Here is a 115,343-nt window from a genome sequence, read left to right on the forward strand (position 1 = left end):
CACTTCATTTTCAAAGTGCGTCACCAAATCAGCAATAACCTGACTATCTAGCATCGTTTTAATTTGAGTAATCGTATGTTTGACAGCCTCGGGGCCAGTTGAACCATGGGTTTTAATAACAGGGGCTTTCAGCCCAAACAAGACGGCTCCCCCATGAGAGGAATAATCCAATTCTTGTTTCATTTGTTTTAAGGAGTCTTTCAATAGTAGTGCCCCCAACTTCCCTTTCCAACCTGCGCCTAAAATTGATTTTTTCAAAACAGACATCAACGATAGCGCCGTTCCCTCTGTCGCTTTTAGGACGGCATTTCCGGTAAAACCATCCGTTACCACAACATCAGCTGCACCCGTTAGTAACTCTCGGGCTTCAATGTTACCAATAAAATTCAAATTAGGATCTGAAGACAATAACTCATAAGTTTTCTTCGTCAAATCACTACCCTTAGATGCTTCGGAACCATTATTTAACAAAGCTACCCGTGGTTGCTTAATTCCACGGACATTTTTGGCATAGTATGAGGCTAAAATACCATACTGTAATAAATGCTCAGGTTTATTATCAGCATTTGCACCCATATCAATAAAGTCAAAGCCTGCATCAGGTTGCCCCATAACTGGCATCGTTGTCATTAGACCTGGACGTTCAACATTTTTAATTCTCCCAATGATAAACAATCCCGCTGCTAAAAGTGCTCCGGTATTTCCAGCTGAAAAAATAGCATCCGCCTGCCCTTCTTTAACAGCCTTTGCTGCTAAAACCATTGACGCTGTTTTTTTACGACGAATAGCCCGAACCGGTTCATCATCACTTTCAATTTTTTCATCTGTGTGAATGATAGTTATATTTGTTTCAGAAGTGATATATTTTCTAATCTCACTCTCTTTTCCATATAACTGAAATTCAATATCTGGATAGCTTGCTTGTGCTAACATAATTCCTTCAACAATTGCTCGTGGCGCATGATCGCCACCCATTGCATCAACTGCTATTCTCATAACTTACTCCTCTTCTTCCTATAATATCGTTTAGTCAAACCACGTATTGGTTGTTTCTTCATTAAATAATTTTTGTTTAAGTAAGGCATACTCACTTAATTGCCACCAATCTGGAACTTGCCAAATAGCTGCCGCATCTTGTCTAGCTGCTTCCATGATCGCAAAATCAGCAACTATGTCCCCGACACTAAACTCTGGTAAGCCGGATTGTTTCGCTCCAAAGACTTCACCAGGGCCACGCATTTCTAAATCTTTTTGACTTAGAACAAACCCATCATTAGTCTCTGTCATAATCTTCATACGGGCAGCTCCAACGTCACTCTTTGGGTTAGCAACTAAAATACAGTGAGAGGCTTTTTTCCCTCGGCCAACACGGCCACGTAATTGGTGTAACTGAGCCAAACCAAAACGATCGGCATCCATAATAATCATGACTGTCGCATTTGGTACATTGACGCCCACTTCAATAACCGTCGTTGAAACTAAAACTTGGCACCTATTTTCTTTAAACTCTGCCATAATTGCGTCTTTTTCTGATGCCTTCATTTTACCGTGTAAAAGCCCCACTTCAAATTTCTCCTGATACTGCTCTTGGAGATGCTCGTATATCTCAGTAGCATTTTTGACATCTAACGTTTCTGATTCTTCAATTAAAGGACAGATAACATACGCTTGATTACCTGCTTGTAACTCTTTATTTAACCACTCGATAACTGCTTCAAATTGTGGCGGACGTACCCACCTAGTTTCAATCGGAATGCGACCCGCAGGGAGTTCATCAATGACAGAGACATCCATTTCACCATAAGCTGTAATCGCTAATGTTCGAGGAATAGGGGTAGCCGTCATGAATAGAACATCTGGGTTTAAACCTTTTTCCCTTAGAATCTTCCGTTGGTTAACACCAAAACGATGTTGTTCATCTGTGATAACTAAACCCAACTGATGGAAAATAACCTCTTCTTGAATTAAAGCATGGGTTCCCACTATAATATCGAGTCGGCCATCAGCCAACTCTGATAAAATTTGACGGCGCTCTTTAGCTTTAGTCGAACCTGTCAATAAAGCAACTTTAACTTCCAACGGATCAAATAACTCATTAAGACTGGCCAGATGCTGTTCTGCTAAAATCTCAGTAGGCACCATCAACGCTCCTTGGTGCCCTGCACTCACCGTAGCGTATAAAGCAATAGCGGCAACTACTGTCTTTCCACTCCCCACATCTCCCTGTAAAAGACGCAACATATGGTTAGAACTACGCATATCACGACAAATATCATTCGTGACTTTTTTTTGGGCATTTGTCAGCTCAAAAGGGAGGGTTTGAGTAAAATTTTTTAATCGATTCACATCATATAGTAGGGCTTGCCCTTCATTTACATCCCGTTCTTGTTGCCGAAGTTGTTGCAACTTTAGTTGAAATTCAAAAAATTCCTCATAAATCAAACGACGACGAGCTAATTGACTCATACGCTGATCAGGGGGGAAATGCATCATTTCAACTGCCGGACGCCTTGCCATTAAATTATATTGCTTAAGTAACTTCGTAGGGAGCCATTCAGCAATTAGCTCGCCATACTCAACAAAAGCTAGACGAATTAAATCAACTAAGGTTGTTTGTCTCATTTGTTTTGTAACATGGTAGATTGGTGCAAAATCAATCTCACTCTCTTTTCCTCCAAGGATTTTCATTCCTGTTAAAGACTTGCGTTTGGCATCCCACTTGCCATAAACCGCAATTTCCTCCGAGACATTAATCTTATTCTTCAAAAAATTTTGATTAAAAAATGTGACATTAATAACAGCATGGTCTTGCATCATTCGGAAGCTTAGACGACTTTTACGATAGCCATAGTGAGAAACAACTGCGTCAGATAAAACTAAACCTTTTAAGACGACTTTTTCTTGGTCGGCAATTTCTGTTAATTCTTTTGTTTGAATATCATCATAACGAAATGGATAATAGGTTAGCAAATCTTCCACTGTCTCAATACCAAGTTTAGCTAAAACTTCTACTCGTTTAGGTCCAACACCTGACAAACACTGAACAGAATCTGTCAACTTTTTCATAAGCCACCTCCATGCTTTTTACTTGCTGTCTACTATTATACAATACAAAAAAGCCAAACAAAACTGTTTGGCTTTTTTGTATTAATTTAGTTATTCAACTGAGAATAAGTATGGATAAACTGGTTGTTCCCCATTATGAATTTCAACTTCTAATTCACTATCAATATTTAAAAGCGCCGCCTCTAGAGCTTCTGCTTCTTCCATCTTACCGTCTTCTCCTACAATAATCGTCACGATTTCACTATCTTCAGTTAACATTTTTTCCAATGTTGCTAAAGATGCGCCTGCTAATTCAGGTTGGCAAACGATAATTTTCCCTTCTAACATGCCAATGTATTGATCTTTCACAATCTCAATTCCATCGATGTTAGTATCTCGGACTGCTGTGGTGACTTGGCCACTTGTAACATCTTCAAGCATGTCGGTCATCGCAGCTTGGTTCTCTTCAAGCGATACTTGATCGTTAAAGCCTAACATTGCTGTCATCCCTTGAGAAACTGTTTTTGATGGAATCACCACGACAGGTAACTCACTAACCTCAGCGGCTTGATCTGCTGCCATAAAGATGTTTTTATTATTTGGTAAAATAATTACTTTTTCAGCATTTACCTCTTCAATTGCTTTCAAAATATCTTCTGTACTTGGATTCATCGTTTGACCACCACTAATAACATAGTTGGCACCTAAGCTACGAAATAACTCTTGTACTCCAGCTCCAGCTGCGATGGCAATCACACCATAAGGTGTTGGTGCAGGTTTTTCTGTGACTACTTTTTCATTTTCTAAAATAGTATCATGTTGTTGACGCATGTTATCTACTTTAATTTTAACTAATGAGCCAAATTTTTGACCATAGTTCATCACTTCACCTGGGCGTTCAGTATGTACATGAACTTTAATGATTTCATCATCGGCTACGACTAGTAAGGAGTCCCCTAATTCATTTAAATAGTTACGGAACGTATCATAATCAAATTCGCTATCGACTGTTTCACCTTCACCGATTTTCACCATAATCTCTGTACAGTAACCAAATTGAATATCTTCAGTTGCCACATGCCCTGCGACACTGCGATGATGTTCTGCATTCACCATTTCATCCATCTGTGCTGTGTTTGGTTGGTAAACAGGATTTTCTACAGCTTTTCCAGAAAGCACTTCTAAGAAACCTTCATAGATAAACAATAGACCTTGTCCACCACTATCAACTACACCTACTTCTTTTAAAACAGGCAATAAATCTGGTGTTCGGTCTAATGATTTTTTAGCACCTTCAACAACAGCTGTCATTACTTCAATACAGTCATCCGTTTCAAGCGCTTTTTTTTCACCAGCTTTCGCAGCTTCACGTGACACAGTTAAAATAGTCCCTTCAACAGGCTTCATCACTGCTTTATAAGCTGTTTCAACCCCATGTGTAAAGGCTGATGCTAACTCTTTTGCTTCTAACTCTACTACATCTGGAATTTTTTTAGAGAAACCACGAAATAATTGAGATAAAATAACTCCTGAATTACCACGGGCTCCCATTAATAAGCCTTTTGAAAGAACTTGTGCAAGCTCTCCTACATTCTCTGATACGCTTGATGTGACTGCTTTAGCGCCACTTGTCATTGATAAGTTCATGTTCGTTCCTGTATCACCATCTGGTACTGGAAATACATTTAACGAGTTAACATATTCTGCATTTTTATCCAATCGGTCTGCTCCAGCTTGTACCATTGCTTGAAACTGTCCGCTATTAATTGCTGTTACCTTCACTTAATTATCCTCCTTAGATTAAACTACTCAGATTATAATTAATCCGGCAGCACACGTACGTCTTGAACAAACACATTGACTGAATTAGCCGTCATGCCTAACATTGTTTCAAGGTTATATTTAACACTTTCTTGCACATTTCGGCTTACTTCTGAAATTTTTGTTCCGTAGCTAACAATGGTATAAACGTCAATTGCTACACCGTTGTCTTCTTGACGAACAACAACCCCACGAGCATAATTCTCTTTGCGTAGAATTTCATTTAAATTATCTTTAATTTGATTTTTACTAGCCATTCCAACAATGCCGTAAATATCAGTTGCGGCACCGCCAACTACCGTTGCGATAACATCATTACTAATTTCGATCGTTCCTGCTTGCGTTTTAATTTTTACAGCCATAAGATTAAGCCTCCTTTGAGCAAAAAAGCCCATTTTCTTCTCATTATTTTATCATAGGCACGTATCATTTAAAAGGTTTATCCTCCTTTTATTAGTAAATACTTCTCGCTTTCTTAAAAATAACTGGAAACTTTCCATGATTTTAGTAATAAAAACATAAATTCTACTTGCAAAAACTTCCTAGCTATGATAAATTAATCTAGTATGAGCAGAACAAATTTCTGTTACAAATAACAAAGCAAAGGAGGAAGAAACATGGCAAAAGAATGTTATATTACTGGACGTAAATCTAGAAGCGGTAATACACGCTCTCACGCGATGAATGCATCAAAACGTACTTGGAAACCTAATTTACAAAAAGTTCGCATTTTAGTAGACGGTAAACCAAAGAAAGTTTGGGTTTCAACTCGTGCTTTGAAATCAGGTAAAGTTGAACGCGTATAAAACATTTAAAACATAAATGACCCTCAAACAAGGTTTGAAGGTCATTTTTATTTTGCCTATTTTTATAAATCACAACTTTGAATGACTGCCACACGACCACTTTTAAAAGAAAAATTAGTCGTCTTGCCAACAAACTCATTGCTCGCAAAACTAATCGGCAAGTCACTATCATAATTGGTTAAAGCGTACTTTGCATCATACAGAGTTAACCCCGTAACAGGTGTTAATGTCACGTAAGCCAAGTATTTTTTATCGGCTTCTTTTATGACACTGTACTTACCTGGTTTAAAATACGTCACCGTATTTTGTTGGTCCTTAATCGTCAAACGGTCTAGGATGGTCGCAAATGGGGGATGTAGCGGTAGCCAAAGATTAGCTAAAAAATGATCTAAACGGCCGCCTGTTGCCCCAATCAAGGTATAGTTTGTCTTTGAATTTGCTTTTTCCATCACCAATCTTAACGCCATTTGAGTGTCTGTCTCATCTTTTTCTGCCTGAGCATAATACCTTTCTGCTACATTTTCCTCAACGAAACTCAACTCTTTTGCACTCAAAGAATCAAAATCTCCTACTGCCATATTAGGAATAATTCCTTGTTGAATTAGGTGTAAAGACCCTCGGTCAATCCCTACCCAAAAAATTTCCTGTTCTAAATACTCTGTTAAATCAGGCCACAACTCAGGGCAACCCCCTGCCACTAACACAATATTAGTTATCATGATTAAGACTCAATAGCGTGACGTAATTCAGATATTCTAGCATTTGGATCTTCTGAACTATACACAAATGACCCTGCTACAAAAACATCGGCACCAGCTTGTGCACATAGTGCAGCTGTTTCAGGTACAACGCCACCATCCACTTCGATTTCATAAGTGTAGTGATGTTCTTGACGTAAATGAGCTAAGGTTTCAATCTTAGCTAAACATTCTGGAATAAAAGCTTGTCCGCCAAAACCTGGATTGACAGTCATAACTAACACCAAGTCTACCATTGGTAATATTTCAGCAATTGCTGAAACTGGCGTAGCCGGATTAATCACGACCCCTGCTTTTACTCCGGCATTCTTAATCATTTGTAAAACACGGTGTAAATGCAACGTACTTTCTTGGTGAACGACAATGATGTCTGCTCCAGCTTTAGCAAAATCTTCCACAAAGCGTTCTGGCTCAACAATCATCAAGTGAACGTCTAAAGGAAGTTTAGTAACTGGACGTAGGGCTGAGACAATGTTAGGACCTAAGGTAATATTAGGTACAAATTGGCCGTCCATAACATCAACATGAATATAATCTGCTCCACCTTGCTCAACTAATTTGACATCTCTTTCTAAATTGGCAAAATCGGCGCTTAAAATTGACGGTGCTATTTTCATAATATAATCCCCTTTTTATTTTTTGTTTTTACCATAAACAGGTTTACGTTTTTCAATTTCTTCCAAAAACTGTAAATAATGTTGATAACGACTTTTTAAAATGACGCCTGCTTCAACTTGTTTCTTAACATCACATTTTGGTTCGTGAACGTGCTTACACTCTCTAAATTTGCAAAAATCAGCTGCTTCATTAATTTCTGGAAACTGTTTTGTCAACTCTGGCACAGTAATTTCCATAAAATCAATGGCACTAAACCCTGGTGTATCTCCCACTAAACCACCACCTAGAGGGATTAATTCCACGTGTCGTGTCGTGTGACGACCTCGACCTAAAGAAGTCGAAATTTCACCCGTCTTTAAACCTAATTCCGGTGACAAACGATTTAACAATGTTGATTTCCCTGCTCCAGTTTGTCCCATAAAGACTGTCAACTTACCATCAAACAGTCTTAAGATAGCCTCAGTAGCTTCTAAATCACTGTCTAAGCTTGGTAAAATAACTTGATAGCCAATTGCTTCATATCCTTTTTTAACCTCTAAGATCTCCTGATAACCATCATCATTCAATAAATCTACTTTAGTAAGATAAATAATCGGCCTGATAGCTTCATACTCTAAGGTTACTAAAAAACGATCTAATAGATTGCTAGAAAAATTAGGTTCTACACAACTCATAACAATCACGCCTTGATCGATATTGGCAACCGGTGGGCGAACCAGTTCGTTATGACGGGGAAGTAACTCTAAGACATAACCATCTGTCAAATTATCACTTTCAAACATAACATAGTCACCCACTAAAGGTGTCAGATTACGATTCCTAAAATTCCCTCGAGCACGTGTTTGATAGGTTTGACCCTCCGAAAAAACATAATAAAACCCACTCAAAGCTTTTCTAATTTGTCCTTTTTTCATAATACACCTCCATCTTCTCTTCTGTTTTACTCTACTTAATGTTAAGCAATATTTCAAGCTATTTCTCCTCAAGACTAGTTAATCCTAACAAAATAAAAAAGCAGCGGTTCTTTTTAAGAACTCGCTACTTTTTATAAAAACTAATGACCCTTAGCAATATCTAATTGATTGTCTTTTTGATTAGCGTCTGCCTCGACCTTCTCTGGCGCTGAATCAGCAGTTCCAGGAGCTCCTTGCGTTTCTTCTTTTGCCTCTGGTGTATCAGATGATTCTTGAACTTCAGACGATTCCTCTGATTTATCTGGCTCTTTTGATTCTTCAGGCACAGATATTACAGGTGTTTCGGAATCTGAGGTAGGTGACTCTTTCGGTTCTTCGCGGCTAGCGCTTGAACTATCGGAGGCTGTAGATGACTCCGTTTCTTCCGTGCTTTCCGAACTTTGTGGCTCTTCGACACTTTCCGAATTTTGCGACTCTTCTATACTTTCTGAATGGCTAGTAGCTGGTTCGGAATCTGGAGTTGGAGTAACGGGAGTTGGTTCAACTGGTTTCGGTTCAACTGGTTCTTTCCCTAATGAAATAACCACAGAAACCGTATCCCCCACATTGACTTCGGATTTGGCTTCTGGAGTATGAGCTATAATATGACCCTCACTCATTTCCTCAGAATAAAGATAGGTTTCGCCGCCATATACTAACCCTTTACTTTCTAAATAAGTTTGAGCTTCTGATTTTGTATAACCTATCATACTCCTTAGGCTAACAGGTCCTGGCCCTTCACTCACAATCAACTCAATTTGATCTTTTTTCGGGTTAAGTTTTTTATTAGGTAATGGTCTCTGAGAGATAATATGCCCTTCTGAGACCTTTTCATCAGTTTCTTTGCTGATTTCTATTTGTTCTTTAGAAAAACCTAAATCTTTTAATTTACGTTCTGCATCTTTATATGGCATATCAGCAAAATCGTCAATTTTTATGGTTTTAGGCCCTTTACTAATATAAAGAGTGATTTCGGTCTTTTCTTTAACTTTAAGTGATGATTCTGGTTCAGTTTTCACAACTTTCCCAGCAGGAATTTGGTCATCTGTCACTTCTTCAACTTCTGAATTAATTTTTAATTTTTTATCATTAATTAATTGCGTTGCTTGAGCAACAGATTTTCCTTCTACATCTGGTACTACTCGACTCGGTGTCGGTTTAAATATAAAGAAAAGTAACAAGATCCCAAGTGCTACTATCGGAAGTAACCATAGCCACCATCTTTTCTTTTTTTTCTTCTCCATTGGCGGTTCATCAAACTGCACAAAAGAAGTGGTTTTATCAAGACTTCCAACAGGCGGTGCCATGTGACGAAATGACTCTGGCATTTCATCTGGTAACTCAGAAGGTAACACTTTCGTTTCTTCGTTCATACTGGTCGGTTCATAAACTGCTTCGCCATAACGAGCAGGTTCTAAAGACGTTTCCAAATCTTGACGCATTTCATCAGCTGTCATGTAACGATCAGCTGTTTCTTTGGCCGTCGCATGGTAAATAACATTTTCCAATGCTTGCGGAATAACAGGATTAGCTGCTCTCACTGAAGGTACATCACTTTGAAAATGTTTTAGGGCAATAGAGACAGCCGACTCTCCTTCAAACGGAACAGTTCCCATAATTAATTCATATAGAATGATCCCTAAAGCATACAAATCCGATTGACGGGTTGCCATGCTTCCACGAGCTTGTTCTGGTGAGAGATAATGGACTGATCCAAGTAAGGTATTGGTCTGTGTTAAAGACGTTTCTGATAAAGCAATCGCAATCCCAAAATCTGCAATTTTAACATTACCGTAGTCATCTAATAAAATATTTTGTGGTTTTAAATCACGATGCACAATACTGTGTTCATGTGCTAAGGCAGTCCCTTCCAAAATTTGTGACATAATGGAAACAACTTCTGTCAACGGAATAGTTTGATGGGTTTGAATATATTTTTTTAGATCCGTTCCTCTAACATATTCCATAACTAGATACTGCATACCATCTTCTTCACCCACATCATATACACCAACAATATTGGGATGATCCAATTCCGAGGCAGCTAACGCTTCACGCTGAAACCGGCGAATAGCATCTTGATCATCTTGAAAGTCGAAACGTAAAACCTTAATTGCAACTTCTCTATCTAAAATCAAATCGTTAGCTAAAAAAACATTTGCCATACCACCGTTACCAATATTACCAATAATTCGATAGCGTTCATTAATCATACTACCAATATCAATCATCTTCTGTTACCCCCTTCCACTTACATTTATCAACAGTGCCGTAATATTATCTTTACCGCCCATGCCATTAGCTGTTTCAATCAATTGCTCCAAAGCCATCTCTAATGTCGGAGCTTTTTTGATAATAGTGGCGATGTAATCATCATTGACCATATTAGTTAAGCCATCTGAGCAAACTAAGAAACAATCATCTGGTAACGTCTCTAAATCTGTCACATCCACTTCAACTGTTCCTGGGATACCGACAGATCTAACTAAAACATTTTTTTGTGGGTGAACTTCAGCCATTTCTTTTGTAATTTCGCCACTTTGAACTAATAAATTGACTAAAGAATGATCCTCAGTCATTTGCTCAAAAGTATCCCCACGTAACATATACAAGCGACTATCCCCAACATGAGCAAAAATAAGATAGTTTTTTAAGATGACAACTGCAACAATTGTAGTACCCATACCTGTTTTTTCTACATCTGCTTGGCCTTTTTGATAAATTATTTCATTTTCACGCTGAATTGTTTTAATCAGCCACTGAATAATTTCTTCCTTATCGGTTAATTTCGAAACTTCCCAAAGTTTTCCCAGATCAGTTACGGCCAATTTACTCGCAACTTCTCCAGCTTGATGCCCTCCCATTCCATCAGCAACTAATGCTAAGGTCAGGTTCTCTTTATTTTTAAAGATTCCTACAGCATCTTGATTCACTTTACGTTTTCGACCAATATCTGTTCGAAATTCTATTTCCATGATTACACCTCTTTATTTTTTGTTTAAGCTTTGCGTCTTAAACAGCAGATGAAAAAGCCATCCGTTTGATAGTGATGAGGATAAATAGTAACAGATGGCAGTCCGTCTGTTGCCTGTAAATCGTCACAACCCATTACATCAATCGCTTCAAACTCAGGATATTTCTCTAAAAATGTTTGAACTACTGCCTGATTTTCTTCTTTAGATACCGTACAGGTACTATACGTCATAATCCCCCCAACTTTTAATTTGGGCACTAAGCTTTCCAAGATACCTAACTGGATACTTGGTAAATTAGCAAAATCGCTCGCTTTTTTACTGTATTTAATATCTGGTTTACGTCTTAATAAACCTAAACCAGAACAAGGAACATCCGCCAATATGCGATCAAATGAGTTATCTGCAAACGTTTCATCCACTTTACGAGCATCTAAAATCATGGCATCAATTCGCTCAGCTACATGTAGACGTTCTGCATTGTCATTAATCAATTTAACTTTATGCTTATGAATATCCAGTGCCGTAATTTTACCTCCTAAGGTCTCATCAATGTAAGTAGCCATATGGGTACTTTTACCACCTGGAGCAGCACAAGCATCTAGTACTTGATGTGACGGCTCAATTTGTAAACTTGGAGCTACTAACATAGACGTTTCATCTTGAATAGTTAACTTACCTTCTTTAAATAACCAACTGCCTGCTAAAAAGCCTTTTTTTCCTGTAATACCAACAGGTGAAAGCTTACTTTCTTCCACTTCAATCCCATCGTCAGATACACTTTCAATCGCTTCTTCTCGACTAACAAGAGCTGTATTGACCCTGGCGCTAACACGACTCGGTTCAAATAAAGAAAGACCTAGCGCTCTTGTTTCCTCTAAACCAATATCGGCAATAAATTTTTCTGTCAACCAACGTGGCATACTAATTTCAATTGATAAACGTTCAATCGAATCAGTAACTGTCTCTAAACTAGGAACTCCTTCACGCTGAATGGTGCGTAAGACACCATTAACAAATTTACTTGCACCAATGTTACCGCGGACTTTAGCTATTTCAACTGCCTCATCTACAATAGCATGAGCTGGCACTCTATCCAAATACTCTAATTGATAAAGTGATAAAAGTAGTAATTGACGGACCCAAGGGTCTACTTTTTTCGCTTTTTCAATGAAGGGTGCTAAATAAAATTCTAATGTTAATTTACGACTAATCGTACCGTAGACAATTTCTGTTAATAAGCGTCCGTCTTTTTCGCTTAATTGTGCTTCATTCATTGCTTGATTAATGACCAAGTTGGAATACGCCTGTTGGGTTTCAACCTTAGTTAGTAAGTTCATCGCGACAAAGCGTGGACTACGTTTAATTTTAACCGGAATTCTTTTTGCCATTTTATTTCACCTGATTGCCAATCTCTAGATTTTTACCTGTTCCATTTAAAAATTCTGCTGCCGATAGTTTCCCTTTACCTGCTGGTTGTAAACAATCAATTGATAGAATCGTTCCTTGTCCACAAGCCACTGTCAATTCTTTTTTATCCACACTAATAATTGTCCCTGGTTTTGCTGTCGTTTGACCTTCCTTCACCGAAACCTGATAAAGTTTCCAACGTTTGTCTTCAAACATAGTGTAGGCTACAGGCCAAGGGTGCATTCCTCGAACCTGATTAGCAATCGCTGTTGCTGATTTTTCCCAATCAATCGCCTCTTCTTCTCGAGTTATATTTGGTGAAAAAGTAACTAGCGACTCATCTTGTTTTTGAGGAGTGATTTTACCAGCTAAATACTCAGGCAAGGTTGCTAATAATAGATCACGTCCTAAGACACTGAGTTTATCAAACATACTTCCCACATCATCCGTTGTTTCAATCGGCAATGCTTCTTGACGAATAATATCTCCGGCATCCATCTTTTTAATCATTTCCATGATTGTCACACCTGTTTTTTCATCTCCATTAATAATAGAATAATGAACTGGTGCCCCACCACGATACTTCGGTAATAGTGACGCATGAACATTTACTGCGCCATGCTTGGGCGCTTGTAATAATTTTTCTGGTAAAAATTGTCCAAAGGCTGCTGTTACGATAATATCTGCTTCTAAAGAAATAACACGTTCCATCTCTTTAGAACCTGAAATTTTTTCTGGTTGTAATACTTCTAAATTATGTTTCACTGCCGCTTCTTTAACAGGAGGTGGCGTTAAGATTTTTTTTCGTCCTACTGGGCGATCAGGTTGTGTGACAACAGCTAAAACCTCGTAACCATTTTCTAACAATCCTTCTAAAATTGGCACTGAAAAAGCTGGTGTTCCCATAAATATTACTTTAGTCATTTTGGTGTTCCTCCATGTAGTTATCTAAATCTTCTGGTGAGATTCGGTCAATAATTTTATCGATGAATAATTTCCCGTCTAAATGTTCTACTTCATGTTGAATCGCACGAGCGAAATATTCAGTAGCTGTCACTTCATATTCTTCACCCTCGCGATCAAAATAACGAACAACAATTTCTTTGTAGCGCTCTACTGTTCCGTAGATATTTGGGAAACTCAAGCAACCTTCCACATCAATGTCACTCCCTTTTCCTGAGATAATCTCTGGGTTAATCATTTCAAATAACCCACTCTCCTCGTCTATCTCCACAAGAGCCACACGTAAATTCTTACCAATTTGTGGGGCTGCAATACCAATTCCGTCATGAGCAATCATCGTCTCACGCATGTCGTCTAACATTTTAACTAATTCATCAGTAATTTCAGTTACTTCTACTGTTTTTTTCTCTAAAATCTCATTTGGGTGAATCACTATTGGATAACGCATTTTTTCCTCTTTTCTCTTAAACAAAGCTCTGTGGCTCAACATCAATAGTTATTTTTAACCCTTGACGCATTGCCAATTGTGACTCCATTAAGATTTCCTTTAAAACCTGACTCAAGCCTGGTTCTTGTTTGTATTTTAAAACAACTTGATAAAAATACCGATTATTTACACGCATAACAGCCTTAGGCGTTGGGCCCAAAATAATACAATTGTTTGATAATACCTGTTGTAATTTCTTTACTATTTCATACATCTTCTTAGCTGCTAAATTTTCCTCTTCATGACTCGCTGTCAATTGAACGGTATAATAAAATGGTGGATAATTCCCTTGATATCTTGTTTGCATCTCTCGTTGATAAAACTGTTCATAGTTTTGGCCTTGGGCTAACTGAATCGCATAATGTTGTGGGTTAAAGGTCTGAATCAGAACTTCACCTTTTTTTTCAGCTCGACCTGCACGACCACTAACTTGAGTAAGTAACTGAAACGTTTTTTCAGCTGATCTAAAATCAGGTAAATTAAGGGCAGTATCGGCATTTAGGACACCTACTAAAGTCACATTTGGAAAATCTAACCCTTTAGCAATCATTTGGGTTCCTAATAAAATATCAGCCTCACCTGCACCAAATTGTTTAAGTAACCGTTCGTGAGCCCCTTTTTTCCTCGTCGTATCCACATCCATTCGCAAAATACGACTTTCAGGAAATAACTGCTGTAACTCTTCTTCTACTTTCTGTGTTCCTGTTCCAAAATAACGAATTTTTTTACTCCCGCAAGACTGGCAACTGTGCGGAATCCCTTCTTCATGCCCACAATAATGACACTTCATTTTTTTTGTGTCCATATGAAGGGTCAGTGATATGTCACAATTAGGACAAGGTAAAACAAAGCCACACTCGCGACACATGACAAAGGAAGAATAGCCACGACGATTTAGCATCAACACTGTTTGTTCTTTCTTAGTTAAACGATCCGCTATTTTTTCTAATAAAGGATTCGAAAAAGTCTGCATGTTACCATGTGTGACTTCATGACGCAAATCAACTACCTTAATCGTAGGTAATTGCGCCGTTGGATTAGCTCGCTGATTAAGTTTTAACAAACGATAAACACCTTTTTGAGCACGAGCTCTAGACTCGAGGGAAGGGGTCGCACTTCCCAAAACAACTGGGCAATGATGATAGCGACTTCGCCAAATAGCTAGATCTCTAGCATGGTATCTTGGTGTTTCATCTTGCTTATAGCTTGTTTCATGCTCCTCATCAATAATAATAACGCCGATATTTTCAAGTGGGGCAAAAATAGCTGATCTAGCTCCAACAACAACTCGTGCTTCTTTTCGTTCAATCTTACGCCATTCATCATATTTTTCACCCGTTGACAAACCACTATGAAGAACCGCTACCTCATCTCCAAATCGACTTTTAAATCGTTGGACAGTTTGGGGGGTCAATGATATTTCAGGTACCAACATTATACCAGTTTTATCAAATTTTAGCGCTTCAGCTATTACTTGTAAATAAACTTCAGTTTTTCCACTACCTGTAATCCCTTGTAGTAAAAAAACATCTTCTTGTTGTGTCGCCATTGATTCTGTAATAGTATCATACGCCAACTGTTGTTCCTTATTTAAAACTTTATCTGTCTCTGTTTCAAATTCTCTGCCTGCATACGGATCACGTTGAATTTCTAGTTCAAATATTTCTAACCAACCATTTTTCTCTCCTGCTTTGACCGTACTACGATTGATTCCAATTTCTTCTTGAACTTGTTTGATCGTCCAATATTGAGTGTCTGTTGCCTTTTGCAAAAGTAATAACAACGCTTCTTTTTGTTTAGAACCTTTCCTTAAGGTTTGACGTTCTTCTTCAGCACGTTCGAAACTTAATCGTGAACGAAAGGCTTGAATGACCTTGCTCCGATTTCGCTTCCTCACTTCATAACGTACATCAAGACTGTTTTGTTGTCGAAGTTTTAACAATTGTCCTAGCTGTCCTGAGGCTATAGCTTCTTCCCAAGTTATCTCATCTTGTCCTTTAAAAATACCATACAAAATATCATCCGAAACCTCATCTGTTAATACCAGCCATTTCTGATAGGCAGCTCGCATAACGCTAGGTAACATTGTCTGTAGACAAGTAATTTTAAATGAATAGGTTTTTTCCTTCATCTCATCGGCCAAACTCAATAACTCTGGATTCAAGACGGGTGATAAATCTAGCAGTGCCACTATTTCCTTCATGTCAAATTCGGCTAGCTCTGCCAACGATTCGTAGTAATTAATTTTTGTCACAAATCCTTGTACATGACGGTTTCCCTTTCCAAAAGGAACCTCTACACGCATACCTTCTTGAATTTTATCACCAAACTCTGTTGGTATTAGATAGGTATATGGAAAATCTGTTTGCATAGCCGGGACATCAACAATTACTTCTGCTACATAAACCATCTGATTCTCCCCCTCTCTCTTTCTTTGACAGTTCTCTACTAGTAATAGTTTACTAAAAAAAAATGTTTTTGTCTTTAACACACCTTCGCCTTTAACATTCTTAATAATTTATTCTACAAAGAAGAAAAACAGAACGAGCAATATGCTTGTCCTGTTTATTTATCTTATTAAACTTGGTCTAATTTGATTTTAGCTTCTAACTCTGCTTTTTCACGATCTCGCACAGCTTGCTCTTCTTCTTCTTTACGTTTTAATAACGCTCTCTTTAGCTCTGGATTAGGATCGATTACAACATCTCCAGCATCAATTTCTTCTAAAGCTTGCCCCACACGTTTGACAGAATCAAACGAATCTAACATTGGCGTTGCACCTTCTTCTAATTCATGTGCACGTTTGCTTGCAAGAATAACTAATGAATATTTTGAATTTACTTTTTCTAATAATGAGTCAATTGACGGTTTTAGCATCATAATGGCTACAACTCCTTAATCATTTTTATATAACGATGAATCACACGCGCAACACGCAAGTGTTCACTGTTAATAATTTCTTTAATACGGTCTACTGCTAACTCTACTTTATCATTAACTACAGCATAATCATAGTGACTCATCATATCAATTTCAGCTTTAGCAATTTCCATGCGCTCTTCAATCACTGATAACTCATCTGTTCCACGACCAACAATACGTGATTTCAACTCTGTTAAATCTGGCGGTGTTAAGAAAATAAAGACGCCATCGGCAACTTTTTCTTTCACTTTCATGGCACCCTGAACTTCAATTTCTAAAAAGACATCCTTACCTTGATCCAAAGTATCATTTACATACGTTAACGGTGTCCCGTAATAATTTCCCGCATACTCAGCATACTCCAGCATCTGTCCTGCTGCAATTAATTCTTCGAACTCTTCTCTGGTTCTAAAAAAATAATCAACACCTTCTACTTCTCCTTCACGCATATTGCGTGTTGTCATTGAAATAGAATATTCAAAATCAGTTCCTTCACTTTCAAATATCGCTTTTCTAACTGTTCCTTTACCTACTCCTGACGGACCAGATAAAACAATTAACAACCCTCGTTCTGTCATCATGTCGTCCCTTTCAACTATCTAATGTATCTAATTAGTTTATGACATTTTAGCACGTTGTTCAAGTTTTTTCGATACTTTCCCGCTTAAATCTTGTCATATTTTCATATTATTCAATATTTTGGATTTGTTCGCGGATTTTTTCTAGTATCACCTTCATTTGGACAACTAATTCTTTGATTTTAATCTCACTTGTTTTAGACCCAATCGTATTCACTTCTCTGTTCATCTCTTGAATCAAAAAGTCTAACTCACGACCGACTGCCTGCTCTTTCTTTAAAAGTGTTCCTAAATTTTGATTGTGAATCACTAATCGCTCTAACTCTTCGGAAATATCAGCTCGATCAACTAATAAAGCAACCTCTGTCAAAATACGCCCTTCATCCAATTGTCCCTCTAGTAACTCGGTTAGTTTGTTTGAGAGACGCTCAGAATGTTCTGAGGCAAAAAGCTCTGACAAAACTTGGACTTCTTTGATAGAAGACAGAAACTCGTTGTTGTAGTTCTCCAAAACGTCTTTAATCAGTCTCCCTTCTTTCGCCCTAGACTCCTCTAATTTGGCTAATGCTACAAGAAGTGTTTGTTGGATGACACTGTCAATGTCTTCAAGCTCTATTCTTTTTTCATGTACCTCAAAGAAGTCCTGATGTCTGGCTAGACCTGTCACAATTTGATTAGTATCAAGTGACTTGAATGCCTCATTTTTTTCTTCTAAACATTCAAGCTGTACTAACAAACTATCTAATAGCTCCCAATTCACCGCTACTTCTTTTTGACCACTACTCTCTTGTCTAACCGTCACAAAACATTCAACCCGTCCACGAGCTAATTTGGCTTTAATAGCTTGTCTGATCACTAACTCTAAGTGGTTGTACTCAGCTGGCAACTTGATTTGACTGTCTAAAAAGCGATGATTTACTGATTTAATCTCAACTGCTACTTGATAGGTATCTTGTTCATCCGTATGTTTACCAAATCCCGTCATACTCTTCATGATCTACACCTTCTATTCATTTATTAATAATCCATCTCAGTCAAGGCTTTTTTTAACTTACCAAATTCTTCATTTGTTAAGGTAATTCCTTTTGCCATCTTCTCATGATCTGGTGCCCAGTCACGTAAGTCAAATTTTGGCGGACGACCATTCCAACTGACCAAGTTCAATTCCTTTCGCCATCCTTTGGCATTTTCACCTAAAACAACAATCTCTTCAATAATCTCATAACTAAATTCTTGTGCCATTTGTTATTCCTCCTCTAATTTTTGATCCGTTTTAGCTAATTCCTGCATCATTTTTGCCGCCAAATAAACGATCAGCGCATTGCCAGTTAGTTTACTTACATTGATCTGTTCCTTACCCAGCCTTAACTTGGTATAAAGGTAACGTACTTGTTGCTTTTCAGTTGGCAAAGGTAACTCTTCTACATAGCGTTTTAGCCACTCGTTAACAGATAACAACATTGTCTCTGACTCATCATCTTGCCAAGTATCAATCGTTAATTGTTTTTTTATTTTTTTAATTAACGAAGGGATCGTATACAAATCTGTTGGCTTAATCCCTAAAACTTTTGCTATTAGCTCTAAGAGATATAAATACATTGTTTCTTCACTGGTCCACTCACTATATAATCTACGCGTTTTAGCTAATAATTCTTTTTTTATTTTTTCTTTAATTAAACTAGTATTTGCAAATGTTAATCCTTCTTCTGCTAATACATTCTCAACATATATTCCCCAATCAAGCAATTCTTGATCAGAGAAATGGTGAGCAAATGTATGCCAATATCCAATATACTCTCCATAATTTTTCAGTGTTTCAAGATAACCCAATTTTAGATTGAACGTTGAACGCGCACCGTTAAATAATAAGACCGTTCCTAAATTCCATGGACTACTAATCTCTCTGACAGGAATATCTGAAGAAATTGTGACTGGTTTAGTAATCCCTGGACCTTTAACGTCAATCACTAGCAACTCCGTTGCCCCATGCGCCAAAGCTACATCAACTGGAACATTATTACGGTAACCTCCATCAACATAATAACTCTCATCAATCTTAGCAGCTTCCATCGCTGGAAAAAAAGAGGACGAAGCTAATAGCCAGTGATGAAATTGTCCCTTTGGCGTTTCTGCTAACGAAACAACAACTTCTTTCATTTGAGGTAATTGTGTTGTACAAATAAAAAGCTCTTGTTTCTTTTGATGCATTAACTTTTCATCAAGTAACTCATTAATAATATTTTTGAGTGGATCTGTATTAACGCCTTGAGAACTAATCGCTGATGTTGCTAATTTTTGAACATCTTTAAAGGCTTGGTGCATAGAAAAACTTGCTTCAGACTGACTACCTGGATAATTTAAGATTTTACCTGTGTCAATTTCTTGCCACATTTTTTCAGCAACATCAAAATCTCCCTGTAAAATCAAGCCCCCATTGAGTGCCCCGACAGACGTCCCACAAATCACATCATAGTGAACATTCAACTCGTTCAATGCCCTCCAAACCCCTACTTGGTAAGCGCCTCTAGCACCGCCACCAGCTAAAACTAGTCCTGTTTTGTAAGTTAATTGTTTGATAAAATACCCGATCTTACCTGTCACCTCAACTTGTTGATAGCCCTCATTCGATAACTTATCAACAATTAATTGATCCCAAACATTTAGCGAAATACTGATCACTACTTTTCTCTCAAATTTTGCCAATTTTTCTAACCACTTCACCCAGAAATGGAAGCCTCGTTTCTTAGAAACTTGATTCGTCACTAATAATAAGTTAGAAATTTCAAGTTTTTTTGAACTAGACCGATAACTAATTAAGGCGACTAAACGTCCTTGATCTTCAAGTCCAACACATCGATGGGTGACAGATAATAACTCGTCTAAAAATTGCTGTTTCGCAACAGAATGAACGGCATAAAATGGTAACAACTGACGATATGTGACTAGGCTTGTCTCCAACTCTTTATAATTTCTTTGACTTACTCGTACAAGCCTCATTTTTAATTCCTCCTGCTAACTATTCAATAATATCTAGTATATCATATCTTTAAATCTGAATAAATTCTGAAAAGAGGTCTTACATATTCACTCATTCTACCTAGACCATTGTTATTTTCTCATCTATTAGCAAGTACGTGAACTTTTTTAAAAGTTGACTTATGAAATAACTATTCTGTATAATAAACTAAAGAACAAATTTATCATGATGGAGGATGAGTTAAGTGGCTAAAGAAAACCCTATTACTAGTATGAAGCAACTAACTAAAATTATTTCTGACTCTTCGCAAAAATTGCTCTCCGCCTTTCTAGATGATACTAGTAAAGAAAAAAAGGCTCAAACAATTCTGTTAGAACAAATTGCTGATGCTTGTAAACAACAAGCTTTCGTTGTTTTACAAATCAGTCGATCACATGATAGCACTCAGCCAATTGAAACTATTACCGGACACGTTAAACACAACCCTCGCAAAAATGAAATGGTTATTTTGACTAGCACAACTAATAATAATATCCATATGATCCCAATTAAACATATAAAGAAGATCAGTTTTTTAGATAAAGAAAAGAGCTAACACACACTAAGTGTCGTAGCTCTTTTTTATTTTACTTTGTTTCCAAAACAATTTGACCAATTATACAACTATCTGTGTGAGAAATAGAAACAAATATGTTGCCATCAAAAGGAGAGTTGGTGACAATCGGCTGTCCCGTTGCTAAAGAAAGAATTTCAATATCTTGTAAGCCTACCTTCCCTATTCCTGTTCCAAAAGCTTTTGAAAAGGCCTCTTTACAAGCAAATCTCCCACCTAAGTATTCAACTTGACGCCGTCCTTTCAAGCTTACAAAACACGCTTGTTCTTTTTGAGTTAGCACCCGAGAAATGAATTTTGGATTTTTTAAAATTATTTCTTGAATACGCTCTGTCTCCACAATGTCAACACCAATCCCATAGATCATCTTATTGCTCCTCTCATCATCACTTATAAAAAAAGAGAGAAGAGCCTAAGCTTTTCTCTCTTTCTATTTTTATTTATTGCTTGTTCTGATTACAAAGTCACGTTTACTTTTTTTCGGACTAGATTTTTTTGCGCCTTCTTGCCCTTTAAAATCAGATTTTTTATTTTGGCTGCCTTTGTTTTTGTTATCCCAGCTGCCGCTACGACGTTTACCAGTATCACGACGTTCACCATCACGGCCAGCGCCATCACGACGTTCACCACCACGGCTAGCACCCTCACGACGTCCACCGCCACTACGGTTGCCATCACGACGTCCACCGCCACTGCGATTTCCACCACGATTACCGCCACCATTGCGATTTCCACTACGGTTACCGCCACGACCTTTACCACCAGGTAATGGACGTTCAGGTGTGATTTTAACTGGAACTTCAGCAGAACTTTCTTTCGCAACAGACTTAATAAGCATTGCTGCTAATTCTTCTGCTGAGTATTTACCAACTAAATCAGCAGTTGCTGCTGAATATTCTTCTAAGTTAGCACCTTCAAATTGACTTTCGATTGTTTCAATCGCAGCGCCGATTTGACCAGCCATTGCTTCTTTTTGTGAAGGTGGGCGTAAAGGTGTCATTTTTTTCTTAGTTAAGTTTTCAATAACATTTAGATAGCTCATTTCATTCGGTGTTACAAAGGTTACTGACAAACCTTCTTTACCAGCACGACCCGTACGACCAATACGGTGAACATAGCTTTCTGGATCTTGTGGAATATCATAGTTGTAGACATGCGTCACGCCTGAAATATCTAATCCACGAGCGGCTACATCTGTTGCCACTAAAATATCTAATTGTCCACCTTTAAAGGCACGTAGGACACTCATACGTTTTTGTTGAGATAAATCGCCATGAATACCTTCTGCTTTATAACCACGTAACTCTAAACCACGGGCTAATTCATCAACACGACGTTTTGTCCGACCAAAAACAATTGTTAATTCTGGCGTTTGAACATCTAATAAGCGTGTCATGATGTCAAATTTTTCAAAATCTTTACTACGAACGTAGTATTGATCAATTAAATTCGCTGTCATTTCTTTATTTTTAATCGCAACATGCTCTGGGTCTTTCATAAACTTAACCCCAATACGTTTGATTGGATCTGGCATTGTTGCTGAGAATAATAAGGTTTGTCTTGTAGCTGGTACTTTAGAAATAATTGTTTCAATATCTTCCAAGAAGCCCATATTTAACATTTCATCTGCTTCATCTAAAACTAATGTTTCAACTGTTTCTAATTTTAATGTTTTACGGTTAATATGATCAATTAAACGACCAGGTGTCCCCACAACAATATGTGGACCGTCTTTTAAAGTACGGATTTGACGACCAATGTCAGCTCCACCATAAACTGCTTGAACACGAATACGTTTATCTTTACCTAAACGGAATAATTCTTCTTGTGTTTGAATAGCTAATTCACGAGTTGGGGCAATAACTAAACCTTGAACCATGCGTTTGCTTGGATCAATTTTTTGTAACATTGGTAAACCAAAGGCTGCTGTTTTACCAGTTCCTGTTTGTGCCTGACCAATTACGTCTTTTCCTGCTAATGCTAGTGGGATAGTTCCCGCTTGTACTGGCGTTGCTTCTTCAAACCCCGCGCTTTTAATTGTTGATAATAATTCTGGTACTAATCCTAATTCTTCAAATTTCAAATGATATCCTCCTAATTTATACTGCTACTACAATTATCTATAATCTATCTAACTAATTATACGTGCTTCTTCGCAACGTTTTCATAAGTGTCCACATCCGTATTAGTATAACACGCTACGTTTTCTTTTACAATGAAAAGGAGTTTTAATTTTCAGTTATCTTTTCAACTATTTCAATTAATTTCATGCTATTACTACCTTTTAACATTAGCATATCATCTGACGTTAAACTTTCTTCAACATCCGCTAACAAGGTTGATTTTGCTTCAACAGGGTAGTAATGAAGCTTAGCTGGCGCGTATTTGGTAACTAATTTTTCTTTTAACGCTGCCATCTGGGTGCCATACAAATACACTTCTTGAATTGTTTCAGGATTTAGATAAGCCGCAATACTTTCGTGTAATTCTTTTGACTGCTCTCCCAGCTCACCCATATCAGCCAAGACGACCATTTTTTTCCCGATTGTTTCCAAACCTTCAAAAGCTTGAATCACTAAAGACATGGCTGTTGGATTGGCATTGTAGACATCACTTAAAATCTCCGCCCCATTTGTGGCCTTTAACCACTCAGTTCGACTTTGAGTTAAGTTTAGTAATGCTAACCCTTTAATAATTTGACTATCTGTTAATCCTACATATTGACCAATTGTAATTGCAATGAGAGCATTTTTAACATTATAACTACCTAAAACTGGAATAGTTACCTCACTATTGTCTAACTTATTAACTGTAAAAGTTGTCGTCGTCCGCGTCTCATGTTTAATTTTAGCTGTTATTTGGTTCCCATCTTCTAAACCGAAGGTCACAACCTCTTGGCTGACTCCTTCTAAAAATGACGTCAATAGCGGTTCATCACCAGGCACGATTAGAAGCCCTTGAGGTTTTAAGCCTGCAACAATTTCCATTTTAGCCTGTGCGATTCCTTTACGTGTTCCCAAAAATTCTAAATGAGATTCGCCAATCATTGTGATAGCTGCGATATCAGGAGTAGCCAACTTACTTAAGACTTCAATCTCCCCAAAATGATCCATCCCCATTTCTAGAACCAACATCTCTGTGTCTACCGGCATACTTAAAATCGTATAAGGTAAGCCGATATGGTTATTGTAATTCCCTTGAGTCTTATAGGTTTTAAACCCTTGAGCTAACACACTTTCAACCATATCTTTGGTCGTTGTTTTTCCATTGCTACCTGTAACCCCAATTACCTTAACCCCAATTTTTTCCAAATAATACTGTGCTAATTTTTGGAAAGCAACTAACGTATCTTCCACAATTAAAATAGGGAAATCTCCCGGTATTTCTTCGATATTTTCGGCAAATAAACTCACCACGGCACCCTTTTCACGAGCTACCTCAAAAAAATCATGCCCATCACGCTGGCCCCCCTGTAAAGGAACAAATAATGTGCCAGTTGATACTTTTCTGGTATCAAATTCTACTGAATTAAAGCTTAAGTCTCCCCACTTTTCCCACTCATTTTTGGCACCAATCCACTCAGCAACCTCTCTAATTTTCAACTCCATACACACTCACTCCTTCTATAAAACAAAAGCTGAACTTAAAAGTTCAGCTTTAGACTTTTTTATTTAACTAAAATTGATAAATCCTTACGCTGTTTGTGACGCATTAAACCTAATTGAATTAATTCTTCAATTAAATCACCATACTTAATTCCCATATTCTCCCATAATAGTGGATACATACTAAATGGCGTAAAGCCAGGCATTGTATTAACTTCGTTCAAGAATAATTCATTATTACTTGTTAAGAAGAAATCACAACGACTTAAACCACTGCCATCTAAAGCCAAGTAAGCTTGTTTAGCATAGCGACGTGCTTCCTCATGTACCTCTGCTGGAATGTCAGCTGGAATTTGTAAGGTAGCCGAATTATCTAAATATTTAGATTCATAATCATAAAAATCAACTGTTTTAACGACCTCACCTGCTAAGGTTGTGCGAACTTCTTCATTCCCTAATACAGCAATTTCAATTTCGCGCGCTTCAATTCCTTGTTCTACCACAACACGTTGATCATACAAGAATGCCTCGTTGATCGCATTCTCTAGTGACGCTCGGTCATCAGCTTTATTAATACCCACACTAGATCCCATATTAGCTGGTTTTACATACATTGGGTAGACAAGTGACCCTTCACATTGATCAAAAATCGAATTTGGTTCTTCTTTCCACAGGGTTTTAGAAACAGAGACATAAGGAACTTGTGGTATTCCTACTTGTTGTAAGATATATTTTGTCATGATTTTATCCATACCACAGGCACTGGTTAAAACACCAGCTCCAACATACGGCATGTCTAAGACCTCTAATAAACCTTGAATCGTTCCATCTTCTCCATTTGGTCCATGTAAAACTGGAAATACAATACTATCGTCTTCCTTAATATCACTTGGTTGAATAACTTCAGCTGTTTCTGGGGTTAAGACTAGCTCTTCTTGTTTAGTAGGAGCACTTGTCAACAGACTGCCTTTTAACCACTGGCCTTCTTGCGTAATGTAAACCAATTGGACATCATAGTAATCATAATACAAAGCTTGTAGCATTGAAAATGTCGATAAAACTGAGACATCATGCTCGGCACTTTTCCCACCATATAGTGTAATAATTTTCAATTTATGTTCCTCCTCGGTATTCTCAACTATCATATTATAACAATTTTCAAAGTAAAAAAAAAGTCCAAGAAAAGACTCTCAGACTCAAGTTATGATTGTCGTGATACTATCCCATTCAATTAATTCCACAGCCCAACTGGCTTTTTGGACATGATAAATAATATTTCCAATATGATTTTCTTTTTTTAGTAATTTATTAGAAATTGTCTTTACGTGGTCTTCTGTAATGTATAAAGGAATGCAATAAGTACCATCAATCGCTGTTTCTTGACGTGTATCAAAGATGACACCTTCTTGAAATAGTGGACGCATAACTTTTAAAGATTTTTCGGGGACAATCGCAACTTCTGTTGGTGCTTTAAAAAAGCCTTTACGACGATTGATTCTTTCATAAACTAATTTTTTTAAGTGATGTCCTAGCAAATTATAAAAAGCATCTAATTGGCGATAATAAACTTTATTTTTTTTATCAGGCTTTTCAAAATACACAAAATTATTTTGTAATTTATAAAAGAAAGGTGAATGTAATTGCGTATTCATGTGACCAAAATATAATAATTCTGCTACTTCCATTGCCGTTAGCTGTTGTAATAAGTCAATGTCTTTAAAATCAATCCATTTGATTTGGGCATCGCGTTGTTTACTTTTAGACATAAAATAACGCTCAACTTGATGTTGCCCTCTAATGACCTTTAAACCCGTATGCGGCTCGTATTCACCCTCACTAGCATGAGGATCTAATAATAGGATATTTTCGGGTTTTTCAAAATCAGCCTCAATAAAATCAGCCATATTTAATCCCGTTGAGAAGAGGGAATTGCTAGTCGTATCTAAATGTATATAAATATGATCTTGTATCATTTTCCCTGCCCCTTTTCTTTTTATAATATCACTAACTCTATAATACCCCATTTCCTTCAATAAATGGACTACTTAATAGTTAAATTTTTATTACATTCCCACTTAGAGTAAACGTTACCAAGTCACATTTCTGTAATATTTCATTTTTTTAATATTTTATCATACCCCTCGATTAGAAAACTATGCTATTATGTGACTATTAAAGGAGGTTTCTTATATTCATGACAAATAAAAAAACAAAGGTACCTACTCCAGATAAAAAAAAGCGTGGCATTGGTCACTGGTTGATAAATATTCTTTTATTACTGATGCTAGTTGTCGGATTACTGTTAGTATTTAGTGGTCCTATTAAAAATAAAGTTGTTAAAAATATGACAAAAGAACAGACCATTGAAACCATGACCCCTAAAAAAATTAAACAAAATCAGAAAAAAGAGGCAAATTTTGATTTTGATTCCGTTGAATCCATTAGTTTACAATCTGTAGCTGAGGCAGTTGTTAAACTTAAAGAAGAAACTGCTAATAGTGAAGCAGACGCTAAAACAGAGGGTAGTACTAATGGGACTAACGCTGATAATGTTCAATTCAATGGTCTAGGAGGTATTGCGATTCCAGCTGTTGGCCTAAATTTGCCGATTTTCAAAGGTGTCTCTAACTATTCTTTAATTGTTGGTGCCGGTACAATGAAAGAAGATCAACAAATGGGACACGGTAACTATGCTCTTGCTAGTCACCATATGTTAGAGCCTGAATTATTATTTGGCCCTCTCTTAAATGTCTCACTTGGCCAAAGTATCTATCTAACGGATTTAGACTATGTCTATCAATACGATATTTCTTATAAAGAGTATGTCGCACCTAATCGTACTGATTTAATTGAGGATGTTGATGACGAGACACTCTTAACTTTAGTAACTTGTGATGCTACTGGAGCAAATCGCTTGGTCGTACAAGCAAAGTATGTCGGGAAGAATCCGATGAAGAAAGCTCCTGAGGAAGCTATTAATACTTTTAATATTAAAAATAATAATTATGAATAAAAAGACTATGGGATATTACTCCCATAGTCTTTTTTTATTCTGATAGAACTTGGACTAGCAACTCATGAAATACTTTTTTATCTAACTCTGTTAATTTTTTAGGTCCTTTTGTTCGCTTACCACTTTTACGCACCTTTGCATTAAAATAGCGACTCTCAAGCATCACATCAATTTTATCAGCCGTATACTCATAACCTGTGTGATGCAACACTCTCACGCCTTTTGGTAGAGCTAAAGCAGCTAGACCATAATCCTGAGTGATTAAGATATCTCCCTTAACTAGTAAGGCTACTAACCGGTAGTCAGCAGCATCTGCTCCTGCATCCACATACTGAATACTAACGTGCTGCGGCAACTCCTTCGTTGAGTAATGAGAGAAACTAGCGACTATCACAACTTCTAATTGTCTCAGCCCTCCCACTTTTATCACAATATCCTTAACAGGACATGCATCTCCATCGATAAATAAACGCCTCATATGACCACTCCTTTTTAGGCAAAATAAAAAGCCTCTAAACTTAGGCTCTTATTTCAGACTATGACATTATAAAAACAGCAAATTACAAAAATTCTACTTCTACTGTATGAGTTAAAATATCTGTATAACTATAAGATACTCTTTCACACGAGTTCTCATCATGATCTAAATCAACAACAAATACAGCTGGATACGTTTCAGTCAACGTACCACGGTGTTCTGTTTGGCGCTTACGACCAGTTTGAGCGACTAACATAATTTTACTGCCGATACGTTCTTCCATTTTCTTTTTAATGGATGACAATGTTGTTGGCATTCGCTTCACCTCTACGCTCCATAGTATCATATTTTCACAAAAGTTTCAAGTTTATCACAAATTTATTCTAATTGCAACACTAAAAAAACAACTTTTTTTACAATTTAACTTTAATAAAAAGGAAGGCAACACCGTCAACAAATTACTTCTTTTAGTTTCCTTCGTGCACGATCCAAGCCATTTCTAACTTTCAGCTCCAGACACCCCTCGATTAACGCCATTTTTTTATAAGAATTTCCCACTAAATAATGGGTGAAAATACGGGTTTCAAAAGCTGATAGACTTTGAAAGTAGGTCTCTAACTCTGACCTGATTTGAATATAATCTAAAAAAATATCTGAGGATTGACTAGCAGATAAGAGGACTGTCTCGCCAACTGTTTCTAAACGTTCATCTAAAGAACAGGCTTGGTGATTTAATTTTCTTTTTACGGCACCTTGTTTACGCAATAAAGTGTAAATATGCCGCTCTAGATTCATCCTAAAAAAACTCCCTAAAGAAATGCCTCGATCAGGGGCATAGGTTTGAATAGACTGAAATAATACTAGCCGTCCTTCTTGCTGCCAATCATCAACATCTAATTCTTGTACGTAATACTTTCCTTTCATTTTAAAAACAATCGGCTTATATTGCTCAAAAATTTTGATAAAAGCCTCTGAATCTCCAGCTTTAGCCATACTAAGATAATCTTTTTCCAATGCCATCTAAGGATACCTTCTTTCAGAAAAAAATAAGCCTTCCCTTTTATAATCGAATGATAGCATGACTCATTCGAGATAAATAGCGAACGCTTATTCAAACACTTATTTATTATTTAACACTTATGGAAGACAATTTGATTAATTAGAAAAATTATTTTGATAAATCATGCAATAGCTTGTCTAACTCTTTCAATTGCTTACCATCAAAAGGACTATTGCGACGATAGTTAGCATAACGATACTCTAACGTTTCTTGCTCTATCTTTACCTTTGTCTGCTCAATATCTCGAAATAGCTCATTAGCTGATTTTCTAAGTGCTCCTTTAGAAAAAATTAACCATTGTTCAGCCAAATCACTTGTGGCTACAGTCACTTGAGTAATCCGTGACACCAACTCACCCGCACGTCGCTCAATATAACTATCTGCCGTTTCATCTGTTTTTGTAAAAACCACAGTGACTTGATATTTTTGATATTCTTTTTGAATCCCTGGAACAAATTGTGCATCAAACACACAAATAACCTCAATATCCTCATATTTAGCGTAATTCGATAATTTAAAAAGTAAGGCATCTCTAGCATCTTCTAATTTTTCTTGGTTTTTTAACATAACCAGCTCAGGCCAAGCCCCAATCATATTGTATCCATCCACTAACAATATTTGACGCTTCACACGTTTTCTCTCCCCACTAACTAGCTCGTTCTTTTACGAAATACCTCATACATTAATAAGCCACCAGCAACTCCAGCATTTAGACTTTGGACATGACCCGTCATGGGAATTGATAACATTTGATCTACTTCTTTTTTCAAGACCTGAGACATTCCTTTGCCTTCATTACCAATGATTAAAGCAATCGAACCGGAAACGTTCCACTGACGGTAATCTGTTCCTTCCATATCAGTTCCAAATACCCAAAAACCTTGCTCTTTAAGTGATGTCACAGCTTGTTTTAAGTTAGTCGCCCGTGCCACTGGAATATGTTCAACTGCACCAGTCGATGTTTTTGTGACAACTGACGTAATCCCTACTGCACGATGTTTTGGAATAATTACGCCATCTACACCTGTAGCATCAGCTGTTCTTAAAATAGAGCCAAAGTTGTGGGGATCTTCTAAACCATCTAAAATTAATAAGAAGGGTTCTTCTTTTTCTCCCTTAGCTTTTGCAATTAATTCATCTACCTCCAAGTATTCAAACGGAGTAATCCCTAAAACCATCCCTTGATGAACTGCTCCATCGGTTAGTTTATCTAACTTAGCTTTAGGTGCCCATGAGACAGGTACTGACATCTCCGCTGCCAATTCTTTTAATTCTTGAACTTTCGGACCCTTTAGATCTTCTTGTAAAAACAATTTATTCCCACGTTTATTTCTTATCGCCTCAATACAAGCATAACGACCAAAAACAAAATCAGCTTCCGCATGGGCCTCTACGATGACATCCTCCACCCTTTTAGGCTTCTCTTCTGTATAACGTTTTTTCCCCTTGCCACCTTTGTCAAAACGGTGTTTTTTTTTTTCACCTGAACCTTGAAAATTTTTACCCATTTTTTTCTTCTCCAATCTTAGCAATACACCATGCTACTAGCTCTTCTAAACGTTCTTTTTGTTCTGTTAAATGTAGATAACCAAACAACGATTCAAATCCTGTAGAAATACGATAAGTCGTAATATCAGCATTTTTAGCTGAAGTATAACTTTTAGCATTACGCCCTCGTTTATACATTAACAACTCTTCCTCTGTTAACATTTCTTGTTCCATCATCGCTTTCATCAATTTGCATTGTGCTTTAGCTGACACATAATTAGTCGCTGTTTTATGCAACATGTTAGGCTTAGTTAAGCCTTGGCGAATTAAAAAATCTCGAATATAAATTTCATAAATCGCATCCCCCACATAGGCCAACGCTAACCCATTTAATAACTTATAATCTGGTTGTTTCTCTGTCATTAGTCTCTTCTCCATCTTGTCCCTTGAGCTGTATCCTCTAAGACAATTCCTTGTTCTTTTAATAAATCTCGAATTTCATCACTACGTTGAAAATTACGATCTGCTCTAGCTTGGTCTCGCTCTACAATTAGCTGATCAATTGCCTCATCTAATAGTTCGGCTTCTTGTTCGATGATAAACCCAAAAATAGTTGCCCAATCTTTTAATAAGTCAAAAGCCTTCTGACTCACTTTTTGAGAGACTGTTTCTCGTTCACTGTATTGATTCATCCACTTAATCAACTCATAGACTACTGTCATACCATTGGCGACATTAAAGTCATCATCCATACCTTCAATAAATTTTTCTTCTAATTTTGATAATAGTGCAAGATCTTGTTGATCAGCCTCGCCTGTCGTAACAGCATCTTTTTGTCTAAATAACAAGTTATCATGCCCTGTTTTAATCTTTTGTAAATTCGTTGCTGCTTCATTTAAAGTCTCTTCTGTAAATGGTAGTGGGCGACGATATTGAGTAGTCGCTAAAGCAAAGCGAACTGTCTCAGCATGACCCGCTTTAATATAATCATGCGCTGTGACAAAATTTCCTAAGGATTTACTCATCTTTTCCCCAGACTCTCCTACCGTTACATAACCGTTGTGCATCCAATAATTAGCAAATTTCTGACCAGTCTTAGCTTCGCTTTGAGCAATCTCATTTTCGTGATGGGGAAAAGCTAAATCTTGACCACCACCGTGGATGTCAATTGTCTCACCTAATAATTTTGTCGCCATAACGGAACATTCAATATGCCACCCTGGACGCCCTGCTCCCCATGGTGATTGCCATGAGACTTCCCCTTCTTTCGCAGATTTCCATAAGGCAAAATCTAATGGGTCTTCCTTCTTAGACTGCTCAGCTCCCGTACGATTACTTGCGCCAACTTCTAATTCATCAATCGATTGGTCACTTAACTTACCGTAGCCATCAAACTTACGCGTTCGATAATAAACATCGCCAGCTGATTCATAAGCAAACTCTAATTTGATCAACCCTTTAATAAACTCAATAATATCAGTCATATGATCAATTACACGAGGGTGAGTACACGCCGGTTTAACTTGAAGAGCGCTTGTATCTTCCTTAAATGCTTCAATAAATTGATCTGCCAATTCTTTAGGTGTCATATTTTGTTCCTGAGCGGTACGAATTATTTTATCATCCACATCGGTAAAGTTAGACACGTAATTGACCTCAAATCCACGATATTCTAAATATTTACGGATTGTATCAAACGCAATTGTGCTACGAGCGTTTCCAATATGAATGTAATTGTAGACAGTTGGTCCACAGACGTACATTTTTACCTTACCTGCTTCCAGTGGCGTAAATTCTTCTTTTTTCCGCGTTAACGTATTATAGATTTTAATCATATGTTATGTTCCTCTCTACTTTTCATTTGATTAATGCTGCTTGTATTAAAAAAGCGTCTTTTCATTTGAAGTCATTCAAATAAAAAGACGCTAACACGTGGTTCCACTTTTTTTCAAAATACTTAACATAAGTATTTTCTTAGGCTGCGTAACGAGCAGTCTGGCGTCTTCAACTACTAAGAGAATCATTCTCTATTGGTAAAAGCCACTCCAAGAGGCATTTAAAATAAATTGGCTATCTGCTTACACCGGCGACAGACTCTCTGTAAACCTACTTTATTTTACTTTTCTTTTCTACGTGTTTTAGTTTATTCATTTAAACCTAAGCTAACGCTTTCGTTAAATGGTCTAATGTTTTTTCTTTTCCTAATAAAACAATTGTATCACCAAGCTCTGGTCCATGCATCTCACCTGAGACAGCAACACGGATTGGCATAAATAGATTTTTTCCTTTAACACCTGTTTCTTTTTGAACAGCTTTAATGGCTGCTTTGATGGCAGGTACATCAAATTCTTCTAAAGAAGCAATCTGCTCTTTAAACGCACGTAAGACAGTTGGCACCGTTTCACCAGCCAATACTTCTTTAGCTACCTCATCAACAACTGGATGATCGCCAAAGAATAATTCTGAAAGTGCTACGATTTCTGCTGCATAACTCATTTGTGGCTGATATAAACTTACTAATTTTTTTACCCATGCTAACTTTTCAGCTGATGGATCTGCTTCCACACGATTTTCTTTAATTAAGAATGGTAAAGCCATATCTGTTAAAACATCAAGATCTAAGGTTTTAATGTATTGGTTATTAACCCACTCTAATTTTTTAGCATCAAAGGCAGCTGGTGATTTACTCAAGCGATTTGAATCAAACATTTCAATGATTTGTTCTGGTGAGAATATTTCTTCTTCACCAACTGGTGACCAACCTAGTAAAGCAATGAAGTTAAACATCGCTTCTGGTAAGTAACCAAGCTCACGATACTGCTCAATAAACTGTAAAATTGTTTCATCACGTTTACTTAACTTTTTACCTGTCTCACTGTTAATAATTAAAGTCATATGACCAAAGACTGGTGCTTCCCATCCAAATGCTTCATAAATCATGAGTTGTTTTGGTGTGTTTGCAATATGGTCATCACCACGTAAAACATGTGTGATCGCCATCATATGATCATCAACGGCTACCGCAAAGTTATAAGTTGGCATCCCGTCTCGTTTTAAAATAACGAAATCTCCACCTACACTTGAAGATTCAAAGGTAATGTCACCTTTGACTAAATCAGTAAAGGTATACTCTTTATTTTGTGGAACACGGAAACGGACAACTGCTTGACGTCCTTCTGCTTCATAAGCTGATTGCTCTTCAGCTGTTAAATTGGCACACATACCATTATAACGTGGCATCTCACCACGAGCTTGTTGTTCCTCACGCATTGCTTCTAATTCTTCTTCAGTTGCATAACATTTATAGGCTAAGTTACTTGCTAACAATTGATCAATCAATGGTAAATAAATATCTTTACGTTCTGATTGACGATAAGGGCCGTATTCACCTGGATTTTCAGGACTTTCTGCCCAGTCCATCCCTAGCCAAGCAAGGTTTTCTAATTGACTTTTTTCGCCGCCTTCAATATTACGTTTTAAATCAGTATCCTCAATACGGATAATGAAGTCTCCATCATGATGTTTTGCGTACAAATAATTAAATAATGCTGTACGAGCATTTCCAATGTGTAAATGTCCAGTTGGACTTGGTGCGTAACGCACACGTACTTTTTTAGTCATTATCATCGCCTCTTTCTTTTTTATCTTCCAATAGTGCTACAGCTATTGCACCAATACCTTCTTGGCGACCGACAAAGCCCATAGTTTCCATCGTTGTCGCTTTAATAGCCAACTGTTGAACAGTTATCTGACAAACTTTAGCAATTCGTTGCGTCATGTCTGCTAAATAAGGCAGCATTTTTGGCTTCTCTGCTAAAATTGTACAATCTATATTGCCAATAGTAAAGCCCTTGGCCTTGATTTTTTTAACAACCTCTTCTAATAGTAGGAGCGAAGAGGCTCCTTCATACTTAGCTTCTGTTTCTGGAAATTGCTGACCAATATCACCTAGGCCAGCGGCTCCCAGAATTGCATCAATAATGGCATGAACCAATACATCAGCATCAGTATACCCCAAAAGTCCCTTTTCATAAGGTAGAGTTACGCCACCAATCACACAACGTCGTCCCTCAACTAGTTGATGGACATCGAACCCTTGACCAATTCTAATAGCCATTACGCTCCCCCTTCTCTTTGTAGATTACTAACTTTTAGCCTCGACCTCATCATGTTTTAACCCGCGTTGTGTGTGTGCAGGTTTAGCAAAAATCATTCGTCCAGCCGCAGTTTGTAGGGCACTTGTGACAACAACTTCAATTTTTTGATTCATGTAGTGTTGACCATCTTCTACTACAATCATCGTTCCATCATCTAGATAAGCTACCCCTTGTTGCCGTTCTGTCCCATCTTTGACAACTAAGACATGTAAATTTTCACCAGGAATAACAACCGGTTTGACTGCATTGGCTAACGCATTGATATTTAATACCGGTACATTTTGAAATTCAGCAACTTTATTCAAGTTAAAGTCATTAGTAACAACAACACCATCTAATAACTTAGCTAGTTTTAATAACTTACTATCTACTTCAGCAATATCTTCAAAATCACCTTCATACATTTCAACTTGAACACTTTCTTCTTTCTGTAACTCATTTAAGATATCCAGCCCACGACGTCCTCGCACACGTTTTAAACTATCACCTGAATCGGCAATATATTGTAATTCATATAGAACAAAATTAGGAATTAATAAAACCCCTTCAATAAATCCAGTTTTAGCGACATCATAAATACGACCATCAATAATCACACTTGTATCCAAAATCTTATATTTGCGATGGGTATCATCTACTTTACGCTCTAAAACATCTTCCGTTGGATTTTTTTTATTTTTAGGTGAAAATATTTTTTTCCACTCATCTTGCTTCGTTGTTCCGACTCTGAAACCCAGATAAGCTAAAACAAACATGATAAAAGTTGGGACGACACTATTTACAACTTGGATATTCGAATTAAATAAGGGAATTGAAGCTAATACACCTAATAATAACCCCAACACAGTCCCCACAGTTCCGAAAAGTAAAAATCCCAAACTATAATCACTTAAAATACCTTCTGCTTTTTTTACTGATGCAACAGCATATTTTCCAAATGCGACAGAAATAATAAGAAAAATAAGACCACCAATTAGTCCATTTGTAAAATTGTTGTTTAATACGGCATAATGATTGACTTCAGCGAGTTCCCAAGCTCTTGGTAGAAAACTTATCCCTAAACTTAAGCCTAGTATCACCATTAAAAAGGTAAAACTTTTTTTAACCAATCTCAATCGCCTCCTTTATCTTTAATATGATTAAAATGCCGCTTCCGATTTTTCAAAAATTTTATGTAACGCTTCTCCTAATGTGGCAACTCCTACAATCTCAATTCCTTTAGGAGCTTCCCACCCTTGCAGATTATTTTTTGGAAGGTACATTTTTTTAAAACCTAATTTTTGAGCTTCAACGACACGTTGCTCAATCCGATTGACACGACGAATTTCACCGGTTAAGCCTATTTCGCCGACGAAACATTCTGTTGGTTTAGTTCCTTTTTCTTTGTAGCTTGAGGCTAACGCAACCGCTATAGCCAAATCAATCGCCGGCTCATCCAATTTGACCCCTCCCGCTGCTTTTAAGTATGCATCTTGGTTTTGTAATAATAGACCTGCACGTTTTTCAAGAACTGCCATAATTAATGATACGCGATTATAATCTAGTCCAGTTGCCGTTCTCTTCGCATTTCCAAACATGGTAGGTGTTACCAAAGACTGAACCTCAACCAAGATTGGTCTCGTTCCTTCCATCGACACAACGATTGCTGAGCCCGTCGCTCCATCAATTCGTTCTTCTAAAAAGGCTTCGGAAGGATTTTGAACTTCCACCAATCCTTGCTCTTTCATTTCAAAAATACCAATCTCATTGGTTGAACCAAAACGATTTTTGACCGCTCTTAGTATCCTAAATGTGTGATGGCGATCCCCTTCAAAGTACAACACAGTATCTACCATGTGTTCTAACATTCTCGGTCCTGCCAACGACCCTTCCTTTGTAACATGGCCAACAATAAAAATAGCAATACCATTTGTTTTTGCAATCTGCATTAATTCAGCTGTTGTTTCACGCACTTGACTAACACTGCCCGTTGCACTGGAAATTTCTGGTTGCATCATCGTTTGAATTGAATCAATGATAACGTAGTCAGGAGCCAACTCTTCAATAGTTTGGCGGATATTAGACATATCGGTTTCAGGGTAAACAAAAAAATCGTTACCCTCAATGCTTAAACGTTCCGCTCGCATCTTAATCTGTTCAGCACTTTCTTCACCTGAAACATAGAGTACTTTCCCACCACTTTGATGTAATTGTTGCGATACTTGTAACAATAAAGTTGACTTTCCAATCCCCGGATCTCCACCAATTAAAACTAGTGAACCTGGTACGACACCGCCACCTAGCACACGATTCAGTTCACCTAATTTTGTTTTCACACGTGGTTCTTTCTTAGATGCAACTTCCCCTAATTTAGTAGCTGTTGTTCGCTTGCCTGCCAAACTAACACGACTATTACGTGATACTTCCTCTTGCAGTTTTACTTCCAACATTTCATTCCATTGCCCACAATTTGGACAACGTCCCAAATATTTCGGAGAGATATACCCACAAGCTTGGCATTCAAACTGTGTTTTTGCTTTCTTCGCCATCTCATCCCTCTTTTTCTCTTAGTACTTTGTTCTTCTTTATTTTAACATACCCACTACGCTAACGCCCTCGATAATATCGCAGAACTCCCTTTTTAATTAAAATTTAGTTTTTCATTCGTTAATAAAAAATAACAACCAACACCTTGTGTCAGTTGTTACTCTAACTTACTTTTATTTCCCAGATGAACCAAAGCCACCTGTTCGATCCGTGGTACTTTCGTCACCATCGGCTTTTAAAAATGGTAAGAAAATACCTTGTCCAATCCGTTCACCTTTTTTTATTACTTTGTCGGTCAGACCAAAATTAATAAATTGAAACATAATATGACCTTCATTATTTGTATTATCATAATAATCACTATCAATCACCCCGACGCCGTTACCTAATAATAAAAAATTTTTCATCGGATTACTTGATCGATTGCAGAGTTGTAAGTATTCATTTTCACCCATATACGCTTTAATCTCTGTTGGTACTAGAACTGGTTTAACTTGTTTTAACATCGTGTCATCGGTTAATAATTTCTCACCTAATAAGGCTGCTTTTAGTGCTGTTCCAATACCCTTTTTCCAAATAGTTGGTATGACTACATCACAAGCCGCCTCAAAATCATACCCTGCGGCTCCTTTAGTTGCTCGAATCGGTAAATTGATTGAGTCATCTGCTGTCGTTAATCTTTCAAATCCTCTGATTTTTTCCATTTATCTCGCCACCCTTTTTTTAAAATTATCCATCTCTTTAGTTTACTGTGAATTTAAAACCTTGTAAACCTCCACAAAGTAAAAAGAAAACACCTGACGATGTTTTCTTTTTACTTTGCTATGAGGTGTCATACTATGTTATCACTTATTTGCGTTCAATCATCTGCATTGCACGTGCGACTTTTTCATCTTGAATTTTTGGATCACTATCCGGGTGTTCTAAACAATTCTTTAAGTTCTGCGCCGCCATGATGCCCATAATTTTATCGACACTAGACCTAACCGCTGAAAGTTGAATCATCATGTCATAACAATCTTGACCTTCCTCCATCATTTTTTGAATTCCCCGCATTTGTCCTTCTGCTCGTTTCAAACGATTAACTATTTTTTTATCACATTGCATCACGCATCATCCTACTCTTTATTAGTTTAAAAGCTCTTGAGGACGTACAACTGAATAAAGACTGTATGCACCATCTAAATTGCGAACGGAGTAGCCATGTTGTTTTAAAATTCGCTCAGCTATGTAACTACGGAGACCACTCTCACAACTCACAATATAAGATGTGTCTTTTGATAACTCAGTCATACGTTGACGTAACTCTGGCAGCGGAATATGAAGACCTTCTTTTAATTTTCCAGCTTGGACCTCTCCTTCTCCGCGAACATCTAGGAACACTGAGCCTTTAGCCAACTCGGTATTCAGCTCATGCCACTGCACCATCTCTGTCTGACCTTCCATCACATTCATTGCCACATAGCCTAACATATTAACAGGGTCTTTGGCAACGCCAAAAGGAGGCGCGTAGGTAAATTCTAATTCTGGCAAATCTTCCACTGTTAGATTTCCTTTAATAGCGGTTGCTAAAATATCAATTCGTTTATCAACCCCTTTAGCCCCCACGCCTTGAGCACCATAAATCGCACCTGTCCTTGGATTAAAAATCAACTTCATCACAATTGGTGTAGCTCCTGGATAGTAACCGGCATGATCCTTCCCTTTAGTATGGACTACTTGATACTCCAAACCAGCTAAATCAGCTTGGCGTTCAGTCAATCCTGTGGAAGCAGCTGAGAGATTAAAGACGCGTACAATAGCTGTGCCAATGCTCCCACGATTTTTTCGCGGTAAGCCTGAAATAACATCTGCTACTTGACGTCCTTGTCGATTAGCAGGTGATGCCAAAGAAATAAGCGCATCTTCTCCTGTAATTTGTTGTGTCACTACAATAGCATCGCCGACTGCATAAATATCTTTAATATTTGTTTCATAGTGTTCATCAACTAAAATGCCACCTCTTAGACCTAATTCAATTCCAGCTGATTTGGCTAATTGATTTTCTGGTGAAACACCGACTGATAAGATAATCAAATCAGTTTCCAACTGACTATTATCATCTAAAACAATAGTTTTTCCCTTATTCTCAAACACAGTTGCCGCAACCCCAGTTAAAATTGTCACCTTGTTGCGAATTAATTCTGCCTCAACAAAAGCAGCCATCTCTTCATCTAGTGGTGGCAGTACATGTGGTGCTTTTTCAACAATTGTCACATCTAACCCTTTTTTAGCTAAGTTTTCTGCCATTTCCAATCCAATAAAACCAGCTCCAATAACTGTTGCCCTTTGTGGTTGATAAGTTTCTGCATACGTCATAATTTTATCTAAATCTGGAACATTTCGTAAAGTAAAGATATTATCAGCTTCTGATACTCCTGGAATTGGTGGAATAAAAGGACGCGCTCCCGGTGATAAAATCAAAGAATCATAATCTTCGGTATAACACTGTCCCTCATGTTCAATAGTCACCACTTTTTTCTGTTCGTCAATTGCAACCGCCTCACTAAAAGGTCTCACATCTAAATCAAAACGAGATTTTAGGCTCGCTGGTGTTTGAACTAACAAGTCCTCACGATCACTTATCTCTCCAGAAACATAATAAGGAAGACCACAATTAGCAAAAGAAACAAACGGCCCTTTCTCTAGAACAATAATTTCTGCCTCTTCATTCAAACGGCGTAAACGAGTTGCAGCTGACATACCGCCTGCAACGCCTCCTATAATAATTACTTTCATTAATTTTTTCCTCCTTTTCGTGCACCTTGCCATAACATCATGCCACCTTTAACATTTATAGCCTGATAACCACCTTTAATTAAAATGCTTGCAGCTTGTTTACTACGCATACCTGAATGACATACTAGATAGATAGGTTTATCTTTAACCCCCTGATAAGCATCAATCTTGCGTAAGGGAACATGCCTTGCTCCTGGTATGTGTCCTGAAGTAAATTCATCCGTCTCACGCACATCAATAATCACTGGCTTTTCTTTAAGCTTATCTGCTAATTCTGAAACAGAAATAGTTGGAACTTTATTGAATAAAAACATAACATCCATCCTTTAATTTTATTTACTTGATACCTCTATTATATACCCCTCGGGGTATAATGCAATCTTTTTGTTTACTAATCTAAATAAACACCTTTATTAACTAAATAAAAAAACGTTCCCATGTTATTTTAAGAAATTATCCGTTATGATAGAACGGTAACTAACTATCAAAAGGAGTGTTAACATGACTGAAAAAACAATTGATTTAGTAGCCCGTTTAACAAATATTCCCTCCCCTACAGGTGATACCGAGACTATTATTCGTCTTATCTCAGCTGAATTAGCTGAATATGGTTACCAAGCTAACATGACCAATAAAGGGGGCCTTATGGTAACTGTCCCTGGCAAAAATGACGTAGCCCAACGTTTCATTACAGCACACGTCGATACACTTGGTGCAATGGTGCGAGCAATCAAACCAGATGGTCGCCTAAAACTAGATTTAATTGGCGGCTTCCGCTTTAATGCCATAGAAGGAGAATATTGTCAGATCTCGACTCAAACAGGTCAAACTTTTTCCGGAACAATTTTAATGCATCAAACAAGTGTCCATGTGTATCAAGATGCCGGTACTGCTGAACGAAATCAAAAAAATATGGAAATTCGTTTAGATGAAAAAGTTACTTCGGCTGAAGAAACAGCAGCTCTAGGTATTCAAGTGGGCGATTTTATTAGTTTTGAGCCACGGACTGAAATTACCACTAGTGGTTTTATTAAATCACGCCATCTAGATGATAAAGTTAGCGTCGCCATTCTAATCCAGTTTTTAAAACAACTAGCTACTACTAAACAAGAACTTCCTCATACTACTCATTTTTTCTTTTCAAATAACGAAGAAATTGGTTACGGAGGTAACTCTAATATCCCCGAAAAAGTTGTGGAATATATGGCAATTGATATGGGTGCTATGGGTGATGACCAACAGACTGACGAATACACTGTCTCAATTTGTGTCAAAGATGCTAGTGGACCTTATCACTTAGGTTTAAGAAATACCCTTGTTGCTTTGTGTCAAACTAACTCAATTCCATATCAACTAGACATTTATCCTTTCTATGGTAGCGATGCATCTGCTGCCATGAAAGCCGGTGCTGATGTGCGTCATGGTTTGATTGGGGCTGGAATTGATGCGAGCCATGCTTACGAACGAACTCACAATGACTCAATTGAAGCAACTGAACAGTTAGTGACTTCTTACCTACACAACTCAATGTTACTAGAAAAGTAAAAAAAGAATGACCTGAAGGTCATTCTTTTTTTACTTTTCTAGTTGCCACATATACTCTTTAAATCGTTGGCTAGCTATCGACAAAGGATTGGTTGTGTGCCAATACATATAAATAGTTTGTTCCCGTTCAATCTCATCAATATTAAGCTCTGCTACTTTCCCCTGTTTCAACGCTTCTTCAGCCAATTTTCTTTGACAAACATAGACTCCCTGTCCCCCTTCTACCGCATCTAGTGCTTCCAAAGGATGATTGACCCTCACCTTAAAAAATGGCATAGTTAGTTTTTCTTGACTATAAAGCTCTTCCAACCAACTTTTTGTATAACTACCAGCATCCCGACCGATAAAAGGTATCTCTGAAAGATCTGATAAAACTACTGAGCCTTTTGTTAGGTAATGATCCGTTTCAATTAAAAAAACAAACTCACCAACAAAGACTTTAAAGCGCTCTAACTTAGCCGAAAATGATTTGAAATCGCCAGCTAACATAAGGTCAACTTTGCCAGTTTCTAACTCCTTCAATCCTTCTTTAGAGCTAAGCGTTGCTATCTCAAATGAACTAGTTGGGTCTTGCTCTTGATAGGCTTTTTGCCACTCAGGTAATAAATAACGGGTACTTACATAATTACCAGCAAGACGAATCACTGCATTTTGTTCTCTTTGCTGATCTTCTACTCTCTTTAAAATTTTCATTTCTACTGCAAATAAATCCTGTGCATAGCCATATATTTCTTGACCAATATCAGTCAATTTAATCCCTCTACCTAGCGGAATTAATAATGTTACTCCTAGTTCTCTTTCCAATTTTTTGATTTGTGCTGTCACGGCTGGTTGACTAATTCTTAAAGTTTCAGCTGCTACAGTAACACTTTGGTATCTTGCCGTTTCATAAAATAATCGTAAGCTATGTAAATTCATGGGCTCCCTCATTCATTAGTTTTAGTTATGATTTATTGCTTAAGTTGTATTATATTCTTTTTATTTCTCGTAGTATAGTTTAACTATCACATAACACGGAGGAATATTATGACGATATTAGCTTTTGTCAGACATGGTCAGACAGAATGGAATCACCAACAACGAATGCAAGGTCGAAAAAATTCTATGCTTACAGATGTAGGCGTGAAACAAGCACAATCACTTCAAAATAAATTAGCAACAGTCGACTTCGATGCTTGTTATGTTAGTCCTAGTTTGAGAGCCATTCAAACAGCTGAGCTGATTATTCACAATACGCAACACTCGCTTTTGATAGATGAGCGGTTACAAGAAATTGATATGGGCGCATGGGAAGGCCAGCTAGCCAAAACGATTGAACAAGAATCAGCTGATGAATGGTTCGCTTTTTGGCATCAACCTGACACATTTAAAGCTTTAAATGGAGGTGAAAATTTTACAGAGGTAGAACAACGAATCGCCTCATTTTTAGCAGACTTACTTTCTGAACAAACTGATAAGACCTATTTAATCGTGTCTCATCGGCTTACAATTAAGGTTGCTTTAAATTTTTTATTAAAACACTCGCTCTCACACTTAAATCAGCTACCTGACATCAAGCCCAATAGTTTAAGTATTTTTGACACACAAACTGATAGTATAATCAGTTATAGCGATATAAGTCACTACGAATAAATTCAACATCCTTTAGACACCTTAAGTATTTCTTAGTAATCTTAAAACTTATTTAGCAAATAATTCAAAAACTAACTGACACTTCGTCATAATTTATTCACAATTCTAGCCTATTATATAGACATACCAACAAAACAACCTATTAGAAAAACTTTTTCATTATTTACTCCTCCAAAGTAAATAAAAATCTCCCTTAAAGCACCTACTTCCCAGTAGGTGCTTTTTTTGTTAGAAAAAGAGGCTTAAGCATGAGATTCTTAAGCCCTTTCATCCACTTACAAAACCAATGACACTGTCCCTAAACGGTTAACTAGCTAGTCGATTCATAATAACCTCTGACCCAAACATATACTCCGACTATATCAGCTTGAGGTCTATCTATAACTTGCCTCTCCGAAGGTCACCTTGGCGAATCACTTTATTTAAAAATACGTTCGTCATGTTCCAATTTATCTTGATCATAAGCATAGCAAGAAGTAGCGACATTGGAGGCCCAACGTCGCTACTTCTTCATGTTTTCTATTCCGGTAAGTCTAACACACCACCATTTAATATTTCTCGAATATCATCTTCAGTTAATTTTCCTAATTCTTTTTCGGCCGGTGTCGTCATCACTTTAGCAAATAAATCTCGCTTGTCTTGTTGTAACTGATCCATCTTTTCCTCAATAGTTCCTTCGGCAATCAAACGCCAAACTTCGACCACTTTCTTTTGACCCATACGATGAGCTCTACCGGCTGCTTGTTCTTCTACCGCAGGATTCCACCATAAATCATATAAAATAACCGTATCAGCACCTGTTAAATTGAGACCTGTTCCGCCTGCTTTTAGTGAAATTAAAAAGACATCTTTTTCTCCCTCGTTAAAAGCATCAACCATCTTTAAGCGCTCTTCTGGTTTGGTACTCCCACGTAAATAAAAACTATCAATCGCCAACTCTTGTAACTCAGTTTCTATCAAAGATAACATACTTGTAAATTGAGAAAAAAGTAAAATTCGGCGTCCATTCGCTTTGGCAGATAAAATCAAATCTTTTACTTGCTCTAGCTTGCCAGATTCTCCCGCGTAATCCTCAATAAATAAACGTGGATCACAACAAATCTGACGTAGACGAGTTAAGCCTGCCAAAATAGACATTCGATTCTGTTTAAAATCAGTCGATGACATTCCATTAACTGAGGCTTGCATTTGTCTTAAATAAGCCATATAAACTTTTTTCTGTTCGTCTGTCAAAGCTGAATACAAATTGGTTTCTATTTTATCAGGCAGATCTTTCAGTACATGACGCTTATCGCGTCTTAAAATAAAGGGTTGAATCATTCTTGCAATTTCTTCTGTAGCCATTTTTTTAAACTTTGTCTTAGGTGGGAAAAAACCAGGCATCAGCATATGAAACAACGCCCAAAGTTCTTCAATATCATTTTCAACAGGTGTCCCACTTAAAGCAAAACGTTGCACTGTTTTTAAATCTTTCATGGCTTGAAATGTTTTAGTTGCTGAATTTTTAATAGCCTGTGCCTCATCCAAAATCAGACAGTGCCATTTAGTCTCTTGATAAAATTCAATATCTTGGCGCACACCAGCGTATGATGTAATAATGACATCGTACGCTGAGGTTTCTGCCAATAGTTTTTGTCGGTCTTTTTTACTCCCTGTTACAATGATTGTTTTTAAATTAGGAGCAAACTTTGCACACTCAACTTGCCAGTTATAAATCAAACTGGCAGGTGCGACGACTATCGAAGGTTCTTTTACTCGGCCAGTTTCTTTCTCTGACAACAAGTAGGCAATTGCTTGAACTGTTTTACCCAATCCCATATCATCTGCTAAGATCCCTCCAAAATGATATTTACTCAAGACCTTAAACCAACGGTAGCCTTCTTCTTGGTAGCTTCTCAATGTCGCCCTTAGACCTTTCGGTAGCGCTACGTCATAAGCTGCTGGATGAGTTAGCTCTTCGACTAATTCTGTAAAATCTAAGCTGAATTCTGTTTCAGTTATTCCCTCAAAAGCTTCTTCTACTTGTAAGCCAAGGTGCTTAGGAACAACTAAGTGCCCATCCTGATAACTTAGATAGCCTCTAAGTTTAGCCAAAGCTTCACTTGTTTGTTGAAAGTCTTCCGTTTCTAATGAAATAATTTGACCATTTTCTAGTTGATGAAACGCTTTTTTTTCAAGTAAGCTTCCAACTAAAGCAGTGATTTCTGTTTCATCAATGTTAGAAATATCAAAACGAATATCTAACCACGAGCCTTCTTCAGACAAATCAATTTGAGGTTGATACTGCACTGCCTCTAAGTACTGACTACTCAAACTATCTTCTACAACAACCTCTGTTACTTGTCTAAATTTAGGAAGTTCACTGGTAAATAATTCGTATAAGGCTTGCCCACTTGGCAATGTTTTTTGAAAATTGGTTGCCCTTTTAACGTAACCGGCATGTTCCAATAATTTTAATAACCGGCTTTCTTGAATATTATCCCTTACAACTAAGCTAGTTAGCTCAGTCTTGGTTGTAAGATTAGGATCAGTGGAGACAATCTCCTCACCATAACGAAAATCTACTCTCGCACAAAGCTTATCCTCTGATATGCTTAATACAATCTGACTTTTTAAAGGGTAATGTACCAATTCCTGCGCCAAAATATCATCTACCACAATCTCACCAATTTCGGACAACTCCGGTAAAACATATGAAAATAAATCTGCCACCTCGGTTTGGTCATAAAAAACTTCTGGTTTTTCTGTTCTTTTCAACAATTGCTGTAGCATATCATAAATTTCTTGTTGTCTCTTAGATAGTTCATACATGGTTTGACCGCAATTTGCCCAACTATAACTAGACCAATAGCCATCTAGTGGGTTGTCAATCATTAATAAATAACCAGATTTTTTAGGTTTTATTCTAAAAGTTAATGGCAATGTTTCGGTTGTAAAACGAATATATTCTCGCTGTTTTTTATTAATAACTAACTGTAATTTTTGTGCTTGTTGTAATTTTAAGATAAGTTCCTTAACAGCATGATTAGGGAGTAGTAAGTAGCGTTGCTTGATACTCCCTTTAACCTGAATCCCATTACTAGCTAATAATTGATTACTGCGATAAATAGCTAAAATTTCTCGTAACAATTGACGGTCACTTTCATTAAAATTGGTATAATTTAATGAAAACTCACGTTGCTCATCTAAGCGATAAACGCCTTGTTGCTCAAACAATTTTAAAAATTCGCCAACATTTTTCACAACATACAGCCGCTCATTTAAAAAACCAATCTTCAAGGCCAATCCAAAAACATTTTTTTCTGGATGATAACTTGAAACTTCCACACTATCTATCTGGAACCCGATTTGGAGAGCTTGATGTTCTTGCAAGACCTTCTCAGTCATCTCTTGTTGTAACTTAGTAAAACCATTTGTAAATAAACTAGCTAAGCTTGGGGCTTTATAGGTCTGTTTCAACGTTGGATTTTGCTTTAACACACGGTTTAACCCCTTATCTCTCAACGTCAACTCTACTGCTACAGTATGTTTACAGTAGTGATGCTCGTGCCAAAACTGACAAGTACAGCGATCATTTTCTTTTGGCGTCCCATCTAATTCTATTTGATATATTTTTGACCCAATAACATCTGCGTGCCAGATTTCATGGGTTAAGTCTTGTGTAATACCAGTCACACGGCCGTCATCTGCATAACGCCGGCCTAACTGTACCGTTTTTTCAGGAATACTCCACTTCATAGCAATTGCCTCATTTCTAGCTGCACCATAGATTTTCTCAAGTAATAAAAAACTTACCTGTTGCAACAATTTTTAAGCTTCCCTCCATTATAACAAATAACTAGCAATTAATTAAAGAAAGTAAGCAGAAACTCTGACTAAAAAAGAAAAAGACGAGAACCTTTTTAGATTCTAGTCTCTTTTCTTTTTAATCTCATAAACAAAATCTGGATTAACTTCTTGATCCAATTGTTTAAATGCACTGGTCATACGACGCTCAACTTCCTCAATCCCCACTTGATTCATTTTTGTCACATCACTAATATCAATTGGATCACCAAAACGAACGGTTACTTTTTGACGTTTAAAAAGTCCTCCTAACGTAACTGGGCCTTGATAGACAGCTGGGACAATTGGGACTTTTGCCATTTTAGCAATCAAGGCTGCGCCACCCTTTAACTCCTCAGAGTGACGTGTGCCACTGGGAAACATAATTAAACTCAAATCAGAGTTTTTTAAGGACTTAACTGGCGTTTTAATAACACTTGGACCAGGGTTATCACGTTTAACTGGAAAAGCATGCGCTTTTTTTAATATAAAACGTAGAATAGGATTTTTAAATAATTCTTCCTTAGCCATAAAACTAAATTCCTTGGGAGAAGCTGCTAAAGCAAAATATAAAGGATCCCACCACGTACGATGCGGGCCTACTAAAATATAATTTGTCTCTGTCGGTAATTTTTCTTTTTGTTCATAGCTAGCACGGCCATTGACAAGCCATAATAACAATCGGACAATTTGACGCATACATCTAAAAAACATTTATTTCGCCTCACTTTTTCTATTTTCCACCATAGTATGACGAATATCAGGCTGACTTGCAAGTTTTTTCTGCTATTAGGTGACTTCGTGCTATAATATAAAACGATTATTGCTAAAAGGAGCTTATGACATGTCAGAACTATTATATGAAAACGAACGAATTGACCAACTTTATGCCGATGATATTCAAATAATTCAAAGTCATGAGGTCTTTTCTTTTTCACTAGATGCCGTCTTACTGGCAAATTTCGCCGGACTACCAAAGCGTGGAACAATTGTGGATTTATGTGCAGGCAATGGCGCAGTAAGTCTTTTTATGAGTCGCAAAACCTCGGCACATATTATTGGCGTAGAATTACAAGAACGCTTAGCTGATATGGGCCGTCGCAGCATTCAATTAAATGGTTTAGAGTCCCAACTCTCAATGCTGACCATGGATTTAAAAAATGTTACCCATGCGATAAAAAAAGATTCGGTCGACTTAGTGGTTTGTAATCCACCTTATTTTAAAGAATTACCTACCAATCAAAAAAATCCAAATCCTTATTTAGCCATTGCCCGTCATGAGATAAAAACAAATTTGGATACCGTTATTCAAGAATCCTCAGGTTTACTAAAATTTAACGGGAAATTGGCAATAGTTCATCGACCAGAGCGCCTGCTAGATATTTTGGAAACTATGAAAAAATATCACATTATGCCGAAACGGGTCCAGTTTGTTTACCCTAAAAGTGGGAAAGAAGCAAATATCTTACTTGTTGAAGGGATTCGTCAGGGTAAGCCAGGCGGGCTTAAGATTTTACCTCCCCTACAAGTCTATGATGAACAAGGAAATTACTTAGATGCAGTTAGGAGTATGCTTTATGGAGAGTAAAGAAATCGTCACCTCTCACTATTTTTATGTTTTACTTTGTGCTGACAATACCTTTTATGGTGGTTACACGATTGATCCCGAAAGAAGATTGAAACAACACAATAGTGGGACCGGCGCCAAATATACTCGAGTGAAAAAGAGACAGCCGATGCAAATGATTTATAAAGAAGTATTTGACACAAAACGCGCTGCCATGCAAGCTGAGTATGCCTTTAAACAGTTAGCTCGTCATGAAAAAGAACGCTTCTTGTCAACATATCTCTAAGTAACAGACTAGTTAAATAAAAAAACTCAGCCAAATGGCTGAGTTTTTTTACATCCCTGGATCATAGAAGTTACCTAAAATTTTGACATTATCCGCAATACTTACAAAAGCACTTGGATCGGCATCTTCCATCGCATCTTCTAATGAATGCATCTCGTAACGCGTAATAACAGTAAATAAAATCGTTTTTTTATCATGCTTGAATGCTCCCTCAGCATCATTGATGATTGTAATGCCACGACGTAAACGGTCCTGAACACTTTCGATAACAGCTTCTGGTTTATTGGTAATAATCATGACTTGCATTTTTTGTTGTTTAGTAAAAACCAAATCAGTAACTTTCCCTGTCACAAAGATTGACAACAAACTATAAAAAGAATACTGCCAGCCAAATAAATAACCTGCTGTAAAAGCAATCATCCCATTTAAAATCGTGTTAATCGCCCCAACATTTCGACCAGTTGCTTGACGAATCGTAATACTAATGATATCTAAACCACCAGATGAAATTCCATTTTTTAAGGCTAAGCCGATTGCAAAACCATTAATTGCCCCACCAAAAATTGCACAAATAATCGGGTCATTGGTTAACGTTGTTACCGGAACTAACTGAATAGCAACCGTTGCTAACGTGACTGTGATAAATGTGAAAATTGTAAATTTTTTGCTTATTTTTCGCCAGGCTACAATGAACAAAGGGATATTAAGCGCGTAATAGATAACAGAAACTGGAGGCTCTTGACCTAACCATTTCCCCATCACAGTGGTAACAATTTGGGCAATACCTGTCACACCACTTGCGTAGATATGTCCGGGCTGCCAAAATAGATTTAAGGCAATGGCTGCAAGCAAGGCATACAGCACCGCTACCGACCCTTTGGTCGTGTACTCATAATTGGATAACTTCTTCTGGAATTCTTTCATTTTGTAATGATTCTCTCCTCAGCTATTTAATAACTACATTATACGACTAACTAGTATACAAAGAAAGGGTAACCCTCTAGGCTTACCCTTTCTTTAATACTATTCTTATTCTTTAATCATAGTTCCAGCAACAGATAAACTTAATTCTGCTAATTGTGCTTCTGAGACTTGGCCAGGTGCCTCGTTCATTGGATCAATTGCTTTACTATTTTTAGGGAAAGCAATCACTTCACGAATATTATCTTTACCTGCTAATAACATCGCTAAACGGTCTAGACCTAAAGCAATACCACCATGTGGTGGGAAACCAAAGTCAAGAGCATCTAATAAGAAGCCGAATTGTTCTTCTGCTGATTCTTTTGTGAAGCCTAAGACTTTAAACATTTGTTCTTGGATCTCACGTTTGTGAATTCTTGAAGAACCGCCTCCTAATTCGTAGCCATTTAATACGATATCATAGGCTTCAGCATAGACTTTCTCAGGAGCTGTTTCTAATAAAGCTAAATCACTTTCTTTTGGCATGGTGAATGGATGGTGAGCTGATGTATAGCGACCCGCTTCTTCATCATACTCCAATAATGGCCAATCAACGACCCATAAAAAATTATAGGCAGAGTCGTCAATTAAGTTTAACTCTTTAGCTAAACGATTACGCAAAGCGCCTAATGACGCTGCCACTACTTCCGCTTTGTCGGCTGAAAACATAATAATATCGCCAGCTTCAGCACCTGTTACTGCTAACAAATCAGCTTCTTTGCCTGTCATGAATTTAGCAATTGGTCCTTTTACACCTTCCTCATCAACTTTTAACCAAGCTAATCCTTTAGCCCCAAATTGTGTGACAAATGTTCCAAAGTTATCCATATCTTTACGTGAATAAGTGTCAGCTGCTCCTTTAGCAACAATTGCTTTCACTTGACCCCCATTTTCTAATGCCATTTGGAAGACTTTAAATTCAACCTCTTTTACTGCATCAGATAAATCAATTAATTCCATACCAAAGCGAGTATCTGGTTTATCACTACCATAACGAGCCATAGCATCATCATAACTCATACGTGGGAATGGTAACGTCACCTCTACCCCTTTGACTTCTTTCATTACTTTCGCAACAAGTGCCTCTGTGTGATCTTGAATTTCTTCTGGTGTTAAGAAGCTTGTTTCAATATCAATTTGTGTAAATTCTGGTTGACGGTCTCCACGTAAATCTTCATCACGGAAACAACGAACTATTTGATAATAGCGGTCAAATCCAGCCCCCATCAACAATTGTTTTGTAATCTGTGGTGACTGTGGTAACGCGTAAAAATGTCCTTCTTGAATACGTGATGGCACTAAATAATCACGCGCTCCTTCTGGTGTTGATTTATTTAAATAAGGCGTTTCAACATCCATAAAGCCTTCATTATCTAGATAATTACGGACAGTTCTCGTAATATCATGACGCATACGTAGATTATTTTGCATCTCTGGACGACGTAAATCCAAATAACGGTATTTCAAACGTAATTCATCGTTAACTGTTTCATTGTCATCAATTAAGAAAGGCGTTGTTTTAGCTGCATTTAAGATTTCAATCTCACTTGCAATAATTTCTACTTCACCTGTCGCCATATTTGGATTAATAGCTGAACCCTGACGCGCTGAAACGATCCCTGTAATCTCAATAACATATTCAGAACGACATGAATCAGCAATCTTCCACGCTTGCTCTGCAGTTTCAGGGTTGAAAACTACTTGAACAAAACCAGTACGATCACGTAAATCGATAAAAATTAAGTTACCTAAGTCACGACGTTTCTTTACCCATCCTTTTAACGTTACTGTTTGCTCTAATTCTGCTTTTGTAATTTCACCACAATAATTGGTACGCTTTGACATTTAAATTTCCTCCTAAAAATTGCTTACTCTCTTTTAATTGGTCGACTCACTTGTAAGTGTCTCAAAAACTTTTTTAAAATCTGTATGAATTGTTTGTAAAGATAGCGTTTCTTCTTGACCTGTTATCATATTTTTAACTTTAACATTGCCTTCGGCTAACTCAGTTTCTCCTAAGGTTAGCACTAATTTTGCTTGTAATTTGTTGGCTGTTTTAAATTGAGCTTTCACTTTACGTGACATAAAATCACGTTCAGCAACTAGCCCTGTTTGGCGAATACTTTGAACAAGTTTCAATGTTTCTAAGTTTGTCTCCTCACCCAAACCAACCACATAGACATCAACCGTTGGCGTAGCAGGCACCTCAATACCTTCAGCATCTAATGTAATTAAAGCTCGCTCCACTCCTAAAGCAAAACCAAAGCCAGCTGTTTCAGGACCACCCAGCTCTTCAACTAAACCATCATATCGACCACCAGCACAGATGGTTGTAATAGCCCCACCAAAACCTGGAGCATCACTCATAATTTCAAAGATAGTATGGTTATAATAATCGAGACCTCGTACCATACGATGATCTATCTCATAAGGAACTTCTAAGGCTTCTAGTAGTGTTTTGACCTCATTGAAGAAACTTGCAGACTCTTCACTCAAATAATCTAAAATTGATGGGGCTTGCGCCACGATTTCTTGATCTTTTTGATCCTTACTGTCTAAGACACGTAAGGGATTGTCATGTAGTCTTTTTTGAGAATCGTGACTCAATTCAGCCGTTCTAGGTTCTAAATAGTCAATTAGCGCTTGACGATATGTCAAGCGGTCTTCTTTTGACCCCAGTGAATTAACCACAAGACGAATATGTTTTACTCCTAATTGACGGTAAAAAGCCATTGCCATCATCATTGCTTCAACATCGGTTGCTGGATTATTGCTACCAAAAACTTCTGCTCCAATTTGATGAAATTGGCGAAAACGTCCAGCTTGAGGACGCTCATAGCGAAACATTGGTCCCATATAGTAAACTTTGTAAGGTTTTTGATGTTCAGGACCAAATAGTTTGTTTTCAACAAAAGAACGAACGATAGGTGCTGTACCTTCTGGACGTAATGTCACGTGACGATCACCTTTGTCTTTAAAATCATACATTTCTTTTGACACAATATCTGTCGTATCCCCTACACTACGAGAAATCACTTCGTAGTGCTCAAAAATTGGTGTGCGAATCTCATGGAATTCATATGTTTTAAACAAGCTACGTGCTGTTGCCTCAATAAACTGCCATTTTTCAACTTTGCCTGGTAAAATATCTGCTGTTCCTTTTGGTTTTTGATAAGCCACTCTTATTACCTCTTCCTTTAATTTATTTACTCTGTTCCGCGATTAAAATAAAAAAGCCCCTGCCTATCACTCTGATAAACAAGGACGTATCTTCATACGTGGTACCACCTATACTTGGAAGACAAGTCTCCCCACTCTAACGATTAACGCTCGTAACGGAATAGTTTTTTACTATTCATCTCCAGAGTGTCCGTATCATCTAATCTCACAATTACTTTCAGCCAAGGTAATTTTCTCTGGAGTAAGTTTATAATGACCATGCTCTTTCATCGATTCATCTATACTACTTTAAAATTACTAAAAAAACCACAAAAAGTCAAGTACTCAATAATTTAATCTGATTGTAACTACTCTAACTGCTTTTTTTTTGCTATAATAAATTATTGAATGAACAACCATACAAGGAGTCTCTATGAAACTAACAGGAAATAAGAAACGGTTAACTCCGTGGTTATTAGCCGCAATTGTTACTTTAGTCATAGCCTTTGTTGTCACAGTCTTTCTTTCGATACATAATTTGAATCCTCAAAAGCAAATTATTATCACAAAAAAGACAGCCCAGATTCACACTCAACCTAAAAAAAATTCTGGTACGGTTAAAGAAGTTCAACAAGGAGATACCTTGTTCGTCCTCAACCAAAAACGTGATTGGTACCGAGTTAAACTTAGTAATAACAAAAAAGGATGGGTCGCAATCAGTGATAGCAACAAAGGTCAAAAAAGTCCTGCTACTAACCTTACAGCTACTATCCGTCAAGATAAAACTAAATTATTACTAAAGCCAAAAGAAGACAGTCCTACTATTACAACGCTAAAATCTGGTACAAAAATCACTATTTCATCTGAACAAAGTGGCTGGTCCCAGGTGCGCGCGGGTAAAAAAGAAGGATGGATTTCGAACCGTTCAATTAAGATGGGTTCTCGAAAAAAAATCGATGCTCCTCTTACTAATAAACTCTACGCACGTCAAAATGGAACCTATATTCGGGCTAAAGCCAAGCGTAGTAGTGAAAGTATCTATACCTTAACTTATGGTGACGAACTAATTTATCTAGGTACTAAGGGCGATTGGTACAAAGTTCTCTCACCTGATAAACAAATTGGGTACCTCCCTAACTGGACCGTCAATTTTTCAAAACCCGATAAAAAAGCCCCTTATCAAATCAGTCCTCTAGCTGATAAAATTATTATTTTAGATGCGGGACATGGTGGCTCAGATGTCGGAGCAATTAGCAACGATGGCATTATTTATGAAAAAATGATTACCTTGTCATCTGCACGATTTGTCGAAAAAGCGCTCGACAAGACAGGCGCCAATGTCGTGATGACTCGGAGCAATGATACTTTTGTTGATTTACAAGAAATTCCCTTACGAGGCGAATTAGTCAATGCCGATGTTTTTATTAGTTTTCACTATGATTCATCTGGTCTCAGCAATCAAGCAACTGGCTTTACAACCTATTACTATCACGAAAAAGACATTCCTTTGGGAGAGGTCATTAATAAGCATCTCGAAAAAAATATTCCTTTAGTTAATCGGGGCGTTGCGCTGGGAGATTTTCTTGTCATCCGTGAAAGTAACACCCCTTCTCTACTACTAGAGTTGGGATATATGAATAACGATTTGGACATGCAACAATTTATTACTAAAACTTATCAAAAACTGGTTGCCAAATCTGTGACAGATGGCTTAACTGAGTATTTTGAAAGCAAATAAAAAAGCAGACTCATATGAGTCTGCTTTTTTATTTGTTTTCTGTATCAAAAATAATTGTTACCGGACCATCATTTAATAAACTGACCGCCATATCTGCACCAAATTTACCCTCTGATACTGGAAAGCCTTTTGCTCTTAATTCTGTATTAAAATAATCATATAAGGCGGTTGCCTCAGCAGGTTTAGCAGCGTCAACAAAGCTTGGACGCGTTCCTTTTCTAGTGTTAGCTAATAAAGTAAATTGTGACACTGATAAAATCTCACCCTCGACATCAGCTAAACTAAGATTCATTCGTTCATCTTCATCTTCAAAGACACGTAACTTACTAATTTTATTAACTAGATAATCCGCTTCCTCTTGAGTATCGCCATTTTTAACGCCCACAAGTAATAAAAAACCTTGTTTAATTTCTGAAATAACTTCTCCTTCAATTGCCACGCTAGCTGAGGCAACTCTTTGCAAAACTACTTTCATGATCTTAGCTCCTTTTCCCTAACCATTTGTTCGACGAACACTGTGAACATCCGGTACGCTTTTAATTTTATCCACAATTTTTTCTAAGTGAGACAGATTTTTTATCATCACAGTCACTTGAATGACTGCCATTTTATTTTTACCCGGCTTTGCTTCCAAACTGATTAAATTTTTAGTGGTGGCATTTACCACTTGTAAGACATCATTTAATAGCCCTGTCCGATTATAACCATACACTTCTAAATCTGCATGATATTCTTTCTCACTATCTGCGGCTGTATCTTCCCACTCCACCTCAATCAGACGTTGTTCAACTGTTTCATTATTAACAATATTTGGACAATCTCCTCGATGAATGGAAATACCACGCCCTTTTGTAATGTAGCCTACAATTTTGTCTCCAGGAACCGGATTACAACAACGACTAATCCGAATTAATAAGTTTTCCACACCTTGGATAACTATTCCATCTTCATGACGCACTTTGATCTTATCAGTTTCTTTTTTGACTGGTTGTGTTAATAACTCTTCCTCTTCTTGTTTTTGACGTTCTTTTTCACGTTCAATACGCTCTTTTTCAGTTAAACAATGTGCCACAGCATGTGCTGTCAATTCACCAAAACCAATAGCGGCATACAAATCATCTTCACCTTGAAAATTAAACCGTTCAAGGGCCTTACTCACTTTGTTTTTGACTAGAAACTCTTTTGGCTTAAACTCTAAGTTTAACAATTGCTTTTCTAGCGCCTCTTTCCCACGAACCACATTCATTTCGCGGTCTTGAACTTTGAAAAAACGTTTGATTTTATTGCGAGCCTTAGACGTTGCAACCATCTTCATCCAATCGCGACTTGGGCCAAATGAATTATTTGAAGTTAATACCTCAATTATGTCACCATTTTTCAATTTGTAATCAAGTGGTACCATTTTCCCATTAACTTTTGCACCTGTTGTTTTATTTCCGATTTCAGTATGGATATTATAGGCAAAATCAAGTGGACAAGATCCTTTTGGCAACTCTGTTACATCACCTTTTGGCGTAAAGACGTATACTTTATCACTAAAAATATCACCCTTTACCCCTTCCATAAAGTCAGCCGCATCATTACTTTCATTTTGCAATTCAATAATTTCATGGAACCAACTTAACTGACGTGACTCTTGATTTTCAGGAGTCTTACTCGTTTTTCCTTCTTTATATGCCCAGTGAGCAGCTACCCCAAACTCAGCAATCTGATGCATTTCATGGGTTCTGATTTGGACTTCAACAGGGTTGCCTTTCGGTCCAATTACAGTCGTATGAAGCGATTGATACATGTTGGCCTTTGGCATAGCGATATAATCCTTAAAGCGACCAGGCATTGGTTTCCACTTCGTGTGAATGGCTCCAAGTACTGCATAACAGTCCTTAATTGTTGACACAATGACACGAATCGCTAATAAATCATAAATCTCTTCAAATTCTTTTTTCTGGGTTTTCATTTTTTGATAAATTGAATAAATATGTTTCGGACGACCATAGACGTCTCCTTCGATTACTAATTCATCAATTGACTCACGGATATTCTCCACCGTTTCTTCAATATATTCAACACGCTCTTCACGCTTTGAGTTCATTAAATGGACAATACGGTAATATTGATTCGGATTCAAATAACGTAAAGCCGTATCTTCTAATTCCCATTTGATTCTGCTCATCCCTAAGCGGTGAGCAAGCGGTGCGTAAATTTCCAACGTTTCTTTAGAAATACGACGCTGCTTATCTTCCCTTAAGTGCTTCAACGTCCGCATATTATGCAAACGATCGGCTAACTTGACCATAATAACGCGTAAATCTTGTGCCATCGCTAAGAGCATCTTCCGATGATTTTCCGCCAATTGTTCTTCATGTGATTTATATTTAATTTTCCCTAATTTTGTTACACCGTCAACTAACATCGCAACATCTGGACCAAATTCTTCTGCTAATTGTACAAGAGTTACTTCCGTATCTTCTACTACATCATGTAAAAAACCTGTCGCAACCGTATGAGGATCCATGTGTAATTGGGCTAGTATTCCGGCAACCTGAATCGGATGAATAATATAGGGCTCTCCTGATTGTCTCGCTTGATGAGCATGTGCATCTGCGGCAAATTCACATGCCTTTTTAACAAATGCAACATGCTCCGGGCCCATATAACTTGAGACTATTTCGATTACTTGAGCACCACTCAATACTTCTTCTTTTGGCATGTGTCTCACTCCTTCACCTGTATACTTTTATCAGCTATTTTATACTTTCCTAAAAACAGCTGTCCTTATTTTTCTAATTAAGTAGTATTATAACAAAAATTAGTATTTCATATCAAATAACACCACCAAAAATGATGAATTAATCCGATAATTTAACGCCTCTTTTTTATAAGCATTGTCATTTCAATAACAGTCTTACTAAACGCTCTTTCCAATTGGAAAAAGGCGGGTGCATTATTTTTAAAGTTAAATAATTTTTTCTCTCTAACACTGCTTTTTCATGGGTAAAGGTTTCAAAACTATACTTACCATGATAACGTCCCATCCCTGATTGACCAAACCCACCAAAAGGTAAGTTAGGATTTGCTAAGTGTAATACAGTATCATTAACGGTGGCACCACCAAAATTCAAAGTCTCCAATAAATGCCTAATCTCTGTTTTATCGTTAGAAAAGGGATAAAATGCTAATGGAGCAGTTCGAGAGGCGATGTATGCTTCCGCTTCTTTTAACTCACTATAAACTAGTATAGGCAAAATTGGGCCAAATAGTTCTTGAGACATAGTAGCCAATTCTTGCTCAATAGGTGCCATTAAAACGGTAGGCTCTATATAACGCTTCTCAGGAACCAATTCCCCACCAGCGCAAACAAAGGGGGCATCCAAGCAGAGCAACTCCCCTAGCTGGTTGACTTTTTCAGCACTTATCAAGCGACCATAGTCTGATGACTCGGCAGGTTCCTCACCATAAAATTCGGAAATTTTAAGTTTAACTAAGGTTTGAAATTTTTTTGCTATTTTTTTATCCACCAAACAATAATCTGGTGCCACACACGTCTGACCTACATTCAAAAATTTACCCCAAACGATGCGGCTAGCTGCCAATTCTACATCAGCTGATTCCGTTACTAAAGCTGGACTTTTACCACCTAACTCTAAGGTAACAGGAATTAACTTGTCACTGGCTGCTTCTAAGATAAGTCGGCCGACACGTGGACTTCCGGTAAAAAATATCTTGTCAAAGGCTTGTGTTAATAATAATTGATTTTGTCTTTGGTTACTCTCGTAAAAGTAAACTAGATGTCTATCAAAATAACTCTGTCCCTTTGTCATCAAGACGCGGTTAACTGCCCTTGTCTGCTCAGATAAACCAACCATCGCAACATTACCGCCAGCTAACGCACCAATCAGTGGATCTAAAGCCAGTAACACTGGATAATTATAAGCACTAATAATTAAAGTATTACCATATGGGCTAGCCACACTATAACTTCTAGCTGGAAATAAAAAGATTGGTGTGCTGACCCGTTTTTTTTTACACCAAGTTGCCAATTTTTTTATGGTATATGTTAGGCTATGCTTCAAAACACCTAATTCACTTAAGTAACTTTCAGTTGAAGATTTTCCTAAATCTTCATTTAATGCTAGGAGTAATTCATCCTCGCACTCTGTTAAAAATAATTGTAACTGTCGTAATTGCTTTAAACGATAAGTGACAGGTAACGTCTGATTTGTTTGATAAAATGTTTTTTGTTCATTAAAAATTTCTTGTAACAAGCATACCCACCTCCTCAGCTTTTTTAAAGGAATATTTAGTGTCCATTATAGCATAGACCTCTCATAGTACTGTAAAAAAAAAAGCCCCCCTTAAGGGGGATGCCTTTTTAAAGTAACTCTAATTGGTAGCTAATAGCACCTAGTAAATAAAGTGGTGCTGTTTCTGCACGTAAAATTCTTGGTCCTAATCCGCAAGTCAAGGCACCCATCTCAGTAAACGTTGCTATTTCTTGCGGTGAAAAACCGCCCTCTGGACCAAAAAGAACTAATAAACGACCACCCTTAGGCAATTGTTGAAGAGTTTTTACTAATTGGCCTTTTTCCCCTTGTTTAGCTGATTCTTCATAAGCAACTAAAACAACATCATATTCTTGAAACGTATCTCGTAAATATTGCTCAGTCTCATATAAAATGACTTCTGGCTGAAGATGACGATGTGATTGCTCTGCCGCTTCTTTGGCTATTTTTGCTAAACGTTCTTGCTTTTTTTTAAGTTTCTTGTGATCCCATTTTACAACAGAGGTCTGACCTGGAAAGCCTAAGAACTGATAGGCTCCCATTTCTGTTCCTTTTTGAACTACCAAATCAAGCTTATCACCTTTAGTGTAACCACAAGCGATTGTCACATTTAGTGGTAGTTCTTTCTCTTGCTCTTCCTTGGCTACTTCTTCTAATAATAAGTAATCTTCTAACAGCTCTGTCACTTTAGCACGAACTGCAACCTCGTCTTGAAAAACTAAAAAACATTCCTGTCCGACCTTCATTCGCATAACATGCGCAGCATGATGAAAATCATCCCCTATAAGTTTTAAAGATTCTGGATCACTCGTATGATAGTTTTCTTTTATAAAATAACGTTGCATTTCTGACTACTCCTCTGGCATTGGTTTACTTAAAATAATACCGTACCAATCACCTTGTTTTAACGTCTCATCTAATTTAAAGCCTTGAGCTAATAGCGCTGCTAAAACTTCTTCTTTTTTATCTGCAATAATGCCTGATACGATAAATTTACCACCAGCTTTGACCAACTTGAATGCATCGGGGATCAAACGCAAAATAATATCAGCTAAAATATTAGCAACAATCACATCTGCCTCAATCTCAATACCTTTAAGTAAATCATTGGCACTCACTTTCACATCTTTTGCAACAGGATTTAAATCCATATTTTCTTGAGCGGCTGCTACGGCAACATCATCTAAATCATACGCATACACTTCCTCAGCACCTAAATGTTTACTCGCTATACTCAAGACGCCTGAACCCGTTCCTACATCAAGGACTGTTTCGCCACCACGTAAGACAATTTCTAATGCATGCAAACTAACCATCGTAGTTGGATGTGTCCCTGTCCCAAATGCCATCCCTGGATCTAATTTAATGATTTTTTCTTGTTCATTTTTTGCTTGATAATCTTCCCAGTTTGGTACAATTGTTAAATAACGACTAATTGTCACTGGATGATAATATTTCTTCCAAGCAGTTGCCCAATCATCATCGGCGACTTCTGTCATTTCCATTTTATTTTCACCAATAGCTAAACCATACTCTGGTAATTTTGAAATTTGTTCTTTAATCGTTGGCAATAACTCTGGCAAAAATGTAGTTTCTGGGAAGTAAGCCATCACAATTGCCCCTTCAGTAATGTGTTCAAAGTTTTCACGGTCAATCATTTCACCAAAATCACCTTCAACAAAATTAGTTAAATCTAAGGCGTCTTCAATTGCCACACCGCTGGCGCCTACTTCCATCATAATATTTGAAATTGCTTCAACAGCCTCACTAGCCGTTGTGATTTTTAATTCTGTCCATTTCATTTTAAACTAATCTCCTCTTAATATTTAGGATAGGCTACGTAATCTGTTGATTCTTTAGTAGCTGCTAATATTTTTTCAAATGCTTCCGCTTGCCAATTCAGCTCAAAAATTTCAGCCTCGTCATCTGCTAAGAAGTCCATCAAGTCACTTTCACCTTCTGTTAATACGTCATTTAAGTAAGTCGCAATAGCAGTGATTGTATGTTTTGGCAAGCCTTTTTTACCTTCAAAAGGCAGAATTGCCAAGTAATCGTCTGTAGGAGGTGTACTTTTACTTGGATCAAACAATAATAAACTATCTTCAAATTCAATTACTTCTTCTTCTGTTTGTGTCCCTACAGTATCTTCAATCGCTTGTTCAGCTTGATTTTGAGCATATAAGACAACAATTACCTCTACTGTATGAGATTTTGTATGCCAATCAATGGCAAAATCATAATTACCTAATTTTTTTTCTAATTGTTGTTCTAAATAAGTTAACATATTTTCTTTTTTCATCTAAATTCCTCTTTTCTACTAACATTTACCTAAACTCTTATCAAAAAAGTAAAGGAGTTCTTCTCCATTATAACGATTAATTTATCAAAAGGCGACTACTCTTTTTGGGACACAACTAAAACAGAATGCTAAAGAAATTTAGCTTCTATGTTATAATAAAAGAAAGAAAACGAGTAAAAGGAGGGACTTCATGCATCAACCTTTAGCTTTTAGAATGCGGCCTAAAACGATAGATCAGATAGTAGGACAAAAACATTTAGTCGGTGACGGTAAAATCATTCAGCGAATGGTTCAAGCCAAAATGCTATCATCTATGATTCTTTATGGCCCACCAGGAACTGGTAAAACAAGTATTGCTAGTGCGATTGCTGGTTCAACTAATTATGCCTTTCGGATGTTAAATGCGGCAACTGATACGAAAAAAGACTTACAAATTGTCGCAGAAGAAGCCAAAATGAGTGGAACAGTTATTTTACTATTAGATGAAGTTCATCGTTTAGATAAAGTAAAACAGGACTTTTTATTACCGCATCTAGAAAATGGTCGTATTATTTTGATTGGGGCTACTACAGAAAATCCTTATATTAGTATTAATCCTGCAATTAGAAGTCGAACACAACTATTTGAAGTGAAGCCTTTGACTGAACATGATATTGAAGAAGCCCTACAGCGTGCCCTAAAAGATCAAGAAGTCGGGCTTGGAAATGAACCTGTTCTACTGGATGATTTAGCCCTACTCCATCTCACGAGAGCCACCAATGGCGATTTAAGAAGTGCGCTTAATGGTTTGGAATTAGCCGTGTGTTCTACTAAAAAAAATGCTGACGGCCAAATTCACCTCACCTTAGCGATTATAGAAGAATGCTTGCAATTAAAATCCTTAACCCATGATAAAAACGGTGATGCCCATTATGATGTTATCTCGGCCCTACAAAAATCAATTCGGGGGAGTGATGTCAATGCGTCACTCCACTACTTAGCCCGTTTGGTTGCAGCAGGTGATTTAATGACCATTTGTCGACGTCTATTGGTCATTGCTTATGAAGATATTGGCCTTGGTAACCCCGCTGCTGCTGCTCGGACAGTCAGTGCCGTAACCGCTGCTGAAAAACTAGGCTTTCCTGAGGCACGTATCCCCCTTTCTCACGCAGTCGTTGATTTATGTTTGTCACCTAAATCAAATTCTAGTTATCAAGCACTAGATGCGGCGTTAGCCGATATTCGCGAGGGAAAAGTCGGTGACATTCCTGATCACTTACGGGACAATCACTATCACGGAGCAGATAAACTAAGCCGTGGAGTTGATTATCACTATCCTCACGATTCACCACATGGATGGATCAAACAACAATATTTACCGGATCGTTTAAGACAAGCCAAATACTACGAGCCAAAGCTCACAGGTAAATACGAACAAGCCCTTGCGCAACGCTATCATGTAATCAATCAAGAAAATAATTAAAAATTGCTATTCACTACTTTTAATTACTAGCATTTTCTAAAAGAGAAAGTGTTTTCAATTGCTGATTTATTTTGAATATGCTATTATAAGGGTGGGTAATCTGTGGTGTACGAATCGTTCCACTCAGTGTTGACCGAACATTTATTAGTATTACTACGGGATTCAACGAGTTCAAAAGGAAAACAAGCCTTATCACTTGGTAGTTTGACGGTTGAACAGCGAAGCCCACCTGCTTACTGCGGGATCAATACTACGGCGCGATCAACGGCATCGACGGATACACCCACTTTTAAATCAAATTAAAGCAATTTGCACATGCAAGTTGCTTTTTATTCTATTAAGGGAGTTTTCGCTACATGCTTATTCGAATACTTTTAGCACTAATTGTGATTATTTTAATTATTACAGCACGCTATTTATTTAAAAATTTCCAACCTTTTGGCAAGATGTTAGCCAGTGAAAATACTGAAATGATTGCTGAGATTCAAGAAACGCTCCAGGCCTTTGGAAAAGTTTGCTTAGCTCTAAGTGTTCTTGGCTTAGCAGTATTCGCTATTAATCACCAAACAATCTCACTTGTCTATATTTGTATCGTAATGTTAGCTTCGGCTATCTTTAGTATCAAATTATCCAAAAAAATTTCCTAAACTAACCAATGAGGTGATGAGATGTTTCATAATTATCAAACTATCTTAGTAGCAGTAGATGGCTCAGAAGAGTCTGAGTTGGCCTTTAAAAAAGCAGTTAATGTCGCCAAACGTAACCAAGCTAAATTGATTTTGGCACATATCATCGATACACGTGCCTTTCAAACAATCTCTTCTTATGACGATGATTTAGCTCGACAAGCAACCGATTTAGCTAACCAAACATTAGCCGATTTAGTAGTAGCAGCACAAAAAGAAGGGCTAAATACTGTTGAAAAAATTGTTGAATACGGTACACCTAAAACATTATTAGCGAAACATTTGCCTGATGATTATAACGTTGATTTGATTATGATCGGGGCTACTGGTCTTAATACGATGGAACGCATCTTGATTGGTTCTGTATCAGAATATGTGACAAGACATGCTCATTGTGATGTCTTAGTCGTCAGAACTGATTTAAACAATCAACCTTATGAAAGATAGAAAACTGCCAACATATAATATGTTGGCAGTTTTTTTTATCAAAAAAGCAAGGTGCTCAGCACCTTGCTTTTTCTAAATAAGACTATTTAAAATTAACCTTTTAACGCTTCTACGTCACGAGCAATCATAACTTCTTCGTCAGTTGGGATTAATAATACTTTAACTTTTGAATCATCTGTTGAGATAACAACTTCTTTACCACGAACATTGTTTTTCTCTTTATCAACTTCACAACCAAACCAAGTGATCCCATTAATGATTTCTTCACGAACCTCAACACCATTTTCACCGATACCTGCAGTGAAGACAATTGCATCAACACCGTTCATTGCTGCAATGTAGCTACCAATGTATTTTTGAACGCGGTTGTTAAAGATTTCTAATGCTAATTTAGCATTTTCTGAATCTGATTCTTCAACTTCACGCATATCACTTGAAACACCTGATAAACCTAGTAAACCAGATTTTTTATTTAGGATGTCTACCATGTCTTTAATATCTGTTAAGCCTTCTTTTTCCATTAAGTATGGTAATAATGAGGCATCGATATCTCCAGCACGAGTTCCCATAGTAACACCAGCAAGTGGTGTGAAGCCCATAGAAGTGTCGATTGATTTACCACCATCAACGGCAGTAATTGAAGCACCATTACCTAAGTGACATGTAATGATTTTAAGATCTTTAATATCTTTACCTAACATATCAGCGGCACGATCTGCTACATAACGATGGCTAGTTCCGTGAGCACCATATTTACGAGCTTGGTATTTATCATAATATTCCATTGGAATGCTGTATAAATAGTTTACAGCTGGCATCGTTGTATGGAATGATGTATCAAAAACAGCTACGTTTACAGCTTCAGGTACTAATTTTTGGAAAATACGGATAACTTTAGCTTCAGCTGGGTTATGTAATGGGGCAAACTCAGCAAGAGCTTCAATTTTAGCTAAGGCTTCGTCATCAATTAAAGCAGACTCTTTAAAATCTTCTCCACCAGCCACAACACGGTGACCAGCTCCTGTAATTTCATCGAATGACCCAATGATGTTTAACTCAATCATTTTTTCAAAAATACGATTTACAGCAAACTCATGATCTGCAATATCTAATGTTTCATTAAATTTTTGTCCGTCACCATGTTTGATTGTAAAGATAGAATCGTTTAAACCAATTCTTTCTACGATTCCTGATGCGATAACATCTTCTTGTGGCATTTCAAATAATTGCCATTTTAAACTTGAACTACCAGCATTGATTGCAATTGTTTTAGTCATAATTTAATAGTCTCCCTTTATTTGTTAGTTAAATTTTTTTCTTTCCATGTGCTGAATTCTTTGAAAAATTGTTGCAATTGTTGCCCATCCTTCAATGACGGCACATCTGCTAACAAGACCTCTTTGACTTGCCCGCTAACATCACCACGATTTTGCACAATAATAATCGATTTACGTGACTGTTTCGCTTTAAATAAACTTTCAGGCAACTGTAAAATTCCCTGTAAATACACCTTTTCTGTTATCCATTGTTTTAGTTCTGAAGCTTGCTCGGTTTCTAAGAAATTGCTTGGAACTAAGAAAAGTCCAAACCCATTCTCTTTCACGTATGTCATATTTTGTTCCATTAATAAATGATGGGCATAACTGTGGCCATCATTCGTACCTGTAACAAACTTTTGAGCGTGATCATCATGAGGATAAAAACCAATCGGTAAATCGCCAATGGCAATGTCTCCAGGTTCAATCAATAGATGTTGTAAACTATCCTGATGGAATAATGTCACATCCTGCTCCAACCACTCTGAATTAACTGCTGAGACTGCAAGTAAAGCATCGTCCACATCAATCCCAGTCCCGACAACTTGATAATTGGCTAATTTCAAATTAATCATGACCGTTAAAAGAAGGTTTCCCATTCCAACTGTCAAATCATTAATTCGAATAACCTCATCTTTCTTATCAACTAATTGTTCCACCAAATAAACAAATAAATAACCTAAAGTATCTGGAGTCAACTGATGGTTAGCTTGTAAGCCCTCTGCCATCGTTCCCTTAAGTAATAAGAGTTGTGAAACTTTGCGGCGTTCTTCAGGTGTTAATTCCAGTTCTTGAAATGCTTGATAATTTTTCTCGATTTTTGCTTTCGTCGCAGCATCAGGCAAATTATCTTGGACTCTGACTTTTAAATCATCCGTCATATTTTCACCGTTTTCAATATAGGCATCAATGAAAGAAACAGCCAATGACTCTTGTAACCATTTAATTGCATCGTCCAATAATTGAAAACCTGTTTCAATCGTGTTTTGAGACATTTTTTTCACCTCTTCCCTATACATAGTATAACAATTTGTGCACCTATTACATTTTAGCGAAAAATCGTCTAATATTCAAGTGTTTTAGGGCGTTATCTTATCTTTAATAAATTTAAGTAAGCAATTCTCTTCAGATAAAAATAGTACACATTTTTTTATTTTTCATAAAATAAAAAAGATAAGTGATATTATACTCATCTCTCTCATTTTTTAGCTATTATTGTCTATTTACATAACTTTTTTCCAATCTTTTTTGACCAGCACTAATTAACAAACATAGTCCCCAATACATCAACGCGACTAAGATATACAGGGTCATATAATCAAATTCACGCCCACCAATAATTTTAGCTTTTTGAAAAATCTCAGGTACAGTAATCATAGCAGCGAGCGAAGTCCCTTTCACTAAGTCCATCGCAACATTTCCCAAAGCTGGGATGGCAATTCTGAAAGCTTGAGGTAAGATAATGGTACTGATTATTTGAGGGAAATTAAGACCTAGAGCTCTAGCAGCCTCCCATTGACCCGTTCCGACTCCTAATATTGCGCCTCGGTAAATTTCCCCTAAAAAGGCACTGCTCGTTAATGAAAAACAAATAATAACTGCTTGTAACGCACTCAATTGAATAGGTAAACCAAAATAGAGTAAAAATAATAAAACTAACCCAGGAACACCTCTTAAAAACGATAAATAAAATTGGATACTTGCCTTCAGTATACGGGATGGCAACAAACCTAATACAGCTAATACGATCCCCAATACATTTCCCAAAATAAATGTACTTATACTGATACCAATTGTATAAGGGAGCCCTGTCAGAATATATGGAATCGAGTCAACCATTAAACCTAGATCAATTTTGGGAACATAAATAGCCAGCGTCATTAATCTACTTCCACCCGACGATCAATTTTCACTTTGGGCTCGATTGAGACGTCCGTCCCAAAAAATTCCTTGGATAAATCTGATATCGTCCCATCTGATTTCATTTCTTTTAAGACAGTATCTATTTTTTCACGTAACCCTTGTGCTTCTTTCAAATACAAAAAACCAGATGTTGAGGCATTAAAATAAACATCCTCTAAAATTTTCACAGGAATATCGGGTAGGGCATTAACAGACATTTTTTGTAAATAATAATCATTGATAATTACATCGGTTCGACCATTGGCGACATCGGTTAAGTATTGATCATTGGTCGCATTATCATAGCTCACCAACTTAGCTCCAAATTGTTCTGCCATCTTCATATATCCTGTTGTCCCTTCACCAGCAGCTTTTTTTCCTTTTAAATCCTCCAACTCTTTAATCCCTGAATTATCACTTTTTCTGACAATTAAGCTATCAAAAGAATGTTTTAATGGCAAAGATAACGCAAAGTTTTTTTTCCGCTTCTCATTCATTGAAGCATCGTTGGCAACTAAATCAGTCGTCCCTTTTTTCAATGAAGCAATTGTTCCATCTACATTATATTCTTTAAACTCAACTTTAAGATTCAACCGTTTGCCAACTTCTTTGACTAACTCTACATCATAACCTGTCAACTGATTGTTGTCATTGTAATAGGAGGAGGGAAATAGCGTACCTGATGTCCCGACAACTAATTTTTTAGCCTTCTCAACCTTCTCCCAACTTGTATCTTGTTGAACAACTTGTTTGTGAGTTGTTGACTCTTGACTCGTACATCCCATAAGAATCCCGCCAAACATCACCACTCCTATTAAGCCAAACATCCTTTTTAACATACATCTTCCTACTCTCTATAATTTTTTGGTAATAAAAATTGTTGTGCCGCTTCAAATTCTTTACCGATTTTAAAAAGAACTGCTTCATTCCCTTTAGAAGCCATCAGCTGAATTCCTAATGGTAGGCCTTCTCGATTAACAAAAGTGGGCAAACTAATAGCAGGCTGGCCGGTTAAATTAGCTAATTGAGTATAGGGTGTTACGTATAGACTTTTTTCAAACATATCGTAGACTACCTCAGCTAATTCTGACTCGGAAAGTTGGTCAGCCTGACTAAGCTTTTCTCTTAGTTGATTACTTTGTAAATCCTGAGAGATTTTGGGAGCTACCGTGGTAGCTGTGGGCGATAGAAATAAGTCGAACGTCTCAAATAAAGTTTCCATCTGATAAGCTGCCTGATCCCACTGGTCTAAAGACTCAATATAAGTAGCGGCGGGTAAGTGCTTACCATATTGATACAGTCCCCAACTCATCAGCTCCAGGTCATTCTTGACAATCCGTCGACCTAAACCACGTTCGATCCCTGACACCATTGAAGCTGTCTCTGCACCATTCATCGCATAGTAGCTACGAATCAACGAGTCACCAGAAACTGGATAAGGAACTTCCGTAACCTCATGTCCCGACGCAACCAGAAATTTTATGGCCTCTTGATAGGCTTCTTTAGCATCTGAAGAAACAGGATTCGCAACTGGTGAATCCAAACAGGCGGCAATTTTTAGTTTACTAGTTAATTTAGAATACTCTTTGATCACGTCACCACCATTATAGTAAGGCGCGGCACGATGGCCTCCTCGAATAGAGTAAAACAAACTTTCCGTATCTCTCATAGATACAGTTAAAGCAAAATTAATCGACGCACCCTGCCAATCTCGCCAACTTTTAGGTCCATTTGGCATGCTGCCACGCGTTGGTTTTAAGCCTATCACGCCTGAAAAACTGGCTGGAATTCTGATAGAACCACCGCCATCACTAGCAGCCACAATCGGATATATGCCACTGGCTAAAGCACTAGCAGCTCCTCCACTGGAGCCACCTGCATGGTGTGATGGTTGCCAAACATTTTTAGTCACACCATATAATTCTGAATCCGTGATATTTTTAAACCCAAATTCTGGTGCATTAGTTTGTCCAAAAGGAATAAATCCAACTTGCTCTAAAGCCGATACGAAATAATCTGTCTCATTCGCTTTACCATTGACTAAAAGCTTAGAACTAGCTGTCTGTTGCCAGCCGGCTTTGGCTTGTCCTAACATTTTTAAAGCAATTGGGACACCACCAAATACCAAAGACTCATGTTCTCTTGAATCTTGGGATAAGGTTTTCAAAGCTTGTTCATAATCGTAAGCAACTACGGCATTATACTTAGGGTTTAATTTTTTTATTTTCTGATAGGTCTGCATCAATAATTCTTGTGAGGAGACCTCCTTGAACTTGATTTTATTAGCCCAATAGATCGCATCTTTTACCATATAAATCGCCTCCTTTATATTTCCGTAACGAGTATAGCATTTTAAAAATCTCTCTCTGATAAATGTGCTTATCGCCTTGACTTAACCGTCATACTCTTACAATCATTTTTTTTAAAGCCTATTATCACAAGCTTTCCATCCACAAAAATAAAAACAATTATGTTTTTAAAATTATACTCCTTGCTCTTAAACAAATAAAAAACACCGACGAAAAGTGTCGATGTTTTTGTCTTATTCTGCTAAACAAATGGGATAAGCCAATTGATATAAGGGAAGTAGTAAACGATACGTTTCTAGCATATACGCCCGCGCCTTTTCTGCTTCCAATGATTGCAACTCGTCTGATTTTAAGATACGTCCGATTTGAAACTCACCTTTTTTAACATCACGCCAGCGTATTAAATCTTCCTCTAAGCTCTCCTTTGTCAAGTCATGATAATTATTCTTCGTATGATCTGCGTTAAGGACCATATCCGTTGGTAACCCCGTAAATAGCTCTGGTTTATCTAATAAAGCCTGAGCCATCGCTTGTTCATTTTGAGGATTGTCAATAAATGATAACCACATCACTACATACTCACCATTAATTCCTAACGTAAAGTGTGGGAATTTTTTATAACCACGCTTATTACCGCCCATCGCTGACCAAGTAAAGTCAGGTGCATTGGCTGTCCGACGACGATGCTGTGCAATATGAACAGGTAATGTGGCTCCTAATTTGGGTGCTAATTGTGCTACCATATAGTCATCTAATTCTTGAAAAATGGGTTGGATTTCTGCTCTAATTGCTGCCATACGCGTATCAAGTCCTTCTATTTTAAAAACAGAAAAATCTTTGTGTGTAAACATTTTAATCATTTTTTTCCCTCCATCTCATGACACTAGTAGTTCTATTTTAGCATACCTCCACTGGCAAATAAAAAAAGTCTAACTTAAACAGTTAGACTTTTTTACAATTTATTTAAACGCTTGGGCAACATCTTCTAACATTAATTCTGTACATTTTAACCCACCACCTGATAAATACCATACATCTGGTGTTAATGAGATAATTTTATCTGTTTGGCCCGCTTTTGTTTGAGCGACTAATTCATTTTTAGCCACATTATTTTGAGATTCATCTCCACCAATCGCTTTGGTACGATCCACAACAAAGACCACATCTGGATTTTGTTCTAAGACATACTCATAAGAAACCGATTGACCGTGCGTTGAGGCTTCAATTTTTGAATCAACTGGTGCAAAACCAAAGGTATCATGTACAATACCAAATCGTGACCCTTCACCATAAGCTGATAGTTGTCCTTCATTTACTAAAGTTACTAATGTTTTCAATTGACTATCTGCTGCTTGTTTTTTTACAGCTGAAATTTCTTTTTCAAGTTTTTGGATTTTATCATCAGCGATTTTTCTATTATCAAAAATTGTCGCTAAGGTTTCAATATTATCTTTCGTAGAATTCCAACTATCTTGACTATCTACTGACAGATAAATCGTTGGGGCAATTTCAGCCAATTCTTTTTGGTAATCTTCTTGACGACCGGAGATAACAATTAAGTCTGGTTGTAACTCATTAATCTTCTCTAAATCAGGTTCTTTGATTCCACCCACTGATTCGACTTTATCAAACTCTGCCAAGTAAGCTGGCAAACTCTTTGTTGGTACTCCAACAACCGCTTTCTCTTCTCCTAATTCCTTAATCGTATCAAGAGATCCCATATCAAATACAACTACTTTTTTAGGGTTAGCTGGAACTGTTACTTTTCCGTTAGAATCCTCAATCTCTATCGTTTTAACCACTTTCTCCGTTTTTACTTTATCATCATTGCTATTAGTTGCCCCTTGTTCCTTTGAGTTACTTGAGCAGCCTGCTAATACAAGTAAACTTGTTAATAAAATCCCCCATGTTTTTAACCCTTTTTTCATTTCTTACCCTCTCCTTTTGTTTTTTCCTTTTTTAAGGTTTTGTTACCAATCAATTATGTTTCATTAAAGTATAGACAAAATCTTTTGCCTTCTAGTTCGCAGACGCGAATATTCATTTCATATAAACTATCTAAAACTTCTTTTTTTATCACGTCGTCTGTTGAACCATGCTTAAAGATGCGTCCGTCCTTCATAGCAACAATTTCATCAGCATAGCTAGCTGCAAAATTGATATCATGTAAAACAATCACAACCGTCTTACCGTGCTCATCTACTAATTGGCGTAAAGTCTGCATCATTTGAACAGCATAATTCATATCCAAATTATTCAATGGCTCATCTAATAAAATATAATCAGTATCTTGGGCAAAAACCATAGCAATATATGCACGCTGCAGCTGCCCACCCGATAACGTATCAATCGCTTCATGTTGCAACTCAATTAGACCTAAGTAAGATAAAGCCTCTTCTATTTTTTGTTCATCACTAGCACTTAAACGACCTTTACTATAAGGAAAACGACCAAAGGCCACCAATTCTCTTACTGTGATTTTTAAGCTGACAGCATTAGCTTGTTTTAAAATAGACAATTTTTGTGCTAAATCTTTTTGTTTCCATGTCTTAACCTCATCACCTGCTAGGTAGATTTCCCCAGTATCTTTTTCAATTAGTCGACTCATCAAAGATAATAAAGTACTTTTTCCTGCACCGTTTGGGCCAATAAAAGCTGTTAGCTTCCCTTCAGAAATGGGTAAATCAATATCTGAAACGACTGGCTTTTTACCATATTTTTTTGATACTTGTTGTATTTTCATCCTAGCTCAGCCTTTCTTTCGTGTAATATTTTGCCTACAAAATAGACCCCTCCAATAAATTCAATCACGACACTCATAGTGGTATTCCAATGAAATACTTGTTCCACAAAAAATTGGCCAACCACTAGCAATAAAATACCCAACAAACTACCCGCAACAAATAAAGAAGTGTGTCGAAAAGTTCCCATGTATTGGTAAGTTAAATTAGCAACAATAAAACCTAAAAAGGTAACCGGTCCAACTAAGGCTGTCGACAAGGCTATTAATAAACTCACTGCCATCAACAATTGTAACTGTAATCTTGAGACATCTACCCCTAAATTTAAGGCTTTTTCTTTTCCTAGATGTAAGACATCCAGCTCAGGTGCTTTTCTCAACAAGAATAACACCACTAAAACAATTAAAATCGATGTGATTTTCAAAAGGGATACATCCACATTACCAAAACTAGCGAAGAGCTTCCCTTGCAACTTGTCGTATTCATTCGGGTCTAGTAATACTTGTAAGAACGTACTAAAACTACTGAAGAAAGTTCCTAAAATCATTCCGACCATTAATAATAAGTATAGGTTCTGCCGCCCCTTTTCCAATAAGAAAAAAAATAATCCTGTCGACAAGGCCACCATCAAAAGAACATTGACTGAGAATAATGCTAATTTATTACTAAGCAAGCCACCTAGTTGATGTCCCATAAAAAAGAACAGCACAGTCTGGATTAAAATATATAACGAATCAAAGCCTAAAATACTAGGTGTTAAAAAATGATTGTGGGTGATTGTTTGAAAAGTAATGGTTGCAAAACTAGTTGCGATTCCTACCAAGACAAAAGCTAACCACTTTTTACCTCGTAATTTTAAAGCAAATTCCCAATTGCCATATGTCTGATAAGTTAAAAATAACCATGTAAAAAAAATAACAGCGATAACTAAAACTAATAATTTAAAGGCTAAACTTGTTTTCAATCGATTCATTTCTTAGCCCCCTTTAATAGTAACGCGATAAAAATGATACTACCTATTACTCCAACCACTAAACTAACTGGAACTTCATATGGTTGTACGACTAAACGGGAAATAATATCACACACAATTAAGAAACAACTACCGGCTCCAGCCGTTAGCCAGAGTGTTTGTTTCATTTGATCACCGTAGTACAATGAAATAATATTTGGAATGATGACCCCTAAAAATGGTAAGCCACCAATTGTCACTAAAATCACACTACTAGCTAGCGATACAATGCCCAAACCAAACAGTTGAATCCATTGATAATTTAAGCCAATTCCTGTTGCCATGTCTCGTCCCATACCAGCAATAGTAAAATGATACGCATAAAAGTAAGCCAAGATTAATAAGGGAACTGTTAAATAAATTAACTCATAGCCCCCACGTGAAATCGTAGCAAAGTTACCTTGTAACCATGATGACATATTTTGTACCAACTGTAATTGGTACGCGAAAAATGTTACAACTGAGCCGATGATGTTTCCAAACATCAATCCTATTAATGGTACCATCACTTGATTTTTTTGTGGCAAACGTTGAATTAATTGAATAAATAACATCGTTCCTAAAAAAGCAAATAAAAAAGCAACGCCTGATCGAACTAACATCGAATTATTAGGAAAAAAAACCATTGCCACTAGTATTCCTAAGCGAGCACTATCCATCGTTCCTGCTGTTGTAGGTGATACGAATTTATTTTGTGTTAAGTGCTGCATGATTAAGCCACAGACGCTACTTGTCGCTCCCGCAATAATTAAGCAGATCGTCCGTGGAATACGAGTACTCCATAAAACGAGTTTCTGTGTCTCATCTAACTGAAAAATGTTTCTAATTTCAATACTTTGAACTCCTATAAATAACGAACTAATTGCTAATACTAAAAGGATTAACATTAGCGTCCATTTTTTCAATACGCTCCACCTCTTTTTAATTGAGAATGATTTTCAGTCTCAATCTATAGTTTAAAGAAGTTATTTATAAATTGCAAGGACTTCTGAGTCTTTCTTTATAAGAAAATAACTCGACTGATGCTTTTAATTCCAAAGGAAAACTTTGAGTTATTCTTTAACAGATAGTATACTTTTAAGTAAGAAGTAATCTGACTGATTACATGACCCATTAAGAAAGGACGTTACTTATGAGCCAAACAGATGTGCAAGATTACTTAGAAAAAGGTATGTATGGTGCTCCTCAATTAAAACCTGAAGAAAAACGCCAGTATTTAGGAACCTTTCGTGAGCGTATTTTTTTAACCATGACAATTGCTGAAATGGCTGACAAAAAAAATATCACTCACTTTAAACAAGAATTAACAGATAATCCTCAACAACAGGTTTTAATCAATGCGGCCGTAGATTTCCCGATTCAAAATGACTACATGATAGCCGCACAAAAAGCTAAGTGCCCATTTAAAATTGTGGATACTGAAAATCAAAACTCACCAGAGGCCATTGGCTTAGTTTATGCTAGTGAAACAGCTGTTAATTTAGAAACAGTTGATGTCACTAAAAAATATCAAACAGTTCTTCAACAAAAAAAAACCGAATCATCTAAGTCCAAACCCGTTGAAGGTAAAAAAAGCAGCTGGTTTACTCGCTTATTCAAATAAAAAAGACCAGACACTTAGTGTCTGGTCTTTTTTATTTGTATCTTAGGTCTAAGCTAATTGGTTCATACGTTTGTGGCGCTAAGTTAGTAACTGTAACGCCTAATAATCGAATGCCTCTTTCCATCTCAAAAAATTCTTCCCAAATTAAGAGTGCTTGAAAATAAATAGCTTCTGCACTTGCTAGGTACTCCGTTAATGTCCGTCGTCTCGTCACTGTCTCATAGTCATCATATCTCACTTTTAATACGACTGTTTGACCATGTTTTTGTGTTTTCTTTAGTGTTTCTGCCACTTTAGATGACAGTTCCCTTAGCTGTAAGGTTACCTGATTTTCTGAGATAAGAGGCTTAGTATAAGTATTTTCGCGCCCAATTGATTTTCGCTCTCTATTGGGATTGACAGGAGCATCATGAATTCCCCGTACTTTTCTAAATAATTCATACCCCATCTTACCAAATTCCTGAATCAAGGCCATTTCACTCCATTTAAAAAGATCTTCCCCCGTAAAAATAGCTAACTCATGCATACGTGGGACTGTTTTTTTTCCAACCCCATGAAATTTTTCAATAGGTAGACTCTTTAAAAATATTTCAGCCTGATCAGGTAAAATTACCGTTAATCCACGCGGCTTTTCATAGTCTGACGCAAGTTTAGCAATAAATTTATTATAGCTTACACCTGCTGAACAGGTTAAGTGAAGTTCTTGCCAAATATCTAATTGAATTAAACGAGCTACTTTAATCGCACTTTTAATCTCATATTTATTTGTCGTAACATCTAAATAGGCCTCATCAAAAGCAAGGGGTTCTACCATATCAGTATAACGGTGAAAAATATCATGAATTTGAGCCGATATTTCTTTATAATAAGTCAAATCACCTTGAATAAAATTAGCACTTGGACATAGTTCATAGGCTTTTTGAGCACTCATCGCTGAGTGAATCCCATATTTACGTGCTTCGTAATTTGCCGTTGTGACGACACCTTTTCCCCCAGTTTCTTTAGGATGACGTGCAATAACTAAGGGCTGTCCTCTCAACTCAGGACGATCACGTTCTTCAACTGACGCATAAAAAGCATCCATATCTAAATGAATGATTTTACGTGTCGTATCTTTATTTAAAGGAAAACGTAATTCACTCATCCCAATCCCTCCCTAATTTCAATCTCATTATACCACGAACTAACGTTCCCTAACAAAAATAGCGTAAACAAAAAACAACCTTCTAAAAGATTGTTTTTTTCTGATTATCCTTCTAATGTACTAGCAATTTTAGTTGTCATTAAATCAATGGCTACTTGATTTTCGCCACCTTCAGGGATGATGATATCTGCATATTTTTTAGTTGGTTCAATAAACTGATGGAACATAGGTTTTACAACAGTTAAATATTGCTCAATCACTGAATCTAATGTACGACCACGTTCTTCCATATCTCGTTTGATACGGCGAATAATTCGAATATCATCTTCAGTATCAACATATAATTTGATATCCATCAAATCACGTAAACGCTCATCTTCTAAAATCAAGATACCTTCAATAATAATCACTTCTTTTGGTTCTTGATGAATGACTTGATCACTACGAGTATGTGCCTCGTAATCATAAACTGGTTTATCAATTGCTTTATAACTAATCAAATCTTCTAATTGTTCAATTAGCAAGTCAGTATCAAAAGCAAACGGATGATCATAGTTCGTTTTCAAACGTTCTTCAAAGCTCAAATGACTTTGGTTTTTATAATAAGAGTCTTGCTCAAATAACAAAATAGAGTGGTCTTTAAACTCGTTTAAAATCGCCTTGCTGATACTTGTTTTACCACTACCAGAACCGCCCGTTACACCAATAACGATTGGTTTTTTGTCTTTCTCCATTTGGTTAAAACCCTCTTCCCTCAAATTATATTCTTTATCTATACTAATCTATATCACGCTGATATTCAATGCCTAATTTCATTATCACACACTTTTATTAGTATTTTATAGTTCAATATAAAAATCATTGAAATATTCTTCTGGTATCTTAGCCATCCCGTCATGTTCATTAAAATATACTAAAAGTTTCTCCAGTTCCGTTGGTGTTAACTCTCGCCACTGCCCCGGTGCTAGCTGCTTGTCCAAGACTAGCGGCCCCATTGATAGACGCTTCAGATAGGTAACTTTTTTACCCATTGCTAAAAACATTTTTTTAATCTGATGGAATTTACCTTCCGTTATATCTAATAAAAGATGACTCTCCTGACTATTACTATGTAAAATACGTAGGGAAGCTGGGAGACATTGGTAGCCGTCATCAAAAATAATCCCATGTTTTACTAATTCTTGATCATATGTCGTTACTTCAGCATTGACTCTCACCTCATAACGTTTAACGACTTTTTTCGTAGCCATTGCCAACTGGTAAGCTAACTTTCCATTATCAGTTATCAATAATAATCCCTCAGTATCACGATCCAAACGTCCTACTGGAAATAAAGATGTTCTTTTTTGGTCTTCCCCTAGCAATCCAATAACTGTTTGATGCTCTTTATCAGTTACAGCACTGACAACACCTTGAGGTTTATTTAACATCACATAGCGATGTCCCTGTCCCTTAAGCTTATTTCCTTTGACACAAACCTCTTGTAAACCAGGATCAACATTGGTACTCCCTCTTGTGATAACCTGTCCATCAACAGTGACTTGGCGACTAACTAATAAGCGTTTCACCACTTTTTTCGACCCTAATTGAGCTTGTTCTAATACTTTATCCAAACGCATAGTTACTCCTCACTTAAGACTTAAATAAAAACGCCCATCACAAAAGACAGACGTTACAGTATTAACATGTCAGAGACTGTTATTTTTATTTCATTAATAGACTTGTCATACGTTGAATACAAAAAGCAATCGTATTAGTTGTTTCATCTTGTTTTACTTCTGAAGCATCGAATAGTTCTTGATCAACTACTCCAGTTTCAACGTCAATCGCTTGAACCATATCGTTGCAAGCACTAACATATGCATCATAGCCTTTTTCTAGCTTCTTATGAATTCCCATCACTTTAGCTGGAGCTTTTAGTGAACGAATTGTCTTAAGCATTGTTTCATATTTAGCTGTGCCTTCTTTAAAATTAACTTGAACTTCAGCTAATTTTTCTTTCGTTAAATTTTCCGCATCATTGGCATCTAAAGCTGTTCGTACTTCCACAAAATATGGGTTCATTGATTCCCCTACTTGTTCTGTTTCAGTCACAACATCATTTATCTTTTGAATATAGAATCCTAAATTGGCTTTCATAGTTTATCCCTCTTTCCAAAATTAATTAACTTATACTCTTTCCATTTTACACTGTTTTGAACAATAAAAAAAGCGTAGGGTTTTTTTATTCCCCTACACTTTAAACTTTATACTGATTTCAAATTTTTTCTTTGAAAAGCTTTTACAATTTCCACGATTGGGATAATTGAAATTGAAGCACCAAAGACTACAGCCCACTGGAAACCATCCAGATGTGCGACACTAAATAAATCATTAAAACCAGGGACAACGATTGTCACTGCTAATAAAACAAATGATAAGAGAATCGCATAGTTAAAGAACTTATTTTTAAAGGCTCCAACTGTGAATAGTGATTGATGAACTGATTTGACATTAAAGGCATGGAATAATTGAATTAAACCAAGAGTGGCATAAGACATTGTCAATGCGTCAGCATGAATCGCATCATAACCTGTGTGCACTGGATAATTAATAGCGAATAGATAAACACCCAGAGTAATCGCCGCTTCTAAAACACCTTGATAAATAACACTACTTAAAACACCGCCTGAGAAAAAGTCTGAATCACGTCCACGAGGTTTATGAGCCATGACATCTTTTTCTGCCGGTTCAAGACCTAAAGCTATTGCTGGGAACGTATCAGTTACGACGTTTATCCATAATAAATGGACAGGTAATAACGTATCCCAACCAACTAAGGTTGCAATAAAAAGGGTTAGTACTTCACCTAAATTGGCAGCTAGCAAGTATTGAATGGTCTTTTGAATATTTGAAAATACTTTACGACCTTCTTCTACCGCTACTATAATGGTTGAGAAATTATCATCTGCTAAGACCATATCACTAGCACCTTTAGAGACTTCTGTCCCAGTAATTCCCATACCAATTCCAATATCTGCTGTTTTTAGAGCTGGTGCATCATTAACACCATCTCCCGTCATAGCTACAACTTTACCTTCTTCTTGCCAAGCTTTTACAATTCTAACCTTATGTTCTGGCGATACACGGGCATAAACTGAATATTGTCCCACTTTCTCAGCAAATTCAGCATCTGATAAGTTATTTAACTCGCTACCTGTAATAACAGCCTCGTGGTTCCCTTCTTCTAGGATACCTAAACGAACTGCAATTGCCTCAGCCGTATCACGGTGATCACCCGTAATCATAACTGGACGAATGCCTGCTTCTTTAGCAACTTTCACGGCTTGGGCCGCTTCTTTACGTTCTGGATCGATCATTCCAACCAAACCAGAGAAGATGAGGTTACGTTCTAAAGTTTCTGTTGTAATCTCAGTTGGACGTGTCTCTACTATTTGATAAGCCATAGCCAATACACGTAAAGCTTGTTGTGCCAATTCTGTATTAGTCGTTAAGACTAATTCTTTTTGAGCCTCTGTCATTGATAATTTTTGACCATTAACATCATAAAAAGCACAACGTTTTAGTAACTCATCGGGGGCTCCTTTAGTCGCAATCATAAAACGACCATCTTTTAATTCATGAACGGTTGTCATTAATTTACGCTCAGAATCGAAAGGTAACTCAGCAATACGTGGTTCTTCAGCAAGGTGTTGACGAACATCGTATTCTTTCTTTAAACCAAATTTAACTAAGGCTGTTTCCGTTGGATCACCAATTAAGTCCCCTTCGGCACTAAATTGCGTATCATTACAGAAATTCATCACCTTCAATGTCATATTATCTGCTGAGATACCCTCATCGGCTGGTTGTAACTGATTGTGTGTAAATACTGCCTCAACCGTCATTTGATTAACTGTTAAGGTTCCTGTTTTATCAGAGCAAATGATATCTGTACTACCTAAGGTTTCAACTGCTGGTAGTTTACGTACCAAAGCATTACGTTTGGCCATTTTTTGTGTTCCTAAAGCTAAAATAATTGTAACAATAGCTGGTAATCCTTCAGGAATTGCCGCAACTGCCAAGGATACTGAGGTTAACAACATTTCAATCCACGTATTGCCACCTTTCAACATACCTACCCCAAACATAATCACACAAATAGCCAAAATTGCAATCGTTAATTTTTTACCTAGTGAGTTCAAATTTTCTTTAAGAGGGGTATTAGTTTCATCAGACTGAGCTAACATGCTGGCAATCTTACCAACTTCTGTATTCATCCCAGTTCCTGTTACAACTCCTAAACCACGACCATACGTCACATTACTGTTCATATAGGCCATGTTAAGACGATCTCCGATTCCGGTTCCGTCTGCAGTAATCACAGTCATTTCTTTTTCAACAGGTACTGATTCACCCGTTAAAGCTGCTTCTTCAATTTTTAATGAATTAGCTTCCAATAAACGTAAATCAGCTGGAATAACATCTCCCGCTTCAAGGGCAACAATATCTCCTGGAACAAGTTCTGTACTCTTGACAGTTTCCATCGTACCATTACGAAAGGCTCTAGCATTAGGCGTCGCCATACTCTTTAAAGCATCAATGGCTTGTTCCGCCTTAGCTTCTTGTACCACTCCAAAAATCGCCATAATAAGAACAACGACAATAATCATGATAGCTTCAACTTTATCGCCTGTAAAATATGAGACTAAGGCTGCTGCTAACAAAACCATAATCATGAAATCTTTGAACTGGTCAATAAATTTTGATAATAAGGATTTCTTTTTCCCTTCATCTAATTCATTATGTCCGTATTCTTCTAAACGCTTCTTTGCCTCTGCCTGGCTTAATCCTTCTTTTGACGTCTCCATTTTACTTAAAACATCTTGCTCAGTTTGTTTGTAAAACGCTTCGGTCAATTGCTTACGACGCTGGTGTTCTGACATATCAATTCCTCCTTTTTTGCTCAAAAGTATAGAAAAAGAGACTTATGTACACTCAAATAGGAGCGTACATAAGTCTCACTAATTAAGACAACACCAGAAAAATATTTTTTTCAGTGCTGGTGATGTTGTCACGGTATACTACCCGCCAGTTACTCCCTTATGAGCTTGGTTCATCATTAATTATACACATCTTTTACTTAACTCGCAATTAATAACTATCTGTTTGTTATTAAATTTTACCTATTTTTGCTAAGTTCATCACCTGTAACGAGACTTCCTGTCCAAAAATCAGCAGAGGTACCTTGCTCCATACCTTGAACAAACTTTTTACGTACATCAGGATATTGGTTTGAAACTTGAGTGATAAGATTTTTTATTTCTTCACGCTTTGTTTTTTTATCTACTGGACAAGGATTAAAAATCACTGGTAACGCTTCTCTTTTGACCAATTTTTTAATCATTGTTTCTTCCAAATATAATAGTGGACGGATTACTGTAATATCAGCATTGGTTAAATAGGTTTTGGGTTCAAAACTAGCCATCCGCCCATGAAAAAGAAAATTCATAAAATAGGTTTCAATTGCGTCATCTAAGTGATGCCCGAGTGCCAATTTATTACACCCCATCTCTCTGGCATGTTTATTAAGAATACCTCGACGTAGCTTAGCACATAATGAACAGGGTGAACGTTCTTGACGGATATCAAAAACAACTGTCGCAATGTTGGTAGGTACCACTTCCAAGTTATAACCTAATGACTCAACAAAGCTGATCATCGGACTGATATCCATCTCCATGTCCATATCTAAACTGATTGGAACAATATCAAAATCAAAGCCCAAACGTTGCTCTTTTTTTATTCTATCTAAAAAATAAAGCAATGAGGTACTGTCTTTTCCTCCACTCATCCCAATTGCAACTTTGTCTCCTGGTTCAATCAAACCATGCTTTAAAATTGCTCGTCTAATTGGATTATAGTAATCTTTATTATCTTTTTTTATAAATCCCATCTCTCGACTCCTAAAAAGTTTTTTCTATCTGGCAACACAAAATAAAATTCGTGGCAAACTGCCACGAAAAATTATTTTATGTTAATTCTAAATAACTGTGAGTAATAAGTCGCTTACTAGTGATAGTGGGTTTAAAAAACTAACCTATCGGCTCACAAGTATACCCTACACCTTCCAAAATTCATCAAACATCGTGATGGGTAAGTGACGTTTATGTGCTGTTTTAGCATACCAATTTTCAATTGTCTCACTCGCTTCTTGCGAGACTGTTCCACCTTCTAGATAAGTATCAATATCTTGATACGTTACACCTAAGGCTACCTCATCAGCTATCAACGGTTTATCATCTTCTAAATCAGCTGTTGGTACTTTTAAATAAAGGTCTGGACTAGCTCCTAAAGCCTTTAATAATTGTTTTCCTTGCCCTTTTGTCAAACCAGCTAATGGTAAAATATCAGCTCCACCATCCCCAAATTTAGTGAAGAACCCTGTCACACTTTCTGCTGCATGATCTGTTCCAATCACCGCACCTTGTCTGTCCCCCGCCACCGCATATTGAACAATCATGCGTTCACGTGCCTTCATATTTCCTTTATTAAAATCCGATATATTAAGACCAGCTGTGGCTAAACTAGCAATAGAAGCATCGACTGACATTTTAATATTTACAACAATTTCTTGATCTGCTTGGATAAATTCTAAGGCTTTTTTGGCATCTTCTTCATCAGCTTGATTGCCATATGGCAGGCGAATCGCAATAAATTGATACGCTGTATCACCCGTTTCAAGACGTAACTCACTGATTGCAAGTTGTGCTAAGCGGCCTGCTAACGTTGAGTCTTGACCACCACTGATTCCTAACACTAAACTTTTTAGAAAAGGGTAGCGTTTTAAATAATCTTTCAAAAAATCGACGCGCTTTCTAACTTCAGCAGCAGGATCAATCACTGGTACTGACTTTAAGGCATTGATAATTTCTGTTTGTTTTGGATTCATACTTCGACACTCCTTTTTATTTATCATCATCTCATAAGAAAAAGGCCTCTTCCTCACTATAATAAGAATCAGCTGATGCTTATTGTGAACAAGTTGCCCCCCTTCTGCTTTACTACATTTCCTTAACTGATTGACGTACTTCTTCGATAATTTTCATTTTTTGGTTATACGCATCTAAGGATAAATCCACTGGATAAATCTGAGGATTTAAATCACGTTTATACTCTTCCCACAAGCTATCTTGATTCGCAACTGCTACTGCCTTAATCTCTTGTAAAGTTGGCATCTTATAAACCAAGTTCCCCTCAAGATAAATATTTTGTAAGATAGGACGCGCCTCAAAATTAACTACCGTCTTATTAATATAAGTATGAACAGGATGGAACATGTATAATTCATCAAGTTGGTTCGGGTCTTCATGCCATAGTGCTACATAATCACCCTCAGACTTCATGGTTTCTTTTTGACGAATACGCCATACTTGTTTTTTACCTGGTGTTGATACTTTTTCAGCATTATTTGATAACTTAATTGTATCAACCATCTTACCTTGATCATTTTCAATCGATACTAATTTATACACTGCTCCTAAGGCCGGTTGATCAAAAGCTGTAATCAACTTAGTCCCTACACCCCAAACATCAATTTTAGCGTGCTGCATTTTTAGATTCATAATCGTTGCTTCATCTAAGTCATTTGAAGCGTAAATCTTAGCTTCTGGATAACCTGCCTCATCTAACTGTTTGCGAACTTTTTTGGAAATATAAGCCATATCTCCACTATCAATACGGACACCTAAGAAATTAATTTTATCGCCCATTTCATCAGCAACTTTAATCGCATTTGGCACACCTGATTTTAACGTGTCATACGTATCAACTAAAAAGACACAATCACGATGGGTTTTAGCATAAGCCTTAAACGCTTTATAATCATCACGATAAGATTGTACAAGAGAATGGGCATGAGTCCCACTAGTCGGGATACCGAAAATTTTCCCCGCTCGGACATTGCTTGTCGCATCACATCCACCAATATAAGCCGCACGTGTCCCCCAAAAAGCAGCATCTAATTCTTGTGCTCTTCTTGACCCAAATTCCATCAATAATTCTGAACCAACTACCGATTTAATCCGTGCTGCTTTAGTAGCAATTAAAGTTTGATAATTTACAATATTTAAAATGGCCGTCTCAACTAATTGGCACTGTGCCAACGGCCCCTCTACTTGAACTAAAGGCTCATTACTAAAAACTAATTCTCCTTCAACAGCTGATCTGACTGTACATTCAAATTTGAAATCTTGCAAATACTTTAAAAAGTCTTCAGGATATTCTTCCACCTCACGTAAGTAGGCAATATCTGATTTGGTAAATTGTAAATTTTCAAAGTAATCTACAATCCTCTCTAACCCTGCAAATACTGCATAACCATTCTTAAATGGCATATTTCTAAAATAACACTCAAAGACAGCATGACGATCTGCTCGCCCTAACTCCCAATAAGTTTTCATCATATTAAGTTGATATAAGTCAGTATGTAAAGCTAAACTATCATCTGGATACAGTTCCATCATTTGCAGATTCCATCCTTCTCTAATTACTAAATTTATTATGACTGATTATCTCTCATGACATCAGTCCCTTAGCACTACTTCTTTTTCCTAATTAATATTGTACCATTTTTTTAGTTTTCAACAATATGATTTGCTTTAAAGAATGTTTTAAATACAAAAAAACTCTATTCTGAAATTCAGAATAGAGTTCATTACTTTTAAATAAAATTATTTAAGAGTGATTCCAGCGCCAACTTCTTCTAAAGCAGCTTTACAAGCTTCTGCTTCTTCTTTAGAAACGCCTTCTTTAAGTGCTGATGGAGCACCATCAACTAATGCTTTAGCTTCTTTTAAGCCTAAGCCAGTAGCTTCGCGAACAGCTTTGATAACTTTAACTTTTTGGTCTCCAGCTGAAGTTAATTCAACAGTGAATTCTGTTTGCTCTTCAGCAGCAGCACCAGCAGCAGCACCAGCAGCAGCTACAGGAGCAGCAGCAGATACGCCAAATTCTTCTTCAATTGCTTTTACTAAGTCGTTTAATTCTAAAATGCTTGATTCTTTTAAATCAGCAACGATTTGTTCAATGTTTAATGACATTTATAATTCCTCCATTATTGTGTTTTTTTTTAGTTTGTTAAGATTAAGCCGCAATTAAGCAACTTCTTCTTCTTTTGATTCTGCCACTGCATTGATAGCATACGCCACGTTGCGGACAGGAGCTTGTAGTACTGAAAGTAGCATTGAAAGCATACCTTCGCGGTTTGGTAATTGTGCCAAAGCATTGATATCTTCTACTGAAGATACTTTACCTTCGATTACGCCACCTTTGATTTCTAGTGCTTCCGCACCTTTAGCGAAATCGTACATAATTTTAGCTGGTGATACCACGTCTTCATTACTGAAGGCGATAGCTGTCGGTCCAGTAAATACTTCGCCCATTCCTTCTAAACCTGCTGCTTCTGCAGCACGTGAAAGGATTGAGTTTTTGATTACTTTCATTTCAACATTAGCATCACGTAATTGTTTACGTAAGTTAGTCACTTCTTCAACAGTTAAACCACGGTAATCTACTACGACTACAGAAGCTGCTTCTTTGAATTTAGTTGTTACTTCTTCAACAAGTTGTGCTTTTTTAGCAATAATTGCTTCGCTCATTTTAATTTCACCTCCTGAGTTATTGATGGTTGGGTTTTTATTGCTTAAGCAATAAAAAAACTCCATGCCACCGTTGACATAGAGGGACTATTGGTATAAATACCAGATATTGTCCTCGGTAGGAAATTAAGGCTCAAGGCCACCTACTGTCTTCGGTACATATAAGACCTAACTTAGAAACTATACCATAAGCATAGTTTCTAGGTCAAGACTATAAGTAATAATTTTAATTTAAATTAGATAGATGCAACATCAATTTTAACACCAGGGCCAAATGTTGTTGTTACAACTAAGTTCTTCATGTATGTACCTTTAGTTGCAGCTGGTTTAGCTTTAACCATTACATCATGAATTGTTTGGAAGTTCTCGATTAATTTAGCATCATCAAATGATACTTTACCAATTGGAACATGGATGTTACCAGCTTTGTCAACACGGTAAGTTACTTTACCAGCTTTAACTTCGTTAATAGCTTTAGTAACGTCCATTGTTACAGTACCAGTTTTAGGGTTAGGCATTAAACCTTTAGGTCCTAATACGCGTCCTAATTTACCAACTTCAGCCATCATGTCTGGAGTTGCTACAACAACATCAAAATCGAACCAACCTTGTTGGATTTTTTGAACCATGTCAGCATCCCCAACGTAGTCAGCGCCTGCTGCTTCAGCTTCTTTAGCTTTTTCACCTTTAGCGAATACTAAAACTGATTGAGTTTTACCAGTTCCGTTAGGTAAAACAACAGCACCACGAATTTGTTGATCTGCTTTTTTAGGATCAACGTTTAAACGGTATGCAACTTCAACTGTTGCGTCGAATTTTGCAATATTTGTATCTTTTGCTAATGCGATAGCATCTGCTACTGCATAAGCTTTATTTGAATCAACTTTTTTTAATGCATCTTGCATTTTTTTGCTTTTTTTAGCCATTTTGTTTCCTCCTTGAATGTGGTTATAACGGTAGAACCTCCCACGGAATTTATATCTTTCAATATAAACCGACTGAGAAGCTACTTCCGGTGGTTACAGTAAATATTCTTGTAGTCAGGCTGTGACTACATGACTGACTTTAATTAGTCAACTGTAATCCCCATGCTTCGTGCAGTACCTTCAACCATGCGCATTGCTGCTTCAATATCAGCTGCGTTTAGGTCCTCAATTTTTAGAGTAGCGATTTCTCTTACTTGGTCGCTTGTTACAGATGCAACTTTAGTTTTGTTAGGTTCGCCTGAACCTTTTTCCACGTTAGCAGCTTTCTTTAATAAAACAGCAGCTGGTGGTGTTTTTGTAATAAATGTAAATGAACGGTCTTCATATACAGAGATTACTACTGGAATAATTAAACCAGCTTGATCAGCAGTACGAGCATTGAATTCTTTAGTGAATCCCATGATGTTTACACCTGCTTGACCTAACGCAGGTCCTACTGGTGGTGCTGGAGTTGCTTTTCCTGCAGGAATCTGCAATTTAACGATTTTATCTACTTTTTTTGCCACGAGACATACCTCCTTAAGTCCGTGATGTGGTTATGTGGAGATTAAGATTTCTCCTCCCACTTTCTTTTGCCATAACAAAAGAATACGCATTATCACACGCGTCTTTAAATTATAACTGATTTTTTTTTTTATAGCAAGTCTAAAACTCACCTTTCTACTATTAGAATACTACTAGAAAAAACGACTTAACACTTGTATTAAAAGGACGCCTTAGACACAGTAAATTTGGCTTATCTAACTATTTTGTGTTACTAAGTGATTTACTTACACATTTTCTTCACGAATTCTCATCATTCTAACCGTACTTTTCAATATCGTCAATAAATATATGGTATCATAAAAACAGCTATTTTAAATAAAGTATAAAAAGGAGTTAATTGTATGTCTTCTGGACAATTTAGAAGTGTTTTTGATGTTATCGGGCCAGTCATGATCGGGCCAAGTAGCTCTCATACAGCAGGAGCTGCTCGTATTGGGAAAATGGTTCGTGAAATTTTCGGAGAATTACCGGACCAAGTTGATATTTTACTATATGAATCGTTCGCTAAAACGTATCGCGGACATGGGACAGACATCGCCTTAGTAGGTGGCTTATTAGGAATGGGGCCAGATGATGATCGTCTTGCAACATCACTTAAACTAGCACATGAAGCGGGTGTTGAAGTCTGTTTTGTCCCTAAAAAAGATCCGGCTGACCATCCAAATCAAGTCACTATGCGCTTAAAAAAAGGCGAACGAACACTTAGTATTACGGGTGTCTCAATTGGTGGCGGAAATATTCAAATTACTGAAATCAACGGCTTCAAAGTCACTCTAAATCCTGGTGTCCCTACTCTAATCATCTCACATAAGGATCAGACTGGTGCAGCTGCAAATGTTACCCGTATCTTCCAAAAATATAATATTAATATCGCCATTATGAATATTACAAGAGAAAATCGTGGGGGCAATGCCATGATGCTGATTGAAGTTGATTCACCTAATGTTGTTGACTGTCTAGATGAAATTAAATCCCTAGAAGAGATTCAAGCAGTCACATTTTTTGACTAAGTAAAATTTGGAGGTTTGAAGTATGTTCGAAACAATTGAAGAACTAGTAGTATTAGCTAACAACTATGGAAGCGTTGCCGAAGCAATGATTCAACTTGAAATGAGCGTCTCTAAAACTGACCGTCAGGATATTATCGAAAAAATGCAAGCACAACGTGACGTGATGTTACAGTCAATAAAAAGAGGAACAGCTGGCGTTACGTCTGTCACAAAATTAACTGGCGGAGACGCCCCTAAAATGACTACTTATCTAGATAAAGGTGAGTTTTTAAGTGGCGACTCTATTTTAAAAGCTGTCCGCAATGCAATTGCTGTCAATGAAGTGAACGCTGAAATGGGCTTGATTTGTGCCAACCCAACAGCGGGAAGTGCTGGAGTGGCGGCTGGAGTCTTAGGTGCTGCTATCGAAGACCTAAAATTAACTGACGAACAGCAAACTGATTTCTTATTTACAGCAGGGGCTTTTGGTTTAGTCATCGCTAATAATGCTTCCATCAGTGGAGCTGCTGGTGGCTGTCAGGCAGAGATTGGCTCGGCAAGCGCCATGGCAAGTGCAGCTCTTGTTGCTGTTGCTGGTGGAACACCTGAGCAATCTGCCCAAGCGATTGCCATTACCCTAAAAAATATGATGGGCTTAATTTGTGACCCGGTAGCAGGTTTAGTAGAAGTCCCTTGCGTCAAACGTAACGCCTTAGGAGCCTCTCAAGCCTATGTCTCTGCTGACATGGCTCTGGCAGGAATTACAAGTGTGATTCCACCAGATGAGGTTGTTATAGCTATGGGCCGAGTCGGTGAACAAATGCCTTCTATTTTTAAAGAAACAGCAGAAGGTGGCTTGGCAGATACGCCAACCGGTCGACGCATTGCCAAAGAAATTTTCAATTAAAAAATAACCTACTGATTTGAATCAGTAGGTTATTTTTTTACTCCTTATTCGCATCTGGCCATAAAAATTCTGCCATAACATCATCGACATCACTATTCTCATGTAATAACATATGTTGTCCTTGCCAACCATAGATCGCAACCTCATGATAACTTTCAATAACTGGCTCTAACAAATAACTAATAGCTTTAACACTATCTACAGGAACCGTTCCATCACTTCGACTTCCATTCCCCAAATCACCATAAATATTTAAAAATGATAGCGTCTTAGGTAAACGTTCTTGCGCCGCTTCTAAATAACGATACGTCGCATTTCTTTCTTGTGGCCCTTTTTCAGATAAATCAAGTTCTGTCATGCTATCATTTGAAACTTCTTCACCATTAAAAGGTGAGCCTAGTGTCACTAATTTCGTAATTTGTGGTAATTTCGGATCATAACCGTAGTCAACTAAATATCTTAAGGCTGCTACACCGCCCATTGAATGACCCACAAAATACACATCATCAATAATTAATTTTTGCTTTAGTAAGAGCATTATTTGATGTAACCATTCCCCTTGTTGCCATTCACTCGGTTGCATCTCTTTAAATATAATATGAACTAGTGGACGCTCAACTGTCTGTAATTTTTCGATATTTCCTTGAATCACCAAATGATGGTTTCGCTCAACAATAATTTCTAGGCTGCGCTCTGCATAACCTGCTTTTTCAAACCGTTTAATCATTCGACCTAGAGAGTATTTCGTTCCATATGTACCATGTAAGAACAACGTTGGTGTAACGCCTTTAGGAAGTTGCGTTTCGTCTAATAATCTTTCAGCACGCTCTCTTTTAAATCTGACGTATCTACCTAAGCAATAACCAGTAACGCCTAACCCTCCTGCTGCTAACAATCGCTTTAACCATTTGTTTTCTTCCATTATCATCCCGCCCCTTCAATTTAAAATAAAAAACCGGCTATCATCATCATGTAAGATAGCTCGGTCTTTTGTTTGACATTATATTTTATCTATTTGTTCAAAATCAAGTTCTGTTGACGTTTCGCGACCAAACATATCGATATTTACTTTAAGTTTTTGACGTTCTAAATCAATTTCTACAATCTCTCCTGATAAACCAGAGAAAGCGCCATCGATAATCATAATAACTTCGCCTACTACTACGTCCAATTCTTTATGACGCGCACTTAAGCCTAATTTTCTTAAGATATGTTCAATTTCTTCATTTAATAAAGGTGCAGGCTTACTTCCAGCCCCATGTGAGCCAACGAAACCTGTAACACCTGGTGTATTACGGACAACGTACCAAGAATCATCTGTCATAACCATCTCTACTAAAACATATCCTGGGAATGTTTTCTTAGTGTTGATTTTTTCTTTACCATTCTTAATTTCACGTTCTTCTTCTTCTGGCACAACTACACGGAAGATAAAATCTTCCATACCCATACTTTGCGCACGAGATTCGATGTTAGCTTTAACCTTATTTTCATAGCCAGAATATGTATGCAATACATACCATTGTCTTTCAAATGTTTCCATTTCTAGCAGCCTACTTTCTTGTAAAATAAAAAAACTTCAGTCTACCCCGAAGTCTTTCTTTGCTTTAGTATATCACTCTTACGGACTCTTGACTAGCATTTTTCTAAGTGTCTAATCAAATTTAACGATTGAAAAAGCCCTATCACCGCTTTATTCTTATCCTTTAATAAAGAAGCTGATAGCTGTATTGATTAAGAAATCTACGACGCCAAAGAAAATCCCGAATAATACTGTTGTTGAAATAACGGTCATAACGTCTTTTCTTAATTTTTTACCTGTCGGCCATGTCACAGCTTTCATTTCTTTACGAACACTTCCTAGAAATTTAAACATTAGGCTACCTCCTTAATTATTTAGTTTCACGATGTAATGTATGTTGTTTACAATATTTACAAAATTTTTTGATTTCTAAACGTTCAGTTCGTTGCCCTTCATTAACTGCTTTTGAATAATTTCTAGAACCACAAACAGAACAGGCCAGAGATGATTTTTTTACTGCCATACGATTTCCTCCACTCTGTCTAGTCTTTTACCAACTAACATTACCACCATTTTTAAAACATGTCAAATCAGCTTTTTATCCCAATCTAAGCAAACTATTACTTTCTAATTCTTAGCTAAAACAAATTTTTTGCTACTTGTTTTCATTAATATATGTTAAGATAACACTAACAAATCGCTTATAATAGGAGGAAAAAAGATGTTGATCAAACAAGTTTGTATCCCAAGAAAAGATTTAACAACTGTTGATGAAACTTGCACACTTGAAGCCGCACTTGAGATTTTAGAAAAATCAGGCTATCGTTGTGTTCCTGTCCTAGATGGAACAAATAAGATATTCCGTGGAAATATTTATAAGATGCATATTTATCGTCATAAATCACAAGGTGGTGATATGCAGCTTCCTGTCACTCATTTAATTAAAAATGCGACAAAATTCATCCACATCAATTCTTCATTTTTCAAAATTTTCTTTACTATCAAAGAACTACCTTACATCGCAGTACTAGATGAGCAACAACATTTTTACGGTATTTTAACTCATAGTAAACTATTGAATATTTTAGCACAATCTTGGAATGTCAGCGAAGGACGTTTCGTTTTGACCGTCGCCTCAACTGGTCAACGTGGTGATTTGGCTGCTGTTGCAAAAATCATTTCAAAATTTACACCTATCACTAGCTGTATCAGCTTAGATGTGGGGCAAGATGAGTTTATCCGTCGTATGCTCTTTACCTTACCAGCTGATGCTACAGAAGAAACATTAAACGCCGTCATCGCGCAGCTTGATAAAAAGAAATACAAAGTGGTAGAAGTGGAAGATTTGCATAAATCTGCTGAATCATTTTAAAAAAGAGACCATATGAATGGTCTCTTTTTTACTGTTATTATTTAATTAAACGATAAATTGCATCAGCATAAATGACAGTAGCATTAATAATATCGTCCACTTCCATAAATTCATTGGCTTGATGCATCGTGTCAACACTATGAGGGAACATCGCACCATAAGCAACGCCACGTTCTAACAAACGGCCGAAGGTTCCGCCACCAATCACTTGTCCATGACCTTCTAGACCAGTATGTTCTGTATAAACATCTAACAATGTTTTAACTAACTCATCATCTTCTGGTACATAGTGTGGTAACGTCGCTTTATCAATTGTAAAGGTTGTACCTAAGCCACCTAGCAATTTCTCAAATGAGGCCACCATCTCTGGAGCTGTAATACCTTTAGGATAACGAATATTTAATGTTACGTAGTTATCTGTTTGATTCGCTTTAAACGAGAATAGTCCTGCATTAACCGTTAACTCACCCATCACATCATCTGTATAGTTAATACCTAATTTTTCACCAGTAGTATCACCATGAACATAAGTTGCTATCGCACTAAGATAAGCTTTCGCTCCGCCACCAAAAGCATAGTTATCTAAAAATGCTGCTAGGTAAGTTCCACCATTGATACCTGATTGTGGACTAGCACCATGTGCTGATTTACCTTTAACAATGACTTTGATTGCTGTTCCGTCAACTTCAATTATTCCTGAAATTGGGTTAGCTTCAATAAACGTCATAAACTCAGTTTCAAAATTAGCTGCTTGATCAACGGTAGCTACTTCAACAAGAGCCGTTGCAGATTCTGGTACCATATTGGCACGTAAACCTGATTCAAAACTTATTAGTTTATAATCACCTTCATTACTACCATCAAATAACAAGTTAATTGAGGCATTCCCCTTTTCACCGTTGATGATTGGGAATTCTGCATCTGGAGCAAAACCAAAGTCGGGTTTATCTTCCACCTCTAAGTAGCGATCCATACATTGCCAAGAACTTTCCTCGTCGGTCCCAATAATAAAGCGGACACGTTTTGATACGGGTAACTCTAACTCTTTAATCATTTTTAAAGCATAGTATGCAGCGATACTTGGTCCTTTATCATCGCTTGCACCACGTGCGTATAATTTTCCATCTTTGATAACAGGTTTAAACGGTTCCGTATCCCAACCAGTTCCAACTGGAACAACGTCAACGTGGCCAAAAATTCCCATTGTCTCATCGCCTTGGCCATATTCTAAATGCCCAGCAATATTGTCAATATTTTTGGTTGTAAAACCATCACGCTCACCAATCTCTAAGAAATGTAGTAGAGCTTCTTTAGGTCCTGGACCAACTGGTGCATCCACTGTAGCTTTGTCGTCTTCTCTGACACTTGGAATACTTAATAAATCAAATAAGTCCTTAAACAAGTCTTCTTTTCTAATCTCTACTTCTTTTTTCCAATCAATTGTCATACCATCCACTCCTATTCTGTCTCAGTACATCTCTTATCATATCACTATTAGTGTAAAAATACCTGATATAACCCTACTAGCAACTCATTTTTTTACAAGAAACCCACGGATAATCCCCCTCAAGGGGCGCCGTGGGAGTGTTTATCACTATAGAAATAGACTTATGGTAAGCCTTATGCCCAATCGCCATTTTTAAAAATTGGAACAACTGTTCCATCTTTACGAATACCATCGACTGACATTTGCGCTGATCCTATCATAAAATCAACATGTTTTTGACTACGGTTAATGCCATGCGCCATCAATTCTTCTTCTGACATCACTGTGCCACCTTCAATATTATGAGCATAAGCTGCTCCTATAGCCAAATGATTTGAAGCATTCTCATCAAACAGCGTGTTAAAGAAAACAATTCCAGATTGAGAAATCGGAGAAGGGTCACTGACAAGTGCGACTTCACCTAAACGTTTCGAGCCAGAGTCTGAAGCAACTAAGGTTTTAATCACTTCTTCGCCTTTTTCAGCCGTCACATCAACGACTTCACCGTCTTTAAAGGTCCATTTCATTCCTTCAATAATTGTCCCAGCATAACTCAAAGGTTTCGTACTTGAGACATAGCCATTAGTTCGATGACAATCAGGCGCTGTAAAGACTTCTTCCGTTGGCATATTAGCTGTAAATTTCTCACCACGAGCATTGAGGCTCCCAGCACTCACCCAAATATGATTTTCTGGTAAACCAACAATTAAATCGGTTCCTGGAGCTGTGTAATGTAATGAATCAAACTGCTCTTTATTTAGCATATCTGATTTTTTACCTAAGATTGCTTCGTGTTCTTTCCAAGCCACTACAGGATTCTCTTCATAAACACGTGTTGTTTTAAAAATTTGATCCCAAAGGGCTGTAACTTGTTCTTCTTCTGTTGCTAATTCTGGGAATACTTTAGCTGCCCAAGGACCATCTGCAGCCGCAACAACTGTCCAACTCACTTTATTAGCCTGTGTTGCTCTTCTTAAATCAAAAAGATGTTTGGCATCATGTTGTTGGTATGCTCCAATCTTATCTGAATCTAAACCAGCTAAAGCGTCTGGATCTGAAGAAATAACGCTAATACGGCTTGCACCTTTTTCTAACCAATCATGTGTCTCATCTATCATATAAGAAGGAACTTCAGCTAAATTTTCAACTGACATATTTTGAACATTTTGACGCAACAACTCATCATCACTCCACTTAACAATAACTTGGGCTGCCCCTCTATCATAAGCCTCTTTTACAATTAAGCGCGCTAACTTAGCTTGGTTAACTGCAATTTGTAAAACAATTGTATGCCCCTCTGTGACATTAACACCGGTTTCTACAATTAGGCGAGCATACTTTTCTAAGTTTTTATCAAACGTTTGATTCATCATTTTTACAATTCCTCCGCTTCTTTGAATATCTATTTTTCTATTTCACTATTCCTAGCCAAAAGAATAACGCTTACATTAAACTAAAATGGCTTCTAACTACTTAAAATTATAAGCCACCTGTCTATCTATTGCCAGTCGATTGAATTAAATAACCGATAAATGAATAAATTTCCTATATAAGTTGCCATTTTTCTTACCTATCATTCATAGTTTTAACAGTCTTTTTTAATTTAAGCACGTCGGTATGTTTTAAGTTTCAGCAGTTCTTTTTCAGTAAGTTTACGATAAGTCCCAATCTTTAAAGCTTCTTCCAAAACTAAAGGTCCCATTGTTTCTCGATGAAGAGTGAGTACTTGTTTTCCTAATGCTTCAAACATACGCTTAACTTGATGATATTTTCCTTCTGAAATAGTTACTCTCACATAGGATTGATTTAGATCTAAATCAATCCCCTCAATTTCTAAATGACCTGGTAAACATTTTTCACCACCAGAAATAAGCATTCCTTCGGAAAAAACACGCTTATCTTCAGCCGTTACAATGCCGGATATTGTGGCGTAATATCTTTTAGATACGTGTTTTTTAGGTGACAATAACTCATGACTCAATTTCCCATCATTTGTAATCAACAATAAGCCTGTCGTATCCTTATCTAAACGTCCTACTGGAAATAAATCTTCTCTATAATCTTCTGCTTTTAACAAATCTAAAACTGTTCGATGCTGACGATCTTCAGTTGCAGAAATCACCCCTTGAGGCTTATGTAATAAATAATAAAATTCACTTTCATAATATAAAACCTCCCCATTAAGAGTGACTATATCGTTATTCTCATCCACAGAAACTTTTCCATCTTTAATCTGTATACCATTTATTTCAATTTTTTCTTTTTTTAAAAAAGTCTTCACTTCTTTGCGACTTCCTAACCCCATATGACTCAAAAATTTATCTAAACGCATGTTAAACCCTCTCTATTCTTATTAACTATTCTTATCATAATAAAAAAAAGAACACATTAATAGTGTTCTTTTTATTTTTAACTAATATGTAGTTTACGACGGAAACTTTCAGCCTTTTCACCAATTAATTTATCAGCTAGCTTTAATTTTAAAGCTAGATAGCTATACACTACACCACCTGCAGTTGCAACAAATATAATAATGAAGAAAGCTTGAACCTTACTATCTGGACTCAACACTAGATAACTTACCTTACGCATGATGAGTGCGACTATCGTCATAATAACACTTAATACAAAAATTAATAATGTTCGGCGAGCTGTTAACGACATGTCAAACTTCGTTATGTCCTGAACCGCACGAACCGTTAGAAGACCTGCAACTAAAACACTCACACCTGTTGCTAATAAAGGTCCATAAACTTGGAATTGAATAATAAACGGATATTGAATAATCGCTTTGACTACCAAGCCAATAGCTAAACAAATCAAGGCGCGTTTATTACCATATAATCCTTGTAAAGTAGTCGAAGCTAACATATAAAATCCTAAAATAATACCTAAATAACATGCTTCAACTAAAACAGAAGCTCCTAACTTATCTGGTTCATAAAATAACGTATTTAATGGATAGGCTAAGACAATCATTCCCATTGTAGCAGGGATCATTACAAAGAAGAACAATTGGATATTATCACTAACTAAGCGAGCTAAGCCTTTATGATTTTTCATCGTAAAAGCTTCTGTTACAAGAGGTAAACTCGTCACAGATAGTGACGTTGCAATTGAAATAGTAATCATCGTCAATTTATCTGGGTTGGCACTAAACAAGGTAAATAATTCTTTAATTTGAGTTGACGTGTACGCTGTTGTATTGGTCATAATACTTTCAAACGTATATTGGTCAATAATTTTAAAGATAGTAATCGCTGAGCCAATAATAATGAAAGGGAATGCCTCAATCATCATATCTTTCAATAAACCAGTTGTTGAAATCTCTAACTTATTGTCACTCGTTGCTTCTAACATTTGCATCTCGCGTGACTGTTTACGATAGAACCATAACAGCGTCCCAAAAGCTGCTAACATTCCAATAAATGCCGCAAAAGTTGAATGAGTTACCGCTTTAACGTAGTCCCCTTCTCCGACCTTCATAATAATATAAGTCGCCAATAACATATAAAAAACGCGAGCAAATTGCTCAATCATTTGTGAGACAGCCGAAGGCATCATATTATGATTACCTTGGAAGTACCCACGAATCACACTCATACATGGGAAAATCAATAATCCCACACTTAAAGCACGCATTGTTGGAATAAGATCCTTATCCCCTGCTGCTAAGATTGGTGCTGCAAAAAACATCACACTAGCACATAAAACACCAAATCCCATCATTACCGTCATCGACTTTTTAAATAACTTACGACTTAAGCCATATTCATTTAAAGAGTTATAATGAGAGATTTGTTTGGCAATTGCGCCAGGAATCCCTGCTGTAGCTATCATTAAAAATAATGCATAAATATTATAGCCTTTGGTAAATAAATTATTCGCTACTTTTGCATCTGTCCCCATCCAAGCGTACCACGGGATAATATAAATTGCTCCCATTAGCCTAGATACCACACTACCAACTGTCATCCAGATAGAGCCACGAAGCATTTTCTTCTTGGACTCAACATCCTTTTGTTCAAAATTTTCTTCTGGTATTTGCATTGATTATGTCCAACTTTCTCACTATTCTTAATTCTAAATAATAAAAAACATCCAAAACTCTTTTCGTACACTTACATATTACCAAATTAACTCATGTTAGTTAAGCACGTTTTATATAAAAATTTATTAAGTTATTCACATGACAAGTTCTTATGTTTTACATTGGACGCTTTTAAAACAGTTCTCATGTCATTTCCAACAATAATAGAAAGCAGCTAAACTGTATTAGCTACTTCCTATCGAAATTATGTTTAAACAAGGTAAAATTAATTAGCAACAATATTAACTAATTTATTTGGAATCGCAATCACCTTACGGACCGTTTTACCACTTAATTGTTCTAAAATAAGCTCATTATTTAAGGCTAATTTTTCTAAGTCTTCTTTAGCAGTATCACGTTCAATAGTAACTTTAGCACGGACCTTGCCATTAACTTGTAAAACAATCTCTAACTCATCTTCTACCAAATACTTTTCTTCATAAGTTGGCCAAGCAACATAAGTTAAACTTTCTGAATGTCCTAGAACTTGCCATAATTCTTCACACATATGTGGGGCTACAGGTGCCAATAATTGTACAAATCCTCTTATATATTCAACAGGCAAAGCTTCTTGTTTATTGGCTTCATTAACGAAAACCATTAATTGTGAGATAGCTGTATTAAAGTGTAAGTGTTCAAAATCTTCGGTTACTTTTTTGACTGTTTGATGATAAACTTTTGTTAAGTTACCATCATTATGCGTTGTCACACGGTCTCGCAATTTATTGTCATCATCTAAAATCAAACGCCACACCCGGTCTAAGAATTTACGACTGCCTTCTAAGCCTTTTTCATTCCAAGCGATTGCTGCATCAAGTGGTCCCATAAACATTTCATATAAACGTAAGGTATCCGCACCATATTCCGCAACAACGTCATCTGGATTCACAACATTCCCTTTAGATTTAGACATTTTATTGTTATCACTACCTAAAATCATGCCTTGATTAAATAATTTTTGGAATGGTTCTTTAGTTGGCACAATGCCACAGTCGTACAAGAATTTATGCCAGAAACGAGCATATAATAAATGAAGTACGGCATGTTCTGCCCCACCAATATACATATCTACTGGTAACCACTCTTTTAATTTCTCAGGATCAGCCAAAGCGTCGCTATTATTTGGATCGATGTAGCGTAAGTAATACCATGAACTACCTGCCCACTGTGGCATTGTATTTGTTTCACGGCGACCTTTCATTCCTGTTTTAGGATCGACAACATTCACCCAATCTTCAATATTAGCTAAAGGAGACTCGCCTGTTCCACTTGGTTTTATGTCACGTGTTACAGGTAATATCAAAGGTAACTCTTCCTCTGGAACTGTGGTCATTGTGCCATCTTCCCAGTGAATAACTGGAATTGGCTCGCCCCAATAACGTTGACGTGAGAATAACCAGTCACGTAAGCGATAACTAACTTCTTTTTTACCAACTTTTTCAGCTTCTAACCATTCTAACATTTTAGTTATAGCTGTTGGTTTATCTAAACCATTTAGGAAGTCGGAATTGATATGCAGACCGTCTCCAATATAAGCTTCTTTTTCAATATCGCCACCTTCAAGAACTGGTGTAATAGTTAAATCAAAAGTTTTAGCAAATTCATAATCGCGTTCATCATGAGCTGGAACAGCCATAATCGCTCCTGTCCCATAAGTTGCTAACACGTAATCTGCAATCCAGATAGGCATCATTTCACCAGTTACAGGGTTAATGGCATAAGCTCCTGTAAAGACCCCAGTTTTTTCTTTAGCTAATTCTGTACGCATCAATTCTGATTTTTTAGCAGCTTCTTCAATATACGCTTCAACTTCAGCCATTTTTTCAGGTACTGTGATTTCTTTTACTAAGGCTAATTCTGGTGCTAATACGGCATAAGTCGCTCCAAATAACGTGTCGGGTCTTGTCGTAAAGACATCAAAAGTTCGATCCATATCCGCAAGTTTAAAGGTAACAGTTGCTCCTTCAGAACGACCAATCCAGTTACGTTGCATATCTTTAATATTTTCAGGCCAGTCGACTTCTGCTAAATCATCAATCAAACGGTCTGCATACGCTGTGATTTTTAACATCCATTGTTTCATTGGGACACGATAAACAGGGTGATCACCACGTTCTGATTTCCCATCAATAACTTCTTCATTAGCCAAAACTGTCCCTAAAGCTGGGCACCAGTTAACTGGAATTTCTGCTTCATAGGCCAAGCCTTTTTCAAATAATTTGGTAAAAATCCACTGAGTCCATTTATAGTAACTTGGATCTGTTGTATTGATTTCGCGTTCCCAGTCATAACTAAAACCTAGTGAATTGATTTGACGACGGAAAACTTCAATATTCTTTTGAGTAAACTCCGCTGGATCATTTCCAGTATCTAAAGCATATTGTTCGGCTGGTAAGCCAAAAGCATCCCATCCCATAGGGTGTAAAACATTGTAGCCTTGACTACGCTTCATACGTGATAAAATATCTGTTGCTGTATATCCCTCAGGATGTCCAACATGAAGCCCTTGCCCTGATGGATAAGGGAACATATCTAGCGCATAAAAATTATCTTTCCCTTTCTCTTCTGTTGTCTTAAATGTGCCATGCTCAGCCCAATATGTTTGCCATTTTTTTTCAATCTCATTATGTTGATACGCCATATCTATTCCTCCATTACTCTTTTTTTAATACAAAAAACGCCCTATAAAAACATCGTTCTGTTTTTATAGGACGTTAAATCATCATTAACGTGGTACCACCTATCTTTACACTATTATATTTAACAGTGCCTTCAACATGATAACGGCTGTCACCGGCAAGATTTTTAGTTCAAGCAACTCTAAGGTAAGTTCATAAATCGTCACTACACATTTTCACCAACCATGTGCTCTCTACTAGCTTAAATTTATTACTACTCCTTATCTCAGTTCTTTCATATATACTACCAAAATAACAGTAGTTAGGCAAGTCTCTCACAACAAGATTCCCATCCTGACGGTAATTTTTTATCTAAAGCTCTTTTTAAGACACTTTTTCACAGTTCCCAACGTGTCTATTTTTTATCCGCCATTGTACTTAGTAGAAGTCATACTTTAGGCCGATTTTTAGCTAAAGCTATTGTCAGTTCTTTAATTTACGGCTATATTTAAAGTATCAAAGAGACTAATACTCTCTTGTTCAATTGATTAGAGAATAGAGGGTTTTACTATGAATAAAGAACATTTTTTAACTGAACTAAAAATCCACCTTAAAGGTCTTCCACCCAAAAAAATTACTTATATCTTAAATATGTACAATGAAAAATTTGATAAGTTAATCGGCGAGGGACAAACCGAACAATACATTTCAAAATCACTTGGTCAGCCGGATCAAATAGCCTCAACTATTTTAAAGGAATTTGGTATAGCACCTAAAAATGTTGCCACTCCTCATGATGACTGGCAAGAATTTACTGACAAACAAAATTATCATCCCTACTCTGAAAGCTCTGAATGTAACAATCATCGGCCAAAACCGGCATCATTTTTCATCCGATTCTGCCAAATAGTTGGCGTCCTAGCCTTTAATTTCTTATTTATGATTTGGATGATATTTGCCGGATTATGTTGTTTATTTGCCGCTTGGGCTGTGGTTCTTGTTTTAGCTATCTGTCCGATTGCTGGTGTAATTGCTTTCTTTTTGACAATTGGTTCCGTGGCTTTTTTCCAATTATTCTTTGGTACCGCTCTTGGTGGATTAGGGTTAATCGGTATCGCCATTATGCTACCACTTACTAAATATAGTTTCCGTTTCCTACGCTATTATTGGCAATGGACAATGAAAACATTACGAGGAGAATACTAATCATGAAAAAGCGTATCATTGCCCTTGCCTCAATTGGAACAGTTTTACTGACCGTTGGCGCTATTGGTTCAATAACTTATTTTAATAAAGCTGAAAAACAAGCTCGGACAACTATTAAAGAAACATATAAACCACATAACCATCAGGAATTAGTCCTAAATCTACATGGAAATACTGTTTATGATATCCGAACCTCTGATGATAATAAGTTTCATCTCTCAGGAAATCTTTATACACTCGACAATAATCAAAGTTTAACTTGGCAACCTAATGAAAAAAACAACAAAACTATCGTTCCGGTCACCTTTAAAGAGTCAACTAAACCATCTTTAGACTTTGGGTTTAATTTGTGGAATGATCAACGAAATTCTGTAAAGATAGATATCCCCTCTACTTATAAAGAAATTACCATTAAAAATACCTCTTATGGCCATCTCAATCTAGATGGTATTAAGACAAAAAAATTGCATGTAGAAAATAAAAAAGGCGCCATTTCTCTAGAAGATATCAAAGCTGACCAAGCCGAAATCACTAGTGATTCTAGCTCCATCAACGCTATTAGAAATCATTTAGATGGCGAATTGATCCTCAAATCAACTCATGGGGAAATCAATATCTTAGATCTAACTGCTAAAAAATTAACAGCTGAGACGATAAATAATAATCTTTTTGCTGAAAATATCACAGCTGATTTCGAAGCTAAAAGTGAGTATGGTGACATTAACTTAACTAATATAATTGGAAAAGTCCAAACAGAAAATACCAATGGCTACACATCCTGGTATCAAGAAAAAATAATCGAAGATAGCGACTTAAATTCAATTAATGGCGGTATTAATTTGGAATTAGAACGACTGCCACGTAATATTGAACTTAACGCAACAAGTAAATTAGGCGATATCTCACTGTTAGATAGTGACAAAGAAGCCCTTAAAATTGGACGCAATCAACCAAAGGTCTCTTTGGAAACTAGTTCAGGAGACATCTATGTAACAAGTGATGAAGACACTGATGAAGACTAGCTTACTAGTTATCTCGAATAACTTAAAAATAACTGTCATCTCCAGTTGATACCGTAACTAAGTACTCAAAACATGGTATAATAAAAGAACCCTTTAGCCAAACTAAAGGGTTCTTTTTTAGATATGAAAGGATGGTGTTTCATGCACTCAAGCAAATATAACAATTGGTATTTTGCGAGCAGTTGTTGCCTCGTATTTTTCATGATCTTAGGTTATACTGTTAAGTTTTATGAAAAAAGTCTCTCTTTTATTGATGTGCCCTTAACCGCTTTAATCAGAAGTACTTTGACAAGCAGTAGCACTCAATTTTATACGTTGATCACTCAGTTTGGAAGCGTACTTCCTTTAAGTTTATTAACTCTACTAAGTAGCATCCTCTTACTTTATAATAAACGTCGGATTGAGAGCATTTGGCTGATTATTAATGCTGCTTTAGTTGCTGGCTTAGGTAACTATGCAATAAAATATATCTTTATGAGACCTAGACCTGATTTAGAACAGTTAACGCCTGTTACCCATTATAGTTTTCCAAGTGGACATGCTATGGGGAGTCTACTTTTTTATGGCACCATGATCGTTTTAACACAACTTTTAATAAAAAATAAACCTATAAAATACACTATTCAACTATTTCTTGGCCTCTTAATTTTACTAATTGGTATCAGTCGCGTTTACCTTGGTGTCCATTTCCCTACAGATATTATTGGTGGCTATCTTTTAGGTCTAGCTTGGTTACTAGCTAGCTATCCATTTTTTCAAAAAAAACGCTTTATTTGGCGTTTTAAAAGCAAACAACATTAAGGAGTGACCTTGTTATTTATGAACAATTTTATTTATACAAATGACCCTACCAAGGCTTATCACACTTGGAATTACTGCTTACGGCAAGAATTCGGCGAAAAAATTTTTAAAGTCCCAATTGATGCAGGCTTTGACTGCCCAAATCGTGATGGGACTGTAGCTCGTGGTGGGTGTACCTTTTGTAGTGTATCAGGTTCTGGAGACATGATATTAGCACCCACTGATCCCCTACCTGAACAATTTCAAAGTGAAACTAAACGCATGCATGAGAAATGGCCTGGTGTAACTAACTATTTGGTCTATTTTCAAAATTTTACTAATACTCATGGAACTGCCGAAACAATTCGCCAAAGATTTGAACAGGTTCTTAATGAGCCTGGTGTCGTAGGACTCTCAATCGGAACACGTCCTGATTGCTTGCCTGATGATGTCATTGAATATCTTGCAGAATTAAATGAGCGCTTTTATCTGTGGGTAGAACTTGGATTACAAACGACTTATGAACACACGAGTCATAAAATAAATCGTGCTCATGATTATCAAACATATCTAACTGGTGTTGAGAAATTGCGTAAACATAATATCCGTGTGTGTACCCATTTAATTAACGGCTTACCTGGTGAGACCCCTGAGATGATGCTTGAAAATGTTAGACGGACTATTTTAGATTCCGATATTCAAGGAATCAAACTCCATCTAATGCATCTTATGACTAATACACGAATGGTACGCGACTACGTTTCTGGTGAGTTACAATTAATGACCAAAGAAGATTACGTTAATGTTATCTGTGATCAACTTGAACTTATTCCCCCAGAAATAGTTATTCACCGCTTAACAGGGGATGCTCCTAGAGACAGTATTATTGGACCCATGTGGAGTTTAAAAAAATGGGAAGTCTTAAATGCCATTGACGCTGAATTAAAAAAACGGCAAAGTTGGCAAGGAAAATATAATATTAGAGAGGTTTGATTATGTTAAAAACAGCCTTAAATAATAGCCATGAGCTATTAACCGAAATTATAGAGCCTGGTGACTTAGTCGTTGATGGGACTGTTGGTAATGGCTTTGATACCCTTTTTCTCGCGAAATTAGTTGGGAAATCTGGTAAGGTGATTGGCTTCGATGTTCAAGAGCAAGCGATCAACACCACAACTGAAAAACTCTTAGCAGAAAAATTATTATCAAGAGTTGACTTACACCATAAAGGACATGAAGCTTTAGAAACAATGTTAACTGCACAAGATAAAGTAAAAGCAGCCATTTTTAACTTAGGTTATTTGCCAAAAAGTGATAAAAGTATTATCACTAAAAGTGATACGACTCTCACTGCTTTAAAGGCTCTTTTATCTCACTTAACACCAAAGGGACGTATCATCATTGTAATCTACTATGGTCATGAGGGAGGACTATCAGAAAAAGATGCGGTCCTAAATTACGTTAAAAATATTCCTCAAGCAGATTTTAATGTCCTATCTTACCAATTTATCAATCAAAAAAACAATCCACCGATTCTAATCGCAATCGAAAAAAAAGCCAAGAAGCATGCTCCTTAAACGAGCAGCCTCTTGGCTTTTTCTATTTGATTAGACGTTCTGATTTTTGGAATCTATTTAAAATAAAAGCTGCTACAAGTAAAATAATTCCAACAAAATAGACTGTATGCAAACCTGTATATAAGATATTTCGCAATGGTTCCACCAATTTTGGATCTAAAAGGTTCAAGGTTTCATGACTTGACAATTGATCAATCATTTCACGTTTTACTCCTAAACCACTTTGTACTACCATTTCTTTATTAAAGTGATTATTCAATACTACTCCAAAAATTGAAACCATGATAGTTTGACCTAAAGTACGACTCAATGTATTAAATGAAGTTGCTACCCCAATATTATCCTCTGAGACGCTACTTTGTGCTTTAACGGTTGTACACGTAATTGTAATTCCTAAACCAATCCCTGTCCAAGCTGAAATCAAGCAGAAAGCCCAAAATGGTGTTGTTACTGGGACATTAGCTAGGAATACTCCCCCAACAATAATAATAAATAAACCAATTGTTAAAGCTTTTTTAGTCGTTGTTTTTTCAAGTAAGCGACCTGCAACAAATGAGCCAATCACCCAAGTAAAGGATAAAGGTGCTAACGCCATACCACCTAAAGCTGCCTTCAAGCCCAAGACTCCTTGCATCCACATTGGAATATAGACGTCGATCCCCATTAGGAAACCACTTACCAAAGCTGCAATTAAATTAACAATCATAAACGTTGAATTTTTAAACAAGTCTAGAGAAATAACTGGATCTTTTGCTTTTTTCTCAACACGAGTAAAGACAACTCCAAAAATAATAACTAAAGCAAAACAAATGACAGTAATAAGACTTGCTCCTGCTGGCTCACTTAATGTTTGGAACCCATACAGTAAAGCCAATAGTAACATCATCAACGATAAACTACCTGCTACATCAATTGGCTGTTTCTTATGTTCATTTTTAGGTTCTACTAGGAAAATCATAGTTAATATTACTAATAAAATACCAATTGGTACATTAACAAAGAAAATCCAATGCCAACCAATTGTATCTACAATAAAGCCACCACATAATGGACCTACTACACTAGCAATACCCCAAAAAGCACTACTTAGACCTAATATTTTCGCACGTTTTTCTAACGGATAAATATCAGCAATAATTGTCATCGCTACTGGCATAATCGCTCCTGCCCCGATACCTTGAATTGCACGATAGACAATCAATTCTAACATACTTCCTGAAATACCACATAAAGATGATCCAATGATAAATACCACAATCCCAAATAAAAAGACCGGTTTACGTCCTACACGGTCGACTAACTTACCATAGATTGGTGTCATCATCGCATTAGTTAACAGATAGATTGAAAATACCCAACTCATGATTTCGCCGCCCTTTAATTGACCAGCTATTGTTGGCATTGCTGTTGAAACAATCGTAGCTTCAATCGCTGTCATAAAGATTGCAATAAAAACCGTCAGAGTTACAATCTTGACATTTGTTTCTCTTTTATTCACTTTTCCACTTCCTTTTCTAATACTTTTTCTTATATTCACAAAACCAGCCATTTTTTTAGCTAATAAGTTCCAAAAAAATAGCGCCTCCTAATGAAGATATCCCTCCTCACTAAGAGCCGCCTCTATTACTCTGCTAAACTGTTCAAAAGAGCTTCAACCTTATCGGTTTTTTCCCAAGTGAAGTCAACATCTGTACGACCAAAATGTCCATATGCAGCTGTTTTTTGATAAACTGGTTTTCTCAAATCAAGCATATCAATAATACCTGCGGGACGTAAATCAAAGTTTTTACGGATTGCTTTAATTATATCATTTTTAGCAATTTTTTCAGTTCCAAATGTTTCAACTGAAATAGAAACTGGCTGTGCCACACCAATTGCATAAGCTAATTGGACTTCACATTTATCAGCAAGTTTTGCTGCAACAACATTTTTAGCAATATAGCGAGCTGCATAACTAGCAGAACGATCTACCTTTGTAGCATCCTTACCAGAAAATGCTCCCCCACCATGACGAGCATAACCGCCATAAGTATCCACGATGATCTTACGACCTGTTAGTCCTGAATCACCTTGTGGGCCTCCAATCACAAAACGACCTGTTGGATTGATATAATATTTAGTATTCCCATCTAGTAAATCAGCTGGAATTACATCAAAAATAACTTTTTCCTTCACATCTTTTTGAATTTGTTCTAATGTTACCTCTTCATCATGCTGTGTACTGATTACAACGGCATCTACTCTAAGTGGCTGTCCTTGCTCATCATATTCAACAGTTACTTGAGACTTAGAATCTGGACGTAAATAAGGTAAAACATCTTCTTTTCTTAACTCAGATAACTTGTGAGTTAATTTATGGCTTAAAGAAATTGGTAATGGCATTAATTCTGGTGTTTCATTACAAGCGTAACCAAACATTAAGCCCTGATCACCTGCTCCAATATCTTCCTTAGATTCTGATGCTTCACGAGCTTCTAAAGACTCATCTACTCCTTGAGCAATGTCTGGTGACTGTTCATCCAATGCTACCATTACAGCACATGTATCACCATCAAAGCCGTACTTAGCACGCGTATAACCAATACCTTTGATTGTATCGCGTACAACTTTTTGAATGTCAACATAGGCTGAAGTTGTCACCTCTCCAAAAACTAAAACAAGACCTGTCGTAACTGACGTCTCACACGCCACACGAGCCATTGGGTCTTTAGCTAACAATGCATCCAAAATAGCGTCACTAATCTGATCTGCTACCTTATCTGGATGTCCTTCTGATACTGATTCTGATGTAAATAAATGTTTTTCACTCATCTTTCATTCCCCCTTCATATTATCGGTTACAAGGCATTTTTAAATAACAGTACTATTTAAATCCTATCGGGAATCTTGCAACATTCCTAGTATAACAAATTTTAAAGAAAAACTCACTATTAATATTTAAAAGCTAGTTTATTGTTGGTTAATAAAAAAAGATAAAAAAAAAGAGCATTTCTGCTCTTATATGATGACCCGTACGGGAATCGAACCCGTGATACCGCCGTGAAAGGGCGGTGTCTTAACCGCTTGACCAACGGGCCATTGTTAAAATATTAAAACGGAGAAGGAGGGATTTGAACCCTCGCGCCGCGTTAACGACCTACACCCTTAGCAGGGGCGCCTCTTCAGCCACTTGAGTACTTCCCCAAATTCAAAACTTATGGGCCTAAATGGACTCGAACCATCGACCTCACGCTTATCAGGCGTGCGCTCTAACCAGCTGAGCTATAGGCCCATTCGAAAATGGTTTGTTTTTTTCAAAACAAAGCGGGTGACGAGAATCGAACTCGCGACAACAGCTTGGAAGGCTGTGGTTTTACCACTAAACTACACCCGCAAAAATCAATATTACGTACGGTCTGGACGGGACTCGAACCCGCGACCTCCTGCGTGACAGGCAGGCATTCTAACCAGCTGAACTACCAAACCAATAACTCTTTTACTTTAATACTTATTAAAGCAATTGCGGGAGCAGGACTTGAACCTGCGACCTTCGGGTTATGAGCCCGACGAGCTGCCAACTGCTCCATCCCGCGATATTTTTAAAAGGAGGATAAGGGATTCGAACCCTTGCACGCTTTTACACGCCTGACGGTTTTCAAGACCGTTCCCTTAAGCCAAACTTGGGTAATCCTCCATCTTATAAATGACCCGTACGGGAATCGAACCCGTGATACCGCCGTGAAAGGGCGGTGTCTTAACCGCTTGACCAACGGGCCATCGTTTATAACAACTATTTAGTTATAATGGGCCTAAATGGACTCGAACCATCGACCTCACGCTTATCAGGCGTGCGCTCTAACCAGCTGAGCTATAGGCCCTAATTTAAAAAAAGAGCGGGTGACGAGAATCGAACTCGCGACAACAGCTTGGAAGGCTGTGGTTTTACCACTAAACTACACCCGCTAAAATGGCTTGAAACAGAATCGAACTGCTGACACCTTGAGCTTCAATCAAGTGCTCTACCAACTGAGCTACCAAGCCATGATAACTTTTTGAAACGGTCTGGACGGGACTCGAACCCGCGACCTCCTGCGTGACAGGCAGGCATTCTAACCAACTGAACTACCAAACCAATAACTCTTTTACTTTAATACTTATTAAAGCAATTGCGGGAGCAGGACTTGAACCTGCGACCTTCGGGTTATGAGCCCGACGAGCTGCCAACTGCTCCATCCCGCGATATTTTTAAAAGGAGGATAAGGGATTCGAACCCTTGCACGCTTTTACACGCCTGACGGTTTTCAAGACCGTTCCCTTAAGCCAAACTTGGGTAATCCTCCATGTAATAAAATGGACCTTGTAGGACTCGAACCTACGACCGAACGGTTATGAGCCGTTTGCTCTAACCAACTGAGCTAAAGGTCCAAGCTCTGTTTTACAATAATCGCGGCAGAGGGGATCGAACCCCCGACCTCCCGGGTATGAACCGGACGCTCTAGCCAGCTGAGCTACGCCGCGTAAAAATAAATCGGGAAGACAGGATTCGAACCTGCGACCCCTTGGTCCCAAACCAAGTGCTCTACCAAGCTGAGCTACTTCCCGTATTTAATGCACCCAAGAGGAGTCGAACCTCTAACCGCCTGATTCGTAGTCAGGTACTCTATCCAATTGAGCTATGGGTGCAAATAATATTTGAAAAATGCCGAGGACCGGAATCGAACCGGTACGGTGATTACTCACCGCAGGATTTTAAGTCCTGTGCGTCTGCCAGTTCCGCCACCCCGGCGTATTACAACTGGTCTTATAATACCTTTGTTATTAAGATAACAAAAGCGGAAGACGGGGTTCGAACCCGCGACCCCCACCTTGGCAAGGTGATGTTCTACCACTGAACTACTTCCGCGTAATGGTGCCGGCTAAAGGAGTTGAACCCTCGACCCTCTGATTACAAATCAGATGCTCTACCAACTGAGCTAAGCCGGCTAATAAATGCGGGTGAAGGGACTTGAACCCCCACGCCGTTAGGCGCTAGATCCTAAATCTAGTGCGTCTGCCAATTCCGCCACACCCGCATATAAATGATGACCCGTACTGGGCTCGAACCAGTGACCCTCTGATTAAAAGTCAGATGCTCTACCAACTGAGCTAACGAGTCATATGGAGGTTAACGGGATCGAACCGCTGACCCTCTGCTTGTAAGGCAGATGCTCTCCCAGCTGAGCTAAACCTCCATGGGATATTAATAATATCTAAGCGTGGCGACGTCCTACTCTCACAGGGGGAAACCCCCAACTACCATCGGCGCTAAGAAGCTTAACTTCTGTGTTCGGCATGGGAACAGGTGTATCCTTCTTGCCATCATCACCACACTCTTAGATATCTATTAAATTGAGTAATTGCTCACTCAAAACTGGATGTTAAAGTTTAATCAAAACATTCCTTGATCCTACGTTTAAATTCTTGGTTAAGTCCTCGACCGATTAGTACTAGTCCGCTCCATACATCACTGTACTTCCACTCCTAGCCTATCTACCTGATCGTCTCTCAGGGGTCTTACTTTCCGAAGAAATGGGAAATCTCATCTTGAGGGGGGCTTCACGCTTAGATGCTTTCAGCGTTTATCCCGTCCACACGTAGCTACCCAGCAATGCCCTTGGCAGAACAACTGGTACACCAGCGGTGTGTCCATCCCGGTCCTCTCGTACTAAGGACAGCTCCTCTCAAATTTCCTACGCCCGCGACGGATAGGGACCGAACTGTCTCACGACGTTCTGAACCCAGCTCGCGTGCCGCTTTAATGGGCGAACAGCCCAACCCTTGGGACCGACTACAGCCCCAGGATGCGACGAGCCGACATCGAGGTGCCAAACCTCCCCGTCGATGTGGACTCTTGGGGGAGATAAGCCTGTTATCCCCAGGGTAGCTTTTATCCGTTGAGCGATGGCCCTTCCATGCGGAACCACCGGATCACTAAGTCCGTCTTTCGACCCTGCTCGACTTGTAGGTCTCGCAGTCAAGCTCCCTTATGCCTTTGCACTCTGCGAATGATTTCCAACCATTCTGAGGGAACCTTTGAGCGCCTCCGTTACTCTTTAGGAGGCGACCGCCCCAGTCAAACTGCCCATCTGACACTGTCTCCCGCCACGATAAGTGGCGCGGGTTAGAATGGTCATAACACAAGGGTAGTATCCCACCAACGCCTCCTTCGATACTAGCGTACCGAGCTCTACGGCTCCTACCTATCCTGTACATGTGTCACAAACATTCAATATCAAACTACAGTAAAGCTCCATGGGGTCTTTCCGTCCTGTCGCGGGTAACCTGCATCTTCACAGGTACTAAAATTTCACCGAGTCTCTCGTTGAGACAGTGCCCAAATCGTTACGCCTTTCGTGCGGGTCGGAACTTACCCGACAAGGAATTTCGCTACCTTAGGACCGTTATAGTTACGGCCGCCGTTTACTGGGGCTTCAATTCTGAGCTTCGCATAAAGCTAACCCATCCTCTTAACCTTCCAGCACCGGGCAGGCGTCAGCCCCTATACGTCATCTTTCGATTTTGCAGAGACCTGTGTTTTTGATAAACAGTCGCTTGGGCCTATTCACTGCGGCTGGTCCGGAGACCAGCACCCCTTCTCCCGAAGTTACGGGGTCATTTTGCCGAGTTCCTTAACGAGAGTTCGCTCGCTCACCTTAGGCTACTCGCCTCGACTACCTGTGTCGGTTTGCGGTACGGGCAGTTGTATTCTAACTAGAAGCTTTTCTTGGCAGTGTGACATCAGAAACTTCGGTACTTTATTTCCCTCCCCATCACAACTTGTCCTTGAAGACGTAAGCATTTTACTCACATCAAGACTTGTTGCTTGGCCACACACTTCCAGTCGTGTGGATTTCTTAGCCTACTGCGTCCCTCCATTGGTCAAACAAATACTACTGGTACAGGAATATCAACCTGTTGTCCATCGCCTACGCCTATCGGCCTCGGCTTAGGTCCCGACTAACCCTGGGAGGACGAGCCTTCCCCAGGAAACCTTAGTCATACGGTGGACAGGATTCTCACCTGTCTTTCGCTACTCATACCGGCATTCTCACTTCTAAGCGCTCCAGTAGTCCTCACGATCTACCTTCAACGCCCTTAGAACGCTCTCCTACCAATGTACAAAAGTACATTCCACAGCTTCGGTAATATGTTTAGCCCCGGTACATTTTCGGCGCAGGGTCACTCGACTAGTGAGCTATTACGCACTCTTTAAATGGTGGCTGCTTCTAAGCCAACATCCTAGTTGTCTGTGCAACCCCACATCCTTTTCCACTTAACATATATTTTGGGACCTTAGCTGGTGGTCTGGGCTGTTTCCCTTTCGACTACGGATCTTATCACTCGCAGTCTGACTCCCGGATATGAATGGATGGCATTCGGAGTTTATCTGAATTCGGTAACCCGATATGGGCCCCTAGTCCAAACAGTGGCTCTACCTCCATCATTCTTAATCCGAGGCTAGCCCTAAAGCTATTTCGGAGAGAACCAGCTATCTCCAAGTTCGATTGGAATTTCTCCGCTACCCACAGCTCATCCCCGCACTTTTCAACGTACGTGGGTTCGGTCCTCCAGTGCGTTTTACCGCACCTTCAACCTGGCCATGGGTAGATCACATGGTTTCGGGTCTACGACAACATACTCAAGCGCCCTATTCAGACTCGCTTTCGCTACGGCTCCGACTCTTCATCTTAACCTCGCATGCTATCGTAACTCGCCGGTTCATTCTACAAAAGGCACGCCATCACCCATTAACGGGCTTTGACTTGTTGTAGGCACACGGTTTCAGGATCTATTTCACTCCCCTCCCGGGGTGCTTTTCACCTTTCCCTCACGGTACTGGTTCACTATCGGTCACTAGAGAGTATTTAGCCTTGCGGGATGGTCCCCGCGGATTCCGACGGAATTTCTCGTGTTCCGCCGTACTCAGGATACTCATAGGTGTGTGATCAATTTCGCCTACGGGGCTTTTACCCACTACGGCTGACCTTTCCAGGTCGATTCGACTATCCATCACAACTACCATATTTGAGTCCTACAACCCCAAGAAGCAAGCTTCTTGGTTTGGGCTCTTACCGTTTCGCTCGCCGCTACTAAGGTAATCGAATTTTCTTTCTCTTCCTGCAGGTACTTAGATGTTTCAGTTCTCTGCGTCTCACCTCATATACCTATGTATTCAGTATATGATGACAGCCTATGACAGCTGCCGGGTTTCCCCATTCGGAAATCTCTGGATCATAGCTTACTTACAGCTCCCCAAAGCATATCGGAGTTAGTCCCGTCCTTCATCGTCTTCTAGTGCCAAGGCATCCACCGTGCGCCCTTATTAACTTAACCTAATTTACTAACAATGTTGTTAGATTTTTGACTTCCACATGTAGCGATACATGCTCCATCAATCCTTTAAACAGCGTTTTGAACTTTGTTTAAAAACTCTTATGAATAGTACTAATGTACTTATCATCAACGCGGTGTTCTCGGTTTGTTTTGATTAATTATATCTTTAACTATCCAGTTTTCAATGAACAAATTAGTTGATAACTTTCGTTATCAATGGAGCCTAGCGGGATCGAACCGCTGACCTCCTGCGTGCAAAGCAGGCGCTCTCCCAGCTGAGCTAAGGCCCCTAAGTTTTAAGAGTAGACCTCTCAAAACTGAACAAAGTGACTTACCTGTAGGATTCCGTTATATTCCTTAGAAAGGAGGTGATCCAGCCGCACCTTCCGATACGGCTACCTTGTTACGACTTCACCCCAATCATCTATCCCACCTTAGGCGGCTGGCTCCAAAAGGTTACCTCACCGACTTCGGGTGTTACAAACTCTCGTGGTGTGACGGGCGGTGTGTACAAGGCCCGGGAACGTATTCACCGCGGCGTTCTGATCCGCGATTACTAGCGATTCCGGCTTCATGTAGGCGAGTTGCAGCCTACAATCCGAACTGAGAATGGCTTTAAGAGATTAGCTTGGCCTCGCGACCTTGCGACTCGTTGTACCATCCATTGTAGCACGTGTGTAGCCCAGGTCATAAGGGGCATGATGATTTGACGTCATCCCCACCTTCCTCCGGTTTATCACCGGCAGTCTCGCTAGAGTGCCCAACTTAATGATGGCAACTAACAATAGGGGTTGCGCTCGTTGCGGGACTTAACCCAACATCTCACGACACGAGCTGACGACAACCATGCACCACCTGTCACTTTGTCCCCGAAGGGAAAGCTCTATCTCTAGAGTGGTCAAAGGATGTCAAGACCTGGTAAGGTTCTTCGCGTTGCTTCGAATTAAACCACATGCTCCACCGCTTGTGCGGGCCCCCGTCAATTCCTTTGAGTTTCAGTCTTGCGACCGTACTCCCCAGGCGGAGTGCTTAATGCGTTAACTGCAGCACTGAAGGGCGGAAACCCTCCAACACTTAGCACTCATCGTTTACGGCGTGGACTACCAGGGTATCTAATCCTGTTTGCTCCCCACGCTTTCGAGCCTCAGTGTCAGTTACAGACCAGAGAGTCGCCTTCGCCACTGGTGTTCCTCCATATATCTACGCATTTCACCGCTACACATGGAATTCCACTCTCCTCTTCTGCACTCAAGTTCTCCAGTTTCCAATGACCCTCCCCGGTTGAGCCGGGGGCTTTCACATCAGACTTAAAGAACCACCTGCGCTCGCTTTACGCCCAATAAATCCGGACAACGCTTGCCACCTACGTATTACCGCGGCTGCTGGCACGTAGTTAGCCGTGGCTTTCTGGTTAGATACCGTCAAGGTGGGAACAGTTACTCTCCCACTTGTTCTTCTCTAACAACAGAGTTTTACGATCCGAAAACCTTCTTCACTCACGCGGCGTTGCTCGGTCAGACTTTCGTCCATTGCCGAAGATTCCCTACTGCTGCCTCCCGTAGGAGTCTGGGCCGTGTCTCAGTCCCAGTGTGGCCGATCACCCTCTCAGGTCGGCTACGCATCATCGTCTTGGTGAGCCATTACCTCACCAACTAACTAATGCGGCGCGGGTCCATCCTTCAGTGACACCCGAAAGCGTCTTTCATAGTTCTGCCATGCGGCAAAACCAATTATGCGGTATTAGCACCTGTTTCCAAGTGTTATCCCCCGCTGAAGGGTAGGTTACCCACGTGTTACTCACCCGTCCGCCACTCTTCTTATATGAAAGGTGCAAGCACCTTTCGAAGAAGCGTTCGACTTGCATGTATTAGGCACGCCGCCAGCGTTCGTCCTGAGCCAGGATCAAACTCTCAATAAAAGTTATGATTAAGACCGAAGTCTTTAGCTCATTAATGATTGCTAGCGAATTACTTCACTATACAGTTTTAATATAAAACTGATAAAAATTTTTGTGTTGTTATCTTACTAAAAGATAACATCCTACACGTTTGGTTCGTCTTACTTTGTTCAGTTTTCAAAGGTCTAAACTTTGTTGCTTTAGCAACTCATTCAGTATATCACGTTTAGTTGTTAGTGTCAACAACTTTTTTTGTGTTTTTGAATTTTTTGAAGTTTCAAATTGTAACTTCATTGCGTTAGCGACTTAGTTATAATATCATCAACCGTTGACAATGTCAACAATTAATTTTATTTTTTTGTTGTTAATTACGAAGTTAATCGACTTATTTAACAACTCTGTTATGTTACC

The 115,343-nt window shown here is 37.7% G+C and carries 103 protein-coding genes, 25 tRNA genes, 3 rRNA genes, 1 other RNA gene, 1 riboswitch and 4 other annotated features (1 of these 137 running past the window's edge); of the genes, 21 read left to right on the forward strand and 111 right to left on the reverse strand.

Annotated features, from left to right (window positions below):
• The 4 genes from plsX to OL234_RS09400 all read right to left on the reverse strand — a co-directional run.
• Positions 1 to 996, reverse strand: partial view of a phosphate acyltransferase PlsX gene (plsX, locus tag OL234_RS09385; RefSeq protein ID WP_275468966.1) — the 5' portion only. 24 nt of this gene lie to the left of the window's left edge; only the first 996 of its 1,020 coding nucleotides appear in the window; it begins with the start codon at positions 994 to 996; its stop codon lies off the left edge, out of view.
• 30 nt (positions 997 to 1,026) lie between these two features.
• Positions 1,027 to 3,066 carry an ATP-dependent DNA helicase RecG gene (gene recG, locus OL234_RS09390; protein WP_275468967.1) on the reverse strand — a complete coding sequence of 680 codons (2,040 nt, stop codon included), beginning with the start codon at positions 3,064 to 3,066 and terminating at the stop codon, positions 1,027 to 1,029.
• Between the two features lie 90 nt (positions 3,067 to 3,156).
• Positions 3,157 to 4,827 (reverse strand): DAK2 domain-containing protein, encoded by a 1,671-nt coding sequence (locus OL234_RS09395; protein WP_275468968.1) that lies wholly within the window; start codon positions 4,825 to 4,827, stop codon positions 3,157 to 3,159.
• A gap of 38 nt (positions 4,828 to 4,865) precedes the next feature.
• Positions 4,866 to 5,228: an Asp23/Gls24 family envelope stress response protein gene (locus OL234_RS09400; RefSeq protein ID WP_275468969.1), complete on the reverse strand. Its 363-nt coding sequence runs from the start codon at positions 5,226 to 5,228 to the stop codon at positions 4,866 to 4,868.
• Positions 5,229 to 5,483: 255 nt separating this feature from the next.
• Here OL234_RS09400 and rpmB point away from each other — a divergent pair, with 255 nt between their 5' ends.
• Positions 5,484 to 5,672, forward strand: a complete 189-nt coding sequence (rpmB, locus tag OL234_RS09405; RefSeq protein WP_126832830.1) for a 50S ribosomal protein L28 — start codon at positions 5,484 to 5,486, stop codon at positions 5,670 to 5,672.
• A gap of 62 nt (positions 5,673 to 5,734) precedes the next feature.
• On the opposite strand, the gene OL234_RS09410 is transcribed toward rpmB, so the two are convergent.
• The 14 genes from OL234_RS09410 to OL234_RS09475 all read right to left on the reverse strand — a co-directional run bounded on the left by OL234_RS09410 (position 5,735) and on the right by OL234_RS09475 (position 20,330).
• Entirely contained in the window at positions 5,735 to 6,391 is a 657-nt protein-coding gene (locus tag OL234_RS09410) for a thiamine diphosphokinase (RefSeq protein ID WP_275468970.1), read from the reverse strand.
• A 2-nt stretch (positions 6,392 to 6,393) separates the two neighbouring features.
• The gene (rpe, locus tag OL234_RS09415; protein ID WP_275468971.1) at positions 6,394 to 7,047 is read right to left on the reverse strand and encodes a ribulose-phosphate 3-epimerase; all 654 of its coding nucleotides are present in this window, start codon (positions 7,045 to 7,047) and stop codon (positions 6,394 to 6,396) included.
• Positions 7,048 to 7,062: 15 nt separating this feature from the next.
• Positions 7,063 to 7,962, reverse strand: coding sequence for a ribosome small subunit-dependent GTPase A (gene rsgA / locus OL234_RS09420; protein WP_275468972.1), 900 nt, complete (start codon positions 7,960 to 7,962; stop codon positions 7,063 to 7,065).
• Positions 7,963 to 8,102: 140 nt separating this feature from the next.
• Positions 8,103 to 10,232 (reverse strand): Stk1 family PASTA domain-containing Ser/Thr kinase, encoded by a 2,130-nt coding sequence (gene pknB / locus OL234_RS09425; RefSeq protein WP_275468973.1) that lies wholly within the window; start codon positions 10,230 to 10,232, stop codon positions 8,103 to 8,105.
• A 6-nt stretch (positions 10,233 to 10,238) separates the two neighbouring features.
• On the reverse strand, positions 10,239 to 10,976 hold the full coding sequence (locus OL234_RS09430; RefSeq protein ID WP_275468974.1) for a Stp1/IreP family PP2C-type Ser/Thr phosphatase: 738 nt from the start codon (positions 10,974 to 10,976) through the stop codon (positions 10,239 to 10,241).
• A 23-nt stretch (positions 10,977 to 10,999) separates the two neighbouring features.
• On the reverse strand, positions 11,000 to 12,364 hold the full coding sequence (rsmB, locus tag OL234_RS09435) for a 16S rRNA (cytosine(967)-C(5))-methyltransferase RsmB (RefSeq protein ID WP_275468975.1): 1,365 nt from the start codon (positions 12,362 to 12,364) through the stop codon (positions 11,000 to 11,002).
• Between the two features lies 1 nt (position 12,365).
• Positions 12,366 to 13,307, reverse strand: a complete 942-nt coding sequence (gene fmt / locus OL234_RS09440; RefSeq protein WP_275468976.1) for a methionyl-tRNA formyltransferase — start codon at positions 13,305 to 13,307, stop codon at positions 12,366 to 12,368.
• Positions 13,300 to 13,794 (reverse strand): peptide deformylase, encoded by a 495-nt coding sequence (gene def, locus OL234_RS09445; RefSeq protein WP_275468977.1) that lies wholly within the window; start codon positions 13,792 to 13,794, stop codon positions 13,300 to 13,302. Before def ends, fmt begins: the two co-directional genes overlap by 8 nt.
• A 16-nt stretch (positions 13,795 to 13,810) precedes the next feature.
• Positions 13,811 to 16,243: a primosomal protein N' gene (gene priA / locus OL234_RS09450; protein WP_275468978.1), complete on the reverse strand. Its 2,433-nt coding sequence runs from the start codon at positions 16,241 to 16,243 to the stop codon at positions 13,811 to 13,813.
• 167 nt (positions 16,244 to 16,410) lie between these two features.
• Complete coding sequence (rpoZ, locus tag OL234_RS09455) at positions 16,411 to 16,713, reverse strand: DNA-directed RNA polymerase subunit omega (protein ID WP_275468979.1); 303 nt, start codon at positions 16,711 to 16,713, stop codon at positions 16,411 to 16,413.
• A 5-nt stretch (positions 16,714 to 16,718) separates the two neighbouring features.
• Positions 16,719 to 17,333 (reverse strand): guanylate kinase, encoded by a 615-nt coding sequence (gene gmk / locus OL234_RS09460; protein ID WP_275470148.1) that lies wholly within the window; start codon positions 17,331 to 17,333, stop codon positions 16,719 to 16,721.
• A gap of 109 nt (positions 17,334 to 17,442) precedes the next feature.
• Positions 17,443 to 18,327: a YicC/YloC family endoribonuclease gene (locus tag OL234_RS09465; RefSeq protein WP_275468980.1), complete on the reverse strand. Its 885-nt coding sequence runs from the start codon at positions 18,325 to 18,327 to the stop codon at positions 17,443 to 17,445.
• A 23-nt stretch (positions 18,328 to 18,350) separates the two neighbouring features.
• Positions 18,351 to 18,575 (reverse strand): YdbC family protein, encoded by a 225-nt coding sequence (locus OL234_RS09470; RefSeq protein WP_275468981.1) that lies wholly within the window; start codon positions 18,573 to 18,575, stop codon positions 18,351 to 18,353.
• 3 nt (positions 18,576 to 18,578) lie between these two features.
• A complete protein-coding gene (locus OL234_RS09475) occupies positions 18,579 to 20,330 on the reverse strand; it encodes a patatin-like phospholipase family protein (RefSeq protein WP_275468982.1) in 1,752 nt (583 codons plus the stop codon).
• A 224-nt stretch (positions 20,331 to 20,554) separates the two neighbouring features.
• Here OL234_RS09475 and OL234_RS09480 point away from each other — a divergent pair, with 224 nt between their 5' ends.
• Positions 20,555 to 20,905, forward strand: a complete 351-nt coding sequence (locus OL234_RS09480; RefSeq protein ID WP_275468983.1) for a hypothetical protein — start codon at positions 20,555 to 20,557, stop codon at positions 20,903 to 20,905.
• Positions 20,906 to 20,936: 31 nt separating this feature from the next.
• Here OL234_RS09480 and acpS read toward each other — a convergent pair whose 3' ends face one another.
• The 5 genes from acpS to OL234_RS09505 form a co-directional block, all read right to left on the reverse strand.
• Positions 20,937 to 21,290 (reverse strand): holo-ACP synthase, encoded by a 354-nt coding sequence (gene acpS / locus OL234_RS09485; RefSeq protein WP_275468984.1) that lies wholly within the window; start codon positions 21,288 to 21,290, stop codon positions 20,937 to 20,939.
• Between the two features lie 69 nt (positions 21,291 to 21,359).
• Positions 21,360 to 23,006: a degradosome RNA helicase CshA gene (gene cshA, locus OL234_RS09490; RefSeq protein WP_275468985.1), complete on the reverse strand. Its 1,647-nt coding sequence runs from the start codon at positions 23,004 to 23,006 to the stop codon at positions 21,360 to 21,362.
• Between the two features lie 145 nt (positions 23,007 to 23,151).
• A complete protein-coding gene (locus OL234_RS09495; RefSeq protein ID WP_275468986.1) occupies positions 23,152 to 24,531 on the reverse strand; it encodes a UDP-N-acetylmuramoyl-tripeptide--D-alanyl-D-alanine ligase in 1,380 nt (459 codons plus the stop codon).
• A 59-nt stretch (positions 24,532 to 24,590) separates the two neighbouring features.
• Positions 24,591 to 25,640: a D-alanine--D-alanine ligase gene (locus OL234_RS09500; protein WP_275468987.1), complete on the reverse strand. Its 1,050-nt coding sequence runs from the start codon at positions 25,638 to 25,640 to the stop codon at positions 24,591 to 24,593.
• Positions 25,641 to 25,724: 84 nt separating this feature from the next.
• On the reverse strand, positions 25,725 to 26,501 hold the full coding sequence (locus OL234_RS09505) for a hypothetical protein (protein WP_275468988.1): 777 nt from the start codon (positions 26,499 to 26,501) through the stop codon (positions 25,725 to 25,727).
• Positions 26,502 to 26,722: 221 nt separating this feature from the next.
• On the opposite strand from OL234_RS09505, the gene OL234_RS09510 reads away from it, so the two are divergent.
• Complete coding sequence (locus OL234_RS09510; protein WP_275468989.1) at positions 26,723 to 27,541, forward strand: class A sortase; 819 nt, start codon at positions 26,723 to 26,725, stop codon at positions 27,539 to 27,541.
• Positions 27,542 to 27,575: 34 nt separating this feature from the next.
• Here the strand turns inward: OL234_RS09510 and OL234_RS09515 are convergent, their stop codons facing one another.
• The 15 genes from OL234_RS09515 to OL234_RS09585 form a co-directional block, all read right to left on the reverse strand.
• Positions 27,576 to 28,019, reverse strand: a complete 444-nt coding sequence (locus tag OL234_RS09515) for a YaiI/YqxD family protein (RefSeq protein WP_275468990.1) — start codon at positions 28,017 to 28,019, stop codon at positions 27,576 to 27,578.
• Positions 28,020 to 28,101: 82 nt separating this feature from the next.
• The gene (locus OL234_RS09520) at positions 28,102 to 28,335 is read right to left on the reverse strand and encodes a Veg family protein (protein WP_275468991.1); all 234 of its coding nucleotides are present in this window, start codon (positions 28,333 to 28,335) and stop codon (positions 28,102 to 28,104) included.
• Between the two features lie 134 nt (positions 28,336 to 28,469).
• Positions 28,470 to 29,039: a sigma-70 family RNA polymerase sigma factor gene (locus tag OL234_RS09525; RefSeq protein ID WP_275468992.1), complete on the reverse strand. Its 570-nt coding sequence runs from the start codon at positions 29,037 to 29,039 to the stop codon at positions 28,470 to 28,472.
• Positions 29,040 to 29,187: 148 nt separating this feature from the next.
• Complete coding sequence (locus tag OL234_RS09530) at positions 29,188 to 29,709, reverse strand: NYN domain-containing protein (RefSeq protein WP_275468993.1); 522 nt, start codon at positions 29,707 to 29,709, stop codon at positions 29,188 to 29,190.
• Between the two features lie 20 nt (positions 29,710 to 29,729).
• Positions 29,730 to 30,587 carry a 23S rRNA (guanosine(2251)-2'-O)-methyltransferase RlmB gene (gene rlmB / locus OL234_RS09535; RefSeq protein ID WP_275468994.1) on the reverse strand — a complete coding sequence of 286 codons (858 nt, stop codon included), beginning with the start codon at positions 30,585 to 30,587 and terminating at the stop codon, positions 29,730 to 29,732.
• The gene (locus OL234_RS09540) at positions 30,580 to 31,005 is read right to left on the reverse strand and encodes a Mini-ribonuclease 3 (RefSeq protein WP_275468995.1); all 426 of its coding nucleotides are present in this window, start codon (positions 31,003 to 31,005) and stop codon (positions 30,580 to 30,582) included. The genes rlmB and OL234_RS09540 overlap by 8 nt, the downstream gene beginning before the upstream one ends.
• Positions 30,990 to 32,402, reverse strand: a complete 1,413-nt coding sequence (gene cysS / locus OL234_RS09545; RefSeq protein WP_275468996.1) for a cysteine--tRNA ligase — start codon at positions 32,400 to 32,402, stop codon at positions 30,990 to 30,992. The genes OL234_RS09540 and cysS overlap by 16 nt, the downstream gene beginning before the upstream one ends.
• An 80-nt stretch (positions 32,403 to 32,482) precedes the next feature.
• Positions 32,483 to 32,708: a binding site (T-box leader), on the reverse strand.
• Between the two features lie 16 nt (positions 32,709 to 32,724).
• Positions 32,725 to 34,188 (reverse strand): glutamate--tRNA ligase, encoded by a 1,464-nt coding sequence (gltX, locus tag OL234_RS09550; RefSeq protein WP_275468997.1) that lies wholly within the window; start codon positions 34,186 to 34,188, stop codon positions 32,725 to 32,727.
• A complete protein-coding gene (ispF, locus tag OL234_RS09555; RefSeq protein ID WP_275468998.1) occupies positions 34,181 to 34,684 on the reverse strand; it encodes a 2-C-methyl-D-erythritol 2,4-cyclodiphosphate synthase in 504 nt (167 codons plus the stop codon). The genes gltX and ispF overlap by 8 nt, the downstream gene beginning before the upstream one ends.
• Positions 34,685 to 34,711: 27 nt before the next feature.
• Positions 34,712 to 35,833, reverse strand: a complete 1,122-nt coding sequence (locus OL234_RS09560; protein ID WP_275468999.1) for a PIN/TRAM domain-containing protein — start codon at positions 35,831 to 35,833, stop codon at positions 34,712 to 34,714.
• Positions 35,834 to 35,863: 30 nt separating this feature from the next.
• Positions 35,864 to 37,252 carry a DNA repair protein RadA gene (gene radA / locus OL234_RS09565; RefSeq protein WP_275469000.1) on the reverse strand — a complete coding sequence of 463 codons (1,389 nt, stop codon included), beginning with the start codon at positions 37,250 to 37,252 and terminating at the stop codon, positions 35,864 to 35,866.
• 171 nt (positions 37,253 to 37,423) lie between these two features.
• Complete coding sequence (locus OL234_RS09570; protein ID WP_275469001.1) at positions 37,424 to 37,954, reverse strand: dCTP deaminase/dUTPase family protein; 531 nt, start codon at positions 37,952 to 37,954, stop codon at positions 37,424 to 37,426.
• Between the two features lie 145 nt (positions 37,955 to 38,099).
• On the reverse strand, positions 38,100 to 38,360 hold the full coding sequence (locus tag OL234_RS09575) for a metal-sensitive transcriptional regulator (RefSeq protein ID WP_275469002.1): 261 nt from the start codon (positions 38,358 to 38,360) through the stop codon (positions 38,100 to 38,102).
• 18 nt (positions 38,361 to 38,378) lie between these two features.
• Positions 38,379 to 40,028, reverse strand: coding sequence for an FAD-dependent oxidoreductase (locus OL234_RS09580; RefSeq protein ID WP_275469003.1), 1,650 nt, complete (start codon positions 40,026 to 40,028; stop codon positions 38,379 to 38,381).
• Positions 40,028 to 40,342, reverse strand: coding sequence for a rhodanese-like domain-containing protein (locus OL234_RS09585; RefSeq protein WP_275469004.1), 315 nt, complete (start codon positions 40,340 to 40,342; stop codon positions 40,028 to 40,030). The genes OL234_RS09580 and OL234_RS09585 overlap by 1 nt, the downstream gene beginning before the upstream one ends.
• Before the next feature lie 187 nt (positions 40,343 to 40,529).
• On the opposite strand from OL234_RS09585, the gene OL234_RS09590 reads away from it, so the two are divergent.
• Positions 40,530 to 41,573 (forward strand): M42 family metallopeptidase, encoded by a 1,044-nt coding sequence (locus OL234_RS09590; protein WP_275469005.1) that lies wholly within the window; start codon positions 40,530 to 40,532, stop codon positions 41,571 to 41,573.
• A 30-nt stretch (positions 41,574 to 41,603) separates the two neighbouring features.
• Here the strand turns inward: OL234_RS09590 and OL234_RS09595 are convergent, their stop codons facing one another.
• Positions 41,604 to 42,491, reverse strand: coding sequence for a LysR family transcriptional regulator (locus OL234_RS09595; RefSeq protein ID WP_275469006.1), 888 nt, complete (start codon positions 42,489 to 42,491; stop codon positions 41,604 to 41,606).
• Between the two features lie 108 nt (positions 42,492 to 42,599).
• On the opposite strand from OL234_RS09595, the gene OL234_RS09600 reads away from it, so the two are divergent.
• On the forward strand, positions 42,600 to 43,205 hold the full coding sequence (locus tag OL234_RS09600) for a histidine phosphatase family protein (RefSeq protein ID WP_275469007.1): 606 nt from the start codon (positions 42,600 to 42,602) through the stop codon (positions 43,203 to 43,205).
• A gap of 519 nt (positions 43,206 to 43,724) precedes the next feature.
• Here the strand turns inward: OL234_RS09600 and OL234_RS09605 are convergent.
• Together OL234_RS09605 and OL234_RS09610 are read right to left on the reverse strand one after the other, a co-directional pair.
• Positions 43,725 to 46,943 carry a DEAD/DEAH box helicase gene (locus OL234_RS09605; RefSeq protein ID WP_275470149.1) on the reverse strand — a complete coding sequence of 1,073 codons (3,219 nt, stop codon included), beginning with the start codon at positions 46,941 to 46,943 and terminating at the stop codon, positions 43,725 to 43,727.
• 171 nt (positions 46,944 to 47,114) lie between these two features.
• Positions 47,115 to 47,744 carry a lysophospholipid acyltransferase family protein gene (locus tag OL234_RS09610; protein ID WP_275469008.1) on the reverse strand — a complete coding sequence of 210 codons (630 nt, stop codon included), beginning with the start codon at positions 47,742 to 47,744 and terminating at the stop codon, positions 47,115 to 47,117.
• A 130-nt stretch (positions 47,745 to 47,874) separates the two neighbouring features.
• Here OL234_RS09610 and OL234_RS09615 point away from each other — a divergent pair, with 130 nt between their 5' ends.
• Positions 47,875 to 48,618, forward strand: a complete 744-nt coding sequence (locus OL234_RS09615) for a tRNA1(Val) (adenine(37)-N6)-methyltransferase (RefSeq protein WP_275469009.1) — start codon at positions 47,875 to 47,877, stop codon at positions 48,616 to 48,618.
• Positions 48,608 to 48,883, forward strand: a complete 276-nt coding sequence (locus OL234_RS09620; protein ID WP_275469010.1) for a GIY-YIG nuclease family protein — start codon at positions 48,608 to 48,610, stop codon at positions 48,881 to 48,883. Before OL234_RS09615 ends, OL234_RS09620 begins: the two co-directional genes overlap by 11 nt.
• 48 nt (positions 48,884 to 48,931) lie before the next feature.
• Here OL234_RS09620 and OL234_RS09625 read toward each other — a convergent pair whose 3' ends face one another.
• The 3 genes from OL234_RS09625 to hisS all read right to left on the reverse strand — a co-directional run bounded on the left by OL234_RS09625 (position 48,932) and on the right by hisS (position 53,023).
• Positions 48,932 to 49,807: a YitT family protein gene (locus OL234_RS09625; protein ID WP_275469011.1), complete on the reverse strand. Its 876-nt coding sequence runs from the start codon at positions 49,805 to 49,807 to the stop codon at positions 48,932 to 48,934.
• A 105-nt stretch (positions 49,808 to 49,912) separates the two neighbouring features.
• Positions 49,913 to 51,688, reverse strand: a complete 1,776-nt coding sequence (gene aspS, locus OL234_RS09630) for an aspartate--tRNA ligase (protein WP_275469012.1) — start codon at positions 51,686 to 51,688, stop codon at positions 49,913 to 49,915.
• A 33-nt stretch (positions 51,689 to 51,721) separates the two neighbouring features.
• Complete coding sequence (hisS, locus tag OL234_RS09635; RefSeq protein ID WP_275469013.1) at positions 51,722 to 53,023, reverse strand: histidine--tRNA ligase; 1,302 nt, start codon at positions 53,021 to 53,023, stop codon at positions 51,722 to 51,724.
• A gap of 77 nt (positions 53,024 to 53,100) precedes the next feature.
• Positions 53,101 to 53,302, reverse strand: a binding site (T-box leader).
• Positions 53,303 to 53,435: 133 nt separating this feature from the next.
• Here hisS and OL234_RS09640 point away from each other — a divergent pair.
• Entirely contained in the window at positions 53,436 to 54,740 is a 1,305-nt protein-coding gene (locus OL234_RS09640; RefSeq protein ID WP_275469014.1) for an N-acetylmuramoyl-L-alanine amidase family protein, read from the forward strand.
• A 28-nt stretch (positions 54,741 to 54,768) separates the two neighbouring features.
• Here the strand turns inward: OL234_RS09640 and dtd are convergent, their stop codons facing one another.
• The 6 genes from dtd to OL234_RS09670 all read right to left on the reverse strand — a co-directional run bounded on the left by dtd (position 54,769) and on the right by OL234_RS09670 (position 61,322).
• On the reverse strand, positions 54,769 to 55,215 hold the full coding sequence (gene dtd / locus OL234_RS09645; protein ID WP_275469015.1) for a D-aminoacyl-tRNA deacylase: 447 nt from the start codon (positions 55,213 to 55,215) through the stop codon (positions 54,769 to 54,771).
• Positions 55,216 to 55,233: 18 nt separating this feature from the next.
• A complete protein-coding gene (locus tag OL234_RS09650) occupies positions 55,234 to 57,450 on the reverse strand; it encodes a RelA/SpoT family protein (RefSeq protein WP_275469016.1) in 2,217 nt (738 codons plus the stop codon).
• Positions 57,451 to 57,628: 178 nt separating this feature from the next.
• Entirely contained in the window at positions 57,629 to 59,005 is a 1,377-nt protein-coding gene (locus OL234_RS09655; RefSeq protein WP_275469017.1) for an aldehyde dehydrogenase family protein, read from the reverse strand.
• A gap of 107 nt (positions 59,006 to 59,112) precedes the next feature.
• Positions 59,113 to 59,868, reverse strand: coding sequence for a 16S rRNA (uracil(1498)-N(3))-methyltransferase (locus tag OL234_RS09660; RefSeq protein WP_275469018.1), 756 nt, complete (start codon positions 59,866 to 59,868; stop codon positions 59,113 to 59,115).
• Between the two features lie 6 nt (positions 59,869 to 59,874).
• Complete coding sequence (prmA, locus tag OL234_RS09665; RefSeq protein ID WP_275469019.1) at positions 59,875 to 60,825, reverse strand: 50S ribosomal protein L11 methyltransferase; 951 nt, start codon at positions 60,823 to 60,825, stop codon at positions 59,875 to 59,877.
• Positions 60,826 to 60,842: 17 nt separating this feature from the next.
• Positions 60,843 to 61,322, reverse strand: a complete 480-nt coding sequence (locus OL234_RS09670) for a DUF3013 family protein (RefSeq protein WP_275469020.1) — start codon at positions 61,320 to 61,322, stop codon at positions 60,843 to 60,845.
• A 190-nt stretch (positions 61,323 to 61,512) separates the two neighbouring features.
• On the opposite strand from OL234_RS09670, the gene OL234_RS09675 reads away from it, so the two are divergent.
• The 4 genes from OL234_RS09675 (at position 61,513) to OL234_RS09690 (ending at position 63,917) form a co-directional block, all read left to right on the forward strand.
• Entirely contained in the window at positions 61,513 to 62,784 is a 1,272-nt protein-coding gene (locus tag OL234_RS09675; RefSeq protein ID WP_275469021.1) for a replication-associated recombination protein A, read from the forward strand.
• A 94-nt stretch (positions 62,785 to 62,878) separates the two neighbouring features.
• Positions 62,879 to 63,068, forward strand: a non-coding RNA gene (ssrS, locus tag OL234_RS09680) — 6S RNA.
• Positions 63,069 to 63,140: 72 nt separating this feature from the next.
• Positions 63,141 to 63,431: a hypothetical protein gene (locus OL234_RS09685; RefSeq protein ID WP_275469022.1), complete on the forward strand. Its 291-nt coding sequence runs from the start codon at positions 63,141 to 63,143 to the stop codon at positions 63,429 to 63,431.
• Positions 63,432 to 63,452: 21 nt separating this feature from the next.
• The gene (locus tag OL234_RS09690) at positions 63,453 to 63,917 is read left to right on the forward strand and encodes a universal stress protein (protein ID WP_275469023.1); all 465 of its coding nucleotides are present in this window, start codon (positions 63,453 to 63,455) and stop codon (positions 63,915 to 63,917) included.
• Between the two features lie 92 nt (positions 63,918 to 64,009).
• Here OL234_RS09690 and OL234_RS09695 read toward each other — a convergent pair whose 3' ends face one another.
• The 10 genes from OL234_RS09695 to OL234_RS09740 form a co-directional block, all read right to left on the reverse strand.
• A complete protein-coding gene (locus tag OL234_RS09695) occupies positions 64,010 to 65,194 on the reverse strand; it encodes an acetate/propionate family kinase (RefSeq protein ID WP_275469024.1) in 1,185 nt (394 codons plus the stop codon).
• Positions 65,195 to 65,211: 17 nt separating this feature from the next.
• Positions 65,212 to 66,228, reverse strand: a complete 1,017-nt coding sequence (locus OL234_RS09700) for a class I SAM-dependent methyltransferase (RefSeq protein ID WP_275469025.1) — start codon at positions 66,226 to 66,228, stop codon at positions 65,212 to 65,214.
• Positions 66,229 to 66,445: 217 nt separating this feature from the next.
• Positions 66,446 to 67,102: an amino acid ABC transporter permease gene (locus OL234_RS09705; protein WP_275470150.1), complete on the reverse strand. Its 657-nt coding sequence runs from the start codon at positions 67,100 to 67,102 to the stop codon at positions 66,446 to 66,448.
• 11 nt (positions 67,103 to 67,113) lie between these two features.
• The gene (locus tag OL234_RS09710) at positions 67,114 to 67,974 is read right to left on the reverse strand and encodes a transporter substrate-binding domain-containing protein (protein ID WP_437184425.1); all 861 of its coding nucleotides are present in this window, start codon (positions 67,972 to 67,974) and stop codon (positions 67,114 to 67,116) included.
• A gap of 8 nt (positions 67,975 to 67,982) precedes the next feature.
• Positions 67,983 to 69,446 (reverse strand): amidase, encoded by a 1,464-nt coding sequence (locus OL234_RS09715; RefSeq protein WP_275469026.1) that lies wholly within the window; start codon positions 69,444 to 69,446, stop codon positions 67,983 to 67,985.
• Between the two features lie 231 nt (positions 69,447 to 69,677).
• Positions 69,678 to 70,295: a DUF1054 family protein gene (locus OL234_RS09720; protein WP_275470152.1), complete on the reverse strand. Its 618-nt coding sequence runs from the start codon at positions 70,293 to 70,295 to the stop codon at positions 69,678 to 69,680.
• Positions 70,296 to 70,403: 108 nt separating this feature from the next.
• Positions 70,404 to 71,372, reverse strand: a complete 969-nt coding sequence (locus OL234_RS09725) for a siderophore ABC transporter substrate-binding protein (RefSeq protein ID WP_275469027.1) — start codon at positions 71,370 to 71,372, stop codon at positions 70,404 to 70,406.
• A 53-nt stretch (positions 71,373 to 71,425) separates the two neighbouring features.
• Positions 71,426 to 72,187, reverse strand: a complete 762-nt coding sequence (gene fitC / locus OL234_RS09730; RefSeq protein ID WP_275469028.1) for an iron chelate ABC transporter ATP-binding protein FitD — start codon at positions 72,185 to 72,187, stop codon at positions 71,426 to 71,428.
• Positions 72,184 to 73,158 carry an iron chelate uptake ABC transporter family permease subunit FitB gene (fitB, locus tag OL234_RS09735; protein ID WP_275469029.1) on the reverse strand — a complete coding sequence of 325 codons (975 nt, stop codon included), beginning with the start codon at positions 73,156 to 73,158 and terminating at the stop codon, positions 72,184 to 72,186. The genes fitC and fitB overlap by 4 nt, the downstream gene beginning before the upstream one ends.
• A complete protein-coding gene (locus OL234_RS09740; RefSeq protein ID WP_275469030.1) occupies positions 73,155 to 74,102 on the reverse strand; it encodes an ABC transporter permease in 948 nt (315 codons plus the stop codon). Before OL234_RS09740 ends, fitB begins: the two co-directional genes overlap by 4 nt.
• Before the next feature lie 227 nt (positions 74,103 to 74,329).
• Here OL234_RS09740 and OL234_RS09745 point away from each other — a divergent pair, with 227 nt between their 5' ends.
• A complete protein-coding gene (locus tag OL234_RS09745) occupies positions 74,330 to 74,800 on the forward strand; it encodes a YueI family protein (RefSeq protein ID WP_275469031.1) in 471 nt (156 codons plus the stop codon).
• A gap of 31 nt (positions 74,801 to 74,831) precedes the next feature.
• Here OL234_RS09745 and dinB read toward each other — a convergent pair whose 3' ends face one another.
• From dinB to rplK, 12 genes are all read right to left on the reverse strand, one after another.
• Positions 74,832 to 75,944: a DNA polymerase IV gene (gene dinB / locus OL234_RS09750; RefSeq protein WP_275469032.1), complete on the reverse strand. Its 1,113-nt coding sequence runs from the start codon at positions 75,942 to 75,944 to the stop codon at positions 74,832 to 74,834.
• A gap of 104 nt (positions 75,945 to 76,048) precedes the next feature.
• The gene (gene udk, locus OL234_RS09755) at positions 76,049 to 76,678 is read right to left on the reverse strand and encodes a uridine kinase (protein WP_275469033.1); all 630 of its coding nucleotides are present in this window, start codon (positions 76,676 to 76,678) and stop codon (positions 76,049 to 76,051) included.
• Between the two features lie 105 nt (positions 76,679 to 76,783).
• The gene (locus OL234_RS09760) at positions 76,784 to 77,563 is read right to left on the reverse strand and encodes a pseudouridine synthase (protein WP_275469034.1); all 780 of its coding nucleotides are present in this window, start codon (positions 77,561 to 77,563) and stop codon (positions 76,784 to 76,786) included.
• A gap of 85 nt (positions 77,564 to 77,648) precedes the next feature.
• Positions 77,649 to 78,083: a hypothetical protein gene (locus tag OL234_RS09765; RefSeq protein WP_275469035.1), complete on the reverse strand. Its 435-nt coding sequence runs from the start codon at positions 78,081 to 78,083 to the stop codon at positions 77,649 to 77,651.
• A gap of 107 nt (positions 78,084 to 78,190) precedes the next feature.
• The gene (locus tag OL234_RS09770; protein ID WP_275469036.1) at positions 78,191 to 80,869 is read right to left on the reverse strand and encodes a cation-translocating P-type ATPase; all 2,679 of its coding nucleotides are present in this window, start codon (positions 80,867 to 80,869) and stop codon (positions 78,191 to 78,193) included.
• Positions 80,870 to 81,105: 236 nt separating this feature from the next.
• Entirely contained in the window at positions 81,106 to 81,879 is a 774-nt protein-coding gene (locus tag OL234_RS09775) for a tRNA 2-thiocytidine biosynthesis TtcA family protein (RefSeq protein ID WP_275469037.1), read from the reverse strand.
• 165 nt (positions 81,880 to 82,044) lie between these two features.
• On the reverse strand, positions 82,045 to 82,875 hold the full coding sequence (nadE, locus tag OL234_RS09780; protein WP_275469038.1) for an NAD(+) synthase: 831 nt from the start codon (positions 82,873 to 82,875) through the stop codon (positions 82,045 to 82,047).
• Between the two features lie 112 nt (positions 82,876 to 82,987).
• On the reverse strand, positions 82,988 to 84,448 hold the full coding sequence (locus tag OL234_RS09785; RefSeq protein WP_275469039.1) for a nicotinate phosphoribosyltransferase: 1,461 nt from the start codon (positions 84,446 to 84,448) through the stop codon (positions 82,988 to 82,990).
• A gap of 207 nt (positions 84,449 to 84,655) precedes the next feature.
• Complete coding sequence (gene rplL, locus OL234_RS09790; RefSeq protein ID WP_275469040.1) at positions 84,656 to 85,024, reverse strand: 50S ribosomal protein L7/L12; 369 nt, start codon at positions 85,022 to 85,024, stop codon at positions 84,656 to 84,658.
• Positions 85,025 to 85,078: 54 nt separating this feature from the next.
• Positions 85,079 to 85,582 carry a 50S ribosomal protein L10 gene (gene rplJ, locus OL234_RS09795; RefSeq protein ID WP_275469041.1) on the reverse strand — a complete coding sequence of 168 codons (504 nt, stop codon included), beginning with the start codon at positions 85,580 to 85,582 and terminating at the stop codon, positions 85,079 to 85,081.
• Positions 85,583 to 85,626: 44 nt separating this feature from the next.
• Positions 85,627 to 85,756, reverse strand: a sequence feature (ribosomal protein L10 leader region).
• A gap of 62 nt (positions 85,757 to 85,818) precedes the next feature.
• Positions 85,819 to 86,508 carry a 50S ribosomal protein L1 gene (gene rplA / locus OL234_RS09800; protein ID WP_275469042.1) on the reverse strand — a complete coding sequence of 230 codons (690 nt, stop codon included), beginning with the start codon at positions 86,506 to 86,508 and terminating at the stop codon, positions 85,819 to 85,821.
• A 143-nt stretch (positions 86,509 to 86,651) separates the two neighbouring features.
• Entirely contained in the window at positions 86,652 to 87,074 is a 423-nt protein-coding gene (gene rplK, locus OL234_RS09805; protein ID WP_275469043.1) for a 50S ribosomal protein L11, read from the reverse strand.
• A 381-nt stretch (positions 87,075 to 87,455) separates the two neighbouring features.
• Here rplK and sdaAB point away from each other — a divergent pair, with 381 nt between their 5' ends.
• Both sdaAB and sdaAA read left to right on the forward strand, forming a co-directional pair.
• Positions 87,456 to 88,124, forward strand: a complete 669-nt coding sequence (sdaAB, locus tag OL234_RS09810; RefSeq protein ID WP_275469044.1) for an L-serine ammonia-lyase, iron-sulfur-dependent subunit beta — start codon at positions 87,456 to 87,458, stop codon at positions 88,122 to 88,124.
• Between the two features lie 22 nt (positions 88,125 to 88,146).
• Positions 88,147 to 89,010, forward strand: coding sequence for an L-serine ammonia-lyase, iron-sulfur-dependent, subunit alpha (gene sdaAA, locus OL234_RS09815; RefSeq protein ID WP_275469045.1), 864 nt, complete (start codon positions 88,147 to 88,149; stop codon positions 89,008 to 89,010).
• 37 nt (positions 89,011 to 89,047) lie between these two features.
• Here the strand turns inward: sdaAA and OL234_RS09820 are convergent, their stop codons facing one another.
• The 4 genes from OL234_RS09820 to rpmG form a co-directional block, all read right to left on the reverse strand.
• Entirely contained in the window at positions 89,048 to 89,932 is an 885-nt protein-coding gene (locus tag OL234_RS09820; protein ID WP_275469046.1) for an alpha/beta fold hydrolase, read from the reverse strand.
• Positions 89,933 to 90,010: 78 nt separating this feature from the next.
• Positions 90,011 to 90,553, reverse strand: a complete 543-nt coding sequence (gene nusG / locus OL234_RS09825; protein ID WP_275469047.1) for a transcription termination/antitermination protein NusG — start codon at positions 90,551 to 90,553, stop codon at positions 90,011 to 90,013.
• 156 nt (positions 90,554 to 90,709) lie between these two features.
• Positions 90,710 to 90,886, reverse strand: coding sequence for a preprotein translocase subunit SecE (gene secE / locus OL234_RS09830; protein WP_275469048.1), 177 nt, complete (start codon positions 90,884 to 90,886; stop codon positions 90,710 to 90,712).
• A 16-nt stretch (positions 90,887 to 90,902) separates the two neighbouring features.
• Positions 90,903 to 91,055 carry a 50S ribosomal protein L33 gene (rpmG, locus tag OL234_RS09835; RefSeq protein WP_275469049.1) on the reverse strand — a complete coding sequence of 51 codons (153 nt, stop codon included), beginning with the start codon at positions 91,053 to 91,055 and terminating at the stop codon, positions 90,903 to 90,905.
• Positions 91,056 to 91,253: 198 nt separating this feature from the next.
• Here rpmG and cbpA point away from each other — a divergent pair, with 198 nt between their 5' ends.
• Positions 91,254 to 91,904: a cyclic di-AMP binding protein CbpA gene (gene cbpA / locus OL234_RS09840; protein WP_275469050.1), complete on the forward strand. Its 651-nt coding sequence runs from the start codon at positions 91,254 to 91,256 to the stop codon at positions 91,902 to 91,904.
• Positions 91,905 to 91,941: 37 nt separating this feature from the next.
• On the opposite strand, the gene pepV is transcribed toward cbpA, so the two are convergent.
• The 5 genes from pepV to leuS form a co-directional block, all read right to left on the reverse strand.
• Complete coding sequence (gene pepV, locus OL234_RS09845) at positions 91,942 to 93,351, reverse strand: dipeptidase PepV (protein ID WP_275469051.1); 1,410 nt, start codon at positions 93,349 to 93,351, stop codon at positions 91,942 to 91,944.
• Between the two features lie 173 nt (positions 93,352 to 93,524).
• Entirely contained in the window at positions 93,525 to 94,760 is a 1,236-nt protein-coding gene (locus OL234_RS09850; RefSeq protein ID WP_275470153.1) for an aminopeptidase, read from the reverse strand.
• A 233-nt stretch (positions 94,761 to 94,993) separates the two neighbouring features.
• Complete coding sequence (locus OL234_RS09855; protein ID WP_275469052.1) at positions 94,994 to 95,722, reverse strand: pseudouridine synthase; 729 nt, start codon at positions 95,720 to 95,722, stop codon at positions 94,994 to 94,996.
• 77 nt (positions 95,723 to 95,799) lie between these two features.
• Positions 95,800 to 97,440: a putative polysaccharide biosynthesis protein gene (locus OL234_RS09860; protein WP_275469053.1), complete on the reverse strand. Its 1,641-nt coding sequence runs from the start codon at positions 97,438 to 97,440 to the stop codon at positions 95,800 to 95,802.
• Between the two features lie 266 nt (positions 97,441 to 97,706).
• Positions 97,707 to 100,121, reverse strand: coding sequence for a leucine--tRNA ligase (gene leuS / locus OL234_RS09865; RefSeq protein WP_275469054.1), 2,415 nt, complete (start codon positions 100,119 to 100,121; stop codon positions 97,707 to 97,709).
• 63 nt (positions 100,122 to 100,184) lie between these two features.
• Positions 100,185 to 100,395: a binding site (T-box leader), on the reverse strand.
• Positions 100,396 to 100,668: 273 nt separating this feature from the next.
• Here leuS and OL234_RS09870 point away from each other — a divergent pair.
• The 5 genes from OL234_RS09870 to mnmM all read left to right on the forward strand — a co-directional run bounded on the left by OL234_RS09870 (position 100,669) and on the right by mnmM (position 104,683).
• Entirely contained in the window at positions 100,669 to 101,304 is a 636-nt protein-coding gene (locus tag OL234_RS09870; RefSeq protein WP_275469055.1) for a DUF1700 domain-containing protein, read from the forward strand.
• Between the two features lie 2 nt (positions 101,305 to 101,306).
• A complete protein-coding gene (locus tag OL234_RS09875; protein ID WP_275469056.1) occupies positions 101,307 to 102,326 on the forward strand; it encodes a DUF4097 family beta strand repeat-containing protein in 1,020 nt (339 codons plus the stop codon).
• A gap of 201 nt (positions 102,327 to 102,527) precedes the next feature.
• Entirely contained in the window at positions 102,528 to 103,127 is a 600-nt protein-coding gene (locus OL234_RS09880; RefSeq protein WP_275469057.1) for a phosphatase PAP2 family protein, read from the forward strand.
• Between the two features lie 18 nt (positions 103,128 to 103,145).
• The gene (mnmL, locus tag OL234_RS09885; RefSeq protein WP_275469058.1) at positions 103,146 to 104,099 is read left to right on the forward strand and encodes a tRNA modification radical SAM protein MnmL/YtqA; all 954 of its coding nucleotides are present in this window, start codon (positions 103,146 to 103,148) and stop codon (positions 104,097 to 104,099) included.
• A gap of 2 nt (positions 104,100 to 104,101) precedes the next feature.
• Positions 104,102 to 104,683, forward strand: a complete 582-nt coding sequence (gene mnmM / locus OL234_RS09890; RefSeq protein ID WP_275469059.1) for a tRNA 5-(aminomethyl)-2-thiouridylate-methyltransferase MnmM — start codon at positions 104,102 to 104,104, stop codon at positions 104,681 to 104,683.
• A gap of 22 nt (positions 104,684 to 104,705) precedes the next feature.
• On the opposite strand, the gene OL234_RS09895 is transcribed toward mnmM, so the two are convergent.
• From OL234_RS09895 to OL234_RS10040, 30 genes are all read right to left on the reverse strand, one after another.
• Positions 104,706 to 106,232 carry an MDR family MFS transporter gene (locus tag OL234_RS09895; protein ID WP_437184426.1) on the reverse strand — a complete coding sequence of 509 codons (1,527 nt, stop codon included), beginning with the start codon at positions 106,230 to 106,232 and terminating at the stop codon, positions 104,706 to 104,708.
• A 74-nt stretch (positions 106,233 to 106,306) separates the two neighbouring features.
• The gene (gene metK, locus OL234_RS09900) at positions 106,307 to 107,494 is read right to left on the reverse strand and encodes a methionine adenosyltransferase (protein ID WP_275469061.1); all 1,188 of its coding nucleotides are present in this window, start codon (positions 107,492 to 107,494) and stop codon (positions 106,307 to 106,309) included.
• A riboswitch (SMK box riboswitch) is annotated at positions 107,492 to 107,580 on the reverse strand. It overlaps the preceding gene by 3 nt.
• Before the next feature lie 108 nt (positions 107,581 to 107,688).
• Positions 107,689 to 107,760, reverse strand: a tRNA-Glu gene (locus tag OL234_RS09905).
• Positions 107,761 to 107,778: 18 nt separating this feature from the next.
• Positions 107,779 to 107,866, reverse strand: a tRNA-Ser gene (locus tag OL234_RS09910).
• A gap of 14 nt (positions 107,867 to 107,880) precedes the next feature.
• Positions 107,881 to 107,954 (reverse strand) — tRNA-Ile (locus OL234_RS09915).
• Between the two features lie 31 nt (positions 107,955 to 107,985).
• Positions 107,986 to 108,056 (reverse strand) — tRNA-Gly (locus tag OL234_RS09920).
• An 18-nt stretch (positions 108,057 to 108,074) separates the two neighbouring features.
• Positions 108,075 to 108,148 (reverse strand) — tRNA-Asp (locus OL234_RS09925).
• Positions 108,149 to 108,182: 34 nt separating this feature from the next.
• Positions 108,183 to 108,255 (reverse strand) — tRNA-Met (locus OL234_RS09930).
• A gap of 11 nt (positions 108,256 to 108,266) precedes the next feature.
• Positions 108,267 to 108,356 (reverse strand) — tRNA-Ser (locus OL234_RS09935).
• Between the two features lie 10 nt (positions 108,357 to 108,366).
• Positions 108,367 to 108,438 (reverse strand) — tRNA-Glu (locus OL234_RS09940).
• 28 nt (positions 108,439 to 108,466) lie between these two features.
• Positions 108,467 to 108,540: transfer RNA gene (locus OL234_RS09945), tRNA-Ile, on the reverse strand.
• A 14-nt stretch (positions 108,541 to 108,554) separates the two neighbouring features.
• Positions 108,555 to 108,625 (reverse strand) — tRNA-Gly (locus OL234_RS09950).
• Between the two features lie 5 nt (positions 108,626 to 108,630).
• Positions 108,631 to 108,703 (reverse strand) — tRNA-Phe (locus tag OL234_RS09955).
• Positions 108,704 to 108,720: 17 nt separating this feature from the next.
• Positions 108,721 to 108,794: transfer RNA gene (locus OL234_RS09960), tRNA-Asp, on the reverse strand.
• A 34-nt stretch (positions 108,795 to 108,828) separates the two neighbouring features.
• Positions 108,829 to 108,901: transfer RNA gene (locus tag OL234_RS09965), tRNA-Met, on the reverse strand.
• 11 nt (positions 108,902 to 108,912) lie between these two features.
• Positions 108,913 to 109,002: transfer RNA gene (locus tag OL234_RS09970), tRNA-Ser, on the reverse strand.
• A gap of 11 nt (positions 109,003 to 109,013) precedes the next feature.
• Positions 109,014 to 109,087: transfer RNA gene (locus OL234_RS09975), tRNA-Ile, on the reverse strand.
• A gap of 19 nt (positions 109,088 to 109,106) precedes the next feature.
• A tRNA-Met gene (locus tag OL234_RS09980) sits at positions 109,107 to 109,180 on the reverse strand.
• Between the two features lie 10 nt (positions 109,181 to 109,190).
• A tRNA-Pro gene (locus OL234_RS09985) sits at positions 109,191 to 109,264 on the reverse strand.
• Positions 109,265 to 109,271: 7 nt separating this feature from the next.
• Positions 109,272 to 109,345 (reverse strand) — tRNA-Arg (locus tag OL234_RS09990).
• Positions 109,346 to 109,362: 17 nt separating this feature from the next.
• Positions 109,363 to 109,448, reverse strand: a tRNA-Leu gene (locus OL234_RS09995).
• A gap of 45 nt (positions 109,449 to 109,493) precedes the next feature.
• Positions 109,494 to 109,565 (reverse strand) — tRNA-Gly (locus tag OL234_RS10000).
• A 4-nt stretch (positions 109,566 to 109,569) separates the two neighbouring features.
• Positions 109,570 to 109,645, reverse strand: a tRNA-Thr gene (locus tag OL234_RS10005).
• Between the two features lie 7 nt (positions 109,646 to 109,652).
• A tRNA-Leu gene (locus OL234_RS10010) sits at positions 109,653 to 109,734 on the reverse strand.
• A gap of 10 nt (positions 109,735 to 109,744) precedes the next feature.
• Positions 109,745 to 109,817: transfer RNA gene (locus OL234_RS10015), tRNA-Lys, on the reverse strand.
• 3 nt (positions 109,818 to 109,820) lie between these two features.
• Positions 109,821 to 109,893: transfer RNA gene (locus tag OL234_RS10020), tRNA-Val, on the reverse strand.
• A 22-nt stretch (positions 109,894 to 109,915) separates the two neighbouring features.
• Positions 109,916 to 110,031, reverse strand: a 5S ribosomal RNA gene (gene rrf / locus OL234_RS10025).
• A gap of 91 nt (positions 110,032 to 110,122) precedes the next feature.
• Positions 110,123 to 113,035: ribosomal RNA gene (locus OL234_RS10030) — 23S ribosomal RNA — on the reverse strand.
• A gap of 217 nt (positions 113,036 to 113,252) precedes the next feature.
• Positions 113,253 to 113,325: transfer RNA gene (locus tag OL234_RS10035), tRNA-Ala, on the reverse strand.
• Between the two features lie 71 nt (positions 113,326 to 113,396).
• Positions 113,397 to 114,953 (reverse strand): 16S ribosomal RNA (locus OL234_RS10040).
• Together the 16S, 23S and 5S rRNA genes with 25 tRNA genes alongside form the textbook arrangement of a ribosomal RNA operon.
• Between the last annotated feature and the right edge of the window lie 390 nt (positions 114,954 to 115,343).

It is taken from the genome of Vagococcus intermedius, assembly GCF_029144185.1.
GTDB classification, from domain to species: Bacteria; Bacillota; Bacilli; order Lactobacillales; family Vagococcaceae; genus Vagococcus_D; species Vagococcus_D intermedius.

Coding starts and splice junctions, on each gene's coding strand:
- recG (WP_275468967.1), bottom strand. CDS start 3,066: ATGAAAAAGTTGACAGATTCTGTTCAGTGTTTGTCAGGTGTTGGACCT.
- OL234_RS09400 (WP_275468969.1), bottom strand. CDS start 5,228: ATGGCTGTAAAAATTAAAACGCAAGCAGGAACGATCGAAATTAGTAAT.
- rpmB (WP_126832830.1), top strand. CDS start 5,484: ATGGCAAAAGAATGTTATATTACTGGACGTAAATCTAGAAGCGGTAAT.
- OL234_RS09410 (WP_275468970.1), bottom strand. CDS start 6,391: ATGATAACTAATATTGTGTTAGTGGCAGGGGGTTGCCCTGAGTTGTGG.
- rpe (WP_275468971.1), bottom strand. CDS start 7,047: ATGAAAATAGCACCGTCAATTTTAAGCGCCGATTTTGCCAATTTAGAA.
- rsgA (WP_275468972.1), bottom strand. CDS start 7,962: ATGAAAAAAGGACAAATTAGAAAAGCTTTGAGTGGGTTTTATTATGTT.
- pknB (WP_275468973.1), bottom strand. CDS start 10,232: ATGATTGATATTGGTAGTATGATTAATGAACGCTATCGAATTATTGGT.
- OL234_RS09430 (WP_275468974.1), bottom strand. CDS start 10,976: ATGGAAATAGAATTTCGAACAGATATTGGTCGAAAACGTAAAGTGAAT.
- rsmB (WP_275468975.1), bottom strand. CDS start 12,364: ATGGCAAAAAGAATTCCGGTTAAAATTAAACGTAGTCCACGCTTTGTC.
- fmt (WP_275468976.1), bottom strand. CDS start 13,307: ATGACTAAAGTAATATTTATGGGAACACCAGCTTTTTCAGTGCCAATT.
- def (WP_275468977.1), bottom strand. CDS start 13,794: ATGCGTTATCCAATAGTGATTCACCCAAATGAGATTTTAGAGAAAAAA.
- priA (WP_275468978.1), bottom strand. CDS start 16,243: ATGGTTTATGTAGCAGAAGTAATTGTTGATGTCCCGGCTATGCAAACA.
- rpoZ (WP_275468979.1), bottom strand. CDS start 16,713: ATGATGCTAAAACCGTCAATTGACTCATTATTAGAAAAAGTAAATTCA.
- gmk (WP_275470148.1), bottom strand. CDS start 17,333: ATGACAGAACGAGGGTTGTTAATTGTTTTATCTGGTCCGTCAGGAGTA.
- OL234_RS09465 (WP_275468980.1), bottom strand. CDS start 18,327: ATGAAGAGTATGACGGGATTTGGTAAACATACGGATGAACAAGATACC.
- OL234_RS09470 (WP_275468981.1), bottom strand. CDS start 18,575: ATGGCACAAGAATTTAGTTATGAGATTATTGAAGAGATTGTTGTTTTA.
- OL234_RS09475 (WP_275468982.1), bottom strand. CDS start 20,330: ATGAGGCTTGTACGAGTAAGTCAAAGAAATTATAAAGAGTTGGAGACA.
- acpS (WP_275468984.1), bottom strand. CDS start 21,290: ATGATCTATGGGATTGGTGTTGACATTGTGGAGACAGAGCGTATTCAA.
- OL234_RS09495 (WP_275468986.1), bottom strand. CDS start 24,531: ATGGAGTTGAAAATTAGAGAGGTTGCTGAGTGGATTGGTGCCAAAAAT.
- OL234_RS09505 (WP_275468988.1), bottom strand. CDS start 26,501: ATGATACAAGATCATATTTATATACATTTAGATACGACTAGCAATTCC.
- OL234_RS09510 (WP_275468989.1), top strand. CDS start 26,723: ATGACAAATAAAAAAACAAAGGTACCTACTCCAGATAAAAAAAAGCGT.
- OL234_RS09515 (WP_275468990.1), bottom strand. CDS start 28,019: ATGAGGCGTTTATTTATCGATGGAGATGCATGTCCTGTTAAGGATATT.
- OL234_RS09520 (WP_275468991.1), bottom strand. CDS start 28,335: ATGCCAACAACATTGTCATCCATTAAAAAGAAAATGGAAGAACGTATC.
- OL234_RS09525 (WP_275468992.1), bottom strand. CDS start 29,039: ATGGCATTGGAAAAAGATTATCTTAGTATGGCTAAAGCTGGAGATTCA.
- rlmB (WP_275468994.1), bottom strand. CDS start 30,587: ATGGGTAAAAATTTTCAAGGTTCAGGTGAAAAAAAAAAACACCGTTTT.
- OL234_RS09540 (WP_275468995.1), bottom strand. CDS start 31,005: ATGGAGAAGAGACTAATGACAGAGAAACAACCAGATTATAAGTTATTA.
- cysS (WP_275468996.1), bottom strand. CDS start 32,402: ATGATTAAAATCTATAATACGTTAACGCGGAAAAAAGAAGAATTTACG.
- gltX (WP_275468997.1), bottom strand. CDS start 34,188: ATGACTAAAAAAGTACGTGTGCGTTACGCACCAAGTCCAACTGGACAT.
- ispF (WP_275468998.1), bottom strand. CDS start 34,684: ATGGCTATTAGAATTGGTCAAGGGTTCGATGTCCATCAACTAGTTGAG.
- radA (WP_275469000.1), bottom strand. CDS start 37,252: ATGGCGAAGAAAGCAAAAACACAGTTTGAATGCCAAGCTTGTGGGTAT.
- OL234_RS09570 (WP_275469001.1), bottom strand. CDS start 37,954: ATGGAAAAAATCAGAGGATTTGAAAGATTAACGACAGCAGATGACTCA.
- OL234_RS09580 (WP_275469003.1), bottom strand. CDS start 40,028: ATGAAAGTAATTATTATAGGAGGCGTTGCAGGCGGTATGTCAGCTGCA.
- OL234_RS09585 (WP_275469004.1), bottom strand. CDS start 40,342: ATGTTTTTATTCAATAAAGTTCCAACTATTTCTGTTTCAGAATTAGCA.
- OL234_RS09590 (WP_275469005.1), top strand. CDS start 40,530: ATGACTGAAAAAACAATTGATTTAGTAGCCCGTTTAACAAATATTCCC.
- OL234_RS09595 (WP_275469006.1), bottom strand. CDS start 42,491: ATGAATTTACATAGCTTACGATTATTTTATGAAACGGCAAGATACCAA.
- OL234_RS09600 (WP_275469007.1), top strand. CDS start 42,600: ATGACGATATTAGCTTTTGTCAGACATGGTCAGACAGAATGGAATCAC.
- OL234_RS09605 (WP_275470149.1), bottom strand. CDS start 46,943: ATGAAGTGGAGTATTCCTGAAAAAACGGTACAGTTAGGCCGGCGTTAT.
- OL234_RS09610 (WP_275469008.1), bottom strand. CDS start 47,744: ATGTTTTTTAGATGTATGCGTCAAATTGTCCGATTGTTATTATGGCTT.
- OL234_RS09615 (WP_275469009.1), top strand. CDS start 47,875: ATGTCAGAACTATTATATGAAAACGAACGAATTGACCAACTTTATGCC.
- OL234_RS09620 (WP_275469010.1), top strand. CDS start 48,608: ATGGAGAGTAAAGAAATCGTCACCTCTCACTATTTTTATGTTTTACTT.
- OL234_RS09625 (WP_275469011.1), bottom strand. CDS start 49,807: ATGAAAGAATTCCAGAAGAAGTTATCCAATTATGAGTACACGACCAAA.
- aspS (WP_275469012.1), bottom strand. CDS start 51,688: ATGTCAAAGCGTACCAATTATTGTGGTGAAATTACAAAAGCAGAATTA.
- OL234_RS09640 (WP_275469014.1), top strand. CDS start 53,436: ATGAAACTAACAGGAAATAAGAAACGGTTAACTCCGTGGTTATTAGCC.
- dtd (WP_275469015.1), bottom strand. CDS start 55,215: ATGAAAGTAGTTTTGCAAAGAGTTGCCTCAGCTAGCGTGGCAATTGAA.
- OL234_RS09650 (WP_275469016.1), bottom strand. CDS start 57,450: ATGCCAAAAGAAGAAGTATTGAGTGGTGCTCAAGTAATCGAAATAGTC.
- OL234_RS09660 (WP_275469018.1), bottom strand. CDS start 59,868: ATGCAACGTTATTTTATAAAAGAAAACTATCATACGAGTGATCCAGAA.
- prmA (WP_275469019.1), bottom strand. CDS start 60,825: ATGAAATGGACAGAATTAAAAATCACAACGGCTAGTGAGGCTGTTGAA.
- OL234_RS09670 (WP_275469020.1), bottom strand. CDS start 61,322: ATGAAAAAAGAAAATATGTTAACTTATTTAGAACAACAATTAGAAAAA.
- OL234_RS09675 (WP_275469021.1), top strand. CDS start 61,513: ATGCATCAACCTTTAGCTTTTAGAATGCGGCCTAAAACGATAGATCAG.
- OL234_RS09685 (WP_275469022.1), top strand. CDS start 63,141: ATGCTTATTCGAATACTTTTAGCACTAATTGTGATTATTTTAATTATT.
- OL234_RS09690 (WP_275469023.1), top strand. CDS start 63,453: ATGTTTCATAATTATCAAACTATCTTAGTAGCAGTAGATGGCTCAGAA.
- OL234_RS09695 (WP_275469024.1), bottom strand. CDS start 65,194: ATGACTAAAACAATTGCAATCAATGCTGGTAGTTCAAGTTTAAAATGG.
- OL234_RS09700 (WP_275469025.1), bottom strand. CDS start 66,228: ATGTCTCAAAACACGATTGAAACAGGTTTTCAATTATTGGACGATGCA.
- OL234_RS09710 (WP_437184425.1), bottom strand. CDS start 67,974: ATGTTAAAAAGGATGTTTGGCTTAATAGGAGTGGTGATGTTTGGCGGG.
- OL234_RS09715 (WP_275469026.1), bottom strand. CDS start 69,446: ATGGTAAAAGATGCGATCTATTGGGCTAATAAAATCAAGTTCAAGGAG.
- OL234_RS09720 (WP_275470152.1), bottom strand. CDS start 70,295: ATGTTTACACACAAAGATTTTTCTGTTTTTAAAATAGAAGGACTTGAT.
- OL234_RS09725 (WP_275469027.1), bottom strand. CDS start 71,372: ATGAAAAAAGGGTTAAAAACATGGGGGATTTTATTAACAAGTTTACTT.
- fitC (WP_275469028.1), bottom strand. CDS start 72,187: ATGAAAATACAACAAGTATCAAAAAAATATGGTAAAAAGCCAGTCGTT.
- fitB (WP_275469029.1), bottom strand. CDS start 73,158: ATGAATCGATTGAAAACAAGTTTAGCCTTTAAATTATTAGTTTTAGTT.
- OL234_RS09745 (WP_275469031.1), top strand. CDS start 74,330: ATGAGCCAAACAGATGTGCAAGATTACTTAGAAAAAGGTATGTATGGT.
- dinB (WP_275469032.1), bottom strand. CDS start 75,944: ATGAGTGAATTACGTTTTCCTTTAAATAAAGATACGACACGTAAAATC.
- udk (WP_275469033.1), bottom strand. CDS start 76,678: ATGGAGAAAGACAAAAAACCAATCGTTATTGGTGTAACGGGCGGTTCT.
- OL234_RS09760 (WP_275469034.1), bottom strand. CDS start 77,563: ATGCGTTTGGATAAAGTATTAGAACAAGCTCAATTAGGGTCGAAAAAA.
- OL234_RS09765 (WP_275469035.1), bottom strand. CDS start 78,083: ATGAAAGCCAATTTAGGATTCTATATTCAAAAGATAAATGATGTTGTG.
- OL234_RS09770 (WP_275469036.1), bottom strand. CDS start 80,869: ATGTCAGAACACCAGCGTCGTAAGCAATTGACCGAAGCGTTTTACAAA.
- OL234_RS09775 (WP_275469037.1), bottom strand. CDS start 81,879: ATGGGATTTATAAAAAAAGATAATAAAGATTACTATAATCCAATTAGA.
- nadE (WP_275469038.1), bottom strand. CDS start 82,875: ATGAATCCAAAACAAACAGAAATTATCAATGCCTTAAAGTCAGTACCA.
- OL234_RS09785 (WP_275469039.1), bottom strand. CDS start 84,448: ATGATGGAACTGTATCCAGATGATAGTTTAGCTTTACATACTGACTTA.
- rplL (WP_275469040.1), bottom strand. CDS start 85,024: ATGTCATTAAACATTGAACAAATCGTTGCTGATTTAAAAGAATCAAGC.
- rplJ (WP_275469041.1), bottom strand. CDS start 85,582: ATGAGCGAAGCAATTATTGCTAAAAAAGCACAACTTGTTGAAGAAGTA.
- rplA (WP_275469042.1), bottom strand. CDS start 86,508: ATGGCTAAAAAAAGCAAAAAAATGCAAGATGCATTAAAAAAAGTTGAT.
- sdaAB (WP_275469044.1), top strand. CDS start 87,456: ATGTCTTCTGGACAATTTAGAAGTGTTTTTGATGTTATCGGGCCAGTC.
- sdaAA (WP_275469045.1), top strand. CDS start 88,147: ATGTTCGAAACAATTGAAGAACTAGTAGTATTAGCTAACAACTATGGA.
- OL234_RS09820 (WP_275469046.1), bottom strand. CDS start 89,932: ATGGAAGAAAACAAATGGTTAAAGCGATTGTTAGCAGCAGGAGGGTTA.
- nusG (WP_275469047.1), bottom strand. CDS start 90,553: ATGGAAACATTTGAAAGACAATGGTATGTATTGCATACATATTCTGGC.
- secE (WP_275469048.1), bottom strand. CDS start 90,886: ATGTTTAAATTTCTAGGAAGTGTTCGTAAAGAAATGAAAGCTGTGACA.
- rpmG (WP_275469049.1), bottom strand. CDS start 91,055: ATGGCAGTAAAAAAATCATCTCTGGCCTGTTCTGTTTGTGGTTCTAGA.
- cbpA (WP_275469050.1), top strand. CDS start 91,254: ATGTTGATCAAACAAGTTTGTATCCCAAGAAAAGATTTAACAACTGTT.
- pepV (WP_275469051.1), bottom strand. CDS start 93,351: ATGACAATTGATTGGAAAAAAGAAGTAGAGATTAGAAAAGAAGACTTG.
- OL234_RS09850 (WP_275470153.1), bottom strand. CDS start 94,760: ATGAATCAAACGTTTGATAAAAACTTAGAAAAGTATGCTCGCCTAATT.
- OL234_RS09855 (WP_275469052.1), bottom strand. CDS start 95,722: ATGCGTTTAGATAAATTTTTGAGTCATATGGGGTTAGGAAGTCGCAAA.
- OL234_RS09860 (WP_275469053.1), bottom strand. CDS start 97,440: ATGCAAATACCAGAAGAAAATTTTGAACAAAAGGATGTTGAGTCCAAG.
- leuS (WP_275469054.1), bottom strand. CDS start 100,121: ATGGCGTATCAACATAATGAGATTGAAAAAAAATGGCAAACATATTGG.
- OL234_RS09870 (WP_275469055.1), top strand. CDS start 100,669: ATGAATAAAGAACATTTTTTAACTGAACTAAAAATCCACCTTAAAGGT.
- OL234_RS09875 (WP_275469056.1), top strand. CDS start 101,307: ATGAAAAAGCGTATCATTGCCCTTGCCTCAATTGGAACAGTTTTACTG.
- OL234_RS09880 (WP_275469057.1), top strand. CDS start 102,528: ATGATCTTAGGTTATACTGTTAAGTTTTATGAAAAAAGTCTCTCTTTT.
- mnmL (WP_275469058.1), top strand. CDS start 103,146: ATGAACAATTTTATTTATACAAATGACCCTACCAAGGCTTATCACACT.
- mnmM (WP_275469059.1), top strand. CDS start 104,102: ATGTTAAAAACAGCCTTAAATAATAGCCATGAGCTATTAACCGAAATT.
- OL234_RS09895 (WP_437184426.1), bottom strand. CDS start 106,232: ATGGCTGGTTTTGTGAATATAAGAAAAAGTATTAGAAAAGGAAGTGGA.
- metK (WP_275469061.1), bottom strand. CDS start 107,494: ATGAGTGAAAAACATTTATTTACATCAGAATCAGTATCAGAAGGACAT.